84 protein-coding genes, 3 tRNA genes, 1 pseudogene and 1 CRISPR repeat array (1 of these 89 running past the window's edge) are annotated in these 115,343 nt (G+C 62.6%); of the genes and pseudogenes, 81 read left to right on the plus strand and 7 right to left on the minus strand.

Translation table 11 applies throughout. The features are described from left to right. From N3J91_12815 to N3J91_13095, 57 genes are all read left to right on the plus strand, one after another. Positions 1-1,866 (plus strand): DUF5060 domain-containing protein (locus N3J91_12815; protein ID MCX8157305.1); only part of this gene is annotated, 1,866 nt, incomplete at its 5' end. Between the two features lie 337 nt (positions 1,867-2,203). Continuing rightward, a complete protein-coding gene (locus N3J91_12820; GenBank protein MCX8157306.1) occupies positions 2,204-5,704 on the plus strand; it encodes a DUF5060 domain-containing protein in 3,501 nt (1,166 codons plus the stop codon). A 41-nt stretch (positions 5,705-5,745) separates the two neighbouring features. Continuing rightward, positions 5,746-7,155, plus strand: a complete 1,410-nt coding sequence (locus N3J91_12825) for a DUF1593 domain-containing protein (protein MCX8157307.1) — start codon at positions 5,746-5,748, stop codon at positions 7,153-7,155. A 207-nt stretch (positions 7,156-7,362) separates the two neighbouring features. Continuing rightward, complete coding sequence (locus N3J91_12830) at positions 7,363-12,063, plus strand: DEAD/DEAH box helicase (protein ID MCX8157308.1); 4,701 nt, start codon at positions 7,363-7,365, stop codon at positions 12,061-12,063. Positions 12,064-12,647: 584 nt separating this feature from the next. Further along, the gene (locus N3J91_12835) at positions 12,648-13,436 is read left to right on the plus strand and encodes an AraC family transcriptional regulator (protein MCX8157309.1); all 789 of its coding nucleotides are present in this window, start codon (positions 12,648-12,650) and stop codon (positions 13,434-13,436) included. A gap of 157 nt (positions 13,437-13,593) precedes the next feature. Then, a complete protein-coding gene (locus N3J91_12840; protein ID MCX8157310.1) occupies positions 13,594-14,310 on the plus strand; it encodes a DUF1559 domain-containing protein in 717 nt (238 codons plus the stop codon). Between the two features lie 56 nt (positions 14,311-14,366). Then, entirely contained in the window at positions 14,367-15,122 is a 756-nt protein-coding gene (locus N3J91_12845) for a PepSY domain-containing protein (protein ID MCX8157311.1), read from the plus strand. A gap of 290 nt (positions 15,123-15,412) precedes the next feature. After that, complete coding sequence (locus N3J91_12850) at positions 15,413-16,594, plus strand: aminotransferase class I/II-fold pyridoxal phosphate-dependent enzyme (protein ID MCX8157312.1); 1,182 nt, start codon at positions 15,413-15,415, stop codon at positions 16,592-16,594. Between the two features lie 6 nt (positions 16,595-16,600). After that, complete coding sequence (locus N3J91_12855) at positions 16,601-17,587, plus strand: NAD(P)-dependent oxidoreductase (GenBank protein ID MCX8157313.1); 987 nt, start codon at positions 16,601-16,603, stop codon at positions 17,585-17,587. Between the two features lie 8 nt (positions 17,588-17,595). Next, on the plus strand, positions 17,596-18,537 hold the full coding sequence (locus N3J91_12860) for a phosphatase PAP2 family protein (protein MCX8157314.1): 942 nt from the start codon (positions 17,596-17,598) through the stop codon (positions 18,535-18,537). Positions 18,538-18,699: 162 nt separating this feature from the next. Next, positions 18,700-18,775: transfer RNA gene (locus tag N3J91_12865), tRNA-Thr, on the plus strand. A 71-nt stretch (positions 18,776-18,846) separates the two neighbouring features. After that, positions 18,847-20,037 carry an elongation factor Tu gene (tuf, locus tag N3J91_12870; protein ID MCX8157315.1) on the plus strand — a complete coding sequence of 397 codons (1,191 nt, stop codon included), beginning with the start codon at positions 18,847-18,849 and terminating at the stop codon, positions 20,035-20,037. A 103-nt stretch (positions 20,038-20,140) separates the two neighbouring features. Further along, positions 20,141-20,216 (plus strand) — tRNA-Trp (locus N3J91_12875). Positions 20,217-20,227: 11 nt separating this feature from the next. After that, a tRNA-Ser gene (locus tag N3J91_12880) sits at positions 20,228-20,316 on the plus strand. Positions 20,317-20,331: 15 nt separating this feature from the next. Then, on the plus strand, positions 20,332-20,598 hold the full coding sequence (gene secE / locus N3J91_12885) for a preprotein translocase subunit SecE (GenBank protein MCX8157316.1): 267 nt from the start codon (positions 20,332-20,334) through the stop codon (positions 20,596-20,598). 17 nt (positions 20,599-20,615) lie between these two features. After that, positions 20,616-21,173 carry a transcription termination/antitermination protein NusG gene (gene nusG, locus N3J91_12890; protein ID MCX8157317.1) on the plus strand — a complete coding sequence of 186 codons (558 nt, stop codon included), beginning with the start codon at positions 20,616-20,618 and terminating at the stop codon, positions 21,171-21,173. A 35-nt stretch (positions 21,174-21,208) separates the two neighbouring features. Next, positions 21,209-21,634: a 50S ribosomal protein L11 gene (gene rplK / locus N3J91_12895; GenBank protein ID MCX8157318.1), complete on the plus strand. Its 426-nt coding sequence runs from the start codon at positions 21,209-21,211 to the stop codon at positions 21,632-21,634. Positions 21,635-21,691: 57 nt separating this feature from the next. Next, positions 21,692-22,399: a 50S ribosomal protein L1 gene (gene rplA / locus N3J91_12900; GenBank protein ID MCX8157319.1), complete on the plus strand. Its 708-nt coding sequence runs from the start codon at positions 21,692-21,694 to the stop codon at positions 22,397-22,399. A 27-nt stretch (positions 22,400-22,426) separates the two neighbouring features. Then, complete coding sequence (gene rplJ / locus N3J91_12905; GenBank protein ID MCX8157320.1) at positions 22,427-22,954, plus strand: 50S ribosomal protein L10; 528 nt, start codon at positions 22,427-22,429, stop codon at positions 22,952-22,954. Between the two features lie 155 nt (positions 22,955-23,109). Continuing rightward, on the plus strand, positions 23,110-23,508 hold the full coding sequence (rplL, locus tag N3J91_12910) for a 50S ribosomal protein L7/L12 (protein ID MCX8157321.1): 399 nt from the start codon (positions 23,110-23,112) through the stop codon (positions 23,506-23,508). Between the two features lie 223 nt (positions 23,509-23,731). Continuing rightward, positions 23,732-27,625 (plus strand): DNA-directed RNA polymerase subunit beta, encoded by a 3,894-nt coding sequence (gene rpoB / locus N3J91_12915; protein ID MCX8157322.1) that lies wholly within the window; start codon positions 23,732-23,734, stop codon positions 27,623-27,625. Between the two features lie 60 nt (positions 27,626-27,685). Beyond that, positions 27,686-31,858: a DNA-directed RNA polymerase subunit beta' gene (rpoC, locus tag N3J91_12920; protein ID MCX8157323.1), complete on the plus strand. Its 4,173-nt coding sequence runs from the start codon at positions 27,686-27,688 to the stop codon at positions 31,856-31,858. A 123-nt stretch (positions 31,859-31,981) separates the two neighbouring features. Beyond that, positions 31,982-32,371, plus strand: a complete 390-nt coding sequence (gene rpsL, locus N3J91_12925; protein ID MCX8157324.1) for a 30S ribosomal protein S12 — start codon at positions 31,982-31,984, stop codon at positions 32,369-32,371. Between the two features lie 12 nt (positions 32,372-32,383). After that, a complete protein-coding gene (gene rpsG, locus N3J91_12930) occupies positions 32,384-32,857 on the plus strand; it encodes a 30S ribosomal protein S7 (protein MCX8157325.1) in 474 nt (157 codons plus the stop codon). A gap of 74 nt (positions 32,858-32,931) precedes the next feature. Further along, complete coding sequence (fusA, locus tag N3J91_12935; GenBank protein MCX8157326.1) at positions 32,932-35,106, plus strand: elongation factor G; 2,175 nt, start codon at positions 32,932-32,934, stop codon at positions 35,104-35,106. A 25-nt stretch (positions 35,107-35,131) separates the two neighbouring features. Beyond that, positions 35,132-35,440, plus strand: coding sequence for a 30S ribosomal protein S10 (rpsJ, locus tag N3J91_12940; GenBank protein MCX8157327.1), 309 nt, complete (start codon positions 35,132-35,134; stop codon positions 35,438-35,440). A 6-nt stretch (positions 35,441-35,446) separates the two neighbouring features. Continuing rightward, entirely contained in the window at positions 35,447-36,163 is a 717-nt protein-coding gene (gene rplC, locus N3J91_12945; protein ID MCX8157328.1) for a 50S ribosomal protein L3, read from the plus strand. Positions 36,164-36,174: 11 nt separating this feature from the next. Continuing rightward, positions 36,175-36,801: a 50S ribosomal protein L4 gene (gene rplD / locus N3J91_12950; GenBank protein ID MCX8157329.1), complete on the plus strand. Its 627-nt coding sequence runs from the start codon at positions 36,175-36,177 to the stop codon at positions 36,799-36,801. A gap of 4 nt (positions 36,802-36,805) precedes the next feature. Next, a complete protein-coding gene (gene rplW / locus N3J91_12955) occupies positions 36,806-37,087 on the plus strand; it encodes a 50S ribosomal protein L23 (GenBank protein MCX8157330.1) in 282 nt (93 codons plus the stop codon). A 14-nt stretch (positions 37,088-37,101) separates the two neighbouring features. Next, entirely contained in the window at positions 37,102-37,956 is an 855-nt protein-coding gene (gene rplB / locus N3J91_12960) for a 50S ribosomal protein L2 (protein MCX8157331.1), read from the plus strand. Between the two features lie 21 nt (positions 37,957-37,977). Beyond that, a complete protein-coding gene (rpsS, locus tag N3J91_12965; GenBank protein MCX8157332.1) occupies positions 37,978-38,259 on the plus strand; it encodes a 30S ribosomal protein S19 in 282 nt (93 codons plus the stop codon). Between the two features lie 3 nt (positions 38,260-38,262). Further along, the gene (gene rplV, locus N3J91_12970) at positions 38,263-38,601 is read left to right on the plus strand and encodes a 50S ribosomal protein L22 (GenBank protein ID MCX8157333.1); all 339 of its coding nucleotides are present in this window, start codon (positions 38,263-38,265) and stop codon (positions 38,599-38,601) included. A gap of 5 nt (positions 38,602-38,606) precedes the next feature. Continuing rightward, positions 38,607-39,281 (plus strand): 30S ribosomal protein S3, encoded by a 675-nt coding sequence (gene rpsC / locus N3J91_12975; GenBank protein ID MCX8157334.1) that lies wholly within the window; start codon positions 38,607-38,609, stop codon positions 39,279-39,281. Between the two features lie 51 nt (positions 39,282-39,332). Further along, on the plus strand, positions 39,333-39,713 hold the full coding sequence (gene rplP, locus N3J91_12980; GenBank protein MCX8157335.1) for a 50S ribosomal protein L16: 381 nt from the start codon (positions 39,333-39,335) through the stop codon (positions 39,711-39,713). A 4-nt stretch (positions 39,714-39,717) separates the two neighbouring features. Beyond that, positions 39,718-39,915, plus strand: coding sequence for a 50S ribosomal protein L29 (rpmC, locus tag N3J91_12985; GenBank protein MCX8157336.1), 198 nt, complete (start codon positions 39,718-39,720; stop codon positions 39,913-39,915). Positions 39,916-39,926: 11 nt separating this feature from the next. Further along, entirely contained in the window at positions 39,927-40,226 is a 300-nt protein-coding gene (gene rpsQ, locus N3J91_12990) for a 30S ribosomal protein S17 (protein MCX8157337.1), read from the plus strand. A gap of 15 nt (positions 40,227-40,241) precedes the next feature. Continuing rightward, positions 40,242-40,607 carry a 50S ribosomal protein L14 gene (gene rplN / locus N3J91_12995; GenBank protein ID MCX8157338.1) on the plus strand — a complete coding sequence of 122 codons (366 nt, stop codon included), beginning with the start codon at positions 40,242-40,244 and terminating at the stop codon, positions 40,605-40,607. Positions 40,608-40,610: 3 nt separating this feature from the next. Continuing rightward, entirely contained in the window at positions 40,611-40,895 is a 285-nt protein-coding gene (locus tag N3J91_13000; GenBank protein MCX8157339.1) for a 50S ribosomal protein L24, read from the plus strand. Between the two features lie 23 nt (positions 40,896-40,918). Then, positions 40,919-41,464, plus strand: a complete 546-nt coding sequence (rplE, locus tag N3J91_13005) for a 50S ribosomal protein L5 (protein ID MCX8157340.1) — start codon at positions 40,919-40,921, stop codon at positions 41,462-41,464. 20 nt (positions 41,465-41,484) lie between these two features. After that, the gene (rpsN, locus tag N3J91_13010; protein MCX8157341.1) at positions 41,485-41,754 is read left to right on the plus strand and encodes a 30S ribosomal protein S14; all 270 of its coding nucleotides are present in this window, start codon (positions 41,485-41,487) and stop codon (positions 41,752-41,754) included. A gap of 9 nt (positions 41,755-41,763) precedes the next feature. Continuing rightward, entirely contained in the window at positions 41,764-42,150 is a 387-nt protein-coding gene (gene rpsH, locus N3J91_13015) for a 30S ribosomal protein S8 (protein MCX8157342.1), read from the plus strand. A 19-nt stretch (positions 42,151-42,169) separates the two neighbouring features. Next, positions 42,170-42,706: a 50S ribosomal protein L6 gene (gene rplF, locus N3J91_13020; GenBank protein MCX8157343.1), complete on the plus strand. Its 537-nt coding sequence runs from the start codon at positions 42,170-42,172 to the stop codon at positions 42,704-42,706. A 50-nt stretch (positions 42,707-42,756) separates the two neighbouring features. After that, positions 42,757-43,122, plus strand: coding sequence for a 50S ribosomal protein L18 (rplR, locus tag N3J91_13025; GenBank protein MCX8157344.1), 366 nt, complete (start codon positions 42,757-42,759; stop codon positions 43,120-43,122). 117 nt (positions 43,123-43,239) lie between these two features. Then, the gene (rpsE, locus tag N3J91_13030) at positions 43,240-43,848 is read left to right on the plus strand and encodes a 30S ribosomal protein S5 (GenBank protein MCX8157345.1); all 609 of its coding nucleotides are present in this window, start codon (positions 43,240-43,242) and stop codon (positions 43,846-43,848) included. A gap of 31 nt (positions 43,849-43,879) precedes the next feature. Next, positions 43,880-44,341 (plus strand): 50S ribosomal protein L15, encoded by a 462-nt coding sequence (gene rplO / locus N3J91_13035; GenBank protein ID MCX8157346.1) that lies wholly within the window; start codon positions 43,880-43,882, stop codon positions 44,339-44,341. A gap of 23 nt (positions 44,342-44,364) precedes the next feature. Beyond that, positions 44,365-45,762, plus strand: a complete 1,398-nt coding sequence (gene secY, locus N3J91_13040; protein ID MCX8157347.1) for a preprotein translocase subunit SecY — start codon at positions 44,365-44,367, stop codon at positions 45,760-45,762. A 26-nt stretch (positions 45,763-45,788) separates the two neighbouring features. Next, positions 45,789-46,583: a type I methionyl aminopeptidase gene (map, locus tag N3J91_13045; protein MCX8157348.1), complete on the plus strand. Its 795-nt coding sequence runs from the start codon at positions 45,789-45,791 to the stop codon at positions 46,581-46,583. Next, positions 46,544-46,774: a translation initiation factor IF-1 gene (gene infA, locus N3J91_13050; GenBank protein MCX8157349.1), complete on the plus strand. Its 231-nt coding sequence runs from the start codon at positions 46,544-46,546 to the stop codon at positions 46,772-46,774. The genes map and infA overlap by 40 nt, the downstream gene beginning before the upstream one ends. A gap of 15 nt (positions 46,775-46,789) precedes the next feature. Beyond that, entirely contained in the window at positions 46,790-46,903 is a 114-nt protein-coding gene (rpmJ, locus tag N3J91_13055; GenBank protein MCX8157350.1) for a 50S ribosomal protein L36, read from the plus strand. Between the two features lie 20 nt (positions 46,904-46,923). After that, a complete protein-coding gene (rpsM, locus tag N3J91_13060; GenBank protein MCX8157351.1) occupies positions 46,924-47,319 on the plus strand; it encodes a 30S ribosomal protein S13 in 396 nt (131 codons plus the stop codon). A 264-nt stretch (positions 47,320-47,583) separates the two neighbouring features. Beyond that, complete coding sequence (gene rpsK / locus N3J91_13065; GenBank protein MCX8157352.1) at positions 47,584-47,970, plus strand: 30S ribosomal protein S11; 387 nt, start codon at positions 47,584-47,586, stop codon at positions 47,968-47,970. Positions 47,971-47,998: 28 nt separating this feature from the next. Beyond that, positions 47,999-48,607 (plus strand): 30S ribosomal protein S4, encoded by a 609-nt coding sequence (gene rpsD / locus N3J91_13070; GenBank protein MCX8157353.1) that lies wholly within the window; start codon positions 47,999-48,001, stop codon positions 48,605-48,607. Positions 48,608-48,741: 134 nt separating this feature from the next. After that, the gene (locus N3J91_13075) at positions 48,742-49,767 is read left to right on the plus strand and encodes a DNA-directed RNA polymerase subunit alpha (GenBank protein MCX8157354.1); all 1,026 of its coding nucleotides are present in this window, start codon (positions 48,742-48,744) and stop codon (positions 49,765-49,767) included. Between the two features lie 6 nt (positions 49,768-49,773). After that, on the plus strand, positions 49,774-50,214 hold the full coding sequence (gene rplQ / locus N3J91_13080) for a 50S ribosomal protein L17 (protein ID MCX8157355.1): 441 nt from the start codon (positions 49,774-49,776) through the stop codon (positions 50,212-50,214). 126 nt (positions 50,215-50,340) lie between these two features. Beyond that, complete coding sequence (gene asnS, locus N3J91_13085; protein MCX8157356.1) at positions 50,341-51,702, plus strand: asparagine--tRNA ligase; 1,362 nt, start codon at positions 50,341-50,343, stop codon at positions 51,700-51,702. Between the two features lie 270 nt (positions 51,703-51,972). Further along, positions 51,973-53,109, plus strand: coding sequence for a transcription termination factor Rho (gene rho, locus N3J91_13090; protein ID MCX8157357.1), 1,137 nt, complete (start codon positions 51,973-51,975; stop codon positions 53,107-53,109). A gap of 31 nt (positions 53,110-53,140) precedes the next feature. Continuing rightward, positions 53,141-54,172, plus strand: coding sequence for a WYL domain-containing protein (locus N3J91_13095; GenBank protein ID MCX8157358.1), 1,032 nt, complete (start codon positions 53,141-53,143; stop codon positions 54,170-54,172). 92 nt (positions 54,173-54,264) lie between these two features. Here the strand turns inward: N3J91_13095 and N3J91_13100 are convergent, their stop codons facing one another. After that, on the minus strand, positions 54,265-56,292 hold the full coding sequence (locus N3J91_13100) for a PhnD/SsuA/transferrin family substrate-binding protein (protein ID MCX8157359.1): 2,028 nt from the start codon (positions 56,290-56,292) through the stop codon (positions 54,265-54,267). Positions 56,293-56,315: 23 nt separating this feature from the next. Next, entirely contained in the window at positions 56,316-57,434 is a 1,119-nt protein-coding gene (locus tag N3J91_13105) for a hypothetical protein (protein ID MCX8157360.1), read from the minus strand. 349 nt (positions 57,435-57,783) lie between these two features. Between N3J91_13105 and fabG the strand changes: the two genes are divergently transcribed. The 3 genes from fabG (at position 57,784) to fabF (ending at position 60,291) form a co-directional block, all read left to right on the plus strand. Further along, positions 57,784-58,527, plus strand: a complete 744-nt coding sequence (fabG, locus tag N3J91_13110) for a 3-oxoacyl-[acyl-carrier-protein] reductase (protein MCX8157361.1) — start codon at positions 57,784-57,786, stop codon at positions 58,525-58,527. Positions 58,528-58,725: 198 nt separating this feature from the next. Next, entirely contained in the window at positions 58,726-58,968 is a 243-nt protein-coding gene (acpP, locus tag N3J91_13115; protein MCX8157362.1) for an acyl carrier protein, read from the plus strand. A 63-nt stretch (positions 58,969-59,031) separates the two neighbouring features. After that, positions 59,032-60,291: a beta-ketoacyl-ACP synthase II gene (gene fabF / locus N3J91_13120; protein MCX8157363.1), complete on the plus strand. Its 1,260-nt coding sequence runs from the start codon at positions 59,032-59,034 to the stop codon at positions 60,289-60,291. 183 nt (positions 60,292-60,474) lie between these two features. Here fabF and N3J91_13125 read toward each other — a convergent pair whose 3' ends face one another. After that, positions 60,475-61,842, minus strand: coding sequence for an aconitase family protein (locus N3J91_13125; GenBank protein ID MCX8157364.1), 1,368 nt, complete (start codon positions 61,840-61,842; stop codon positions 60,475-60,477). A gap of 108 nt (positions 61,843-61,950) precedes the next feature. On the opposite strand from N3J91_13125, the gene N3J91_13130 reads away from it, so the two are divergent. Beyond that, a complete protein-coding gene (locus tag N3J91_13130; GenBank protein MCX8157365.1) occupies positions 61,951-62,904 on the plus strand; it encodes an SDR family NAD(P)-dependent oxidoreductase in 954 nt (317 codons plus the stop codon). On the opposite strand, the gene N3J91_13135 is transcribed toward N3J91_13130, so the two are convergent. After that, the gene (locus N3J91_13135; protein ID MCX8157366.1) at positions 62,901-63,581 is read right to left on the minus strand and encodes a flavodoxin family protein; all 681 of its coding nucleotides are present in this window, start codon (positions 63,579-63,581) and stop codon (positions 62,901-62,903) included. The two genes, N3J91_13130 and N3J91_13135, sit on opposite strands and share 4 nt — an antisense overlap. A gap of 461 nt (positions 63,582-64,042) precedes the next feature. After that, positions 64,043-65,151: a CRISPR direct-repeat array (repeat unit 37 nt; unit sequence GTCGGGAACGCGGTGAACGCCGAAAGGCAATGGAGAC). 264 nt (positions 65,152-65,415) lie between these two features. Between N3J91_13135 and N3J91_13140 the strand changes: the two genes are divergently transcribed. After that, positions 65,416-66,738: a PQQ-like beta-propeller repeat protein gene (locus N3J91_13140; protein ID MCX8157367.1), complete on the plus strand. Its 1,323-nt coding sequence runs from the start codon at positions 65,416-65,418 to the stop codon at positions 66,736-66,738. 83 nt (positions 66,739-66,821) lie between these two features. Here the strand turns inward: N3J91_13140 and N3J91_13145 are convergent, their stop codons facing one another. Both N3J91_13145 and arsM read right to left on the minus strand, forming a co-directional pair. Continuing rightward, positions 66,822-67,268 carry a CBS domain-containing protein gene (locus N3J91_13145; protein MCX8157368.1) on the minus strand — a complete coding sequence of 149 codons (447 nt, stop codon included), beginning with the start codon at positions 67,266-67,268 and terminating at the stop codon, positions 66,822-66,824. Between the two features lie 139 nt (positions 67,269-67,407). Next, positions 67,408-68,184 (minus strand): arsenite methyltransferase, encoded by a 777-nt coding sequence (arsM, locus tag N3J91_13150; protein ID MCX8157369.1) that lies wholly within the window; start codon positions 68,182-68,184, stop codon positions 67,408-67,410. Positions 68,185-68,374: 190 nt separating this feature from the next. Here arsM and N3J91_13155 point away from each other — a divergent pair, with 190 nt between their 5' ends. From N3J91_13155 to N3J91_13230, 16 genes and pseudogenes are all read left to right on the plus strand, one after another. After that, positions 68,375-70,723, plus strand: a complete 2,349-nt coding sequence (locus tag N3J91_13155) for a glycoside hydrolase N-terminal domain-containing protein (GenBank protein MCX8157370.1) — start codon at positions 68,375-68,377, stop codon at positions 70,721-70,723. A 40-nt stretch (positions 70,724-70,763) separates the two neighbouring features. Then, a complete protein-coding gene (locus N3J91_13160; protein MCX8157371.1) occupies positions 70,764-71,666 on the plus strand; it encodes an alpha/beta hydrolase-fold protein in 903 nt (300 codons plus the stop codon). Between the two features lie 66 nt (positions 71,667-71,732). Continuing rightward, positions 71,733-73,097 carry a glycoside hydrolase family 43 protein gene (locus tag N3J91_13165; protein ID MCX8157372.1) on the plus strand — a complete coding sequence of 455 codons (1,365 nt, stop codon included), beginning with the start codon at positions 71,733-71,735 and terminating at the stop codon, positions 73,095-73,097. Between the two features lie 52 nt (positions 73,098-73,149). Beyond that, positions 73,150-75,528 carry a glycoside hydrolase family 127 protein gene (locus N3J91_13170; GenBank protein MCX8157373.1) on the plus strand — a complete coding sequence of 793 codons (2,379 nt, stop codon included), beginning with the start codon at positions 73,150-73,152 and terminating at the stop codon, positions 75,526-75,528. A gap of 130 nt (positions 75,529-75,658) precedes the next feature. Beyond that, on the plus strand, positions 75,659-77,194 hold the full coding sequence (locus N3J91_13175) for a glycoside hydrolase 43 family protein (protein MCX8157374.1): 1,536 nt from the start codon (positions 75,659-75,661) through the stop codon (positions 77,192-77,194). A gap of 133 nt (positions 77,195-77,327) precedes the next feature. Next, a complete protein-coding gene (locus tag N3J91_13180) occupies positions 77,328-78,167 on the plus strand; it encodes a sialate O-acetylesterase (protein ID MCX8157375.1) in 840 nt (279 codons plus the stop codon). A gap of 155 nt (positions 78,168-78,322) precedes the next feature. Further along, a pseudogene (locus tag N3J91_13185) lies at positions 78,323-79,501 on the plus strand (alpha/beta hydrolase-fold protein). Beyond that, positions 79,481-82,066: a malectin domain-containing carbohydrate-binding protein gene (locus N3J91_13190; protein MCX8157376.1), complete on the plus strand. Its 2,586-nt coding sequence runs from the start codon at positions 79,481-79,483 to the stop codon at positions 82,064-82,066. The pseudogene N3J91_13185 and the gene N3J91_13190 overlap by 21 nt, the downstream one beginning before the upstream one ends. 8 nt (positions 82,067-82,074) lie before the next feature. Continuing rightward, a complete protein-coding gene (locus tag N3J91_13195; GenBank protein MCX8157377.1) occupies positions 82,075-84,075 on the plus strand; it encodes an alpha-N-arabinofuranosidase in 2,001 nt (666 codons plus the stop codon). Between the two features lie 22 nt (positions 84,076-84,097). Next, complete coding sequence (locus tag N3J91_13200; GenBank protein ID MCX8157378.1) at positions 84,098-85,252, plus strand: endo-1,4-beta-xylanase; 1,155 nt, start codon at positions 84,098-84,100, stop codon at positions 85,250-85,252. A 263-nt stretch (positions 85,253-85,515) separates the two neighbouring features. After that, a complete protein-coding gene (locus N3J91_13205; protein MCX8157379.1) occupies positions 85,516-100,830 on the plus strand; it encodes an immunoglobulin domain-containing protein in 15,315 nt (5,104 codons plus the stop codon). 27 nt (positions 100,831-100,857) lie between these two features. Next, positions 100,858-104,340: a TonB-dependent receptor gene (locus N3J91_13210; protein ID MCX8157380.1), complete on the plus strand. Its 3,483-nt coding sequence runs from the start codon at positions 100,858-100,860 to the stop codon at positions 104,338-104,340. Positions 104,341-104,540: 200 nt separating this feature from the next. Continuing rightward, positions 104,541-107,678 (plus strand): PSD1 and planctomycete cytochrome C domain-containing protein, encoded by a 3,138-nt coding sequence (locus N3J91_13215; protein MCX8157381.1) that lies wholly within the window; start codon positions 104,541-104,543, stop codon positions 107,676-107,678. A gap of 27 nt (positions 107,679-107,705) precedes the next feature. After that, on the plus strand, positions 107,706-109,187 hold the full coding sequence (locus tag N3J91_13220) for a DUF1501 domain-containing protein (protein MCX8157382.1): 1,482 nt from the start codon (positions 107,706-107,708) through the stop codon (positions 109,185-109,187). A 140-nt stretch (positions 109,188-109,327) separates the two neighbouring features. Continuing rightward, positions 109,328-110,986 (plus strand): hypothetical protein, encoded by a 1,659-nt coding sequence (locus N3J91_13225; GenBank protein ID MCX8157383.1) that lies wholly within the window; start codon positions 109,328-109,330, stop codon positions 110,984-110,986. Between the two features lie 105 nt (positions 110,987-111,091). Continuing rightward, positions 111,092-111,643, plus strand: a complete 552-nt coding sequence (locus tag N3J91_13230; protein ID MCX8157384.1) for a transcriptional repressor — start codon at positions 111,092-111,094, stop codon at positions 111,641-111,643. On the opposite strand, the gene N3J91_13235 is transcribed toward N3J91_13230, so the two are convergent. Continuing rightward, positions 111,640-112,338, minus strand: coding sequence for a TetR/AcrR family transcriptional regulator (locus N3J91_13235; protein MCX8157385.1), 699 nt, complete (start codon positions 112,336-112,338; stop codon positions 111,640-111,642). The genes N3J91_13230 and N3J91_13235 overlap by 4 nt on opposite strands. Before the next feature lie 89 nt (positions 112,339-112,427). On the opposite strand from N3J91_13235, the gene N3J91_13240 reads away from it, so the two are divergent. The 3 genes from N3J91_13240 to N3J91_13250 form a co-directional block, all read left to right on the plus strand. Continuing rightward, positions 112,428-113,369, plus strand: coding sequence for a PmoA family protein (locus N3J91_13240; protein ID MCX8157386.1), 942 nt, complete (start codon positions 112,428-112,430; stop codon positions 113,367-113,369). 8 nt (positions 113,370-113,377) lie between these two features. After that, a complete protein-coding gene (locus N3J91_13245; GenBank protein ID MCX8157387.1) occupies positions 113,378-114,544 on the plus strand; it encodes an SGNH/GDSL hydrolase family protein in 1,167 nt (388 codons plus the stop codon). Between the two features lie 107 nt (positions 114,545-114,651). Beyond that, positions 114,652-115,343, plus strand: the 5' portion of a protein-coding gene (locus N3J91_13250) for a TlyA family RNA methyltransferase (GenBank protein MCX8157388.1). It continues 106 nt past the right edge of the window; the window shows 692 of its 798 coding nt (coding positions 1-692); the start codon lies at positions 114,652-114,654; its stop codon lies off the right edge, out of view.

A 115,343-nucleotide genomic window follows, 5' to 3' on the forward strand; every position in this document is an offset into this window, starting at 1 on the left:
CACCAACGCGTGGGCATGCCGTCCGAATGGCGCTCCCTGGGCCGCGCCCTCTCTTCCGGCCGCCGCGATCTGCCGGTGTTGGCGGCGGACAAGGCGGGCAACTTGTACGCGGCCAGTTTTGGCGGGCGCTGGAATGCGCGCCTGAATGGCCAGTGGGTTGGCGAGCAACGCCTGCCCGCGCCGCGGGGGCACAAGCTGGGTTTCGTGGCGCTTGCCACCACGCCGGACGGCCAGGTCTGGGCTTGTTGGGAAGAGGGCGACCAGGTGAATAATGACCAACTGGCCGGAACGTCGGGCTTGTGGCTGATGCCACTCATCGCCCAGGCTGTGCGGCCGGCCGCCGAGGCCCCCCGTCCGGCCGCGCAGCCTGTCCGCCCCGCCACAATGGCGGTGCCGCGCCAGATTCCGCCCCGGGTCAAGCAATGGGACCGTCTGGAGGTGGCGGTGGACGCCAACCGCAATTACCCGGACCCGTTTCGTGATGTTTCGCTCGATGCCACTTTTACCCGTCCGGATGGCAGCTCGGTGAAGTTCTGGGGGTTTTACGACGGCGGCCAGACGTGGCGACTTCGCTTCATGCCCGACCGCCCGGGCCGGTGGAAGGTGAGCGCCGCTTTTTCTGATGGCGCGCCGGCTTTGCAGGGAGAGTTCGAGTGTGTGGCATCCGACGGCCCGGGGATGATTACCGTACACCAACCCAACCCCGTCTGGTTTGGTTACCGGGACGGGCCGGCGGTGCTGGTGCGGGGCCTGCATGTGGGCGACCGCTTTTTTGCCCGCAACTTTGCTGATCCACAGCGCGAAGCGTTTCTCGATTGGGTGCAGGCGCATGAATACAACCTGCTTTCAGTGGCCAGTCATTACTTGAATCGCAACGCCCCGGGCCGCGGCCGCGGCTGGCAAACGCCCGCGCTCTGGCCCCTGAATCCGGCCGAGTTTGCCTGGCTGGAAACCCAGCTCGAGGCGCTGGCCCGCCGCCGCATCCTGGTGTATCCCTTCGCCGGTTTTTTTGGTCGGGATGCCAATTTCCCCCGCTCGCCCCAGGACCAGGCGCTGTACGTGCGCTACACCTATGCCCGCCTGGGGGCTTACTGGAACCTGTTGTTGAATGTTGCCGGCCCGGAACCATTGCTGCGCGAGCACCCCTACCTGAGCCGCGAGGAGGTCAATCGTCTGGGCGCGCTCATCCAGCAGCATAACGTGTTTGGCAAACCGCTCTCGGTGCACAACCGCACGGGCGATGATGAATTTCGTAATGAACCGTGGCTGACTTACGGCACGCTGCAGGGACCGAAGACCGTCAACCGCGCTCACCTGGCCCGGGGGTTGCTCGAAAGCCATCACCCGGCCAAACCGTTGCTGGCGCAGGAGACGCTGTGGTCCGGCAACACCTATCACATCCAGGGCATCAAGCGGGATTATTCGGATGACGACCTCCGCAAAAACACCTTTGTCATCCATTTTTGCGCCGCCGCGCTGGTTTTTGCCGATAATTCAGGCGATTCCTCCAGCGGGTTTTCCGGCACGCTTGATTTGGCCGCCTGCAAAACGAACCGCCACGCCGCCGTCAAACGCGCCTGGGACCTTTGCGCCGCGCTGCCCTTTGGCAGCCTGAAGCCGCGCCCGGATTTGGTGAAGGGCGCGCATGCCCATTGTTTGGCCGAGCCGGGGCGCCTGTTCCTGGTGTACTTGGAAACCAGCCAGCCGGTCACTGTGCGGGTGGGCGACGGCGCGTGGCGTGCCACATGGATTGACACCCGCCCGCCATATCCGCGCCGGGATGGCGGTGTGATGCGCGATGACCAGCCGGTAACTCCGCCGCCTGGCGGGGATGATTGGGTGTTGCAATTGGAACCGGCGCCGTAAGGACCGGGATGAACTCCAAGGGCTGGAACCTTCTGGCCGCATATTCCGCACTCAGAAGTGACTCCTGGATGGACTTGGCGCGCCCCGCGTCCGCCCGCGTGGCGACAGCGGCCATGACGGCTTCGAGCGGGCGGCCGCGGCAAGGGAGGCAACCTCAGTGGGGCGGCAAAAAGACTTGCCGTGGGGGGGGGGGAATCGGAGAAGGTTTTCCTCAGTTGTGACACCATGAAAAATCCCGCTGGCCGTGGCACTGAAGGCGCTGCCGGGCAGCGGATGTTCCCATAGGGGCGATTTCTTGTCAGCTCCATGAAGAAATGACCTTTAGCAGCTCACTGCCATGAACTTGATCCCATTTCCCCCTCGTTATTTATGGCCGTTCTTCATGCTTTGGGCTGGTTGCGGCACTCTGGCCGCCGCCGTCACCCCGCCCACCGAGGGCCGCCAGCCCGCCCGCTGGCGGGCGGAAACCACCGACTGGCAGGCGGCCACCAATCTGGTCATCGGCGATTGGGGTTTCAATCGCCCCGGTTACCCGGAGGGACTGTACATTCACGGCATCACCCGGCCCGCTGGCGAGCCTGTCACCAATCCGGTGATCTACGACAACGACGTGTATGACGATGTCTTTGACGACGAGCTGGCGTACGTGATGGCCAGCGAGGGCGAGATGAACCTCGTGGCGCTCATCGTCACGCCGGTGCTGACGGATTTCTGGGGCTTTTCCAAACCGGGCTGGATCCAAACCGCGCATGATTCGCGCCGCAACGCCGAATTAAGCGGCTTGCGAATGGAGCGCATCCCGCCGATCACCGTGGGCACCGAGGCGCCCAACGAAAAGGCGGGTGAAAACAAGGATTCGGCGGGCGCGCGGTTGTACGTGCGGCTCATCAACGAGCACTTTGCGCGTGATCCGCAGCGGCCCGTCATCGTCAACATCGGCGGGCAGGGCGCCACGCTGGCCTCGGCGTACGGGCTGGACCCGTCCATCGCGCACAAGTGCATCGTGTATTACACCGATCTGCGGGTTTATAACGGGCATTACCAGTGGGCCTCCAAACTGATCGCCGCTCACTTCCGCGTGGTGAGCTGGGGCGACGACAACTGGTGGATTACCAAGCCGGCGCAGAACCAGTGGCGTGTGCTGCCGCGCCCGGAGAAGGCCGAGGGCCGGGAAAACGACGCCCGCAGCGGCGAGTGGCGACAACTGACGGAACTGCGCGTGCCGCTGCTGGATCATATCGTCAAACAATTCCAGACCCGCGGCGAATATTGTCAGGGCCCCAAAAAAGCTGATGGTTATCTGGACGGCACCTTTTTGCATGCCTGGCTGCCGGGCATTTTCAGTGGCGCGGCGTTGCGGGAGATTCGCGGGGGGCAGGTGTTGCACGTGACCCGGTTCACCGAGGTGAACGAAGCGCGCGTCAAAGCCTTCGCCAACGCCCGTCTGCTCAACGCTCAGGCCTACCGGCGCGCCGCCGACCCAGGCGGCGTGTCATCCTCGGGGATTTCCCCGTCGCCAGCCCGGCAACTGCGGGCCGCGTTGTCCACCAATACGGTGGAGGTCTATGACTTTGTGGAAATCACGCTGCGGCCGGAGCCACCCATCAGCGGCAACCCATTCACCAATGCAGTCGTGGAAGGAGAGTTCATGCCGGCCAAAGGCGGCGCCGCGGTAAAAGTGGACGGCTTCTGCGACAGCCAGGATGGCAGCGTGTATCGCCTCCGCTTCATGCCGTCCCAACCGGGCGAATATCGCTACAAGGTCACGCTGCGCCACGGAGATCAGACGCTGGCGCACGAGGGGGCGTTCAACGCCCGGCGCGCCAATCGCCGTGGCATCCTGCGCGTGGACCCGAAATATCCGAATCATTTCCTCTGGGAAGGCACCGGCGAGCATTACTTTTGGAACGGCACCACCACCTACTACTTGATGGGTTGGCAGGACGACGCGGTCATCCGCCAGGCCATTGACCGCCTGGCCGCCTGCAAGATTAACCGCCTGCGCGTGCTGGTTTATGGCCGCAATGGCGACCGCCCCTGGAACCAGCCGGTCAGGTCCACCGCCGGCTTCAAGCTGTACTTAAATCCCTGGCTCGCCGCGCGGCCGGACGACGTGCAGAATCCCGGCTTCGACCTTGCCCGCTTCAACGTCGAGTATTGGCAGAAGTTTGAACGCATGCTGCGGTACGCCCGCGAGCGGGATGTCATTATCTCGGTGATATTTTTTATCGGTTATCAGGTCCTGCCCACCCCCTTTGCGGCGTACAGCGAGGACGAACAGCGGTACTACCGTTACGGCGTGGCGCGGCTGGCGGCCTTCAGCAATGTGACGTGGGACCTGGGCAATGAGCACGATGCCCATCGCGAAGTGCCCAAGTGGTGCGACTGGCTGGGGCCGCTGGTCAAACAATGGGACCCCTACGATCATCTGTTGTCCGCGCACAACAAGATTTACCGCACGCCCGGCCAGACCTGGAACGACATGCAACTGATCCAGCGCTGGGATGCCGGTCAGAATGCCTTTCTGCTGGGGGAGCGCGCCAGGCAGGCGGCCACCGGCCGCATCATCCCGCAAATCAATGAGGAATACGGCTATGAAGACTTGTGGGAAAAGCAGCCCGGTGAACGCAACGCCGATTCCCGCCGCCGGTGCGCGTGGGAAATTGCCATGGCGGGGTGTTACCAAACCACCGGTGAGACCGCCAACCGCGGCACCGGTTTTCCCCCGGACACCGGCGGCGGCTGGGTCAACGGGCGCGGCGATGACACCATGACCCTGTTGCGCGGCCACGTGCATCTGGTGGACTTTTTTACCGCCTTCGACTGGTGGCGCGCCGAGCCGCGCAATGATTTGGTCCAGCCCCCGGCCTTGTGCTTGGCGGAGACGGGCGAGGTTTATGCGGTGTATCTGCCACGCTCGGCCCGCGTGAAAATCACCCTCCAAGGCCCCCTGAGTTATCGCGCCCGCTGGTTCAATCCCCGCACCGGCGAGTGGCTGAAACAGCCCGATGCCAGCGGGCCGGTCTGGGAGACCCCGGAACCGCCCGGCGAAGGGGACTGGGCGCTGCTGTTGACGCGGTTTGACTGGACCACGCGCGAGTGGAAAAGCTACCTGAATCACGACGGCCTCCAGTTCAACAACAATCGCTGGGCGGGCGAAAAAGGCTCCCTGCGGGTCCGCTTCGGGCCGCCCACGGCCAGTTGGTGGACCACGCACAATGGCAACCGCTGGGATTTTCCGGTGTCGGCCCCGTGGGTGGGAGTGGGCAGCGACTGGGGCAATATCTCCACCAATTCGCCTTTTCCCATCAGGCTGAGCGAGCTGGAAGTGCTGAAAGCCTCTCTCTCGGCGACTGTGCCGTTGGGCAAGACCAACCAAATGTTCAAAATCTATTGGCAGCTTTATTTCTCCGACCAGCCCCAGGGCAAATTCAACCGGGGCGATTTCGCGCCGACGGTCTATGGCGTCAACATCCCCTCCAACCATTGGGGCACCGTGCGCGGCCGCACGGTGGTGGACGGACGGACCTGGCGCTTTGCCGACCAGGGAACCAGCTCCGGCATGGGGCGCTTCATCATCCCGATGTTGGAACCGCCATTGACGCCCGATGACAATGGGGTGGTGGAAATCCGCAACGTGGACATCAAAGCCCTCATTGACTGGTGCATCGCCCAGGGCTTCTACCGCGCTGAAGATTACTGCCTGGTCATCCTCGCCGGTTGGGAAGTCTGGGTGCAGAACGACATCCTGCGCATGAACGACATGGCCTTCACCATCAAACAAAAGAACAAACCGGCGGTGACTATTCCCGCTTGGACCACCATGATGGACCCATGATCCGGAAATATAACCACACCAGAATTCCACACCTGCTGGCCATGACAAAAGCGTGCAACCCCGGCGCCCTCCTCTCTGTGCTCCTGGCCGCCAGCCTGGCGGCAGCGGAGAAACCGCGTTGCGTGGTGGTCAGCGATATGACTCACGACGACGGCAACTCGCTGATCCGCATGTTGTATTACGCCAACGAGCTGGATCTTGAAGCGATCACCATCGCGCCCCAGGAGCCGGACCACCGGTGGAACTCCGACGCCCCTTGGAAAAAAGTGCAGGCGATTTTAGACGCCTACGCCAAAGTCTATGACCGGCTCAAGGCGCACGACCCGGCCTATCCCACCCCCGAATACTTACGCCGCATCACCAAACGCGGCCACGGCGCCCTGCCAATCATCTGGCTGACCAAGGGCCATAAAGTGGACGACTGGATCGGTGAAGGCCGCACGCCCAACGGCCAGCCCAAGGACTCCGAGGCTTCAGACTTTTTGGTCGAAGTGCTGCTGCGCGACAATCCTCGCCCCTTGTACGTCGGTCTGTGGGGCGCGCCTCTGGTTTTTTCGCAGGCGCTGTACTGCCTGCAAAGCCGGCAGCCGGCGGAGCGGGTGGCGCAAATCATGGCCAAAGTGCATGTCTATTCCATCCACTTGCAGGACATCACCATGGATTACTTCTTTGACCTTCCCCGCTGGCAGGCCACGCCGCCGGGCAAAATCCAGGATTTTGCCTGGACGCCGTGGAGCGGCCCCCGCTTTCTTCACCCGCCGGCGCGGCTGCTGGTGGACATCAATCATTTCTGGTTTTACATTGGCGAGTCCCAGGCCATCACGGCGCAGGTGCCCGAGCATGGCCCGCTGGCCGCGCTCTATGACCGCGGCGGCGAAGGGGACACCCCGGCCTTCCTCTTTTTGCTGAGTGCCAATCTGGGCCTGAACGACCCCTGGGATCCCACCCAAGGTTCGTGGGGCGGCCGTTTCACACCGGGCAAAGGTGACGGCCAGCCGTGGCCCAATGTCTTCTCGACCGCGCGCGTGCGCGACCGCGAGCTGAAACGCTGGGCGCCCGACGTGCGCGCCAGTTTCCTGGCCCGTCTCCAGTACACCATCAAACCGCCCGGCGAGGTCAACCACCCGCCCAGAGTGGTGTTGAATGGGGACCGCTCGGCCAAGGTTTTACGGCTGGCGGCCAGGCCCGGGCAAACCTTGACGCTGGATGCCGCCGGCACCGCCGACCCTGACGGCAACGAACTGACCTATAAATGGTGGCACTATCAGGAGACGGGCACCTACTCCAAACCGCTCAAGCTCCCGGAGGCGCATCAGCCGGTGTTGCGCTGGACGGCGCCCGATGACTTGGGCGACCAAACGGTGCATCTCGTGCTCGAGGTGCGCGATAACGGCAGCCCGTCCCTGGTGGCATATCGCCGGGTTATCCTGACCGGCACGCCCGCCCCGTAAGGCGCGCACCCCGCCAGTGCCCGCCCCGCACCCCCGGCCCCCCGCCAATGCGCAACGCCCAGCTCCCCGGCCAGTGCCCCCCAAACCTCACCGGCAGGCGTTTGGTTTCGATGGGCTTGATGACGCCATGTTCACTGGGCTGCGTCGTGGCGGAAAAGTTTTGGGTGAAGAAGCGTGCGGGATTCGCTATACTTCGCGCGTGAATCCATGGAACTAACTGTCAACCGACTACGGGAGAGCACCCTTAAAGCTTACGAGGCGCGTCCGGCACTCCTGCGTGAACATTATGGAATCGAACAGGTGGTACTGGCCGGTGGCTATGGATATCGGCAGGTGATGGAGCTTGTCCAGAATGGAGCTGACGCTGTTTTAGAGGCTTGCGAGCAGGGAAATTCCTTGTCCTCCGGCAATATTGTACAGGTGATCCTTCGCGGCTCACGACTTTACGTTGCCAACACAGGCGCCCCTCTTAGTGAGGAAGGCATCGATGCTCTGATGAGTTCCCATTCTTCCCCCAAGCGTGGCAATCAGATTGGCCGGTTTGGACTCGGCTTCAAGTCATTGCTCCGGCTGGGTGGATGCATAGATTTATTCACCCGTTCCTGTGGGGCTGTGCGATTCGATCCAGAGCGGTGTCGGCGTGAGTTGCGGGAAAGGTTTGGTGTGACCGAAGTCCCGGGGTTGCGGCTGGCATGGTCGCTCGATGAATCAGAGCGGGCTGCTGACCCATTGCTGGCAGACTTGGCCTGGGCCGAAACCATCGTGCGTGCCGAGATCAAGACGGCCGACATGGAGGCCCACTTACGGCAGGAGATCAGTGCCTTCCCGGCGGAGTTTCTGCTCTTTCTGCCCGTCTCCCTGGTTTTAGAGTTGGATGACGGAGAAAAGCCGCCTCGAACAATTTGTGCTAAGCCTAATGGCGTTCGCCGTATTCTTCGCATCGGGGCGGAAGAGTCGCTTTGGCAGGTCGTTTGCCGCGAAGTGGCCATTACCGACGTGCGCGCCCGTGCCGACGCAACCCACATTCACGCCCGCGAGAAAGTTCCGGTGGCTTGGGCTGTGCCGCTGGATGCGAAGCGGGAGGAAGCCGGACGTTTCTGGGCGTTCTTCCCGACGCACACCCCAACTTACTTGCCGGGCATTGTTAATGCGCCGTGGAAGCTGAACAGTGATCGGAATGCGATTATTGGCGGGGAGTGGAACTCGGCGCTAATGTATGAAGCGGCCCGGCTTATTGTGGAGACGTTACCCACACTTTCCACGCCTGAAGATCCGGGGCGGCCTCTGGATGCTTTCCCACGTCAGCTGGCGCGTACGGATGAGGATGCAGCTCCACTGGTCGAGGCAGTCTGGAAGGCATTGGAAAGCGCCGCCGCCGTGCCCAATGCGGCTGGGAAGCTAAGGCCAGCGCTCAAGTTGTGGCGCCATCCACTGGACGATGCCGACATTGCCAACCAGTGGCAGAGGCTCGCCAAGAATGAGCAAAAGACCGAACTGGTTCATCCTTCCTGTTATGAGCGCCAGCGGGGCAGTCGGCTAAATGCCTTGGCGGAGCGGCTGGCCGCGCGCGGAACTCAAACCCCGCACGAACCAGTTCTGCGTAAACAGGCGCCTTCTGCGTGGTTTGCAGCGGTGGCTTCTACTGAGCTGGCCCGGGCAGTCGAGGTTTTAAAGCTCGCCGCAGCCTATGCAGATCACTGCTTGCCCTGGGAATGGAGTTCTCAGGTTCGGCCTACACTAGCAATCATCTTGACGGACCGGGGGAAGCTGGTGACGGCCAACCAGGCGGTGTTCGCCCCGGAAGGCACGCGTGTGCCGGATGGCCGACATCCCGTTGCCCGCGTGTTATGTGAACAGGCCGAGGCGAGGCGGATTATAACCGAGGTGATGAAAGTCAAACCGCTGGACGAAAGCGTGTGGCTTGACGTCCTTCGGGAGGCGTTACGCGGAATCCCCGATTCCCCTGCCGACAGCCAGGACAAAGGATGGTTGGCATTCTGGAACCTACTCAGAAAAGCTCCCCCGGGGGTAGCTCAAGAATTCATCACTGAGAATGGCAGCCAAGTCCAGGTCAGGCGAAACGACGGCCAATGGGTTCCGCAAGATGAAGTGCTGCTTCCAGGGGAACTGGTCAGCGCGGAGGAGAGCTCATCAAATAAGAATGTCCTTGTTGATCCGGCTGTGCACGCTACTGATATCGAGTTGTTGAAACGCTTAGGGGTATCGGACTTTCCAAAGGGGAAGGTTACTGTTCGAGACTGCTTGGCCTTAGACAATTGGCTCCGGCATTGGCGCGCTTACTACCGCCGCCATGTGGATGGACGGGCACGCTGGGATTACCTAAAGCCGTCAAGGTTTGAGTTTCCAAAAGGCTGGCTTTTCCTTCCGAAATTGATCGGCCCAGCTCGAGCAAAGCTGACCGCATACTTTATTGATCAGCTTGGCGGGGGCGAGTTCCCGGAGAGCGTACAATTCGGGCACTCCAGTGTACGAAGCTACCCTGAGATTCACGTTCCGCATCCTTTGCCTTGGTTTTTGCTGCAACACGGGGTAGTGCAAGTGGGCGACTACATAGTATGTCTTGCGGCGATCCTCGCGCGGCGGCATGAGCCTGCACTGGCCAAACTGCCCGTCTGGACGCAACTAAAGCTAGCGCTCGAAAAACACGACGGTGTTGAGCCGCAGGTGCGGGCAACTGAGAAGGAAATTCAGGCGCTGTGGCACGCGTTGATAAAGCTGCTGGCCACGGACGGGGCAGTTGCGGACGACTCGCTGCAAGCTCTTTGGAGCGGTGCGGCAAAGGATGGCATAGTTCCCGAAACGCTCCCTAGTGCGACAGGCGCAATTCCCTTGTCCCAAGTTTTTGTAAGCGGGTCGCCTGACCTTGCTCGTCGCGCTCGCACGAACGGTCGCATCGTGGTCACGCTGGATAATGAAACGCTGCAGCTCTGGTTAAACAAAGGAGCGCAGAACCTGGAAAGCTTAATGTTCCCTGAGTGGACGCAGCAGATCGGCCCGGCAGCGCTGCTTGTTTTCACCGTGCCTGAGCTTGCCGAAGTCATGCAGTCTGAGGTGAAGGATACCGCCCGCTGCCAGCCAGTAGCAGGGCTGAAGCTGAACATCGCTGGCCAGGCCGAGCCTGTGCCATGCCTTATGTGGCAAAATTGCTTGTTCCTCGATTTGGCTGAGCTGTCCAAGTGGTCAAGGGCCGAACGGCTTAGGCACCTGTTAGCCGAGGTTGCACCTGCTGGCTGGTTGATGTACACCCCGGAAGAAGCGTTGCGAATTTTAGGGGATGCACAGGTTGACGCGCTGCGCGCAAGGGTGGCTGGAGGCAACACGCTCGCCGAGCGATTGCTGTTGGCCGTTGGAAACCGGCGCGAACCGCTAGAAAAAGCTCTTGGTGGTTTGGCCGGAATGGAATTCATCCGGCAGTGCCAGCCGCTGCAACTTGCCGAATTGATCCTTGCACAACTCGGTCCGGCCACGCTTGTCACTCTGAAAGACGCATTGAAGGACGAAGGATTGAAACCCCCATCACGGTGGAACTCAGCCGAAGCCCGTGCCTTCGTTGCCAGCATCGGTTTTCCAGAGGAATTCGCCGCTTCAGCTGAAGGGCGACGCGAGCCGGAGGAGATAATCAGTGGACCGATTGATTTGCCGCCTCTCCACGATTTTCAGGAAGAAATCCTGGCTGGCATCAAGACCTTGCTCAAGTCCAATCAAGGTCGTCGCCGCGCCGTGATCAGCCTGCCAACAGGCGGCGGCAAAACACGGGTAACAGTCGAGGCCGCAGTGTTGCTGGTGCTCAAACCCGAAGGGGAACAACGCAGTGTGCTGTGGGTCGCGCAGACAGATGAACTCTGCGAGCAGGCGGTGCAGGCATTTCGACAAGTCTGGATCAATCTCGGAGCGCAGCGGACTAACTTGCGGATCATCCGTTTTTGGGGCGGACACCCAGACCCCGCGGCTTACGAGCCGGGCAAACCAGTCGTCGTAATTGCCTCCATTCAAACCCTGCAAAACCGAATGGGGGGGACCAATTTAGAGTGGCTGCAAAAGCCCGGCCTCGTCGTGGTGGACGAGTGCCACCATGCCATCACACCCAGTTATACAAACCTGCTTCGATGGCTGGATGCAGAAGCTCCACGTTTCGGACAGCCGCCAAAAGAAGAGCCGCCGATTCTGGGCTTGAGCGCGACACCATTTCGAACGGACGATGAGGAAAGCCGGCGCCTCGCCCGCCGTTTCGACCAGCGCTGGCTTCCGCCAGACCAGCAAAACCTGCACCGGAAATTGCTTGTCCAAGGTGTTCTGGCCAAGGTCATAGCAGAACCGCTCGACTCGGGCGTCGCCGTGTCTGAAGACCTTCTCGACGAGTTGATGTCACTGCTTGACAGTGGCGGGGGCCCTGATTTCGAAAGGCAGCTGGAAAATATAAACCAATCCCTCGCCCGAAACGAGCAGCGCAACGAACGCCTTGTCGCACGGATCAAGAGCGCCGAAGAAAAGTCCATCCTTTTCTTCGCCAATTCAGTGCTTCACGCAGAAGAGATGTCCGCCCGCCTGAATCTGGAGCGTATTCCAGCAGCGGCGGTGAGTGGTAAAACAGCGCCCGCGGCCCGGCGTTACTTCCTTGAACGTTACCAACGCGGCGAAATCCGCGTGCTCTGCAATCACACGGTTCTCAGCACCGGCTTTGATGCACCGAAGACCGACATGATCCTTATTGCCCGGCAGGTCTTCAGCCCTGTTCGCTACATGCAGATGGTGGGGCGTGGGCTGCGTGGCCCGAAAAACGGTGGCACGGAAACTTGCCGGATCGTGACCGTCTTGGACAACTTGGGCCGATTCCAAGACCGCCATCCCTACCACTACTGCCAGCGATATTTTTCGACTAATATGTAGTCTCTGTCTCCTGATGCACACCCTGGTGAAATACGCAGAGGAATCTCCCAGGCGTTTATCTGGCGGCTGGCACAAGATGGCCGTTGCATTTGCTCAGTGAGACTGTGCCGGACGTTGGGCTGGCGTTGGCGTCGCTCATTGGCGATCAGTCCTTTACAATGGCCTCAAAGCTAATGATTGCGTGTTGCGCCTGATGCGCTCGGAGGCCGTGCCAGCCGGATTCATCAGCATTGTCTTGGGCCAGTTGCAAGCGGCAGGAGGGAGGGTGTTCAGGCGGGCGGCGGGAGGGGAAGGTGGGGGGTGTGGACCTCGTATGGGGTGATTTTGCACTTGAGACTCAGTCTCATTTGTCTTAGGTTGTCGCGGCTATGGGCGAGCGCCCGTGTTCATCCGCCGCGTCGTGTCCGGTCGAGCAACCGGATGGTCCCGCCATTTGCCCCCTGGCGGGGGCGGCAGATTCGGCATGCCCCCCGGGCGGCGCCGCGCGGCCGGACAGCAGCGGAGGCCGGGATTTCCGGGTGCAGTGGCATGAGGTCTGTCCGCCGCGTTCCTTGGCGTATCAGCCGGCGGTTTTTCCGGAAAGTGTGGCCATCTGTCTGAATTTGGCGGGCCACGGCAAAATCTGCGCCGCGGACGGCGAGGCGGTGCAACTGGAGCCGGGCACGGCGGCTTTTTACGGGCGGCGCCGTGGTGAGCTGCACGCGGAGCGGGCCGGCGCCCAGCGGCATCAGTTCATCACCCTGGAGCTTTCCCTGGCGTTTTTGAGGCGACAAAAAAAGGACAACCCTCCCTGGCATTCGGCGGTGCAGCGGCTGCTGGCGGGGCGGACCCGCCTGACCCTGTCCGACCCTGTGGCCTTCACGCCGGCGCATCGTTTGTTGATTGGCACTTTGCGGCATCCGCCTCCGGTGGCCCAGGTGTGCCGGCTCTGGTACCAGGCCAAGGCGCTGGAGGCGGCGAGCCTTTTTTTGGTGGCGCCCGGCCCCGCAGAACCCTGCCCGGATGAGCAGGCGGCATCCCGCCTGCAACGCCTCAATCAGGAGCGCGCGCTGGCCGTGGCGGCCTACTTGCGCGAGCATCTGGCGGAGCCGCTGACCCTGGAGCAAATTGGCCGGGCGGTGGGGGTCAGCCCCTGCTATTTGAGCCGCATTTTTGCGCAGGCCATGGGGTGCGGCATTTTTCAATACCTGCGCGATTTGCGCCTGGATCGCGCCGCCGAATTGCTGCGGCAGGGCCGGGGCAATGTCACCGAGGCCGCCTTCTCGGTGGGGTACTCCAGCTTGAGCCATTTCAGCCAGGCATTTCGCGAGCGGTTTGGTTGCTGCCCGGGGTTGTATCCGCTCCAGACGCCCGCCCAGAAACCCCGGTCCTGAGCCGGTTGATTTTAGCCGTTTAAGTTGAGGAGGATCTTTTCGTCTCGTCTCATCCCGCCCGGCGCTTGTCGCGAGCGGCGCAAGAACGCAAGGGGCCGACAAAGAAACGCAAGCGGCCGTTAGCGCGCGGGCGGGGGCATGGCGTATCAAGGAGGGCATGAGGAACAACCTGAAAACCTCGGTCGGCCGCCCCGCCGGATGGTGGAAGGCGGGATTCACCTTGATTGAGTTGCTGGTGGTGATGGCGATCATCGCCCTGCTGGCCAGCCTGCTTTTGCCGGCGTTGAGCAGCGCCCGCGAACGGGCGCGGCGTACCAACTGCGTTTCCAACCTGCGGCAGGTCTATCTGGCCATGGCCATGTACGCCCAGGATAACGAAGATTCCATGCCGGTAAAATATGAGGTCAAAAAGACTTCCCTCAAGGCGGAGGACGTGGCCAAGGGCAAGGAACTGCAGACGCTGGAAAATGGCATTCACCTCCTGCTGGCGCCGTATCTGGGCAGCAACGGCCGGCCGCCTTCGCGGGTGTTTCGGTGCCCGTCGGATCACGGCGACGCCACCGATGCCACGCCGGTTTTTGAGCGGCGCGGCACCAGCTACCAGGTGGAGGGGGTGGACACCGGCCGGAAACCGCAGGACCTCTATAAAAACCGTTTCTCCGCCCGCGGCACCATGGATATGGCCTTTGATTTGTTCAAACCGTGGGACTCGGACGATCCCCGGAAGGTGCAGGAGAAAATTAGCAAAGGCGAACTGGGGCCGGTCAAATGGCATGCCAAAGTTTTCAACAAGGTCATGGGCGACGGCCGCGTGATTACCATCGCCTCGAAGGAGCAGGACAAAGAGTCCAAGGGCGAAACCAAGGACGACTGATACGTTGGATGGTGGAGAATCAAGCGCCTCAATTATTAACTCGATTTCCTAAACGTATGAATCCTTCCCCTACTCCCACGGTAAAGCCCAAAAACTGGCTCTTGCTTCAATCGCGCGTCTGGCACCGCTGGGCGGGTGTCATTGCGGCCTTGTTTCTGGTGGTGGTCAGCCTTACCGGCATAGTGCTGAATTACAAAAAGCCCATTTTTCAGACCCTGGGTTTGGAACCAGCGCCCCTCGCCGGGGACAAGGAGAAAACGTCCTCCTCCGCCAAATCTGCAGGCGAACCGCGCCAGGCGAGCCATTTGCAGACGTTGCCAGTCTCGATGGCCCAGGCGTTGGCCGTGGCGCGGGAGCAGTGGGGCGACGCCCCCCTGGAGCGCGTGGAGCTGAAGCTGGAGCAGGGCGAGTGGCTTTATAAAATCAAGCGCCAGGGCGGGGCGGAAATCTGGATCTCTGCCGCCACAGGCGCGCACTTCAGCAAAGGCGCGTATGAAAAAGCGCGCCGTGCGCCCGATGGCACAGCCATCAAGAGCTTCGACTGGGGCAAGTTCGTGCTGGATTTGCACACCGGCAAAATCGGCGGGCCGGTGGGGGTGGCCGTGATGACCGGTGTGGCCGGGGTGCTGTTTTTTCTGACGCTTTCCGGGCTTTACCTGTGGCTGAAGCCCCTCCTGTTGCGGCGGGCCAATGCCGCCGCGCGCCCAAGCCCCGCCGTGGCGGAGGGCCAAGCCAGAGGCGCTCTCCAAACCGGTGTGGCGCGCGCCCCAACGCCCGCCACGGCCGCACGCCATGGGGCCGGGACATCGTAACCATCTTTACATAGCCATTTGGGCAGTTAAACGTTTGTTCAGGCACTTGCGCTTGTCTTATTCCCGGCGGCGCAGGCGCGGAAAGGAGGTGAACCAGGAGGCTCAGGCTCCTATCTGCGCCCCCTGAGGGGGGGCGGGGAGGGGGTACAGCCAATAATTTTGATTGAATAAATAACCTTAACTTGCGACACAAAAGGCCGGCTAATATGAGTCGGGACACTTATTCGCCCATAATTGAGCAGGGCTTGGGAGCCAGTTCGCCGTCCGGCGGCACGGGGGGCACGGCGGATTTGCCGCTGTTTGACAAGGTGCGCGCGTTCAAAAGCGCGGAGCAGGTGCGCGCGGCAGGGCTGTACCCCTATTTCCGGATGATTTCCTCGGCGCAGGACACTGAGGTGATCATGAACGGCCGGAAGGTGTTGATGCTGGGTTCCAACAGCTACCTGGGGCTGACCAATCATCCCAAGATCAAGGAGGCCGCCATGGCGGCCGTGGCCAAGTACGGCAGCGGCTGCGCCGGCTCGCGCTTTCTGAATGGCACCCTGGATTTGCACCTCGAGTTGGAGGAAGCCTTGGCCAAGCTGGTGAACAAGCCGGCCGTCCTCCTCTACAGCACCGGCTTTCAAGTCAATTTGGGCGTAATCAGCGTCATGGCCGGCAAGGATGAGTACATCCTGGCCGACAAAAGCAATCATGCCAGCCTGGTGGAAGGCTGCCGCCTGGCCCTCGGCGATTATTCACGCTTTGCGCACAATGACATGGAGGCTTTGGAGGCGCGCCTGCAAAAGCTACCCTTGGAGGCCGGCAAGCTGATTGTGGTGGATGGCGTTTTCAGCATGGAGGGGGACATCATCAACCTGCCCGAGGTCTGCCGGCTGGCCCGGGAATATCGGGCGGCGGTGATGGTGGACGATGCGCACGGCATCGGGGTGCTGGGCCCCGGCGGGGCGGGGACGGTGGCGCATTTCGGTTTGACGGACCAGGTGCAATTTATCATGGGCACGTTCAGCAAGTCCCTGGCCAGCCTGGGAGGGTTCATCGCATCGGATGCGGCGACCATTGATTATCTGAAACACCACTCCAAGACGGTCATTTTCAGCGCCAGCATGAGTCCGGCCAATGCGGCGGCGGTGCTGGCAGCGGTCAAGATTATGCAGAGCGAGCCGGAGCGCATGGCCCGGTTGTGGCACAACACCGAGCGCATGAAGCAAGGGCTCCTGTCGCTGGGCTTTGACTTGGGCGGCTCCCAAACCCCCATCCTGCCGGTGTATGTGCGGGATTTGCTCAAGACCTTCCAATTTTGCAAGCGGCTGGAGCAGGAGGGGGTGTTTGTGAATCCCGTGGTGTCGCCGGGCATCCCGCCGGGCATGGAGTTGTTGCGGGTGAGCCTGATGGCCACGCATACGGATGCCCAAATTGACTTCGCGCTGGACAAATTCGCCAAGGTGGGGCGTGAGCTGGGCATCATTTAGCGGGCCATGAAAGTGCTGTTGACCGGCGCCAGCGGGCTGGTGGGCAGCCACGTGCTGGACCACCTTGTCCAGGCGGGCGTCCCGGTGCGGCTGCTGCTGCGGGCCACGAGTCCCCGTCAGTGGATTGCCCCGCATGGGGACAAGGTTGAAGTGCAGGAGGGGGCGCTGGATGCGCTGGAGGCGTTGGGGCCGGCCCTGGAGGGGGTCACACACGTCATTCATTGCGCCGGAGCCACCAAGGCCTTGGATCGGGAGGGGTATTTTCGCGTCAATCACGCCGGGACTTTGAACCTGGTGGCGGCCATCAACCGCCACGCCAGCCACATCGAGCGGCTGGTGCATGTTTCCAGCCTGGCCGTCACCGGGCCGGCCACCGCGGCCCGGCCCGCGCGCGAAACCGATCCACCGCGTCCCCTGACGGATTACGGCCAGAGCAAACTGGCTGCGGAACAGGTGGTGCGGGAACAATGCCGGGTGCCGGCGGTGATCCTGCGGCCGCCGGGGGTGTATGGGCCGCGCGACAGCGAATTCTTCAAGCTGTTCAAGGCGGTGCGGCGGGGGCTGCTGCCGTGTTTTGGCGGAGGGCGGCAGCAGTTGAGCCTGGTGTACGCGCCGGATTTGGCGGCGGCCATCGTGCATTGCCTGACTCACCCGGGGGCGGTGGGCAAGGTGTTTCACGTGGCCCATGCCGAAGTAATCCACGTGCGGCAGGTGGGGGAGGTGGCGGCGCGCTACTGGGGCCTCAAACCGGTGCCCCTGGTGCTGCCTGTGGCGGCCTTGTGGCCGGTGTGTGCGGCGCAGGAAATCATCAATCAAGTCACCCGCCGGCCGCAGGTGGTCAATTTGCAAAAATACCGTGAGCTGGCGGCACCGGGCTGGGTGTGCGATGTAAGCCGGCTGAAGGAATGCACGGGCTTCAGCGCGCCCACGCCGGTGGAGCAGGGCGTGCCCGCCACCCTGGACTGGTACCGGCAGGCGGGCTGGCTGCAATAAGGGGGCCCATGCGGCATTATCGTTTCATTGATTACGCGACCCAGGGCTACGTGGCCCTGGTAGGGTTGCTGGTGTTGTTGTTTCACAATGAAACTGTGCCCCAGTGGCGCTGGCTGGTGCTCGGCCATTTTGGGCTGGTGGCAATGATCCATGGCATGATCGTGCAGGAGGCCACCGGCCGGCATGGCGCTTTGCTGCGGTTTGTCCGCCATTTTTACCCCATCCTCCTGTACGTGCCAATTTACAATGAAACCGGCCATCTAAATCAGATGTTTGCCCGGGGCATGCTGGACCCGTGGTTTATCCGGTTGGAGGAGCAAATTTTCGGGGGGCAGCCCAGTTTGTTGTTCATGGACCGGTTGCCGTATCTGTGGGTAAGCGAGGTGTTTTACGTAGCCTACTTTTCCTACTACCTCATGATTACCGGCTGCGGGCTGGCGTTGTACCGGCAGGACCGGCGGCAGTTCTTCCACTACATTTCGCTGGTCTCGGTGGTGTTTTATGCCTGTTTTCTGGTGTACATCTTCCTGCCCGTCGTTGGCCCGCGCATTTTTTACCGGGATTTTGGCAATTTTGACCTGCCGGCCGCAGTGATGCCGGCGCAGGTGCCGGAGTTTCCCGCGGCGGTGCAAAAGGGGCTTTTTTACCAGATCATGGCCATTATCTACCATCATTTTGAGACCCCCGGGGCCGCCTTTCCCAGCAGTCATGTGGCGGTGGCGGTGACCACGTTGTATTTTTCCTTCCGGTATTTGCGGGCCATCCGGTGGGTGCATGCGGTGGTGGTATTTTTATTGTGTTTGAGCACGGTTTATTGCCGGTATCATTATGCAGTGGATGTGCCGGCGGGGCTGGTGATGGCGGCGCTCATGATTTGGGCGGGCAACCGTCTGATCCGGCGGCTGGAAGGGCCTGCGGCGTTGCCGGGCGGCGGCGCAGAAAAATCTTGAAAAAAAACCTTTGACAAGCTCCCGGTGCAGGCGTAGATTCGCCCCCGTCATTGGGCCTTGAAACAGGACGACTACGTTAGTCCCTGTGCGATTTTCGGGAAGGAACACAGGGTCTAATGGTAGTTTTGTCTTTTACAATGACAGGAAAGTGACGCATGGAACGCCCATGTAGCTCAGTTGGCAGAGCGCGTCCTTGGTAAGGACGAGGTCATCAGTTCAATCCTGATCATGGGCTCCATGTCAAAATCTGCGCCGGCGTGAGGCGCCGGCATGAGTGGAAAAACGTAAACATCAACCGTAGGAACTGCGATGGCAAAAGAGCAATTTCAACGTACGAAACCACACGTCAACGTGGGGACGATTGGGCACATTGACCATGGGAAGTCCACGCTGACCGCTGCAATCGTGCATGTGCAGTCCCAGAAGGGCCTGGCCAAGCCGATCAGCTATGCCGACATCACCAAGGGCGGCACAGTGCGTGACGAAACCAAGACCGTGACCATCGCGGTGTCCCACGTCGAATACGAAAGCAACACCCGGCATTACGCCCACATTGACTGCCCGGGGCATGCCGACTTCATTAAAAACATGATCACCGGCGCGGCCCAAATGGACGGCGCCATCCTGGTGGTGGACGCCGCCGAAGGCCCGATGCCCCAGACCCGCGAGCACATTCTGCTCGCCCGGCAGGTGGGCGTGCCGGCCATTGTGGTCTTCCTGAACAAGATTGACCTGGTGGACGACAAGGATTTGCTGGACCTGGTGGAGATGGAGGTGCGCGACCTGCTGACCAAATACGGTTTTGACGGCGCCAACGCCCCCGTCATCCGCGGCAGCTCCCGCGCGGCGATGGACTTGAAGCCCGAGGGCATCAAGGCGGTGGAAGACCTGCTGGAGGCCATTGACAAGTACATCCCGCTGCCCACCCGCGAGGTGGACAAGCCGTTCTTGATGTGCATTGAGGACGTGTTCAACATTGAAGGCCGTGGCACGGTGGTAACCGGCCGTGTCGAGCGCGGCGTGCTCAAGCGCATGGAGGAAGTGGAAATCGTCGGTCTGCGGGAGACCCGCAAGACGGTGGCCACAGACATTGAAATGTTCCGCAAGCTGCTGGACAGCGCCCAGGCGGGCGACAACGTGGGCGTGCTGTTGCGCGGCATCAAGAAGGACGAAGTGGAGCGCGGCATGGTGCTGGCCAAGCCCGGCTCGATCACGCCGCACACCCACTTCAAGGCCGAGGTGTACGTGCTGTCCAAGGAAGAGGGTGGCCGGCACACGCCGTTCTTCACCAATTACCGTCCGCAGTTCTATTTCCGCACCACGGACGTGACCGGCACGGTCACGCTGCCGCAGGGCGTGGAAATGGTGATGCCGGGCGACAACGTCTCCATGGAGATCAAGGTGATTGCGCCGGTGGCCATGGAGAAGCTGCAACGTTTTGCCATCCGCGAAGGCGGCCGCACCATCGGGGCCGGCCGTATCACGGAGATCTTGGACTAACCTGAGGTTTTGGCGGCGGAGGCGCCCCGCCGCAGCGGGGCGCCCCGGCGCGAACCACCGGCAAGCGACCGGAGAGACAGTGAGCAACAATCTCTGCGGCAACAGGGCGTTAGCTCAATTGGTAGAGTAGCGGTCTCCAAAACCGCCTGTTGGGGGTTCGAGTCCCTCACGCCCTGCCAGTTTTTTTGCCGGAGAGGTGGCAGAGTGGTCTAATGCGGCGGTCTTGAAAACCGCTTCCCGCGTCGCGGGACGGGGGTTCGAATCCCTCCCTCTCCGCCAAGTCAGAGCACAATTATGGATACGGGTGAAATTTTGAAGATTCTGGGGCTGGCAGTGCTGGCCGCCGTGGTGTTTTACCTCTGGCGGAAGGGGCATTTCCTGCGCCTGAATCGGTATATCCAGGAGACCCGGGAAGAGCTGCGCAAGTGCACCTGGCCCGGGCGGGAGGAATTGAAGGGCAGCACGGTGGTGGTGATCGTCTCGGTGGCCTTGTTGAGCGTGTTTACCATTGCCGTGGACCTGGTGTTAACCCTGATCATCAACGTGGTGACCTCCGTCTAGCCTCCGCCTTTGAGTCTATGCCGCAACCCAAAAGCCAGTGGTTTGTTGTCCACACCCTTGCCGGCCAGGAACTCAAGGTCAAGGACAGCCTGGAAAAACGCATCAAGGCCGAGGAGATGCAGGATTATATCGAGGAGGTCCTGGTGCCGATGGAGAAGATTGTGGACGTGCGCGGCGGCAAAAAAACCGTCAGCACCCGCAAGCTCTATCCCGGCTATGTCTTTCTGCGCATGAAATTGCTGGATGAAAACAACCGGCTGATTGACCGGCCCTGGTATTTTGTGCGCGAAACGCAGGGGATCATTGGCTTTGTGGGCGGGGACCGGCCGGCCCCCACGCCGGACGAGGAAATTGAGAGCATCAAGGCGCAGATTAGCGAGTCGGAAGACGTCGAGAAACCCAAGGTCAACTTTGAGGTGGGCGAGACGGTCAAGATCAATGATGGGCCGTTCCTGAATTTCAGCGGGGTGATTGAGGAAATCGAACCCGAGCGCGGCAAGCTCAAGGTGACGGTGAACATTTTCGGGCGCAACACGCCGGTGGAACTTGAATACTGGCAGGTCGAGAAAACCTGAACGCGTGGCCGCCTGGTCAAGCACAAGCACGTTTTATGGCAAAGAAAGTTGTCGGTCAGATCAAATTGCAAATCACCGCCGGCCAGGCCAATCCGGCGCCGCCGGTGGGGCCTGCCCTCGGTCAGCATGGCGTGAACATCATGGCCTTTTGCAAGGAGTTCAACGCCAAGACCCAGAGCCAGGCCGGCATGACCATCCCGGTGGTCATCACGGTGTACCAGGACAAGTCGTTCACTTTCATCACCAAATCGCCGCCGGCCTCGGTGTTGCTCAAGAAGGCGGCCGGCATCGCCAGCGGCTCCAAGGTGCCCAACAAGGAAAAGGTGGGCAAGGTCACGCGCAAGCAGGTGATGGAAATTGTGAAGCTCAAGCAGAAGGATTTGAACGCCAACTCGGAGGAGGCGGCGTTCCGCATGATTGCGGGAACGGCCCGCAACATGGGCATTGAAATCGTGGACTAACACCTCCCAACCAACGCGGGAGAGGGTCACCCCCTCGCTGGCACCGCACCCTGAACCATGGCAGTCAAACGCAGCAAACGATACAAAAAGGCGGTCAGCCTGCTGGGCGACCGCAAGCCGCAGCCCCTGAAGGCGGCGGTGGCCCTGCTGGCCAAGATGCCCCGGGCCAAGTTCACTGAAACGGTGGACCTGGCGTTTCACCTCGGCGTGGATCCCAAACAGAGCGATCAGATGATTCGCGGCACCGTGCCGCTGCCCCACGGCACCGGCAAGGTGGTGCGCGTGCTCGTCTTTGCCAAGCCGGGCGCGGCCGCCGAGGCCGCCAAGGCCGCCGGGGCGGAATACGTGGGCTTCGACGACATGATTAAGAAGTGCCAGGAAGGCTGGGCCGAGTTTGATGTGGCCATCGCCACGCCCGAGGCCATGACCGAGGTCCGCAAGCTGGGCAAAATCCTCGGTCCCCGGGGGTTGATGCCCAACCCGAAAACCGGCACGGTGACCGATGACACCGCCAAGGCGGTCAAGGAGTTCAAGGCGGGCCGGGTGGAATACAAGGTGGACAAGGGCGGCAACGTGCATGTGCCGGTGGGCAAAATCAACTTCCCCCCGGAACAGATCGAGGAAAACGCCCGGACGGTGATCGAAGCCATTTTCAAGGCGCGGCCGGCCAGCGTCAAAGGGCGTTATGTTTTGAGCTGCACCCTCTCCACCACCATGAGTCCGCCGGTGCCGGTGGACCTGAAGGAGTTTGCCACAACCGCCTAACAGCAGCCTGCTGCGGAGGAAATCAACATGCGCGCGGAAAAACAATTTTTGACTCAGGAATATCTGGCCCGGTTGAACGCTTCGCCGTTCTTCCTGGCCGTGGACTACACGGGCCTCAAAGTGGCCCAGCTCACCGCCCTGCGCCGCCAACTGGCCGAGGCCGGAGCCGAGCTGCACGTGGTGAAAAACACCATCTTTCGCCATGCCGCCCGGCAGGCCGGCGTGGAGCTGACCGGACCGCTGGAGGGGCCGGTGGCGGTGGTGACAGGCCGGAAAGACGTGACCTTGGCTGCCAAGGCGTTGAAGGCCTTTGCCGCGGCCGAGCAGGACAAGCCCAAAATCCGGTTTGGATATTTGAACAATCAGCGGCTGGATGCGTCCATGGTATTGGCGCTGGCGGACCTGCCGTCGCGGGAAGTGTTGCAGGCCAAACTGCTGGGGTTGCTGCAGACGCCGGCCAGCCGGCTGGTGGCGCTGCTCAACACGCCGGCCTCGCAACTGGCCCGCGTGTTGCAGGCCAAAGCCGAAAAAGGCGCCGCCCCGGCCGCGGCCTGACCATGCAAGTCCTGAGCGGACTTCATCACCCTTTCCGCCCTGCGCGGCCAACGGAGGGCGGAAACAGACAAAAACTTAACATGTAACTCGCCGGCCCGCGGGCAGCGGGCTGAATTCCGGCGCGGCCGCGCCGGGCGGCGAAACAGAAAGGACCTATGGCACTGGACAAAGCAAAAATCGTGGAAGAACTGAGCAACGCGACGGTTTTGGAAATCGCGGAGCTGGTCAAAGAACTGGAAGCCAAGTGGGGCGTTACGGCAGCCGCGCCGGTGGCGGTGGCGGCGGCCGGTGGCGCGCCGGCGGGAGGCGGGGCGGCAGCCGCGCCTGCCGAGGTCAAGGACACCTTTGACGTGATCCTGGCCAAGGTGCCGGCGGACAAGAAGATCCCCGTCATCAAGGCGGTGCGGGAAATCAAGGCCGGTCTGGGTCTGGCGGAAGCCAAGGCGCTGGTGGAAGGCGCGCCCAAGCCGGTGCTCGAAGGCGCCAACAAGGCGGATGCCGAAGCGGCCAAGAAGAAGCTCGAAGAGGCCGGCGCATCCGTGGAACTCAAGTAATCATCGGCCGAAGGGGTGGCGCCGGGTGGCGCCGCCCCTTTGGCGGTCCGGCCAGGTAACAGCCGGCAGACGGACTGGCCAAGCAAGAAAGCAGAGTATCGGTCGGATTTATCCATGTTGCGGCGAGCACCCCCGGCAGCGGGGGGACTCGCCTTGTGCTGTCTAAGCCCGAAACTGGCCGGGTGGCTGGCCCCCAGCCCCCCGGCGCAACCTAGCAAGACTCATGTCAACGCGAGCCATCGAACGGAAAAACTTCGGCAAGATCAAGGAAGTGATCGCCCCGCCGAACCTGATTGAACTGCAGACCACCTCCTACAAGGAATTCCTGCAGGCCGATGTGCCGCCCAACCGGCGCAAAGATGTGGGTTTGCAAGCGGTCTTTCGCGAGGTCTTTCCGGTGGAGAGCTACGATGGCAAATTCAAGCTGGACTTTGCCTCCTACAAGATTGGCGAGCCGAAAATGACCTGGCTGGAGTGCCTGCGCGAAGGCCAGACCTACGGCGCCCCGCTGCATGTCACCTTCCGCCTCGAAGAAAACGGCAAGGTGGCCCGCGAAGAGGAGGTTTTCATGGGCGAGCTGCCTCTCATGACCCCCCAGGGCAGCTTCGTCATCAACGGCGCCGAGCGCGTGATCGTCAGCCAGTTGCACCGCTCCCCCGGCATCGCCTTCGAGGCCACCCAGCATCCCAACGGCAAAACCCTCCATTCCTTCCGCATCATCCCGGATCGGGGCTCCTGGTACGAGGCCCAGTTTGACACCAGCGATTTGCTTTACGTGTACTTGGATCGCAAGAAACGGCGCCGCAAATTCCTGACCACCACCTTCTTCCGGGCGCTGGCGTTCCTGGATGAAAGCGAAAAAGGCAAAAATGAAGCCACCCGTGGCAGCGACGCGGAGCTGCTGAAACTTTTTTACACCATTGAAGAACTGCCGATCAAAGAGGCCGAAAAGCGGGATGACCTCCCCAACAAGGTGCTCATTGAGGACGTGGTGGATGAAGACAAGGGCCTGGTGGTCGCCCGCGCCTTCGAGCCGCTCTCCCGCGCCGTGGTCAAGCAGATCGCCGAGCTGGGCCTCAAAACCCTGCGCGTGGTGGACACCTCGGTGGACGACGGCATCATCATCAAGTGCATCAAGAAAGACCCCACCAAGAATGAGGACGAAGCCCTGAAGGATATTTACCGGCGGCTGCGGCCGGGCGATCCGCCCACCGCCGCCAATGCCCGCGCCCTCATCAAGCGGCTGTTCTTTGATCCCAAGCGGTATGACCTGGGCCGGGTGGGCCGTTACAAGATCAATCAGAAGCTCAATCTGCCCAAGAACGACACCCGCATCCTCAGCAAAACAGACCTGGTGGAGGCCACCAAGTACCTCCTCCGCCTGAAGAAGGGCGAGGGCACGCTGGACGATATTGACCACCTGGGCAGCCGGCGCGTGCGCACAGTGGGTGAGCTGCTGGCCAATCAATGCCGCGTGGGTCTGGCCCGCACCGAGCGCCTGGTCAAAGAACGCATGACCCTCTTCGACCAGTCACTGGAGGCCATGACGCCGCAGAAGCTCATCAATCCCAAGGCGCTTTCGGCGGTGATCCGGGATTTCTTCGGCCGCAGCCAGCTCAGCCAGTTCATGGATCAAATCAATCCGCTGGCGGAATTGACCCACAAACGCCGCCTCTCGGCCCTGGGGCCGGGCGGTTTGTCCCGGGACCGCGCGGGCTTCGAGGTGCGCGACGTGCACCCCAGCCATTACGGGCGCATCTGCCCGGTGGAAACGCCGGAAGGCCCCAACATCGGCTTGATCGCCTCGCTGGCCACCTTTGCGCGCGTCAACGAATTTGGTTTCCTGGAGACCCCGTACCGCAAGGTGGAAAAGGGTCGCGTCACCGATGAGATTGAATATCTCACCGCCGATCGCGAGGAAAACTACATCGTGGCCCAGGCCAACGCGCCGATTGACGACAAAGGCCACTTCACCACGCCGACGGTGACCTGCCGGCGCAAGGGGGATTTCGTGGACGTGGAGCCGGCGAAGGTCAACTACATGGACGTGTCGCCCAAGCAGCTCGTGTCTGTGGCGGCCAGTTTGATTCCGTTCCTCGAGCACGACGACGCCAACCGCGCGCTGATGGGCTCCAACATGCAACGGCAGGCGGTGCCGCTGCTGGTGACCGAGCCGCCGCTGGTGGCCACCGGCTTGGAGGAGCGCGTGGCGCGGGATTCCTGCGCAGTGATGGTGGCCGACGAAAACGGCAAGGTGGCCAGCGTGACGGGCAACCAGATCATCATCACCCGCGATGGCAAGCTGCCCGAAGGCAAGCGCAAGATTAAGCACGATCCCGAAAATGGCATTTACGTGTACAACTTGCGCAAATTCATGCGTTCCAACGCTGCCACCTGCATTAATCAAAAGGCCCTGGTCAGCAAGGGCGACACCGTGAAGAAGGGCCAGGTCATCGCCGACGGCCCCTGCACCGCCCAGGGCGAGCTGGCCCTGGGGCGCAATGTGCTCGTGGCCTTCATGCCGTGGAACGGCTACAACTTCGAGGACGCCATCCTCATCAGCGAGCGCATCGTCAAGGAGGACATCTTCACCTCCATCCACATTGACGAGTTCGAGGTCAGCGCCCGCGACACCAAGCTGGGGCCGGAGGAAATCACCCGCGACATCCCCAACCTGGGCGAAGAGGCCCTCAAGAATCTGGGGCCGGATGGCGTGATCCGCGTGGGGGCGGAAGTCAAGCCGGGCGACATCCTGGTGGGCAAGATCACGCCCAAGAGCGAGACGGAGCTGGCGCCGGAAGAGCGCCTGCTGCGGGCGATTTTCGGCGAGAAAGCCGCCGACGTGAAGGACACCTCCCTCAAGGTCCCTTCCGGCACCTATGGCATCGTCATGGATGTCAAGGTCTCCGCCAAGAAGGAGAAGGAGGGCGAAAAGGAGCCGCGCAGCGAGGCCGGCGAGAGCCGCCGCGCGGCCAAACAGGTGCAGGAGGAGTACCGCACCAAGACGGAGGAGCTGCGCGACCAGCTCACCGAAGCCCTGAGCAACATCCTGCTGGGCGAAAAAATCCCGCTGGACGTGGTCAACAGCGAGACCGGGGAGATCATCATCCCGGCCAATCGCAAGATCACCAAGACGCTGCTGCGCAAGCTGGCGCAGGTGTATGACCGGATCGAGATTGATCCGTCGCCAATCCGCAACAAGATCAACGAGATCATCGGCAGCTTCAAAAAGAAGTTCGACGACCTCCAGGCGCAGTACGACCAGGAAATGGAGCGCGTGGAGGCGGGCGATGAAATTGACGCCGGCATCATCAAGATGGTCAAGGTGTACATCGCCTCCAAGCGGAAACTGTCCGTGGGCGACAAGATGGCCGGCCGCCACGGCAACAAGGGTGTGGTGGCCAAAATCGTGCCGGAGGAGGACATGCCCTTCCTGGCCGACGGGACGCCGGTGGACATCGTGCTCAACCCGCTGGGCGTGCCCTCGCGCATGAACGTGGGCCAGGTGCTCGAAACCCACCTTGGCTACGCCGCCCGGTTGCTGGGCCTGAAGTTTGCCACCCCTGTGTTTGACGGCATCAAGGAAAAGGACATCTGGGAGTTCATCAAGCAGGCCTCCCAGACGCCCGTGGGCCGGGAGCAGGGGCTGTTGCCCAACGGCAAGGCCCGGGTGTTTGACGGCCGCACCGGCGAGCCCTTTGATCAGGAGGTGGTGGTGGGCTACATCTACATGATGAAGCTGGGCCACCTGGTGGCCGACAAGATTCACGCCCGCGCCGTGGGGCCCTATTCGCTGGTCACCCAGCAGCCCCTGGGCGGCAAGGCGCAATATGGCGGCCAGCGCTTCGGCGAAATGGAAGTCTGGGCCATGGAGGCCTATGGCGCCGCCTACACGCTGCAGGAGCTGCTCACCGTCAAGTCCGACGATGTGCAGGGCCGCACGCGCATCTACGAGAGCATTGTCAAGGGGGACAACTGTCTGGAGGCCGGCATCCCCGAATCGTTCAACGTGCTGGTCAAGGAAATGCAGTCGCTGGGATTGGATGTGAAGGTGGGCTACACCAACCCCATTGAACATCAACCGGCCACCCCGGCCAGCGCCCTGGCCAACTTATAAACCTTTAAGCGCAGACCCTGCGGGCGGGGGCCACCCCGCCCGCCCTTTGCCACAGCCACTATGAATACGAAAGAAACCGCACGCGAGCTGCTCGGACTGGACAAGGTCAATCAGGTGGATTACGTCGCCATCTCGATTGCCTCGCCCGAGGCCATCCGTTCCTGGTCCAAAGGGGAGGTCAAGAACCCGGAAACCATCAATTACCGCACCTTCAAGCCGGAGCGCGGCGGCCTGTTTTGCGAGCGCATTTTCGGCCCCGTCAAGGACTGGGAATGCTCCTGCGGCAAGTACAAACGCATCAAACACCGCGGCGTGGTGTGCGACCGCTGCGGCGTGGAGGTCACGCTGGCCCGGGTCCGCCGCGAGCGCATGGGGCACATCGAGCTGGCGGTGCCGGTGTCGCACATCTGGTTTTTCAAGTGCATGCCCTCCCGCATCGGCCTGGTGCTGGACATGACCGCCCGCGACCTCGAGCGCGTGATTTATTACGAGGATTACATGGTCATTGACCCGGGCCAGACCCCGCTGCAACTGCACCAGTTGCTCAGCGAGCATGAGTACCGTGAAGCCCGCGAAACCTACGGGCCGGATGCCTTTGTGGCCAAGATGGGCGCCGAGGCCGTGCGCGAGGCCCTGGCCAACGTCAACCTGCCGCGCCAGATTGAAAAGCTGCAGCAGCAGATGCAGGAGACCAAGAGCAAGCAAATCCGCAAAAAACTGGCCAAGCGCATCCGTCTGCTGGGCGCGTTTGTGGAAAACCGCGTCAAACCGGAATGGATGATCCTCACGGTGCTGCCGGTCATCCCGCCGGACCTGCGCCCGCTGGTGCCGCTCGAAGGCGGCCGGTTTGCCACTTCCGATCTGAATGATTTGTACCGGCGCGTCATCAACCGCAACAACCGCCTCAAAAACCTGCTCCAGCTCAAGACCCCTGAGGTCATTATCCGCAACGAAAAACGCATGTTGCAGGAGGCGGTGGATGCGTTGTTTGACAACGGCCGCCACGGCCGCGCCGTCACCGGCGCCGGCAACCGCCCGCTCAAGTCGCTCAGCGACATGCTCAAGGGCAAGAGCGGGCGCTTCCGCCAGAACCTGCTGGGCAAGCGCGTGGACTACAGCGGACGCTCGGTCATCGTCATCGGCCCCGAACTCAAACTGCACCAGTGCGGCCTGCCCAAGAAGATGGCGCTGGTTCTGTTCGAGCCGTTCATCATCCGCCGGCTCAAGGAACTGGGCCATGTGCACACGGTGCGCTCGGCCAAGAAAATGATCGAGCGCCAGGCCACCGAGGTGTGGGACATTCTCGAGGAAGTCACCAAGGGGCATCCCGTGCTCCTCAACCGCGCCCCCACGCTGCACCGCCTCTCCATTCAGGCCTTCGAGCCCATGCTCATCGAGGGCGAGGCCATCCGCATTCATCCGCTGGTCTGCACCGCCTACAACGCGGACTTCGACGGCGACCAGATGGCCGTGCACGTGCCGCTCTCCATTGAGGCGCAAATGGAGGCGCGCCTGCTGATGATGGCCCCCAACAACATCTTCAGCCCCTCCAGCGGCCGGCCCATCATGACGCCCACGCAGGACATCACGCTGGGCTGCTTCTATCTCACCGCCGAGCCGCGGCAACCCAAGGACCCCAACAAGCGGCTGATGCTGTTTGGCTCCAAGGAGGAAGTCATCTTTGCTTATCGCGAAGGCGAGCTCAAGACCCACAGCCGCGTGCGCCTGGCCAACCCCGACTACGGCCGCCAGACCGTGTACGGGGATCCGAAGAGCCGCATCATTGAAACCACCGTGGGCCGCGTCATCTTCAGCGAGGTCTGGCCGGACAAACTCGGCTTCTTCAACAAGGTGGCTGGCAAGAACGAGCTGGGGGACCTGATCTGGAACTGCTACAAGCACTGCGGCCACGAGGAGACCATCGCCACGCTCGACCGGCTGAAGGAGCTGGGCTTCCGCGAGGCCACCCGCGCCGGCGTGTCCATCGGCATCGAGGACATGATCATCCCCGAGGAGAAGGAGAAGCAGATTCGCGAGGCGCAGAAGCAGATTGCCGAGGTGGAAAAGCAGTACCGCAAGGGCGTCATCACCGACGGCGAGCGCTACAACAAGATCGTAGACATCTGGACGCATTGCACCGACCAGATCTCCACCGTCATGCTCCAGACCCTGGAGCGCAACCGGAACAAGAACGAGTACAACCCCATCTTCCTCATGGTCAACTCCGGCGCCCGCGGCAACAAGCAGCAGGTGCGCCAGTTGGCGGGCCTGCGCGGCCTCATGGCCAAGCCCAGCGGCGACATCATTGAGAAGCCGATTCTCTCCAACTTCCGCGAGGGGCTGACCGTGCTGGAGTACTTCATCTCCACCCACGGCGCCCGCAAGGGGCTGGCCGACACGGCGCTCAAGACCGCCGACTCCGGCTACATGACGCGCAAGCTGGTGGACGTGGCGCAGGACGTCATCGTGCGCGAGGAGGACTGCGGCACGGTCAACGGCATCTGGGTGCAGGCCATCCTTGAGGGCGAGGATGAAATCGTCAAGCTGCGCGACCGCCTGGTGGGCCGCTGCGCCTGCGACGACATCTACGATCCGCTGGATCCCAAGCGCGTCATCGTCCATGCCAACGAGGAAATTGACGAGGAAAAGGCGCGCGCCATCGAGAACGCCAACATCGAGCGGGTGAAGATTCGCTCGGTGCTCACCTGCGAAAGCAAGCACGGCGTGTGCATCCGTTGCTACGGGCGCAACCTGGCCACCGGTCAGATGGTCAAGCTGGGCGAGGCGGTGGGCATCATTGCCGCCCAGTCCATCGGCGAGCCGGGCACGCAGTTGACCATGCGCACCTTCCACATCGGCGGCACCGCCTCGCAGGTCTTCAAACAGCCGCAGATCAAGGCCAAGCACGACGGCGTCATCAAGTACCAGGACCTCCGCTGCGTGCCGCTCCAGGACGGCAACCACATCGTCCTCAACAAAAACGGCAGCATCCTGGTGGTGGACGAAACCGGGCGCGAGCTGGAAAGCCACACGCTCGTCATCGGCTCGGTCATCTCCATCCCGGACGGCGGCCGCGTCAAGAAGGGCGAGGCCTTCGTGCAATGGGACCCGTACAACGTGCCCATCATCTCGGAAAAGAGCGGCCGCATCCGCTTCCACGACATCATCGAAGGCGTGACGATGAAGCAGGAGGAGGACGAAGCCACCGGCCAGCAGGCCAAGGTGGTCATTGACCACAAGGAGGACCTCCATCCGCAGGTCATCATCCTCGATGAGGAAACCAACGAGATGATCGCCAGCTACCCGATCCCCTCCGGCGCCCACATCGTGGTGGACGAGGACGATGTCATCGAGGCGGGCGCGCTGCTGGCCAAGACCCCGCGCAAGGTCAGCAAGACCAAGGACATCACCGGCGGTCTGCCGCGCGTGGCCGAGCTGTTTGAGGCGCGCCGGCCGAAGGATGCCGCGGAGATCTCCAAGATTGACGGCGTGGTGGACTTTGGCCCCACGGTGCGCGGCAAGCGCTGCATCATCATCAAGGATCCGCAAACCGGCCAGGAGGAGGAGCACCTGATTCCCATTGGCAAGCACGTCATCGTCTTCAAGGGCGACGTGGTCAAGCGCGGCCAGCAGTTGACCGAGGGCCCGATTGATCCGCACGAAATTCTGGAAATCTGCGGCTCGCAGCAGTTGCAGGAGCACCTGGTCAACGAGGTGCAGGAGGTGTACCGCCTGCAGGGCGTCACCATCAACGACAAGCACATCGAAATCATCGTGCGCCAGATGCTCCGCAAGGTGCGCATCACCGAGCCGGGCGACACCCGTTTCCTGTGGGGCGAGCAGGTGGACAAGCTCGAGTTCGAGGAGGAAAACCAGCGCGTGGAAAAACTCGGCGGCAAACCTGCCGAGTGCCAGCCCGTGCTGCTGGGCATCACCAAGGCCTCGCTCGAAACGGAGAGCTTCCTCAGCGCGGCCTCCTTCCAGGACACCACGCGCGTGCTCACCGAGGCCGCCACCACCTCGCGGGTTGACTACCTGCGCGGCTTCAAGGAAAACGTGATCATGGGGCATATCATCCCCGCGGGCACGGGCTACCCGGCGCACCGCAACGTGCAGCTCAAGCCGCTGGTCGAACCGGAGGAGCCCGCGCCGGAAACCGTCCCGGCCGGCACCGCCGCCGAGCCGCCGCCGGCGGAGGAGGGCGCCGCCGAGGCGGCGGAAGAAAACGCCTGAGCTGTCAAGAGAAAAATTTTTTTCAAATACTTGTTGCAACCTGAAAACTCTTTGCTAATATCCGCGCTCCTTTCCTCTCCCGGGGAAAGGCGCTGAAAGAAGCACAACACGGAACTTACAATAATGCCGACGATAAATCAGCTCGTCCGTTTTGGGCGCCGCAAGGTCGCCACCAAGTCGAAGGCGCCGGCCCTCGAAGGGTCGCCCTTCCGGCGCGGCGTCTGCATTCAGGTCATGACGCGCACGCCGAAGAAGCCGAACTCGGCCATGCGCAAGGTGGCCAAGGTGCGCCTCACCAACGGGTATGAGGTCATTGCCTACATTCCCGACGAAGGGCACAACCTGCAGGAACACTCCATCGTGCTGGTGCGCGGGGGGCGTGTAAAGGACCTGCCCGGCGTGCGCTACCACATCGTCCGCGGCACCCTGGACGCCGCGGGGGTGGAAAAGCGCCGCGTCAGCCGCTCCAAATACGGGGTCAAACGGCCCAAGGCCGCCCCGGCGAAATCGTAACGCTTTGGTATTATGTCTCGACGTCGTCAAGCTGTCCGCCGGCCCATGGCCGAAGACCCGAAGTATCACAGCGTGCTGGTCACCCGCCTGATCAACACGGTGATGAAGTGGGGCAAGAAAAGCACGGCCCAGCGGATCGTCTATGGGGCCTTTGACCAGATCGTGGCCAAAAACCCCCAGGCCAACCCGCTGGAAGTCCTCCAGCGCGCGGTGGACAATGCCAAGCCGCGCATTGAAACCAAGGCCCGCCGCGTGGGCGGCGCCACCTACCAGGTCCCCCTGGAAGTGCCGCCTGACCGCCAGATCTCCCTGGCCATGCGCTGGATGGTGGATTTTGCCGACGCCCGCAAGGGCATCGCCATGCGCGAAGCCCTGGCGGCCGAAATCATGGACGCCTACCAGGGGCAGGGCAACGCCATACGCAAACGCGACGAAGTCCATCGGATGGCCCAGGCCAACAAGGCCTTTGCCCACTTCCGCTGGTAGTGGTGGTCTTGGGACGCCCCGTCGGCTGCGCTGCAAACCGGGGCGTTTTTATTGTCTGACACGGAAAAATTTGCATGGAAACTGCGACGGAAAAGAAAGTGCTCGATGCGCCGAACCGGCCCTATCCGCTGGCCCGGACGCGCAACATTGGTATTGCCGCGCACATTGACGCCGGCAAGACCACCACCACCGAGCGCATTCTTTATTACACGGGCCTCATCCACCGCATGGGCGATGTGGACGATGGCAACACGGTGACCGACTGGATGGAGCAGGAGCGCGAGCGCGGCATCACCATCACCTCCGCCGCCACCACCTGTTATTGGAAACCCAAGGACGACGGCTGCGCCAAGCTCTTCACCAACGAGAATTTCCGCATCAACATCATTGACACCCCCGGCCACGTGGACTTCACCGCCGAGGTGGAGCGCTCCATGCGGGTGCTCGACGGCGCGGTGGCCGTGTTCTGTGGCGTGGCCGGCGTGCAGCCCCAGTCCGAGACCGTCTGGCGCCAGGCCAGCAAATACCGCGTGCCCCGGATCGCGTTCATCAACAAAATGGACCGCACCGGCGCCAATTTCGAGAACGCCCTCAATGACCTCCGCCGCAAGCTGGGCGCCTATGCCTATCCGGTGATGCTGCCCATCGGCAAAGAGGACCACTTCCAGGGGGTGATTGATGTCATCAATCAAAAGGCCATCATCTACGATCCCGAGGATGAACTGGGCGTCAAGTTTTCCGTCACCGACATCCCGGCCGACCTCCGGGAGCGCGCCGCCGCCGCCCTGGCCGAGCTGGTGGACGCCGTCTCCAACAAGGACGATGCCATCGCCGAGCTGGTCATTGAGGAAAAACCCGTGGACCCCCTGACCCTCAAGGCTGCCATCCGTCGCCTCACCTGCAATCTGGAACTGGTGCCGGTGCTCTGCGGCAGCGCCTTCCGCAAGCGGGGCGTGCAGCCTTTGATTGACGCCATCGTGGACTATCTGCCCAGTCCGCTGGATGTCCCGCCCGCCCAGGGCGAAGACCCCGATGACCACAGCCCCGTCCTCGTGCCGGCCGATGACAATGCCAAGTTCTGCGCCCTGGCGTTCAAGCTCTGGACCGATGCCTACGCCGGCAAGCTGGTCTTCTTCCGCGTCTATAGCGGCACCCTCAAGAAGGGCGACATCATTTACAATCCCCGCACCCGCAAGCGCGAGCGCGTCAACCGCCTCATGATGATCCAGGCCGACAAACGCCTGGATGTGGACCAGGTCTTTTCGGGCGACATCGCCGCCCTGGTGGGCCTGCGCAATATCACCACCGGCGACACTCTCTGCGACGAGGATTTCAGCGTGCTGCTGGAGCCGCCCACCTTCCCCGAGCCGGTCATCAGCATGGCCATTGAGCCGAAGACCAAGGGCGACCGTGACAAGCTCACCGAGGGCCTGCAGCGGCTGGCCGAGGAAGATCCCACTTTCCGCGTCTTTACCAACCAGGAAACCGGCCAGCTCATCATCGCCGGCATGGGCGAGCTGCACCTGGAAATCATCCGTGACCGGCTGTATCGCGAGTTCAACGTGCAGGCCAACGCCGGCGCCCCGCAGATCGCCTCCCGCGAGACCATCACCGCCAAGGCCGAGGGCGAGGGCAAATTCATCCGCCAGTCCGGCGGCCGCGGCCAATACGGCCACGCCATCATCCACATCGAGCCGAATGAGCGCGGCAAGGGTGTGCAGATCGAGAGCAAGATCGTGGGCGGGGCCATCCCGAAGGAATACATCCCCGCGGTCATCAGCGGCATCGAGGAGGCCGTCCGCACCGGTGTGTATGCCGGTTATCAAATCATTGACATCAAGGTGGACATTGTGGACGGCACCTTCCACGAAGTGGACTCCAGCGAGCTGGCCTTCAAGATGGCCGGCATTTTCGCCCTCAAGGAGGCCTTCCGCAAGGCCAACCCCATCCTCCTGGAGCCGGTCATGAAGGTGGAGGTCACCACGCCGGACGAATATCAGGGCGACATTTTGGGCGACATCAACCGCCGCCGCGGCCACGTGGAGCACATCGAAGTGCGCAACGGCGCCACCGTGCTCACCGCGCGCGTGCCGCTGGCGGAAATGTTCGGCTACGCCACCGCCGTGCGCTCCCTCTCCAAGGGGCGCGCCTCCTACTCCATGGAGCCGCTCACTTTCGAGCCGGTGCCGGCGGGCATCGCCGCCCAGCTTTTGGATCAGGCCAAAAACCGGCCTGCCGCGCGAACTTAACCCCAACCCTTAACTTGTTCTTTATATGCCTGGACAACGCATACGGATTCGCCTCAAGGGCTACGATTACCGGATCGTGGACTCCTCGGCGCACGAAATTGTCGAGACCGTCAAGCGGACGGGCGCCCGCGTGGCGGGCCCGGTGCCCCTGCCCACCCGCATCGAGCGCTTCACCGTCCTGCGCTCGCCGCACGCCGACAAAAAATCCCAGGAAACCTTCGAACAGCGCACCCACAAGCGGCTGATTGACATCATCGAGCCGACCGCCAAAACCGTGGACGAGCTCAAAAAGCTCACTCTGCCGGCGGGGGTTGACATCACCATTAAAATCTAAGTCTCTATGATTGGTTTACTTGGCAGAAAGCTGGGACACGCCCGCGTCTATGACGCCAACGGCGTCATCGTACCGGTGACCATTGTCCAGGCCGGGCCCAACCGCGTGTTGCAGTGCAAAACGCCCGAGCGCGACGGCTACAAGGCCGTGCAACTGGGTTTTGGCGAGCAGAAGGAAACCCGCCTCACCAAGCCGTTGCTGGGCCACGTCAAAAAGCACAACGGCGCTCCCGTCCGCATCATCCGCGAATTTCGCGACTTCGCGCTGGACGTCAAACCGGGCGACACGGTGGGCGTGAACATCTTCCGCGCCGGTGATTACGTGGACGCTGTAGGCATCACCAAGGGCCGCGGCTTCGAGGGCGTGGTCAAGCGCCATCACTTCCGCGGCGGCGACATGAGCCACGGCGCCAAGGGCTGGCACCGCCGCAGCGGCGCCATCGGCTGCCGTCTGTTCCCCGGCACCGTCAACCGCGGCATGCGCATGCCCGGCCACATGGGGCAGGTGCGCCGCACGGTGCAAAACCTCCAGATCATCCAGGTCCGCGAGGCGGAAAACCTCCTCCTCATCAAAGGTTCCATGCCGGGCGCCGAGGGGGACTACGTCATCATCCGCGAATCCAAGAAACGCTCGCGCGTGCTCGAAAAAGCCCGCCAGGAGCGCATCGAGAAACACAAGGCCATGGCCAAGGGCGGTAAAACCAAGGCCGTGGCCAAGAAGTGAGGACTGCTGACATGAAACTCACCGTTCAAGATTTGCAGGGCACGCCCCAGGGCGAAGTCGAAGTGCCGTTTCCGGTGATCGAAAACGGCAAGGGCACCCAGGCCGTGCATGACGTGGTGGTGGCCTACCTCGCCGCCCAGCGCTCCGGCACCGCCTGCACCAAAACCATGGGCGAAGTGGCCGGTACGGGCAAAAAACCTTGGCGCCAGAAAGGCACCGGCCGCGCCCGCGCCGGCTCCTTCCAATCGCCCCTCTGGCGTGGCGGTGGCATCGTATTCGGCCCCAAGCCGCGCGATTTTCATAAGAAAGTCAACGAGACCACCCGCCGTCTGGCCCTGCGCAAGGCCTTGAGCGAGCGCATCAAGGCCAGCGAGGTCATCGTGGTGGACGAGTTGAAGCTGGCCCAGCCCAAGACCCGTGAGCTGGTGCGCCTGCTGGACACCCTGGCCCCCGGCGTGACCGTGTTGCTGGTGACCGACAGCATTGATCAAAACCTGCGCCTGGCCGCCCGCAACCTGCCCCACGTGGAGCTGGTCACCGGGACCGAGCTTAACTGCTACCAGGCGCTGAAACCGGCCAAAATCGTGTTCACCCGCGCCGCGCTGGCACAGGTGGGCCAGCGGCTCAGCCAATCCTGATCCTATGAACGCTTTTGAAATCATCAAAACCGTCCGCGTGACCGAAAAGGGCACCCTCCAGGCCGAGAAGCTCAACCAGTACACCGTGGTGGCGGACCCCCGGGCCAACAAGGCCCAGATTCGCAAGGCGGTCGAGGAGCTGTTCAAGGTCAAGGTCATCGCCGTCAACACCCTCAACATGCCCGGCAAGGCGCGCCGCCAGCGCACCCCCCAGGCCGGCATGACCAGCGAGTGGAAAAAGGCCATTGTCACCCTCAAAGAAGGGGATCGCATCAACCTCACCTAACCTTTTGTTGATTTATGCCTGTTAAAACCTTTCGTCCCCTGACGCCGTCGCGCCGTTACATCACGGTGGCCGACTTCAGCGAGATTACCAAGACCGAGCCGGAAAAGAGCCTGGTGGTGACCCGCAAGAAGACCGGCGGCCGCAACTGCTACGGCCGCGTCACCGCCCGGGGCATCGGTGGCGGCCACAAGCAGAAAATCCGGCTGGTGGACTTCAAACGTCGCCGCCACGGCCAGGTGGCCACGGTGGAGGCGATTGAGTACGATCCCTGCCGCTCCGCCCGGCTGGCCCTGGTGAAATATCCCGATGGCGAGAAGGCCTACATCCTCTGCCCCAAAGACCTCAAGGTCGGCGCCAAGGTCTCCAGCGGCCCGGACGCGCCGGTTGAGGTGGGCAATCATCTGCCGCTGAAAAACATCCCCATCGGCATGGCCATTCACAACATCGAAATGGTGCCGGGCCGCGGCGCGCAGATGGTGCGCTCGGCGGGCAGCTCGGCCACGCTGATGTCGCGCGATCAGGGGTATGCCACCCTCCGCCTGCCCTCGGGCGAAATCCGGCGGGTCCACGAAAACTGCTACGCCACCATCGGCGAGGTGGGCAACGCGGACCATGAAAACATCGTCTGGGGCAAGGCCGGGCGCACGCGGCACTTCGGCCATCGCCCCATCACCCGCGGCGTGGCCCGCAACCCGGTGGACCATCCCAACGGCGGCGGCGCCGGCAAGAGCAAGGGCGGTGGCGGCTGGCAACAGTTGACCTCCCCGTGGGGCTTGCTGGCCAAAGGCTACCGCACCCGCAACAAACACAAACCCTCCAACCGCTTTATCGTGGTGCGGCGTGACGGCCGGCCCATGAAACGCAAGTAACCTGCTTTGACCTGAGAGCCTATGGGACGTTCAATCAAAAAAGGTCCGTTTGTGGACCCCTCGTTGATGAAGAAAATCCAGGCCGCCAAGGAGTCCAAGTCCAAGGCGCCCATCAAAACCTGGTCCCGCCGTTCCATGATCACGCCCGACTTTGTGGGCTTGACCTTCAACGTGCACAACGGCAAGGTGTTCCACCCGGTTTTTGTGACCGAAAACATGGTGGGCCACCGGCTGGGAGAGTTTTCTCCCACCCGCATCTTTAAGAAACACGGCGCTCACACCGCCAAAGCCGAGGCCAAGTAACCTATGCAAGTACAGGCGATCACTCGCAATGTCCGGATGTCCCCGCAGAAAGTGCGGGAAGTCACCCGTCAAATCCAGGGTCTGCCCGCCCTGGAGGCCCGCGCGGTGCTGGCGGTGGTGCCGCGCAAATCCGCCCGGCTGGTGGCCAAAACCCTCGATTCGGCCATCGCCAACGCGGAGAACAACCATCAATTGCAGGCCGCCCGCCTGGTGGTGGCCCAGGCCGTCGCCCTGACCGCCAGCCGCCTCAAACGCTACACCCCCAAGGCGCGCGGCATGGCCGGCCCCATCATCAAACGCAACAGCCACATCAAAATCGTTCTTTCGGACGGAGCCAAATAATTACTATGGGTCAAAAAACCAATCCCATCGGTCTGCGCGTCGCCGTCAACCGTGACTGGCGCTCCAAGTGGTACGCCGAGAAAAAAGACTTCGGCAAGCTGCTCGTGGAGGACTTTGAACTGCGCCGCTATTTGAAGGAGAAACTCAAGGACGCGGCGGTGCCCAAAATCCAGATCGAGCGCGCCGGCAACCGCTGCCGCATCACCATCTTTACCGCCCGCCCGGGCGTGGTCATCGGCCGCAAGGGCACCGAAATTGACAAGCTCAAGGAGGATTTGAGCAAAAAAACCGGCAAGGAAATTTACGTCGAAATTCAGGAAGTCAAAAATCCTGACCTCGACGCCCAACTGGTGGCCGAGGGCGTGGCGGTGCAACTGGAGCGCCGCGTCTCCTTCCGCCGGGCCATGAAGCGGGCGGTGCAAACCGCCATGGAGCAGGGCGCCGAAGGCATTCGCATCCGCTGCTCGGGCCGCCTCGGGGGCGCCGAACTGGCCCGGGTGGAGCAATATCTCGAAGGCCGCGTGCCCCTGCACACCCTCCGCGCCAACATTGATTATGGCTTTGCCGAAGCCCACACCCTTTACGGTAAACTGGGCATCAAATGCTGGATCTGCCGGGGCGAAAACAAACCCGAAGCCACTAAGAACCAACGGGCCGCCGCCCCCGCGGCCGGCCGTTAATTCTGAGACTGTTTTATGCCTTTACAACCTGCACGCGTTAAATACCGGAAAATGCACCGCGGCAGCCGCGCCGGTCTGGCCACCCGCGGCAACACGGTCGCCTTTGGCGAGTTTGGCCTGCAGGCCCTGGAGCGCTGCTGGCTGGACACCAAGCAACTGGAGGCCGCCCGCGTGGCCATCAGCCGCTTCATGAAGCGCCGGGGCAAGCTCTGGATTCGCATTTTCCCGGACAAATCCTACACCAAAAAGCCGTTGGAAACCCGCATGGGCAAGGGCAAGGGACCCCTGGAATCCTGGGTGGCCGTCATCAAGCCCGCCCGCGTGCTCTTTGAAGTGGACGGCGTGCCCGAGGTCGTGGCGCGCGAGGCCTTCCGCCTGGCCGCGGCCAAACTGCCCATCCACACCAAATTCATCTCCCGGCACCAGCACTGACGCCATGAAAATGAGTGAATTGAAAGACTTGACCCTGGTGGAGCTGCAGGCCAAAAGCCGCGACCTCCGCCAGGAACTTTTCAACCTGCGCCTCCAGAAGGCGGGCAGCCGCCTGGAGAACCCCGTCCGGCTGCGTCTCCTCCGGCGTGACATCGCCCGGGTGGAGACCGCCATCACCGCCCGCAAGAAAACCCAGGCTTGAACCTTTTGACTATGGCTGACACCTCCTCCCAACCCACCGCCGCCGCCCCCGCCCGCCGTCGCAAAGAGCGCACCGGCGAGGTGGTCTCCAACAAGATGGCCAAGACCATTGTGGTCCGCGTCGAGCGCCGCTTTCCCCATCCCCGCTTCAAGAAAATTGTGCGGAGCTACAAAAAATATTACGCGCACGACGAGAAAGGCGAGGCCAAGCCCGGCGACCTTGTGCGCATCGAAGAAACCCGCCCGCTCAGCCGCCTCAAACGCTGGCGGCTGGTGGAAATCCTTGAGCGCGCCGCCACCGCGGCCGCCTGAAACCTGTCCTGACCTATGCTGCAAGTCCGTTCCATCCTCGACGTGGCCGACAACACCGGCGCCAAACGCGCGGCCGCCATTGGTGTGCTCGGCCGGAACCAGATGTATGCCCGCGTGGGCGACGTCATCAAGGTCCACATCAAAGAGGCCGCGCCGGACGGCACCATCAAGAAAGGCCAGGTGGCCGATGCCGTCGTCGTCCGCACCCGCCGGCCCATCCGCCGCAGCGACGGCTCCTATGTCCGCTTTGACAGCAACGCCGTCGTCATCATCAACAAGGAACGCGAGCCCATTGGCACCCGCATCTTCGGCCCGGTGGCCCGCGAGCTGCGCGACCTCAAGTTCACCAAAATCATCAGCCTGGCTCCGGAGGTAGTCTGATCTATGCCCAAACTGCACGTCAAAAAAGGCGACGAAGTGGTGGTCATCAGCGGCGCCCACAAGGGCCGCCGCGGCCGCGTCATTGAAGTCCAGCCCGCCAAGCAGCGCGTGCTGGTGGAGGGGGTCCGCATGCTCAAGAAGACCATCAAGAAAGGCCGCAGCCAGCTCCATCCCCAGGGCGCCATCATCGAGCGCGAAGGCCCCATCCACATCAGCAACGTGATGCGGGCCGATCGCTACGACGCCCGGCGGGCCGGCAAGACCCCCGCCGCCGCCGCTGAATCTTGAGCCTTGCCTCTTTGCACCCAGCCATGAAACCGAGATTGCAGGAAAAATACGAAAACGAAGTGGTGCCCGCCCTCATCGCCAAGCGCCAGTACAAAAACCGGCATGAGGTGCCCCGCCTCGAAAAGATCGTCATCAACATGGGCGTCAGCTCCCAACTGGAGAAAAGCGCCGTGGAGGATGCCGCCAAGGACCTGGCCCTGATCACCGGCCGCAAACCCGTCATCAGCAAGTCCCGCAAGAGCATCGCCAACTTCAAACTTCGCGCCGGCCATCCAGTCGGCTGCTATGTGACGCTCCGCCGGGAGGTCATGTACGAGTTCTTTGACCGCCTGGTGGCCGCCGCCCTGCCGCGCATCCGCGACTTCCGCGGCCTGTCCCCGCGCTCCTTCGACGGCCGGGGCAACTACTCGCTGGGCATTGCCGAGCAGACCATTTTCCCGGAGGTGGACCTGGACAAGATTAAACGCACCCAGGGCATGGACATCACCATCGTCACCACCGCCCGCACCAACGAGGAAGCCTACGACCTCCTCAAACTCCTGGGCTTCCCCTTTGCCGAAAACCGTTAACCTTTTTTGCTGGAATTGATATGGCGAAAAAATCCTGGTCCGAACGCAACAAGAAACGCATGGCGCTGGTCAAGAAGTATGCCGCCAAGCGCGCCGAGCTGAAGGCCAAGCACGATTACGCGGCCCTGGCCAAGCTGCCGCGCAACTCCAGTCCCGTGCGCGTGGTCAACCGCTGCCCCATCAGCGGCCGCCGCCACGGCTATTTCCGCAAATTCAACTGCTCCCGTCTGACCTTCCGGGAACTCGCCCTCCAGGGCCTCATCCCCGGCGTCACCAAAGCTAGCTGGTAACCCTGTCCTATGAGCGACCCCATTGCCGACATGTTGACGCGCCTCCGCAACGCCGCCCACGCGGGCCAGCCCGCCGTGGAGGTGCCGCATTCCCGTTTGAAGGAAAGCCTCGCCGCCATTCTCAAGCGCGAAGGCTACATCGCCGAATTCACCGTCGCCGGCCAGGCGGTCAAAACCCTCAAACTGCACCTCAAATACGAAGGCCGCCGGCCGGTCATCGAAGGCTTGCAGCGGGTCAGCAAACCCGGCCGCCGCATCTACACCGCCGCCACCTCGGCCCCGCGCGTGCGGGGCGGACTGGGCATTGCCGTCCTCTCCACCTCCCGCGGTCTCATGACCGATGCCGAGGCGCGCAAAAACCATCTGGGCGGCGAGGTGCTCTGTTACGTCTGGTAATCCTTAACGCTTGCTGCTTATGTCGCGTATTGGCAAACAACCGATTGTGATCCCGCCCAAGGTCAAGGTGGACATCAAGGGCCACACCGTCCTGGTGGAAGGTCCCAAGGGCAAGCTCAAGTATGACTTGCCCCAGCGCACCACTGCCGCCGTCGAAAGCGGCAAACTGGTGGTCCACCGCGAGGGCGACGACGCCCAGGCCAAGGCCCTCCATGGCCTGAGCCGCGCCATCCTCAACAACATGGTGCGGGGCGTCACCGAGGGCTTTGTTAAAAAGCTCGAAATCCACGGCGTGGGCTTCAAGGCCTCCGTGGCGGGCAAGACCGTCACCCTCAACCTGGGCTATTCCCATCCCATCAACTATGACCTGCCCGACCAGGTGAAGGTCACCGTGGAGGAAAACACCCGCATCACCGTGGAAGGCCCCGACCGCCAGCAGGTGGGGCAGGTGGCTGCCGATTTGCGCGCCTTCTACCCGCCCGAGCCCTACAAAGGCAAAGGCATCCGCTATGTGGGTGAGCGCATCATCCGCAAGGAAGGCAAGACCGTCCAATAACCGTGCTTTAAGTGATGGGGCTACGGCCCAATCCGTGGCCCGTGAACACCATGAGAACCGAAGTTAAACATCGTCTGGCCACCCTCCGCCACTGGCGGGTGCGCAAGAAAATCACCGGCACCGCCCAGCGGCCCCGCATGAGCGTCTGCTTCACCGGCAAACATATTTACGTCCAGTTTGTGGACGATGTCCGCGGCGTGACCCTGGCCTCGGCCTCCACCCGGGTCAAGCCCCTGCCCGACGTGGGCAAGCTCAAAGCCAACGTCCAGTCGGCCGCCATCATTGGCCGCCGGGCCGCCGAGGCGGCCCTGGCCAAAGGCATCACGGCGGTGGTGTTCGATCGCGGCAGCAACCGTTATCATGGCAAGGTCAAGGCGCTGGCGGATGCCGCGCGCGAAGCGGGCTTGAAGTTTTAACCTCATTGAACAGGAGCTGTCACCGTGGCTGAAAATCCCAAAAACGAAAACCTGGACCCTGCCCTCGAGCAGGAGCAGGAACAGCATGCCCCCCCCGCTGATGTCCGTGGCGGAGAAGTGGGCGAATCACGCGGCGGTGGCCGTGGCCGCCGGGGCCGGGGCCGTCAATCCGCCGAATCGGCCGAGGCCCAGGATGGCCAGGCCGGCGAAGAGTTGATGGAGAAAGTGGTCTTCATCAACCGCTCCGCCAAGGTGGTCAAGGGCGGGCGCCGCTTCAGTTTCTCCGCCCTCGTGGTGGTGGGCGACCGCAAGGGCATGGTGGGCGTGGGCCTGGGCAAGGCCGGCGAAGTGGCCGACGCCATCCGCAAGGGCGGCGAAGTGGCCCGCCGCAACATGGTCAAGGTCTGGCTCAAGGACGCCACCATCCCGCACGAAGTTTTCTCCGAATACGACGGGGCCCGCGTTTTGCTGCGCCCCGCCTCGCCCGGTACCGGCATCATTGCGGGCAAGACCGTCCGCGCCGTGCTCGAATCGGCGGGCGTGCGCGATGTGTTGACCAAGTCCCTGGGCAGCAAAAACGCCGCCAACGTGGTCAAGGCCACCTTGAATGCGTTGTTGCGCCTGCGCCTGCGCGAGCAGATTTACTACAGCCGCGGCCTGCCGTTGCGCGCTCCCACAGCGGAGGCCGCGCCGGCCGCCGCCCCGGAAGCTCCGGCCGCCGTGTAACCTTTTTTGAACGCCAACTGACATTTAGCCTATGCGTTTACATGATTTGAACCCCCGGCCGGGCGCCAAGCACCGCCGCAAACGGCTCGGCGCCGGCGAATCCAGCGGTCACGGCAAAACCAGCGGCCGTGGCGGCAAGGGTCAGACCGCCCGCTCGGGCAGCTCCATCCGGCCCACTTTCGAGGGCGGCCAGATGCCGCTCATCCGCCGCCTGCCCAAGCGCGGCTTCAACAATGCCCGCTTTGCCGTCCGTTACCTGCCGGTCAATCTCGAGGCGTTGAACCGTTTCGACGACGGCGCCCGCGTGGACGAGGCCCTGCTGCGCCAAACCGGTCTCGCCAACGGGCGGGCCGACGGCATCAAGATTCTGGGCAAGGGTGAATTGAAGAAAAAACTGACCGTGGTGGCCCATGCGTTCAGCGCTTCGGCCCGCGCCAAAATTGAAGCGCTGGGCGGGGTGTGTGAAACGGCCGCCGCGGCGGCCAAGGCTTGATTCTCAGGGGATATTCAGGGGTTATGCTCGCCAAAATCGCCAACACCTTCACCAATGCCTTCAGGATTCCGGAGCTGAAGTCCCGCATCCTGTTCACCTTGTTTATCCTGGCTGTGTGCCGGTTGGTGGCGGTCATCCCCATCCCCGGAATTGACGGCTCGGTGCTGTTTGAGCACTTCCGTGAGCTGGAGCGACAGCAGGGGCAGGGCGGTGGCCTCATGGGCATGTACAGCCTCTTCACCGGCGGCGCCCTGGAACGGTGCGCCATCGGCTCGCTGGGCATCATGCCCTACATCAGCGCCACCATCATCATCCAGTTGCTGACCGCCGTCATCCCCCGCCTCAGCAAACTGGCCCGCGAGGAGGGCGGCCGCCCCAAAATCATCCAGTACGGCCGCTATCTCACCGTGCTGCTCTGCCTGGGCTGGGGCATGATCATGGCCCACGTCTGGGAAAACCCCCGGGAAATGTTCCAGGGCCTGGATCAGGACCTGGTACGCAACCCCGGCTGGTTCTACCGCATCCAAACCACCGTCATCCTCACCACCGGCACCCTGTTGCTGATGTGGCTGGGCGAGCAGATCAGCGAGCGCGGCATCGGCAACGGCGTCTCCCTCATCATCACCATCGGCATCCTGGCCCGGGTGCCCCAGGCCGCCCATGCGCTGCTGGACATGTTCTCCTCCGGGGGCGCCATTGCCGAGAAGTTCACCATCTTCCACGCGGTCTTCCTGGTGATCATGCTCGCGGCGGTGGTGGCGGGCACCATAGCCATCACCCAGGCCCAGCGCAAGGTGGCCGTCCAGTACGCCCAGCGCGCGGTGGGCCGCAAGGTCTATCAGGGCGGCACCTCGTTCATGCCGCTGCGCGTCAATTATGCGGGCGTCATGCCGATCATCTTCGCCCAGGCCATCCTCATGTTTCCCCAGAAAATCATGGAAAGCCTGGGCAACCTGCCCGGCGTGGGCGCCGGCCTCAAGGGCATCTTCCGCGCCATTGGCGCCTCCCTCAATCACGGGGAACCGGCCTACTTCCTGATTTACGGCCTGATGATCATGTTCTTCTCCTACTTCTGGGTCGCCACCCAGTTCAATGAAATCCAGATCGCCGATGACCTGAAGAAATACGGCGGTTACATCCCGGGGGTGCGCCCCGGCCAGGCCACCAGCGATTTTCTGCACCATGCCATGAGCCGCATCACCCTGGCGGGCGCGGTCTTCCTCACTGTCATTGCGGTGATACCGGACCTGCTGTATAAGGTGATGAATGTGCCCTATCAGGTGGGCCAGTTCTTTGGCGGCACCAGCCTGCTCATCACCGTGGGCGTGATGCTGGACACCATGCGCCAGATGGAAACCCACCTCCTGATGCGCCACTACGACGGCTTCTTGAAGAAAGGCCGCCTGCGCGGGCGCATCTAACCGGCCGAACCCGAGGGATCACGAGCATGATCGTCATCAAAACCGGACGCGACCTTGAAGCCATGCGGGCAGCCTGCCGCGTGGCCCGCGCGGTTTTGGATGAAGTCGCCGCCGCGGTGGCCCCGGGGGTGACCACCCGGGAGCTGGACGACTACGCCGCCGAGCGCATCAAACATTACAACGCCCGCAGCGCCTTTTTGGGGTATCGGGTGGGCAGCCTCAAGTACCCGTGCCACACCTGCATCTCCATCAACGAGCAGGTGGTGCATGGGCTGGCCGGCCCGCGCCGCATTGCCTTTGGCGACCTTGTCAGTATTGACGTGGGCGTGTATTATGAAGGTTTTGTGGGCGACAACGCCCGCACCGTGGCGGCCGGCGGCTGCACGGACCCCGTGGCCCTGCGCCTGTTGGAAACCACGGAAACCGCGTTGCAGCGCGGCATCGCCGCGGCCGTCGCCGGCAACCGCGTGCGCGACATCTCGCGGGCCGTGCAGGAGCATGTGGAGAGCCAGGGCTTCAGCGTGGTGCGTGAATTCGTGGGCCACGGCGTGGGCCGCCACATGCACGAAGAGCCGCAGGTGCCCAATTTTGTCGAGCCGGGCCGCGTTTCGCCGTTGCTTCGGCCGGGGATGACCCTGGCCATCGAGCCGATGGTCAATGCCGGCCGGCCCGGCGTGAAACGTTTGAAAGATGGCTGGACAGTGGTGACCGAGGATGGTTCACTGTCCGCCCATTTTGAGCACACCGTCCTGGTGACGGAGGGCGCGCCGGAAATCCTGACGTGCACGAGTCAAACACCATTCGCGCTGAGGGCGTCGTGATCGCCGTGCTCCAGGAGCGGTTGTACCGGGTGCAGTTGGCCAACGGCCATCAATTCCTGGCCTTTGTCACGGCCCGGCGCGCGGCGGCGGGCGACCGCTACGCCCTCGGCCAGCGCGTGGTGGCGGAACTTTCGCCTCTGGACCTGAGCAAGGGGCGGCTGGTGGGGCGCGTGGACGCCCCCCAAGGTTGAATTTGGAGTGAAGTTATGAAAATACGGGCATCGGTGAAAAAACTGTGCGAGAATTGCAAGATTATTAAGCGCAAAGGCGTCATCCGCGTCATTTGCACCAATCCGCGCCACAAGCAGCGGCAAGGTTGAGCTTTTAACTGAAGAACACTATGGCACGCATCATCGGCGTTGAAATCCCGGGCGACAAACGCATCGAAATCGCCCTCCGCTACATCTACGGCATCGGGCCCACCACGGCGCTGGAAATCTGCCGCCGCGCCAACATCCCCCTGGGCACGCGCGCCAAGGATTTGACCGAGCAGCAGCTTTCCCAAATCGTGCACGCCATCCAGGAAGGCAAGTACGTGATCGAGGGTGATTTGCGCCGCGAAATCGGTCTGAACCTTAAGCGCCTCCAGGCCATCAAATGCTATCGCGGCATCCGCCACCTGCGCGGCCTGCCCGTCCGCGGCCAGCGCACCCAGACCAACGCCCGCACGCGCAAAGGCCCGCGCAAGACCGTCGGCGTGGTCCGCAATCCCAACGCCAAGGCTGGCATCCACTAATACCCTGTTTAACCTGCTATGTCTGACGAGACCAAAAAACCCGCTCCTGCTCCCAAGGAATCCAAACCGGAAACCGGCGCTCCGGCCGCGGAAAAGCCGGCCAAGGCTGGCAAGAAAGCCGCTCCCGCTGAGGGCAAGGCGGCGGACGCCAAGGCGTCCGATGCCAAACCCGGGGCGGAGGCCAAGCCTGCTGCTGACGCCGCCGCCGGTGCTCCGCCTGCGGCAGCCTCGGCGCCCACGGCGGCCGAGCTGCTGGGCGATGATCTGGCCGCTAAAAAAATCGTCAAGGCCAAGGGTGCCAAAAACATTGTCAGCGGCATTGCCCACATTCTGGCCACCTTCAACAACACCCAGGTCAGCATCACGGACATGCACGGCAACGTGATCGGCTGGGCCACGGCCGGCCGCGTGGGCTTCAAAGGCTCCCGCAAAAGCACCGCCTTCGCCGCCCAGCAGGTGGCCCAGGAGGCCGCCCGCCAGGCCATGTCCCACGGCATGAAGGAAGTCGAGGTCCACGTCAAAGGCCCCGGCTCCGGCCGGGAGGCCGCCATCCGGGCGTTGCAGGCCATCGGCCTGGAAATCACCATCATCAAGGACGTCACCCCCGTGCCGCACAACGGGTGCCGTCCGCGCAAGAAACGCCGTGTCTAACCATAACCCTTTATAATTTCCGAAGCTCATGGCACACTACACCGGTCCACGCGTTCGCATCAGCCGTCGGTTCAAGACCCCCATCTTTGGCCCCTCCAAATATTTGGAGCGCCGCCAATATGGGCCGGGCGTGCACGGTCCCAAGGCGCGCCGCAAGGTCACCGATTACGCTCTGGGTCTGATTGAAAAGCAGAAGCTCCGCTACTATTACGGCCTGCAGGAGCGCCAGTTCCGCGGCGTCTACGAAAAGGCCCTGCGCCGCCGCGGCGTCACCGGCGAGCAGATGTTGCAACTGCTCGAGTGCCGGCTGGACAATGTGGTTTATCACCTGGGCTTTGCCCCCACCCGCCCGGCCGCGCGCCAGATGGTCACCCATGGCCACATCCGCGTCAACGGCCGCAAGGTGAACATCCCGTCCTACACCCTGAAGGTCAACGACGAGATTGAAGTGCGCAACCACAACGTCAGCCGCCAGATGGCCACGCGCAACCTGGAAAGCTCCACCAGCCGCGCCGTGCCCGACTGGTTGCTGCTCGACAAGGACAATTTCAAAGGGCGGGTCGTGCGCATTCCGTCGCGTGACGAAATCCAGCCCATCGCCAATGAACAGGCCGTCGTCGAATTTTATTCCCGCTAAACCATAACTCGCCCCGCGTAGGGCAGGGCAAATATACGGGCGCTTCCGGGTGGCGGGAATAAATCCCCGGAGGCCGCCAGGTTAAATTTGCCGGAAAGGAAAAAACTATGCCAGTTCGTCTAGGCCGTTTCGAGATGCCCAAGCGGTTGGTCAAGGAAGAAACCACCGCCACCGAAACCTACGCCAAGTTCATCGCCGAGCCGTTTGAAACCGGCTACGGCCACACCATCGGCAACTCGCTGCGCCGGGTGCTGCTCTCCTCCCTCGAGGGGGCGGCCATCACCAGTGTGCGCATCGAGGGCGCCATGCATGAATTTGCCACCGTGGACGGGGTCGTCGAAGACGTCACCGACATCGTGCTGAACCTCAAGAAAATCCGCTTCAAGGCGCACACCCGCGAGGAACAGGTGCTGTACCTGTCGGTCAACAAGGAAGGCGACGTGCTGGCGGAGGACATTCAGCTCAACCAAAACCTCGAGCTGGTCAACCCCAAGCAGAAAATCTGCACCCTTGACAAAAAGCGCAAGCTGGAGATGGAACTCACCGTCAAGGTGGGCCGCGGTTTCTGCCCGGGCGACGAGAACAAAAAACCTGACCAGGCCATCGGCGTCATCCCCATTGACTCCATCTTCTCGCCGGTGACCCGGGTGAAATACTCCGTGGAAGCCGCTCGCGTGGGGCAGCGCACGGACTATGACCGCCTGATCCTTGAAATCTGGACCGACGGCCGCCTTTCTCCCGATGATGCCCTCACCCAGGCCTCGGCCATCCTGCAGAAGCATCTGGATGTCTTTGTCGGCTACGACAAGAACGCGGTCGAATTTGAAGAGCAGGTGGACCGCCAGGACGACGAGCGCGCCAAGCTCAAGAAACTGCTCAACATGAGCGTCAACGAAATCGAGCTGAGCGTCCGCGCCGCCAACTGCCTTAACAACGCCAACATCACCACCGTGGGCCAGTTGGCCATGAAGACCGAGTCCGAAATGCTCAAATACCGCAACTTCGGCAAGAAATCGCTCAACGAAATCAAAGAAAAACTCGCCGCGCTGGGCCTCACCCTGGGCATGCACTTTGACCCGGACCTCATTGAGGCGGCGCCCGCCCCGGCAGGCTCCTCCTCGGCCCGCGACGACATCAAGAACCTCCTTGCCAACGATTGATGCTTTATGCGCCATTTGAAACGTACCGCCAAGCTTGGCCGCCAGTTCCAGCATCGCAATGCCATGCTGGCCAACCTGGTCTGCAGCCTGATTAAACACAAACGCGTGACCACCACCCTCGCCAAGGCCCGCGCCGCGCGCAGCCTGGCCGAGAAAATGGTCACCCTCGGCAAACGGGGCACCTTGCATGCTCGCCGCCTCGCCGCCGCCCGGTTGCATCAGGAGGATGCCGTCAAGATTCTCTTCAACCAGATCGCGCCGGCCCAGAAAAACCGTCCCGGCGGTTATACCCGCATCGTCAAGCTCGGCCAGCGCCGCGGCGACGCCGCCCAGCAGGCCATCCTGGAATGGGTTGAACTGCCGGTGACCGAAACCGAGGCGCCCAAGACGACGGAGGAAAAAGCCGCCGCCCCGGCTCCGGCCGCCACGGCGGGCGCGTCCAAGTAATCTGACCGCCTGATTGAATGGCACAACAACCCGCGTCCCCGTGACGCGGGTTTTTTGTTGGCCCGCGTTGGCTTGTCCCTGCACTTTTCTTTTGTCCCTGCGCGCTCCGGCGATTATCCTCCCGCCATGCATCAACTGATCAAACACTTGTTGCACGCACAGGCGCCCCGGGAGGAGGTCATTGTCAAGGGCTGGGTGCGCACCCGCCGCGATGCCAAGGGCTTTTCCTTTTTTGAAATCAATGACGGCTCCTGCCTCGCCAACCTCCAGGTGGTGGTGAATGATGGCACGCCAACCAATGCCGAAATCACCCACATCCTCACCGGCGCCTCGGTGATCATTCAGGGCGCGCTGGTGCCCTCGCCCGCCGCCGGCCAGAAGTGGGAGGTCCATGCCCGCCGCGTCGAGCTGGTGGGGCCGGCCGATGCCACCTATCCCCTCCAGAAAAAAGGGCACTCGCTGGAGTTTCTGCGCACCATTGCGCACCTCCGCCCGCGCTCCAATCTCTTCGGTGCCGTCTTTCGCACCCGCAGCCGGCTGGCCCACGCCGTACACCAGTTCTTTCAGGAGCGCGACTTCGTCTATGTCCATACCCCCATCATCACCACCAGCGACTGCGAAGGGGCCGGCGAGATGTTTCGGGTGACCACCCTCAAGGGCGAGCCGGGCGAAAAACCGGAGGACGATTTCTTCGGCAGGCCGGCCTACCTCACCGTGAGCGGCCAGCTCGAAGGGGAGGCCCTGGCCTGCGCGCTCTCGCGCATTTACACCTTTGGCCCCACCTTCCGCGCCGAAAACTCGAACACCGCACGCCACGCGGCGGAGTTTTGGATGATCGAGCCGGAAATGGCATTTTGCGACCTGGCGGCGGACATGGACCTGGCCGAGGAGTTCATCAAGGCCATGGCCGCCCACATGCTGGATCATTGCGCCGAGGACCTCGCCTTCTTCAACAAGTTCGTGGACAAGGAAGTCACCACCCGCCTCAAGTTTGTGGTGGAGCGCCCCTTCCAGCGCCTTCCCTACACTGACGCCATTGAGATCCTGCAGGCCTCGGGCAGGGCCTTTGAGTTTCCCGTGCGCTACGGCGTCAACCTGCAATCCGAGCATGAGCGCTACCTCACGGAGGAGCATTTCAAATGCCCGGTCACCGTCTTTAATTACCCGCGCGAAATTAAACCCTTCTACATGCGCGTCAATGACGATGGCCGGACCGTCACGGCCATGGACGTCCTGGTGCCCGGCATCGGGGAGGTCATCGGCGGCGCCCAGCGCGAAGAGCGTCCCGACCGCCTCCAGGAGCAGATGGCCTTTCACCGGCTCAACCCGGCCGACTACTGGTGGTATGCCGACCTGCGCAAATTCGGCACCGTGCCCCACGCCGGTTTTGGCCTGGGTTTTGAGCGGCTCATCATGTTCCTGACCGGAGTGGGCAACATCCGCGACGTCATCCCCTTCGCCCGCACGCCCAAAAACGCCGATTTTTAGAACCGCTCCGGCCCTGGCGTAGCGCGGGGAATGCCCGCGGCGGGTCACCTGGGGCGGTGCGCGAAAAAATAATTGTTGCATCCGGGGGAAAATGGGTTAGTTTTAGGTTGTCACAGGCGCGGCCGCGTCAGCACAGCATTAACTGGTAGTGTTCATGGGAGTGCAGCGGCTTTCCCGAAAGTTCAACGTTCAAAACGTTTCGGGGTTGGTTTCAGGATGTTCCATGGCCTGGTGACACAACACAATACTGGATAGCTAGGTAGATACCTTATGGGTTCACATTCCAATTCGGCCCATTATCCCGACTACGGTTCGGGGTATTTGGAAATCTCGGAAAAGGGCTTCGGCTTTTTGCGGTCTCCTGACAACTTCTTTGCGCCCAAGCCCACCGACATCTTCGTGACGCCCGACACCATCAAGCGCAGTTTCCTGCGGGAAGGGGCGCTGGTGGAGGGCACGCTACAGCCCCCGCACCGGGGCACCAGCCCGCAGTTGCGCACGGTGGAAAAGGTCAACGGCATGCCCTTCCAGGAGTACGTCAAGACCTTGCGCTTTGAGAACCTGACCACCATTGACCCGGTGGAAAAGTTCAAACTCGAAACCACCCCCGACCTCATCGAAACGCGCATCATTGACCTGGTGACCCCCATTGGCAAGGGCACCCGCGGCCTGATCGTGGCTCCGCCGCGCACCGGCAAGACCACCATCCTCAAGCAAATTGCCAACGCCATTACCGCCAATCACCCGGAAGTCCATGTCCTGGTCCTGCTCATTGACGAGCGGCCGGAGGAGGTGACCGACTTCCAGCGCTCGGTGAAGGCCGAGGTCGTGGCTTCCTCCAATGACCAGGACCTGGAGACCCATGTGCGCCTCTCGCGCTTCATGATCGAGCGCTGCCGCCGCATGGTCGAGGCCAAGAAAGACGTCTTCGTCCTGCTGGACTCCATCACCCGCGTGGCCCGCGCCTACAACAGCGTCCATGGCGGCTCCGGCCGCACCATGACCGGCGGGGTGGACGCCCGGGCGTTGGAAATCCCCCGCAAAATGTTTGCCGCCGCCCGCAAAATCGAGGAAGGCGGCTCCCTCACCATCATCGCCACCGCGCTGGTGGAAACGGGCAGCCGCATGGACGAGCTGATCTTTCAGGAGTTCAAGGGCACCGGCAACATGGAGCTGGTGCTGGATCGCAAGCTCAGCGACCGCCGCCTCTTCCCGGCGATTGACATCCCCCGCAGCGGCACCCGCAAGGAGGAAAAACTCTTCCCCAAGCATCAAATTGAGTCCGTGCGCAAATTGCGGCGCATGATGGTGGACCTCAACCCGGTGGAGGCCATGGAAACCCTCATTGCCGCCTGCAAGAAGCACAAGACCAATGACGAGCTGCTGGCCAAGCTCGATCGTGGCTGAGGGCTGAATGCCCCGCGGCTGTGCCGGGCTCATGGGCAAGCGCGCCACCAGAAAAGCGCCCGATCGGACGGCCCAGTTCACCCGTCCGCCGCTGGACCGGGTGCGGCGCATCCATCACGAGATCGCCAACGGCAAATACCCCAACGCGCGGCAGTTGGCGCAGGAGCTGGAGGTCAATCCCAAAACGATTTACCGCGACCTCGAATTCATGCGCGACCGCCTGGAGCTGCCGCTGGCTTTTGACCCGCGGCGCAACGGTTACTATTACACCGCGCCGGTGACGGATTTGCCGGCGGTCAGCATCAGCGAAGGCGAATTGTTTGCCCTCGTCCTCGCCGAAAAAGCCCTGGGACAATATCGCGGCACGCCCTTTGAAAAACCGCTCCTGGCGGCCATTGAAAAAATCGCTGCCGGCCTGCCTGAGACCATTAGTGTGGCGCTGCAAGACCTCCAGCAAAGCATCTCCTTCCGCACCCGCGTCGAGCCATTGCTGGATTTGGAGGTGTTTCGCACGCTCGCCGATGCGGTGAGCCACCGCCGCCAGTTGCGCCTGCGCTACCGCAAGCCCGGCGGCGGGCCGGTGGAGGAGCGCCTCGTGGATCCCTTTCACCTGGCCAACATCAACGGAGAATGGTACCTCTTCGCCTACGACCATCTGCGCCAGGCCCCCCGCACGTTTGTGCCCATGCGCATTCAGTCCGCCACGCCCACGGGCAAAACCTTCCAGCGCCCCAAAAAATTCTCCCTGGAGAACTGGCTGCGTGGCAGTTTCGGGGTGATGCAGGGCAGGGGGGATTACCGCGTGATCCTGCGCTTCACGCCCGAGGCCGCCGATTATCTGCGCGAAAAAAAATGGCACGAAACTCAGGAGCTGCGCGATCTGCCCGAGGGCGGCGTGGAGGTGACCTTCCGCCTCTCCGGCCTGTCCGAAGTGCAGCGGTGGGTTTTGAGCTGGGGCGGCCATTGCCGGGTGATCGAGCCGCCTGAACTCGCCGCCGCCGTGCGCCAGGCGGCGGAGCGGATTCTGGAGCAACCGCCGGCAGCTCCCTCCCGCAAGGCCTGAGCGCGGCGCGCAAGCGGGGCCTGCGTGTCAGCCACGTTTCGCCGGCGGGTCCTCCCGCGCATGACCTCCCCGCCGGTATGGCACGCCGCTCATTATTTCCCCAAACCCAGGCACCGCAAAACCTTGGGGCCGCGGACGTAGAGCCTGCCCCGGGCCACGGCAGGAAAGGCGTACAACTCCGCGTCCTCCTCAAACAGGCGCTGCTGGGAGAGGGGCCGGAAATCCGGTGCCGTGGCATCCAGCAGGAGCAGGTCCCCGTGGTAACCCAGGCACAGCACTCTTTCACCATCGGTGATGAAAGAGACATGCTCGCCCCACGCCTCCTCCTCCTTTTTCCAAAGGGTCACCCACTGCTTCAAATCTGTGCGCCACTCCAGGCCAAGCAGGCCGTCACTGTTGCCCACCAGGCGCTGCCCTGCCACCACGGGCGTGGCAGTCACCGGCCGCAGGTTTTGCGCCACCCCGATAGGCTGCGGATTCAACCGGCCCCGCCGATCAAAGCGATGCCAGCGGCAGCCATTATTTTCTGTGGCCAACACCAGCCCATCGCCCAGCGGCACCGGCGTGGGCACGTTGAAGTCCCCTTCTTCTGGAGGCGTCAGTTTCCACAAGCGCCGCCCGCTTTGCGTCTCCCAGCCGCCCAAACTTTTTTCCTCGTAAGCCACCACCTGGCTCTGGCCATGCCACTCCCCGGCCACCAGCGCCGCATAACCCGGCTGGCCGCTGCCGGCACCTGAACACAGCAGTTTGCCGCTGGCTGGATCCAGTCCCACCAGAAAATTCTTGGTGCCCCCTGGCAGCACCCACAGCCGGTTTTCAAACAGAAGCGGCGAATTGGCATAACCCCAATGGGGCATGCGGCCTTGGAAATCCTTGACCAGATGCCGTTTCCACAAAATCTTGCCACTCGCCAGCTCCACCGCCAGCAAATCCCCATACGCCCCCAACAGATAGGCCCGGCCCCGGGCCAGCAGGGGCGTGGCGCGCGGGGAGTTGCCATAATCCAGTCGCGGCCCGCGGGTGCGCTGCGCCAGCGTCCAAACCACTTCGCCCGTCTCCGCGCGGAAACACCGCCACAAGTCCGCCTCGTCCAGGGGATCGCGGTCGCTCACCACCACGTACCCCTCGGCGGCGGCCACACCCCCCAGGCCGGCGTGATTCAACTTGCGCTCCCAAAGCACGGGCAGGGGCTGGGGCAGAGCGGCGGGCAACCGGGCCGTCAATCCCCGCCGCAGTGCGCCTCCCCAGCCGGGCCATTCCTGCAGGGCTTGGCTCACGTCCTCGTAGGGGACAAACCCATCACGTGATTCCAGCCGCTGACAGAGCTTGCGGTCTCCGGCCACGGCCTCCAATGCCTTGCCCAGTGCCTCGGTCAGGGACGGCTCCAGCTCTCGATGGATGAACACCGTAATGAACGGCACAGGCGCGGTGCGCCCCACCACCCGCAGAGAACGGGGCGGGATATTGCCGCACCCCTCCAACAACGGCAGCGCATAGCTGGATAGTACCCCCACCGCTGCCGGCTGCCCGGCGTGGTCCAGCAGCTCTTGGGCGGTGGTGGTGCAACTGGGCAAAATCCTGGCAACCTTCCCCGGCTTGATTCCCGCCCCCCTCAGGGCGTCCAGCGCGGCGGCGTGCCTCTCCGTTTCCTCCTCCGGCCCCAACCACACCTCCCGGTTTTCCAAATCAGCCAGGTCCTGGGCGGTATCGGCCGTCGGCACAACAAACAAGCCGCTCAAGGTGGTCCTGCCCTGCCAATCGGTCAACTGGGCCAGGGGCTGCAAGGGCCAGCCCCGGGACTTCACCGCATGCGCGATCATGGATTCCTTGCCGATCACCACCTCGGGGCCCCGGGGGAGCGTGGCCGAGTGCACGGCCTCCTCGCTGGCGGCAAACGCCACCTTGACCGCCCGTTTCAGGCTTTTGGATAAATAGCGCCCCAAGGCCTCATAGTCGCGCTGCCCGGTGCCCGCCACGCAGGCGCAACACAGCTCTTTCGCCAGGGGGTCCATCACCCAAACCGTCAGGGGCACGGCCTGGGAGGCCGGCGCGGCGGCCCGGAGCAGACCGGCAATCAAACATCCTGCGGCCGTGGCCAGCCTCAACCAACGGGAAGTCATAACGGCGGCAGCTCGTGCCTCGGTTAGCGGGTGAAAACGTGAATGGTATTGTCCCCCGTGTTAAGCAGGAAAAGCTTTTTCTCGTCGGCACTCATCGCCACCGACACCCGCACACACCCGTTCTTGTAGGTCGGGTGGGCCAGCACGCCCAGAAACTTCCCGTCCGGTGTGAAGCGTTTTACTACCACCGGCGGGCCGGATTCGGCCGCCAGAATGTCGCCGTTGGGGGCGAAGGTGAGATTCTTCGGTTCACAGCACCCGCCAAAACCATCGGCCGCTGCGCGGTCAAATTTGCCAAACTGGGTGACCAGCCGGCCCTGGGCATCATAACATTCCACCTTGTGTTTGCCGTTGTGCGCCAGCCACAGTTGGCTGCCACGCCCCTGAATGTCCATCTGCCCGCAACACCCCGAAAGACGGCCCACAAAGCGCGCCGGGTTGGATAGTTTGGCGTCCAGACGCCAGACCATGAAACCAAACTCCGCCGGGGAGGGGGCCGAAACAAAAACTTCCTCGCCAATAACCGCAATGCCGGCGGCATGGCCGCGGCGGGTCGCCAGCGTCTTGCTCAGGTTTTCCATCAACCGATCCAGTTCCGCCTCCTTCATGCCCGAATTCATTTCCTTGTATTCCTTGCGCACGCGCACCATCTCCTCCTTGATTTGCTCCTTCCATTTTTCCTGCTCCGCGGCGGGCACCTGCAAGGCCGGGGCGGGCATTTCCAGCAGGATTTTCCCTTGCGGGTTGAGCTTGCACACCTTGCCGATGCCCGCCACGTAGAGGCAGCCTTGGGCATCGGTGCAGATCGCTTGCGGGATGAATTTAAGGGGAATTTTCTCCAGCACCTTGCCCGCGGGGGAAATGACCTGCAGCTCGGTGGGCCCTTGGTTTGCTTCCGGTCCCACGCAAACTACCAGGTTCCCTTGCTGGTTGAGGCAGAAGTTATTGATGGTGCCGCCTTTCGTCGGCACCTTGATCACGTTTGCCTGCTTGTATTTAGGTTTCCATGCCGGATTAGCGGCGCGCGCCTTTTCCAGCTTGCGATTGGATTGCTCCGTGCCCTCCTCCTGGGCGAGCACAGGCAGGAGCATCGCACTCAGCACGAGCAGCAGGGTTGCGCTGAAGGTTGCTTTGCATCCCACGCTCCTTGGGCGTGGCCGGATGACGAATGGATTTGGGCGCATGAAAAGGACGGACTGACGATATGTTGGTAGTCGCCATGGTAACGCTCCACCCCCCGGGGGAGCCCGGGCTGACCGTTCACTAGTTTCGACCTTAGATTGACCCAAACGTTCAAAAAAGGAAAGCCTCAAGCGCAAATATTGCCCTTCGGCAAACCGTGCCGGGCAGGGCAGGGCGGGAGGCTGCCTGCCGGACTGCAGCCCCTCTTCGGTCCGACACCGGGCGCGCCCAGGAGGCATTATCCCTGCGGCGCGCCCGCCCATTTTCCACTTGTGCCGCGCCGCGGCTTGGGGCTTTATCAGGGGCGTTATGCAACTCTTGGCAAACCAAGTGGCGGTGGTGACCGGCGCCGGGCGCGGCATCGGGCAGGCCATTGCCTTGAAACTGGCGGGCGCCGGGGCCGATGTGGCCGTGGTGGACGTAAAACTGGAATTCACCCAGGAAACGGTGGACAAAGTCAAAGCCCTGGGCCGGCGCGCCTGGGGGTACGCGGCCAACGTGGCCTCGGCCGCCGAGGTCAAGGCCGCCGCCGACCAGATCCTCGCCGATGCCGGCAAGGTGGACATCCTTGTCAATAACGCCGGCATCACGCGCGACACCCTGCTCATGCGCATGAGCGAGGAAGACTGGGACGCCGTGCTCGACATCAACCTCAAGGGCACCTTCTTGTTCACCCAGGCCTTCTGCCGCAGCTTCCTCAAACAGCGCTCCGGCCGCATCATCAACATTGCCTCGGTCATCGGGCTCATGGGCAATGCCGGCCAGTGCAATTACGGCGCCAGCAAGGCGGGGGTCATCGGCTTCACCAAATCCGCCGCGCGGGAATTTGCCAGCCGGGGCATCACCGTCAACGCCCTGGCCCCCGGCTTCATTCAGACCGCCATGACTGACAAACTGACCGCCGAACAAAAAGAGGCCATCCTCAAAAATGTGCCCCTCGGCACCCTGGGCCAGCCGGACGACGTGGCGGAGGCCGTCCTCTTCTTTGCCAGCCCCGGCGCCCGCTATATTACGGGCCAGGTGCTGGCGGTGGACGGGGGATTGGCGATGTAAATTTTTCACAAAATACCGCTGGACAGAACCGCCGCCCCCCATTAGACAAGTCGCCGGCAATGCGTTGATCGCGCCATGCGGCAACACCGCCGCGCAGCGGGAAAACCGCGCCGGAAAAAAGCGCAAAATGCAGGCTTGACGGTTGGGGCGCGGCTGGCATAGAGACAACAGACATTTAACAACGAACGGAGAATACCGATGGCTGATAAACCAGTTGAAACGCGGGTCAAGGAAATCATCGTCGAGCAATTAGGCGTGAATCCTGACGAAGTGACAAGCGACGCCAAGATCGTGGACGATTTGGGCGCCGATTCCCTCGACATTGTCGAGCTGGTCATGGCGCTGGAGGAGGAATTCGGCAGCGAAATCCCCGATGAGGAGGCCGAAAAGCTCCAAACCGTCGGGGATGTCATCAAGTACATCGAAGACATTAAGAAGTAACCGGCCGGGAGAAACCATCGGGGCAGCTCTGGCTGGGAAAAGCCCTGGCTGCCCTTTTTGTTTATGGCAAGCAGTTGGTCCGAGCGCCGGGTTGTCATCACCGGCATGGGTGTCGTCACCCCCTTGGGGCACGACCCGCAAACGCTGTGGCAAAATGTCGTCTCCGGCCAGTGCGGCATTGACCGCATTACGGCCTTTGATCCCTCGGAGTTTGACTGCCAGATTGCCGCCGAGGTCAAAAACTTCGACCCCTCCCCGGCCTTCCCCTCGCCCAAGGAAGCCAAGCGCTCGGACCGCTTCGCCCAGTTTGGCGTCTATGCCGCCTGGCAGGCGCTCCAGGATTCAGGCCTGGACCTCGAGCGCGTCAACCGCGATGAAATCGGCGTGTTCATCGGCTCGGGCATCGGCGGCCTTCACACCACGGCCGAGCAGCACAAGGTGCTCCTCTCCCGCGGACCGGGCCGCGTCTCGCCCTTCATGATCCCCATGCTCATCCTGAACATGGCCTCCGGCATGTTCTCGATGTACTACAAACTGCGCGGCCCCAACGTGGCCACCTGCTCCGCCTGCGCCACCTCCACCCATGCCGTTGGCGAGGCCTGGCGCACCCTCAAAATGGGCGACGCCAAGGCCATCTTTGCCGGCGGCAGTGAAGCCACCATCGTCCCCTTGGGCATCAGCGGCTTCTGCGCCATGCGCGCCATGAGCACCCGCAACCATGAACCCAAAAAGGCCTCCCGGCCGTTTGACGCCGAGCGCGATGGCTTCGTCATGGGCGAAGGCGCCGCCGTGGTGCTGATGGAAGAATTGGAGCATGCCCGGGCGCGTGGCGCCAAAATCTATGCCGAGGTGGTCGGGTACGGCAACACGGCCGACGCCTACCATCTCAGCGCCCCCTCCCCCGGTGGCGAAGGCGCCGCCCGCTGCATGGCCATGGCCCTCCGTTGCGCGGGCCTGCGGCCGGAGGACATTGACTACATCAACGCCCACGGCACGGCCACCCCCAGCGGCGACGTGGCCGAAACCCAGGCCATCAAAACCGTCTTTGGCGACCACGCCCGCAAACTCGTCGTCAACTCCACCAAAGGCGCCACCGGCCACATGCTCGGCGCCGCCGGCGCCACCGAGCTGGTCATCAGCATCCTGGCCATGCAAAACCAGGTTTCCCCGCCCACCATCAACCTGGAAAAGCCGGATCCCGAGTGCGACCTGGATTACGTGCCCAACACCGCCCGCGAAATGCGGATCCGCGCGCTCCTGAACAACTCCTTCGGCTTCGGCGGTCACAACGCCACCGTCGCCTTGCGCCAGTTCAACGGCTAGGCGCGGACCTCCTTCCACAAGCGAATCACTGCCCAGGGGAGGCCGAAACCGGCCTTCACAACCTGCCGCTGCCATTCAGGGACTCTGGCTTAAAACCTTGAAGCAAAGCGTACCTGAAAGACCCGCCTCCGCGTGCCATTGAACAAGCGTTGAGCAGCCCCTTGCCCAGGGGGGCTGGGTTTATCACAAATACTCCCGCGGATCCGTGATCCGGCCGGTCAGGGCGCTGGCGGCCACCGTGGCCGGGCTGGCCAGGAACACCTGGCTTTCCTTGTGGCCCATGCGGCCCGGGAAATTGCGGTTGGTGGCGCTGATGCACTTCATCGGCTTGTTGATGCGTCCGAACGTGTCCACCGGCCCGCCCAGGCAGGCGGCGCACCCGGCGTTCTCGGTCATCAACACCCCGGCATCCACCAGGATCTGCCAGATGCTCTTGTCCCCCCACCGGGTGGTCTGCAAATCCCGCACAATCTCCGGCGTGGCCGGCACGCCAAAGGTGTCAATGACCACCTTGCGGCCTCGGATGATCCGCGCAAACTCCACAAAATCACTCGTCTTCCCGCCCGTGCAGGACCCGATGTAGGCGCGATCCAGCTTGATGTGCTCCAGTTCCTTGGCGAGCTTGCGCTGGCCGGGGTCCGGATGGCAGGCCACCGTCGGCTCCAGTTTGCTCAAATCCACCACCAGCTCGTAAATGAACTTCTGATCCTTGTCCGGCTCCACCGGTTCATAAGTGGTTTTTGTGCCGTTGAGGCGGGTCCGGTTGTCCACGTATTCCGCCGTCCGGGCGTCAAACTCGAAGATGCCGTTTTTGCCGCCGGCCTCGATGGCCATGTTGGCGATCGTCATGCGGTCATCCATCGAAAGGCCGGCCACGCCCGGGCCGTCGAACTGCATGGCCCGGTAGGTGGCGCCGTCGAAGCCAATTTCGCCGATGATGTGCAATATGATGTCCTTGGCCATCACCCCCGGCTGGAGCTTGCCCTCGAAGCGGAAATGCATCGTCTCCGGCACCTTGAGCAGCAGTTTGCCGGTGCCCATCACAAAGCCGGCGTCGGTGTTGCCGATGCCCGTCGCAAACTCGTTGAACGCCCCTGCCGTGCAGGTGTGGCTGTCGGTGCCAAACAACACCTCCCCGGGGCGGGTATGGCCCTTTTGCGGCAGCGCGCTGTGGCACACGCCGGCGTACTGCGAGCCGTACTGGCGCACAAAATGCCCCTTGGCCGGATCAAACTGCCAGGTCCCGTTGGGATCATCAATCACGTCATAGAAATAAATCAGCCCCTGCTCCTTCACAAACTGCCGCAGCAGGTTCACGTTGCGGTTGGAGTTCGAGTCGGCGGTGAAGATGTAATGATCCGGAATGATCACCACCTTCGTGCGATCCCACACCTTGGCGTCCGGTCCAAATTCCCGCTTGAACACCCCTATGGTCCCCGGCCCGCACACGTCGTGCGTCATCAGCACGTCGGCGTTCACCCACACATTCTCCCCCGCCTGCACCCGGGCCTTGCCGGCGGCGCGGGCCAACACTTTTTCCGTCAACGTCATAGCGCGGTAAATCTAACGTTGCCGGCGGCCCCGCGCAACAGCAATGACGCCCGCCCCCGCCCCCGCTGCCCCTCGACAGCCCGCCCGCCCGCAGGCTATCATGCCCCCATGAACTTTCTGGTTACCGGTGGCGCGGGTTTCATTGGCTCCCATGTCTGCGAGGCCCTCCTGCAGCGCGGACATGCCGTGTGGGTGGTGGACGACTTGAACGACTTCTACGCCCCCGCGCTCAAACAGGCCAACCTCCGCGCCCTCCAGGCCCTCGGCCGGGACTTCGAGTTTGTCCAGGGCGACATCACCGACCCGGAGACCCTCGAAGAGGTGTTCAGCTTCGCCCGCTTTGACCAGGTCATCCATCTGGCGGCGCGGGCCGGCGTGCGGCCCAGCCTGCTGCAGCCCGCCCTTTACCTGCGCGTCAATGTGGAGGGCACGGCCCTGTTGCTCGAAGCCGCCCGGCGGCACCGCGTCCGCAAGCTCATCATCGCCTCCTCCTCCTCCGTGTACGGCGTGAATGCCAAAGTCCCCTTCAGCGAAAACGACCCCATCTTCACCCCCATCAGCCCCTACGCCGCCAGCAAGCTGGCCTGCGAAGCCCTCGGCCATGTCTATCATCATGTCCACGGCCTGGACGTGGTCATGCTCCGCTTCTTCACCGTATATGGCCCGCGCCAGCGCCCCGATTTGGCCATCCACAAATTCGCCCGCCTCATCCTGGCCGGCCAGCCCATCCCCGTCTTCGGCGACGGCTCCACCGCCCGGGACTACACCTACATCACCGACACCGTGGCCGGCGTGCTGGCCTGCACCGACCGGGAGTTTGGATTTGAAATCATCAATCTGGGCGAGTCCCAGACGGTGACGCTCAACCGGTTGATTGAGGTCCTGGAACAGGAACTGGGCCTGAAAGCCCTAATTGACCGGCAGCCGCCCCAACCCGGCGATGTGCCCCTCACCTACGCCAACATCGAAAAGGCGCAACGCCTCCTGGGTTACGCCCCCCAGGTCAAAATCGAGGAGGGCATCCGCCGTTTTGTGGCGTGGCTCAAGGCCAACCCCTCCTAGGCCGCCGCCAGCCCGGCCAGCCGCAGCACCACCTGCGCCACATGGGCGCCGGTCTTGCGCGCCGAATCCAGCCCCACCTCGTCCCCGCTGATCTCGTCTTTGGCCGCCATCAACGTGCCCCCCAGATAGGCCGGAGAATTGCCCCCCACCACCAGCATGTTGAAGCTCAGCATGGCCCCGTGGATTTGCTGGATGATCAGCTCCTGGCCGCCATTCCGATTCCCGGCCACCGCCACCACCCCCACCGGCTTGTTGGCAAACACGTTTTTCGGGTCCCGCAGCGCATAACAGCGCTCGATGAACGCCTTGCACAACGCGCTCATGCTGCGGAAATACGAAGGCGACCCGATAATGAGCCCCCCAAAGGCCGGATCCTGAAACTTGGGCAGCAAAGGCGTAAGATCATCTTTGCGCGGACTGGGCGAATGGCCGTTGACCTGCAGCCCGCCCAAATCCACCAGCTCCGTTTGAATCCGCGCATCCACCGCCCGCGCCCCCTCCAGAGCTGCCTGCACGGCTTTGGCGGTCGTCATGCCACGGCGCGGGCTGCAGGCCACGCCAATGATTTTAAGCGGGGCCGCGCCCGCCTCCGCGGCGCCAACCCCAGGCAGGGCGGCCGCCGCCGCCGTGACACTGGCGGCCGCAATAAACTTCCGGCGATCAAAGGTTTTTTTCATGGGTTTTGTAAGACAACAGCTTGGCGTTTTGCCGACCATTGAACAACCAGAAAATGTTGCTCCCTGTTCCCTTGGCAAACCCGCCGCCCCGGCGTATATTGACTGCAAATGGGCCGGCCCCCTGCCACGCAAACCATGCGCTGTGGACGGCGTGATGCTCCCCGCCGCCGCAACAACCGCCCCCATTTCCCGGGCCTGCACGCCGGCTCGTGCCCCCTTGTTGGCCACCCCTTGAACTTTGCCGGGCCAGTCGGGCAAAAAAATTTTTCCAGGTCAGGAGCTCAAAACCCCAAAAAATGGGGGGCTCCTGACCTAAGTCACAAATCACTAATGCCAAACAAGATACGCATATTTGAGAAAATCTTTATTGATAAAGAAGCAAACAGCATGCCAACTCAAAAATGGCCTCCTGACCTGGAAAACACTTGCGCAGTTGCACCACAATGGGTTACAAAGATGGCGTCGGGAACGCGGTGAACGCCGAAAGGCAATGGAGACCGGATTTCCGACAACCGCTTGCTGATGTCAACGCTTTTCGTGTCGGGAACGCGGTGAACGCCGAAAGGCAATGGAGACCTGCAATAGAGAGGGGCAAGGTTTCCCTCTCTTTTGGTGTGTCGGGAACGCGGTGAACGCCGAAAGGCAATGGAGACGGAAGGCCTTAGCTCTTTCGCCCTAAGAAACTGTTGAGTCGGGAACGCGGTGAACGCCGAAAGGCAATGGAGACGCTCTGCCGGGTTAATAGGGTATTTACGGGGCCTTCCGCGTGTCGGGAACGCGGTGAACGCCGAAAGGCAATGGAGACTCTGTTTTTGTCTCTTCCTTCCCCATAGCCAGCTCCTCGTCGGGAACGCGGTGAACGCCGAAAGGCAATGGAGACGGTCCATAGCTTGCCTTTCTTTTATTTTCCTGAAGCCCGGGTCGGGAACGCGGTGAACGCCGAAAGGCAATGGAGACCCAAACGTCCAACGCAAAAAGTGTGTGCTGTCTCACTTCTGTCGGGAACGCGGTGAACGCCGAAAGGCAATGGAGACGCCACGCGGACAATTTCACGGTTCAACGCCTCCCGCAAGTCGGGAACGCGGTGAACGCCGAAAGGCAATGGAGACGACGCAACAGAAAGAAAGTCTCTGCTGCCGAAAGGAAAAAGGTCGGGAACGCGGTGAACGCCGAAAGGCAATGGAGACCGGGATTGCCCCGCAAACCTCCTTACTAATGGGGAATTATGTGTCGGGAACGCGGTGAACGCCGAAAGGCAATGGAGACAGGTCTCCCCGTTCTCGGGGACGAACCGATATGTGGGAAGTCGGGAACGCGGTGAACGCCGAAAGGCAATGGAGACAATCAGCAGAAACAGAACCTATTTATGAAGTGGTAGGTCAGTCGGGAACGCGGTGAACGCCGAAAGGCAATGGAGACCTTGGCTTTCTCTGGCCAGTTTTCCAGCGTCACCCTGACGTCGGGAACGCGGTGAACGCCGAAAGGCAATGGAGACCTCCAGAAATGTCGCTTAAGTAACGGATTGCTTTAACTGTCGGGAACGCGGTGAACGCCGAAAGGCAATGATCAGCGGTCCCCGGGCCACCTGGCCGGGGGGCCGCTGTCTGTCTTTTTGCCAGATCTTCGTCGTGCCCGCCCCATCGGGCGGCGCGGCACGGACGGGCAGGAGACACACAGTTTGAAGCAGGGGCAGTCCTGCTCAGGGGGGGCCGTGCCTTGGGGGCGCAAGTTGGGTGTAACTTCGGCCCGGCTTCTGGCGTCTAGTGAATGAACCCTTGTTACAACGTTACAACGACGCCCAGAACATCGTAACCATTGACGCAATCTCAAGGCTATGAAACCCACATCCTCGCGCTGGTTGTTACTGGCAGGCTGCGGCGGGCTGTGCCTTGCCGCGCATTTACAAGCTCAAGACTGGCCCCAGTGGCGGGGGCCAAATCGGGATGCCCGCGCGGCCAGTTTTGCCGCTCCGGCCGCCTGGCCCAAGGAATTAAAGGCGGCCTGGAAAGTGACCGTAGGCGAAGGCGTGGCCAACCCTTCGCTGGTGGGGGATCGGCTCTATGTCATCGCCCGCCAGGAAGGCAAAGAGATCATGCGCTGCCTGGAGGCTGCCACGGGCAAGGAATTGTGGCAGGATGCTTATGAAGCCCAGGGGGCCACCGGGCCGGCCGCCAGTTTCAGCGGGCCGCGCGCCACGCCGGCGGTGGCCGGCGGCAAGGTGGTGGCCCTGGGCGTGCGCGGGGTGTTGTCCTGCTGGGACGCCAACACGGGCAAGTTGTTGTGGCGCAAGGAGGAATTCACCGGCTCGCTGCCGCGCTTTTTCACCTCGGCTTCGCCCTTGCTGGTGGACGGCCTGTGCATTGTGCAACTGGGCGGCGGCAACCAGGGCGGGGTGCTGGCCTATGATTTGAACACCGGCCAGGAGAAATGGCGCTGGACGGGGGATGGCGCGGCCTATGCCTCCCCGGTGCTGGCCACGGTGGATGGAGTCAAACTGGTGATTGCCCAGACGGATACCAAGATGGTGGCGGTGACGCTGGCGGAGGGGAAACTGGTCTGGGAGGCCCCCTTTGCGGTGCAGGGCCGCGGCTACAACGCCGTGACCCCGCTCGTGGACGGCGCCACCATCTTTTATGGCGGCTCGGGCCGCGGCATGACGGCGGTGAAACTGGCCCGCGAGGGCGACAAGTTCACGGCCACCGAATTGTGGAAGAGCAGTGACATCAATTTGCAGTTCAACACCCCGGTGTTGAAGGATGGCTGGTTGTATGGCATCTCGGCCCGCAATGAGATTTTCTGCGCCAGCGCCAAGGATGGCAAACTGGCCTGGAGCGTGCCGTTCACCGGCGCGGCTGCGGCCGAGGCGGCCCCGCAACCGCCCGCTCCCGGCGGCGGCGGGCCCGGGGGGGGCCGGGGCGGCCGCGGCGGAGGCGGCATGGGCGGCGCCGGGTATGGCTCGGTGGTGGACGCCGGCCAGGTGTTGTTGGCGCTCACGCCGGCGGCGGAGCTGGTGGTGTTCGAGCCGAACAGCCAGGCCATGAAGGAAGTGGCCCGGATTAAATTGGACGCGGCGCAAACCTATGCCTATCCCGTGGCCTCGGGCGCGCGGATGTTCATCAAGGATCGTGACTCCATGGCGCTGGTGAGCCTGAAATGAGCCTTCGCCGATGGGGCAGGGTTGCTGCCCGGGCGGGCGGAGCCTTGGCCCGCCTCCGGGGAACGGGCGGCCCTCCCTGTGGCTCAATAGCTACCGGAGATGTAATGCGTGAGCTGCTCGATCACCTGGCTCTGCGTGGTGATGATCCAGTTGACCAGGTCACCGATGGAGAGCACCCCCACCAGTTGATCCTTTTCCAGCACCGGCAGATGGCGGATGCGATGCTGCGTCATGAGCCGCAGACATTCCTCGACGGTGGTGGTGGGGGTGACGGTGATGACGGGGAAGGTGAGGATTTCCCGGACCCTGGTCTCCTTGGAGCTTTTCCCCTGCAGGGCCACCTTGCGGGTGTAGTCGCGCTCGGAGATCATGCCCATGAGGCGCCCGTTTTCCACCACCACCAGCGCGCCGACGTTGTACTCGGCCATTTTGCCGATGGCCTCAAAGACGGTCTGGTCGGGGCCGACGGAATAAACGGCCGAATGTTTTTTCTGCTGCAAGACGGCGCTGACAGTTCCTGTGAATGCCATAGCTCAACCTGGTTCCATGTTTAACCCGCCAGGGGCTGGTTTCCGCAACCAGCCCTCCCGTGCCCCCGGCCAGACGGAGACACCACCTCCGCGGGCGCGAGGGCATGGCTGACGGGACAACTATAACGTGCGCGCGACATTACGCAACCGGCTTTCGTGCCGTAATGCTGGCGGAGGCCGCCACCTCGCCCGCCCCCGGCATCCAATGATTTAGCAGCTCGCGGCTGTTGGGCTTCAGCTCAATCTGGATCTCCACGAAACCGGCGCGTTGAAGCAGGGTTGTCCACTCGGCCACGGTGGCCGCCCCGGCCACGCAGCCGGTGAGGGCGGCCCAATCGGTTTTCAGCTTCTCCGGCATCGGTTGCACGGCCACGATGTCCGTGATCGCAAGCCCTCCGCCGGGGCGCAACACCCGGAAGGCCTCGGCGAGCACCTGCGCTTTGTTGGGGGAGAGGTTGATGACGCAGTTGGAGATGATCCAGTCCACCGAGGCATCGGCCACGGGCAGATGTTCAATTTCGCCCAGGCGAAATTCGACATTCCCGGCCCCGGCCTGGGCGGCATTCGCACGCGCCCTCGCAATCATCTCAGGGGTCATGTCCACGCCAATGACCCGTCCCGTAGGGCCGGTTTTGCGGGCAATCACAAAACAGTCAAAGCCGCCCCCGCAGCCCAGATCGAGCACGGTTTGCCCCGGCTGCACCGCGGCCAGGGCCGTGGGGTTGCCGCAGCCCAGACCCATCTCCGCCCCGGGCGGGGCCACGGCGAGATCCTCGGGACGGTAGCCCAAGACCTGCGGAGGGATGGCGCAACCGCAACCGCAGCCACAGCCAGATTCGGCCTGCAGCGCGATGGCGCCGTAACGGGCCCGCACCTGTTGGCGGACCTGATCGGCGGGCAGGAGTGGTTCTTTCATCTTCGTGCTCAGATTGGGCAACGTCCGCCGCAAAGCGCCGGCGGGGGGCGGACACACCGTTTGCCCCGCCCGGGTGTCATCCAAAAATGTGACACCGGCCCGGCCATTCCGGGCGTGCCAAGTCTGCTGCCAACCCTTAATATCTCTGCTAGCAATAATATACCAGCAGTTTTACTTTCTTAACAATCTTATGATATATCCCTCGAGGCTGATGATGATGTTGGCGCTGGCGCTGCCGCTGGCGCGCGTGGACTTGAACGCCGCCAACCCCGGCGGCCCGTTGCAGCTCTGGTATGACAAACCGGCGGCGCGCTGGGTCGAGGCCCTGGCCATTGGCAACGGCAAAATCAGCGCCATGGTTTTTGGCGGGGTGGGCCAGGAGCGGCTGCAACTCAATGAAGGCACGCTCTGGGCCGGCGGGCCGTATGATCCGGTCAACCCCGAGGCCCGGGAGGCCCTGCCCGAGGTGCGACAACTCATCAACGAAGGCAAATATCGCGAGGCCGCCAAGCTCATTGGCGCCAAGGTCATGGCCAAACCGTTGCGGCAGATGCCCTACCAGACGGTGGGCGATCTGCGCCTTGCCTTTGCGGGCAGCACCAATGCCGAGAATTACCGGCGCACCTTGGATTTGGATACGGCCATCACCACGGTGAGCTACACCGCCGGCGGCGTGCGTTATCAGCGCGAAGCCTTTGCCAGCGCCCCCGATAACGTGATCGTATTGCGCCTGACGGCCGAGCCGCCCGCCCGGCTCGCCTTCACCGCCAGCATGCGGACTCCCATGGCCGCCACGGTGACCACCGAGGGCAACGACACCCTCGTCATGCAGGGCATGGGCGGCACGGCCCAGGGCATCAAGGGCCAGATCCGTTATCAGGCCCTGGTCAAACTTCTGCCCGAAGGCGGCCAAATGACGGCCGAGGGCGGCACAGTCACGGTGACCAATGCCCGCGCGGTCACCCTGCTCATCGCCGCGGCCACGAGTTACAAGCGCTTTGACGACGTCAGCGGCGATCCGGAAGCGGCGGCCCGGGCCGCCATCGCCGCCGCCGGCAAGAAAACCTGGGCCCAATTGCGCGCCGCCCACCTGGCGGATTATCAGCCGCGCTTCCGGCGGGTGACGCTGGACTTGGGGCAGACGGAGGCCATGCAACTGCCCACCGACGAGCGCATCCGGCGTTTTGGGCAGGGGAATGATCCCCAACTGGCCGCCCTTTATTACCAGTTTGGGCGCTACCTGCTGCTCAGTTGTTCCCGGCCCGGCGGCCAGCCCGCCACGCTGCAGGGGTTGTGGAATGAAAGCATGAGTCCGCCGTGGGACAGCAAATACACCATCAACATCAACACGGAGATGAACTACTGGCCGGCGGAGTCCGGCAACCTGGCCGAATGTGTGGAGCCGCTCATCGCCATGGTGGAGGAACTGACAATCACCGGGGCGCGGACGGCGCAGAAAATGTATGGCGCGCGCGGCTGGGTGGTGCATCACAACACGGATTTGTGGCGGGCCTCGGCGCCGATTGACGGCCCGCAATGGGGCATGTGGCCCTGCGGCGGCGCGTGGCTCTGCCTGCACCTGTGGGATCGCTACGAGTACAGCGGCGATCCGGCCGTGCTCCGGCGGATTTACCCCGTCCTCAAAGGGGCGGCGGAATTTTTCGTGGATACCCTGCAGGAAACCCCGGACAAAAAATGGCTGGTCACCAATCCCTCGCTTTCGCCGGAAAACGCGCATCCCTTCGGCACCTCGATCTGCGCCGGCCCCACGATGGACATGCAGATTTTGCGCGATCTCTTTGCCTGCACCATCAAGGCGGCCACGCTGCTGGGGGTGGACAAGGATTTTTGCCGCCAGCTTGCCGCCACGCGCGCCCGGCTGGCCCCCAACCAGATCGGCAGCGCGGGGCAGTTGCAGGAATGGCTGGAGGACTGGGACTTGAAGGCGCCGGAGCGACGCCATCGGCATGTCTCCCACTTGTATGGCTTGTATCCCGGGCGGGACATCCACCGGCGCGACACGCCCGCCCTGGCGGAGGCGGTGAAGAAATCGCTGGAGCTGCGCGGGGACAAGGCCACCGGCTGGGCCACGGCCTGGCGCATCTGCCTCTGGACCCACCTGGGCGACGGCGACCACGCCTACCAGATTTTGCAGCATCTCCTCAGCCCGGAGCTGACCTATCCCAACATGTTTGACGCGCATCCGCCCTTCCAGATTGACGGCAATTTCGGCGGCGCGGCCGGCATTGCGGAAATGTTGCTGCAAAGCCGCGTGGGCACCGTAACCGAGCCGTTGCAAACCGCCGCCCGCCCGGAGATCGAGCTCCTGCCTGCCCTGCCCAAAGCCTGGCCCAATGGCCGCGTTACCGGCCTGCGGGCGCGCGGCGGGTTCGAGGTGGACATCACCTGGCGCGAGGGCCGGCTGGTGGAGGCGGTGGTGCGTGCGCCGCAGGGGGGCGCCGCCCAACTGCGGTATGGGACGGCAACGCGGGACATCAAGCTGGCACGCGGCGGGTCCTACAAGTGGAATGGCCGCTGAGCGATAAATCAAACCTGTAACTACCATGCAAAACTTGATTATGAAAACCTGTCATCTCTGGATCCTGTGCGGTCTGTGGGGGCTGTGGGCGGTTTCGTCCACCGCGGCGGAAAACACCAATCCTCCGCCGCGGGGCGGCGGCTTCGGCGGCGGCATCACCTTGACTGCCGATGACAAACCGGCCTTTCCCGAGCCGCCGCCGGGCATTGACAAACGCCGGGAGGGCGTGCCCCAGGGCCGGCTGGAGATGATCCAGTACGAGTCCAAATCCGTGGGCGCCACCCGCAAAATGCAGGTGTACACGCCGCCCGGTTACACCCCCGACAAAAAATATCCGGTCCTCTATCTGCTCCATGGCATCGGCGGGGATGAAACCGAATGGCAGCGGTTTGCGCATCCGGACATCCTGCTGGAAAATCTGCTGGCCGAGGGCAAGGCCGTGCCGATGATCATTGTGATGCCCAACGGCCGGGCGCAAAAGAATGACCGCGCCGAGGGCAATGTGTTTGCCTCCGCGCCCGCCTTTGCGGCGTTTGAAAAGGACTTGTTTCAGGATGTCATCCCCACCATCGAAGCGCGCTACTCCGTGCTGACCAATCGTGAACACCGGGCGCTGGCGGGCCTGAGCATGGGGGGCGGGCAGACGTTTAATTTTGGCCTGCCCAACCTGGACAAGTTTGCGTGGATTGGCGCGTTTTCCGCCGCGCCCAACACCAAACGGCCGGCGGAGCTGGTGCCCGACCCGGCGGCGGCCCGGGCGCAGATCAAATTGCTGTTCATCTCGTGCGGCAATAAAGACGGCCTGATCCGCATCAGCCAGGGCATGCATCAGTACCTCAAGGAAAAAGAGGTGCCGCACATCTGGCACGTGGACAACAACGGCCATGATGCCACGCACTGGCGCAACAGCCTGTGGCATTTCCTGCAACGGATTTTCAAGTGACCGATGGGTTGAACCCAGCCGTCGAAATAAAACATCCGACATCTGATGTCTTAAATGCTCCCATCCATGAAACTCGCGCGACGCCTCCTCCTCGGCCTCGCCTTCGTGGGGCTGGCCATGCCGCCGGCGGGCCGGTTGCTGGCCGATTACCCGATCGTGTCGCATCGCTACCTGGCCGATCCCAGCTCGCTCGTGACCAAAGACCGGGTGTACATCTATTGCTCGAATGACGATGAAAGCCCGGTCCAGGGCAGTTACAACATCCCCAACGTCATTTGCGTGTCCAGCAGCGACATGAAGAACTGGACCGATCACGGCTCGGTGTTCCGCGCCAGCGACAGCACCACGTGGGCCAAACGCACCTGGGCTCCGGCGGCGATCGAGCGCGACGGCAAGTTCTTCCTCTACTTCGGCAATGGCGGGGCGAACATCGGCGTGGCGGTGGGGGAGACCCCGATCGGCCCCTTCAAGGATCCGCTGGGCAAACCGCTGATCACTCACAACACCCCCGGCGTGCAGCCGGCCCGCAACATGTGGCTGTTTGATCCGGGCGCGTTCATTGACGACGACGGCCAGGCGTATTTGTACTTTGGCGGCAACGGCGACGACAACGTCCGCGTGGCCAAACTCAAGCCGGACATGATCACCCTGGACGGCGAGGTCATCAAAATGAACGCCACCAACTTTTTTGAGGCCGCCTGGGTGTTCAAACGCAACGGGGTCTATTACTTCACCTATTCCACCACGCCCCGCGCGCAGATGCGGATTGATTACATGACCAGCAATCATCCCATCAACGGCTACACCTACCGCGGCGTGGTGGCCGACCAGCCGCCCATCAACAACAACAACAATCACGCCGCCCAATTCGAGTTCAAGGGCCGCTGGTATCATGTCTATCACAATCGCATCGTTGCCCGCCAGGCGGGCATCCCCACCGGTTTCCGCCGCAACCTGGCCATTGAGGAGTTTGGCTTCAATGACGATGGCAGCATCAAAAAGGTGGTCTATACCACCAACGGCGTGCAGCAAATCGGGCGCGTGAATCCTTACGCCCGCGTGGAGGGCGAAACCTTCCATGCGCAGCACGGCGTGGAAACCGAGCCGGCCGGCGAGGGCGGCATGTGCCTGACCGACCTGCAGCACGGCGACTGGGTGCGCGTGGTGGGGGTGGACTTTGGCGCGCGCGGGGCGAAACAGTTCACTGCCCGCGTGGCCAGTGGCGAAGCGGGCGGGGCCATTGAACTGCGCCTCGGCGGCCCCGAAGGACAGCTTGTCGGAACCTGCAAGGTTGAAAACACCGGCGGCTGGCAGTCTTGGAAAACGGTGACGTGCGAGGTCAAAGGCGCCACCGGCGTGCATGATTTGTGCCTCAAATTCACCGGGGGCGACAAGGCGCTGCTGAATCTGGATTATTGGCAATTTGAGTAGGGGATTGGCCACGAGCCATCCCGCATGTCTTGAGACACTGATGACACGAGGAATGCGCATGTTGTGGCTTGCGGTGCTGAGCACCGGCAGCCTGGTGCTGGAGGCTGCGGTGCCGCCGGCCACTCCTGCCACGCTGCCGCCGTTATCGGCCGTGCGCCTGCTGGACGGCCCGCTGGCCGGCGCCGTGCAGGTCAACCGGGCTTATCTGCTGGCGTTGGAGCCGGATCGTTTGCTGGCCCCGATGCTGCGCGAGGCGGGCCTGCCGCCCCGCGCGCGCCCCTACGGCAACTGGGAAAGCGGCGGCCTGGACGGCCACACGGCGGGCCATTACCTCTCTGCGCTGGCCACCATGATCGCCGCCGGCGCCGACACCCCGGAAGGGGAGCTAAGTCGCCGCCTCGGATACATGGTGGCGGAGATGGCCCGCTGCCAAGCGGCCGCAGGCAACGGATACGTGGGCGGCGTGCCGGGCAGCCGCGAGCTGTGGCAGGCCATTGGCGAGGGGCGGGTGGAGGTCATTCATAAGAAATGGGTGCCGTGGTACAACCTGCATAAAACCTACGCCGGCCTGCGCGATGCCTGGCTGCTGACGGGCAACGAGCAGGCCCGGGCCGTGCTCATCCGCCTGGGCGATTGGTGCGTGGAGTTGATCGGCAAACTCAGCGATGAGCAGATGCAACGCATGCTGGCCCAGGAACACGGCGGCATGAACGAGGTGCTGGCTGACCTGTATGTCATCACCGGGCAGGAGAAATACCTGCAGGCCGCGCAGCGTTTCTGTCATCGGGCGGTGCTCGAGCCGCTGAAACGGCAGGAAGACCGCCTGACCGGCCTGCATGCCAACACCCAGATTCCCAAGGTCATCGGCCTGGCCCGGCTGGCCATGATCACCGGGGATTCCTCGGCCGCCGCCGGCGCGCAGTTTTTCTTCGAGAACGTCACCCGCCGGCGCACGGTGGCTTTCGGCGGCAACAGCGTGTCCGAGCATTTCAATGACCCCCGCAACTTCAGCGGCATGCTTGAACACCGCGAAGGCCCGGAAACCTGCAACACCTACAACATGCTCCGGCTGGCGGAGCATTTGTTTGTCCTGCGCCCGGACGCGGCGCTCGCCGACTACTACGAGCGCGCGCTTTACAATCACCTCCTCGCCTCCATTCATCCCACCCAACCGGGCTATGTGTATTTCACCCCCATCCGCCCGCAACATTACCGGGTCTATTCGCAGCCGCATCAGTGCTTCTGGTGCTGTGTGGGCACGGGCATGGAAAACCCCGGCCGCTACGGCACGTTTATCTACGCGCAATCCACCAACGGCCTCTATGTCAATCTCTTCATCGCCTCCGAAGTGAGCGTGACCAACCTGGGTCTCACCCTCCGCCAGGGAACGGCTTTCCCTGACGAGCCGCGCACGCGGCTGCTGCTCAAGCTCAAGCAGCCGGCGGAATTCACCCTGTATCTGCGGCATCCCGCCTGGGTGGCGGACGGAGCGCTGGCGGTGCGGGTGAACGGCCAGCCGGTGAGCGTTGCCTCCCGGCCCTCGTCCTATGCCGCCCTGCGCCGCCAGTGGCGGGATGGGGATCGGGTGGAGGTGGAGCTGCCGATGCGCACCACCGTGGAGCGGCTGCCGGATGGCTCGGATTGGGTGGCGTTGTTGCACGGCCCCATTGTCCTGGCCGCGCCTGCCGGCACCAACGATCTACGCGGTCTTTACGCCAATGACAGCCGCATGGGCCACGTCGCCGGCGGGCCGCTCGTACCGCTGGACCGGGTGCCTGTCTTGCTCACCACGGCGGAGGAGCTGCCGCGGTTTGTGGCGCCTGACCCCGCCGCCGGCCCGCTGCGCTTCCGCCTGACCGGCGTGGTCGAGCCGCCCCAGCCCGAGGGCGTGCCCCTGCTGCCGTTTTTCCGGCTTCATGATCAGCGTTATCAAATGTATTGGCAACTGACCACCCGGGAAGCCCTCGCCGCCCGGTGGGAGAAACTTGCCGCCGAAGAACGCGCCAAAGCCCGCCGCGAGGCCAACACACTGGACTTTGTTGCCGTCGGTGAACAGCAATCCGAGGTGGAGCACGACTTCGCCGGGGAGCGCGTCGCCACCGGCCTGCATAACAATCGGCGGTGGCGGCACGGCGAATGGTTTCAATACTCGCTGGCCACCCGGGGCGAGAAGGCCGCGGAGCTGGCCGTCACCTATTGGGGCGGTGACCAGGGGCGCACTTTTGAGATTTTTGCCAACGGCGAGCGGCTGGCCACCGAGACTTTGAACAATTCCCGTCCGGGAGAATTTTTTGAAAAGCGCTACCCGATTCCGCCGGCGGTGCTTGCCAGATCCGCCAATGGGCGGGTGCTCATCCGCTTTGCCGCCAAGCCCGGCGCGCTGGCGGGCGGGGTTTTTGATGTGCGCTTGATGAAACCTGAAAAACCGTAAAACTAGAACCGTGGCGCAAGAGAACCGCTAAGACCCGTTTTGCCAGCCAACAATACTAAATAAACACCAGAAAATAAACCCGATGAAACCCCCCCTGTATCTCGTGGCCCTGGCTGCCTGCTCCGCCCTCATGACCAGCCCGGCGGCGGAGTCACCCACGCAGGCGATGAATCCCATCATCCATGCGGATGTGCCGGATATGTGCATGGTCCGGGTGGGCGACACTTATTACATGGCCAGCACCACCATGCACCTCAGTCCCGGCCTGCCCATTATGAAATCCAGGGATTTGGTGAACTGGGAAATGGCCAGTTACGCCTACGAGACCCTGGCGGACAATGACGCGCTCAACCTGCAAAACGGGCGCAACGCCTATGGCGCCGGCTCGTGGGCGCCGAGTATTCGCCATCACAAGGGCCGGTTCTATGCCTCCACTTTTTCCAACACCTCCGGTCGCACCCATATTTACCACACCCTGGACCCGGATAAGGGGCCGTGGGAGGAGATTTCGTTTCGTCCCTCGTTGCATGATCACACGCTGTTTTTCGATGACGATGGGCGTACCTACATGATTTACGGCGTGGGCAATCTGCGCCTGGTGGAACTGAAAGAGGACCTCACCGGCATCAAACCGGACGGCATCAACCAGGTCATCATCACCAATGCCATTGCGGTGGCGGGCGCCACCGCCGGCCTGGCCGGAGAAGGCTCGCAGCTCTGGAAAATCAACGGTAAATATTACCTGTTTAACATCATCTGGCCGCGCGGAGGGATGCGCTCGGTCATCATCCATCGCGCCGATAAAATCACCGGCCCTTGGGAGGGGCGCCTTGCCTTGCAGGACAAGGGCGTGGCCCAAGGCGGCCTGATTGATACGCCCAAAGGTGAGTGGTACGCCTACCTCTTCCGCGATTACGGCGCGGTGGGGCGCATCCCGTATCTCGTGCCCGTTAAATGGGTGGACGGCTGGCCGGTGTTGGGCGTGGATGGCAAAGTGCCGGATACCCTGCCCCTGCCGTCCAGCCGCGGCCTCATCCCGGGCATCGTGGCCTCCGACGAGTTTGACCGCAAGCCGGGGGATCGCCCGCTTCCCCTGGTCTGGCAGTGGAATCACAATCCCGACAACCGCTTCTGGTCCGTTACGGCGCGCCCGGGCTTTTTGCGGCTCACCACCGGGCGGGTGGACCAGGACTTTCTCCAGGCCCGCAACAGTTTAACGCAACGCACCATCGGCCCGGAGTGCTCCGGGAGCGTGGCGGTGGACGTCTCCGGCATGAAGGACGGCGACTGTGCGGGGCTGGCGTTGTTGCAACGGAATTATGGTTTGGTGGCGGTGAAACAAGAGGGGGGCGCGCGCTCGATCGTGATGGTGAGTGTGCAGAATGGCCCGCCCACCGAGCAGGCGCGCGTGCCGTTGACGCAAGACACAGTGCATTTCAAGGCCGAGTGCGATTTTCGCAACATGCGGGACCGGGCCTGGTTTTATTATAGTCTGGACGGCAAATCCTGGACGCGCATTGGCAGCGAGCTGCGGATGACCTATACCTTGCCGCATTTCATGGGGTATCGCTTTGCCTTGTTCAATTACGCCACCAAGGAAACCGGTGGGCATGCCGATTTTGATTACTTCCGCATCCGCGATCGGATGACGGAACCGCGCCAGTAACCACCCATGACCCGTGCATGAATCGGAATTCCGCATACGTAATCCGCACCATGCCTTCGTGCATTTATTCCCGTGGCGTATGTGGCGTGTGAATGACAGCCCTGGGCGGCGTGCGCTTCTTGCGTGCGTCGTTGTGACTCTGTGCCTGGGCCTCCTGGAAGCCCGGGCGCAGTCCACCAACTTCTACGTCTTCCTCTGCTTCGGCCAATCCAACATGGAAGGCTTTCCCGGCCTTGAGGCGCAGGACAAAGGGCCGGTGGACGAGCGTTTTCAAGTCCTGGCCGCGGTGGATTTTCCCGCGCTGGGGCGGACGCAAGGCCAATGGTATCCCGCCATTCCGCCACTCTGCCGTCCCAACGCCGGGCTGTCCCCGGCGGATTATTTTGGGCGGACTCTGGTTTCCAATCTGCCGCCCCATCTCAAGGTGGGGGTGGTCAACGTCTCGGTGGCCGGCTGCAAGATCGAACTTTTTGATCCGGACAACTTCCAGTCTTACGCGGCGACCGCCCCGCCTTGGATGCAAAACATCATCAAAGGCTACAGTGGCAACCCTTACGCCCACCTCGTGGCCATGGCCAAACGGGCGCAGCAGGACGGCGTGATCAAAGGCATCCTGCTTCACCAGGGGGAATCCAATGCCAACGACCAGGAATGGCCGCGCAAGGTCAACGCCATTTACCAGCGTTTGCTCCGGGATTTGCAACTGCGGGCCGAGGATGTGCCCCTGCTGGCGGGCGAGCTGGTGCCCGCCGATCAAAAAGGCGCGTGCGCGAGCATGAACAAAATCATCCAGACGCTCCCGCAAACCATTCCCACCGCGCATGTCATTTCCGCGCAAGGCTGCGCCGGACGCGCGGACCGGCTGCATTTTGCCCCGGAAGGTTACCGGGAGCTGGGCCGGCGTTACGCGGAAAAAATGCTTGCCCTTCTGGGATATGAGGCCGGCCGTGTCCGGCAAAAAAATCCCCCCTGATCACCATGCGCTCCGCCCTGCTCAAGGCGTTTCCGGATCGTGTCTTCGCTGCCTGTGCGCGGCCAGCCGTTGCCCGCGGCATCATCGCCGGCACGCGCGCCGCTGAGACTTCTGACGGATCGTTGCATGCCAAATCGCCCTAAAAACCCAAAACCATGAAAACCCAACTCTCAACTCTGTTGTTGTCGGCTTTGCTCCTGGGCCAGTTTGGTCAGGCGCAAACCAATGCACCGGCGGACGATTGGAAACCCTCCGTGTTGAATCAACCGGGCAAACAATACCCGCAGGTTAATTCCGAGCGGCGCGTGCGGGTGCGGATCGTGGCCCCGCAGGCCCAAAACGTGGTCCTCGACTTTCTGGGCGGGACCAAATACCCGCTCACCAAGGGCGAGGACGGCGCCTGGACGGGCATGTCCAACCCCATGGACGAAGGCTTCCACTATTACCAACTGGTGATTGATGGGGCAGGGGTGCCTGATCCCGGCACGCTCTATTTCTACGGCGGCAGCCGGTGGGGCAGCGCCGTGGAGGTGCCGGCCCAGGACCAGGATTTTTACGCCCTGAAAAACGTCCCGCACGGCCAGCTTCGGCAGGTGTGGTTTTTCTCCAAAAATGCCAACGCCACCCTCCGTTGTTTCGTTTATACGCCGCCGGATTACGATCAGAACCCCACCAAACGCTATCCGGTGCTCTACTTGCAACATGGCGGGGGCGAGGATGAAACCGGCTGGGGCAGCCAGGGATTTACCGGCCGCATCATGGACAACCTGATTGCGGCAGGCAAGGCCCGGCCCTTCATCATCGTCATGGCCAACAGCTATGTGCCGGGCGCCTTTGGGCCGGGCCGCGGCCCCGCGCCAGGCGGCGCGCCACCGCCGGCGGGCGGCGGTGGTGTGCCGGGACCGGGTGGGCGAATGTTCAATTTCGGCCCCTTTGAACGGGTGTTGGTGGACGATTTAATCCCCTTTATTGACGCGCAATTTCGCACGCTTTCGGATCAACCCCACCGGGCCATGGCCGGCCTCTCGATGGGCGGCATGCAGACACGGGCCATCACGCTGGCGCACTTGGACAAGTTTTCTCACATTGGCGTGTTTAGCGGCGGCAGCATTTCCTTGAGCAACATCACCGATCTGGCGGCCTTCAAGCAAAAGGTCAAGCTGGTGTTCATCAGTTATGGCAGCCGCGAAAACGGCGCCGCCACGGCCAAAGCCAACGTCGCAGCCCTGAAACAGGCCGGCATCAACAGCGTTTATTATGAGTCGCCCAACACCGGCCACGAATGGCAGTCCTGGCGGCGCAGCCTCTACCAAATGGCGCCCCTGTTGTTTGAGGATTTACCCCTGCCTCCGGCCATCCCCATCCCCGCCGCCGCACCCGCAACCTCCGCGGCGCCAGCCCCGGCCGACGGCGCGAAAATCATCCGCATCAAGGCCGGCCAGGACACGCCGTTCAAGGACTCCGCCGGCAATGTGTGGGAGGCCGAGCGCGGCTTTGAGGGGGGCGCCACCGTGGGCCGCGATCCGGCCACCGCCATCGCCAACACCAAAGACCCGGGTCTCTACTTAACCGAGCATTATTCGATGGAGGCGTTTTCCATTCCCCTTCCCAACGGCCGGTACGTGTTGAAACTGCACTTTGCCGAAACTTTTGAAGGCATCACGGGGCCGGGTCAGCGCGTCTTTTCCTACAACGTGCATGGCCGCGAATTCAAGGACTTCGATATCTGGGTGAAAGCCGGGGGTCCCAACCGTGCTTATGTGGAAACGGTGCCGGTGGAAATCACCAACGGAACATTGCGGATCACTTTCACGCCCAAGGTGGAAAATCCCGAAATCAACGCGATTGAAATCATTCCCGAGGCGTTGGCGGGGGACAATCCTGCTGCGCCTGCAGCGGCGCCCGTGCCCGCTCCCGCCCCCGCACCAGCGCCCGCACCGGCGCCCGTCCCGCCGGCCGGCGCGGTTGCACCCCCAGGGCCGATGCCCGTGCTCCAGATTGATGCCGGCAAGGTGGTCGGCCGCGTCAGCCCGTTGCTATATGGTTTGATGACCGAGGAAATCAATTTTTCCTACGAAGGGGGGCTTTACGCCGAGCTGATCCGCAATCGTTCTTTCAAGGCGCACCCCAAAGATCCGGTTTACTGGGAAGCCGTGGGCGAGGCCACCTTGGCCCTGGATCCCACGCAGCCGCTCAATGAGGCCTTGAATCTGAGCCTGAAGGTGGACGCTGCCCGGGCCTCGGCCGCCGCGCCGGCAGGCATTGCCAATGGCGGATATTGGGGCATCCCCGTGCGTCCCAATACCACTTACCGGGCCACCTTTTATGCGCGGGCTGAATCAGCCGCCGGGCCGCTGACGCTTGCCCTGGAGAGCCGGGATGGCCAGCAGGTGTTTGCCTCCGCTGTGGTGCCCCGAATTACTGGTCAGTGGCAGAAGTACCAGGTCCTGCTGAAAACGAAAAAAGTGCCGGTGTCCAAGGACAACCGTTTTGTGATCAAGACCACCCAGCCCGGCCTGATCTGGTTTCAACATGTGTCGTTGTTTCCCCCCACCTACAACAACCGGCCCAATGGCACGCGACCGGACCTGATGCAGTTGCTGGCCGACTTGAAGCCCAAAACGCTGCGTTTTCCGGGCGGCAATTACCTCGAGGGCAGCAATCTGGCCGAGCGGTTTGACTGGAAAAAAACCATCGGCCCGGTGGAGCAGCGCCCGGGCCATCGCAGCCCGTGGGGCTATTGGTCCACCGACGGTTTCGGGCTGCTGGAGTTTTTGGAGTGGTGCGAGGATTTGAACATGGAGCCCATCATGGGTTTGTTCGCGGGTTACACTTTGGATCGCAAATATATCGAGCCCGGCCCGGCCCTGGAGCCTTATGTGCAGGAGGCGCTGGAACAAATCGAATACGTCATTGGCGACACCACCACTCGCTGGGGCGCGCAACGGGCCCGCGACGGGCATCCCAAGCCCTTCAAGTTGAACTTTGTGGAGATCGGCAACGAGGACTGGTTTGACCGGAGCGGCAGCTATGACGGCCGTTTTGCGCAGTTCTACGATGCCATCAAGGCGAAGTATCCCCACCTCAAAGTCATCTCCTCCATCGGTTACGAGCATCCCACCCAAATTGTCCGCAGCCGCGTGCCGGACCTGGTGGATGAACACTATTACCGCTCACTGGAGGAGATGATGGCGCATGCCCTCGATTACGACCGCTATTCCCGCACGAATCCCACCAAAATCTATTGCGGGGAGTGGGCCACGCGGGTGGGCTCCCCCACCCCCAACATGGCGGGCGCCCTGGGGGATGCCGCCTGGATGACCGGCATGGAGCGCAACTCCGACATTGTCCTGATGCACTGCTATGCGCCGCTGTTCGTGAACGTCAGCCAGCTCACCGGCCCGGGCCGCTCCATGCAGTGGAGCTCGGATTTGATCGGTTATGACGCGCTGACCAGTTATGGTTCTCCCTCCTATTACGCGCAAAAAATGTTCAGCACCTTGCATGGGGATGAAATCCTGGCCACGGATTCCCAGCACATCCCCACCCGCACCTGGCAACCGCGGCCTCCTCGCGGGGGGGCGCCCCCGCCGGCCCAGGAGATACGTGAGGTGTTTTTCAATGCCACCCGCAACCGCGCCACGGGCGAAATCTTTTTGAAGGTGGTCAATGTCGCCGGCCGGCCGCAGCCCATCCAAATCCAGATCAGTGGTGCACCGCGCATCCGGTCTGAAGGCGAGGCGACGGAACTGGCGGCCCAAGCCCTGACGGACACCAATTCCATCGAGCAGCCGCGCAAGATTGTGCCGCGCACCCAGAAGGTCCGGGGCTTAAGCGCCCAATTTGTGCGTGAGTTTCCGCCGTTTTCGATTACAGTGTTGAAATTGCGCAGCCGTTGAAAATGCCCATGCGTTTCAAAGTCACCTTCTCCTGGATGGCCGGCCTGGCCGGGTTGTGCATCCTGGCCGGCCTCTTGCAGGCCCAGCCGGTGGCCTTGTCCATCAAGGCGGGCGAGGCCGGCAAGCCCATCAGCCCGGATCTTATTGGCGTCTTCTTTGAGGACTTGAATTACGCCGCCGATGGGGGCTTGTACGCCGAGCTGATCCAGAATCGCTCCTTTGAATATAGCCCCACCGAGCAGCCGGACTGGCATCCGTTGAAGTTCTGGGAGGTGATCAAACGCGGGGGCGGGGATGGGTCGGTGACCGTGGCGGAAATGCGGCCCATTCATGAGAACAACCCTCACTATGCCCTCCTCACCGTGCGGCGGCCGGGCGAGGGGGTGGGGCTGGCCAATGACGGTTTCGACGGCATCCCTGTGCAGGCGGGCGAAGGGTACGAAGCCTCGTTCTGGACCTATCAGGCCTTCATGGGGGAAATGTGGGGACGGGGGGACAACAACCGCCCCATGCCGGTGACGTTGCGGTTGGAGACCCGGCAGGGCGAGCTGCTGGCCGAGGCGAGTTTCCAGGTCAAAGGCCGGGAATGGCGGCGGTTGAATGCGTTGCTTAAACCCGCCCGCACGGTTCAGGATGCCCGCCTGGTCCTGCTGGCGCATGAGGCCGGGGGCATTGCCCTGGACATGATCTCGTTGTTTCCTCAGAAAACTTTCCGCAACCGCCCCAATGGCCTGCGCGCGGATTTGGCGCAGGCGGTGGCGGATTTGCAGCCCAAGTTCATGCGTTTCCCGGGAGGGTGCCTCGTTCATGGCGGCGGCGTGCATCGGTATTATAACTGGAAAGAAACCATCGGCCCCGTCGAGCAGCGCCGCGCCCGCCGCAATTTGTGGGGATACCATCAAACCATGGGCCTGGGCTATTTTGAGTACTTCCAATTTTGTGAGGACATTGGCGCCAAACCCCTGCCGGTGGTCAGCGCCGGGGTGTGCTGTCAACATGCCGGCAGCTCGCCCAATCGCGGCCAGGAAGGCCTCCCGCTGGAGGAAATGCCGGCGTACATCCAGGATGTGCTGGACCTGATTGAATGGGCCAACGGCCCCGCCACCTCGAAATGGGGGGCCAAACGGGCGGCTGCCGGTCATCCCGAGCCGTTTGGTTTGAAATACCTGGGCGTGGGTAATGAAGATGCCATCACCCCCATTTTCAAGGAGCGGTTCAAAATGATTTATGAGGCGGTAAAATCCAAATATCCCGAGATGGTGGTGATTGGCACTTCCGGGCCGTTTGCGGCAGGCCGTGATTTTGACGAGGGATGGGCCTTTGCCCGGGAGTTGAAACTGCCGATGGTGGACGAGCATTATTACGTGCCGCCCCAATGGTTCTGGGACAACCTGGCCCGTTACGACCGCTATGATCGCAACGGCCCGAAGGTGTATGTGGGGGAATATGCCGCCCACGACCGCGATCGCCGCCGCAATTCTCTGCGCTCAGCGCTGGCCGAGGCCGCCGGAATGACCGGCTTCGAGCGCAACGGGGACGTGGTGCAGTTTGCCTCCTACGCCCCCTTGTTTGCGCGCCGCGGGCATACGCAGTGGCATCCCGACATGATTTACTTCAACGGCACCCAGGTTTTTCTGACGCCCAATTATTACGTCCAGCAACTTTTCAGCCGCAACAACGGCGACCGGGCGCTCGACTTCGCTTTTCAGGGCGCGCGGCCGGCCATGATGGCAGTCTCCGCCGTCCGCGACAGCCGGACAGGCCACCTTGTGTTGAAGCTTGTCAATGGCGGGGAGTCGGCGGTGACCTTGAACATTGATTTCAACGGCCTGCCCGAGCGGGACATGGCGGCCCCCCGCTGGCTGCTCACCGGCCCCGGCCCCGATGCGTTTAATGCGGATGACCAGCCGCCGGTGCTCAAGCCGGTCTCGCAGGAAATTACGGTACGGCCGCGCTGGGAGTATCAGGCGCCGCCTTATTCTTTGACGGTGATCAGAATTCGTCCATAATCAGCCGATACATCCTTTGCTTATGAAAAAAACAATTCCGTGGGCCGTCCTCGCCTGGGCGGTGAGCGCGAGTGTGGTTTTGGCGCAGAATCGTCCCGAACCGGCCGCTCCGGCAGCCGCGCCGCCGACGGCAGCCGCGCCCACCAAGGGGCTTAAAGACGCCTTTGCCGGCAAATTTCTTATCGGGGCCGCGAATGATCTGCGCATGATTTCCGAGGCCGAGCAGGCGCACATCAAGCTTCATTACAACGTGCTCACCCCGGAGAACTGCATGAAGCCGCAGCCCCTGCAACCCTCCGAAAACAATTTCAACTGGGCCACGGCGGATGCGCTGGTGAAATGGTGTGTGGAGAATCAGATCAAAGTCTGGGGCCATACCTTGGTATGGCATGCGCAGACCGGCCGCTGGTTTTTCGAGCCGGGCGCGGACGGCCAGCCGGTGACGCGCGAGCTGGCCATGGAGCGCCTCAAAAAGCACATCCAAACCGTGGTGGGACGATACAAGGGGCGCATCATTGGTTGGGACGTGGTGAACGAAGCCATTAGCGATCGGGGCGATGGCGCCACCGAAAACCTGCGCTCCTCTCAATGGCTGCAAATCATTGGCCCTGATTTTCTGACCCTGGCCTTCAAGTGGGCGCACGAGGCAGACCCCAAGGCGGAGCTGTATTATAATGATTACAACATCGAACAGGGCGCTTTGCGGGGCCGTGGCAAACATGCCAGCTCCCTGCTGCTGCTCAAACGGCTCAAGGCCGAAGGCGCGCCCATCCACGGCGTCGGCATTCAAGGGCATTGGAGTTTGACCACCAACGTCGAGGAAGTGGAAAAGGCCATTCAAAATTACGCCGCTTTGGGGTTGAAAATCAGCATCAGCGAGCTGGATATCACCGCCACCGGGGACAACACCGGGGCCTTCCCCGTGCGCGGGCGCAACGAGCCAATTTCCGAGGAGGCTCTGAAGAAGCAGGCGGAAGTGTATGGGCGGTTGTTCGAGGTTTTCCTGCGCCATCAGAAGAACATCTCCCGGGTGACCTTTTGGGGGCTTAGCGATCGTCGCTCCTGGCGGAGCTGGCAACGGCCGCTTTTGTTTGACGCCCAGCTTCAACCCAAACCGGCTTTCCATGCCGTGATGGCAGTGGCGGAGGGCAAGAAAATCAATCTGAGCCAACCCTAGTACTTCGTGGTTTCTAAGTCATTGCTTAAGAATAACCATAAACTTTATCGTTAACCTGCAAAAATATACCAACTCCAATAAACTGCGCCGTTGGGCGCAGTTTTTGCTTTATTAAAGACGGGATTTAGGTTAAGATACATAATACCCAGACCGCTTTGTAGCTCATATCATTAGTTTGACTTAATCATGTAATTATGAAAGCCCGAACTTTTCTTATGCCCCAGGTGTTGGCAACCCCTGTGGCATGGTGCCTGTTTTGGCTTTTGCCTCAGGCGACCCCGTTGCAGGGCGCCTCGTACACGTGGTTTGGTGGCAATGGCAACTGGAATGTGGCCACAAACTGGATTCCGCAAGGAGTCCCAGGGCCGGGGGATTCTGTCACCATATTGTCAGGAAATGTCGCTCTGCCGGGGGGCGGCACGGAATTGCAAATTGCCAATCTCTATCACCGCGGCGGCAGGATTTTTGGGTCAAACACGCTGGTGATTGCGTATAATTTTGACTGGACGGCGGGAGTGCTCGGCGGAGGCGGTGGCCGATTGGTGGCCATGGGGGGCATGAACCTCGAGAACACCAATACGATCGAACTGGCAGGATGGACATTGGAAAACCGGGCCTATGGCCGTTGGCGCGGCATGGGGCCGTTGTTCATGCACTCCGGCGCAGTGCTGACCAACGGCGGTTTTTTTACGTTGGAGAGCGCCCAGCCAATCCTCAGCAGCAACCTCAATGTGCGCATCGTCAACGCGGGGTACTTTTCGTTGGATACCACCAATGGGGTGGTGGTGATGAATCCAACGCCCTTGGGCACGCCCTTGATGCAGTTTGAAAACTTGGGTTCTTTACAGATAAGCGCCGGCGGGCTGCGTCTCGAACGGGCCACGATGACGATGGCGAATGACGCGCAACTGCTTTTCCTGGTTAACGGCACCAACGAGATCACCGATTATGGCGTCATTGAATGCGCGCAGATGGTGACTCTGAATGGCAACCTCGGGGTCCAGTTGGATCCGACTTACCTCTGGCCACAGAATCATGAGGTGACCTTGTTGCGCGGCGCCCTTCAGGGGGAATTTCTTACTAGCACTTTTGAGCCTTCGGACCGCCAATATTATCTCTCTTACGATGGCTGGCCCTGGGTGCAGGTGAAATTGCTGGTGCAGGGACTGCCGCCGCACATCGTTCAGAATGCCGAGTCCTGGGAGGGGCCGCCGGGCAAGGAGTGCATGATTGTCTGCTTTGCTGATGGCACGCATCCGATGCAGTTCCAATGGTACAAAGAGGGGGTTCCGCTGCCCGCGGCCAACATGGATTATCTTTTGTTTGCGCAGGCAAACAATAGCCACCGGGGGAACTACTATTGCGTGGTCTCCAACCTCTACGGGGCGGTCACCAGCCAGGTGGCCACCGTTTCGGTGGTGGCCCCTCCGCGGTTGTTGTCCTTCTACCTCGCGGGTAATACCATGTATGTGACGGCCGAGAATTCTGCAGACGGCGGTCAATTGCATTTGGAAAAAAGCACCAATCCCGATATCGGTTATTTTTCCATGACCAATCAATTTGGCTGGCCGGCGCAGGTTTTGACCCTGTCAGATTTCGTTGTCAGCCCGGAGATGGGGCATTTTTATCGGATAGCGACGCGCGGCCCGCTGGGGACACCCATTTATGCCACCAATATCTTTGGTTATTGGGCCTATGATTTGCGGCCAGGCTACAATCTGATCGCGCAACCGTTTATTACCTCGGACAACTCGTTGAACAGCGCCTTTGTGAGCGTGCCGAATGGTTCGCAAGTCGTTTTGATCAACAGCAACCGCCTGGAAACTTTCTCCTACGATCCCCTTTATGGGTGGTTGGATGAATCCTACATCCCTACCGGCCGCAAATTAAAACCTTGGGAGGGGTTTTATTTTTGCAATCCCTCCACTGCGACGGTCACAGTACAAATGGTGGGCGAACTGCCGGTGGGCAATTTGACCAACGCCGTGCCGGAAGGCAAATGTGTGCTTGCACCGCTGTTTCCGCGGCGTGAGTTTCTGGGGTTTCCAGCCGTGGAGGGGGATCGGGTGTGGACGTTTGATGAAGCAACCCAGGCGTTTCTGCTTCACACTTTCACCAACAACACCTGGCTGCCGGAATATCCGTTGCTCTTTCAGCACAAGGCCTTCTGGTATGAGCCGGCCTTTCCTTCCTCCCCAAGTGGAGAAGGCTCGCCCCCTCCCCGGTTGTGGCGGGATTGGCTGATCAATTCTGGTTATCCGGAGGATTATGGCTATTATTCCACGCCCACGGTGTACACCGGCCCGCCGCATCCCCTGGTGCCCCAATGGCAGTTGGGGGAGGGACCGGTGATCACCCAGCAGCCCGCCTCCCAAACGGTGCAGGAAGGCCAGCCGGTTCAATTGGTGGTCGTGGCCACGGGCACTGGGCCCCTGTATTTTAATTGGTATTTCCAGGGCGCGATGATCATGAGCGGCACCAATTCGGTGCTGAACATTCCATCGGCCAATCCCGCCATTGCTGGGTCTTATTTTGTGGTGGTCAGCAATGCCTACGGGGTGGTCACCAGCCAGGTGGCGATGGTGCAGATAGGCCCGCCCTCGTCCGTAATTTCCCAAGTGATCGTCTGGGGTAATAGCCACTATGGTCCAACCAATCTGCCACCGGGATTCACGAACCTTGTGGCCGTAGCAGCCGGTGAGGAGCACTGCCTCGGCCTGCGAGCGGATGGCACCGTCGTGGCTTGGGGGGGCAATACCTCGGGACAAACTAATGTTCCGCCGGGATTGTCGAATGTAGTGGAAATCGCGGCTGGGGGGTTTCACAGCTTGGCGCTGCGTCAAGATGGTACAGTGGTGGCGTGGGGGGAGTATAATGACGGGCAAACGGCCGTGCCACCGAGCCTAAGCAATGTCGTGGCCATTAGTGCAGGGCAGTTGCACAGCCTGGCGTTAACAGCGGATGGCCGGGTGGTGGCATGGGGGGACAACTTTGAAGGTCAGGGCAATGTGCCTGCGGGTTTGTATGACATTATCGCCATCTCAGCGGGGTGGTATTACAACATGGTTTTGCGTGCCGATGGCACCGTGGCGGTCTGGGGAAATAACTGCTGTGGGCAGACCCAGGTGCCACCCGGCTTGAGCAACGTGGTGGCCATTTCGGCGGGCGAAGCCCATTGTTTGGCGCTGCGGGCGGATGGCACGGTTGTCGCCTGGGGAGATAATGAGAATGGCGCCACCAACGTGCCGGCCGGCTTGAGCAACGTGGTGGCCATTTCGGCGGGATCGACTCATAGCCTGGCCTTGCAGGCTGACGGTACCGTGGTGGGTTGGGGTAAATACCGATTTAGTGAGAGTGCCACGAATATACCTCCGGGGCTAACCAATGTGGTCTCCATCGGGGCGGGCTTTTATTACAGCCTGGCCTTGGTGGGCAACTGCCCGCCACGGCTGGCCCCGCCAGTCCTTACGCATCGAGTGGTGGAAGGAAGCCCGGCGGTGTTTAATGCCGGGGCGACGGGCTGGCGGCCCTTAAGTTACCAATGGCGATTTAATGGTTCGCCCATCGCTGGGGCAAATCAGCCGTGGCTCACCCGCCATCCTGTGACACCACTTGTGACCGGGGATTATGACGTGGTGGTGACTAATCCCTATGGGGTTGCCACCAGCCGGGTGTCCCACTTGCAAATGGTCCCGCCGCCCCTGCCGCCGCAAGTGGTGGTTTGGGGCAACGAGCCAAGAGGATTATTCTGGGTGCCCCCGGGATTGCGTGACGTCATCGCAGTGGTGGCAGGGGAAAACTATAACCTGGCTTTGCGCCGGGACGGCACGGTGGTGGCCTGGGGGGATCGCTGGGAATCCAGCCTTCCTAATTATGTTCCCATGCTTATGCCGCCTGGTGTAACCAACGTGACAGCCATCGCCGCAGGCAACCACCATGCCCTGGCCCTGCGGGCGGACGGAAGCGTTATGGTGTGGGGATGGCAGGCCGGCTCCTATGCTCCAGTGGCCCAATCGCTGAGCAATGTAGTCTCCCTGGCCGCAGGATTTTACCACAATTTAGCCCTGACGACGGATGGCACGGTCCTAGCCTGGGGGGCCAATGCTTATAGCCTGACAAACATTCCCCCGGGGTTGAGCAATTTGTTGATGATTGCGGCCGGAGCGTACCACAATCTGGTCTTAAAATCCGACGGCACCGTGACAGCATGGGGACTAAACGATTATGGTCAGACTAATGTTCCCGTCTGGCTTAGCAACGTGGTGGCCATCGCAGCGGGAAGGGCTCACAACCTGGCGCTCCGTGCGGACGGCACAGTAGTGGGTTGGGGGAACAATGGTTATGGCCAAACGAATGTACCCGCCGGTTTGAGCAACGTCCTGGCCATCGCTTGTGGTTTTGATCATAGCCTGGCGCTGAAAGCGGATGGAACCGTGGTGGCGTGGGGTAGAAATAGTGTGGGGCAAACCAACGTCCCCTCGGCTTTGGGCGGCATAACAGCAGTGGCGGGAGGTGGCTACCACAGCGTCTCAATGATCGGCGAAGGACCGCCGCATTTCGCGCCGGTGATACCGCTCCGCCGTGCGCAGGTCGGCGGGCGGGTGGTGCTCCAGGTTTCCGTTAGCGGGCAATGGCCGATGACTTATCAGTGGCTGTTTAATGGCCTGCCCATACCAGGCGCCAACCGCCCGTGGCTGGTCTTGAACAACGTGCGCCCGGAAGACGCAGGGGTCTATCAGGTGATGGTGCAAAACACCTTAGGCATGGCGACCAGTCCTGCGTTGGTGCTGCAGTTGGACACGCCGCCCCCGCCGCCGCCTCCGCAGGTAGTGGCTTGGGGGGGCAACGATTATCGGCAGCTCAACGTCCCGGGGGGATTGAGCAATGTGGTGGGCATCGCTTGCGGGGAGCACCACAGCCTGGCGTTGCGCAGGGATGGCACGGTGGTCGCCTGGGGGGACAACAGCTATTTCCAGGCGACGGTTCCCATCTGGCTGACTAATGTCATTCAAGTCGCGGCGGGCTATGCGCACAACCTGGCTTTGCTTTGTGACGGGACGGTATTCGCCTGGGGCGATAATTCCATGGCCCAGCTTCAGGTGCCGCCGGACTTGATGAATGTCGTGGCCATCGCGGCCAGTTCCGCGCACAGCCTGGCCTTGTTGGAAGATGGGTCAGTGCTAGCATGGGGGGCAAATGATTCGGGGCAATGTAACGTCCCCTTCACTGCTACCAATGTGGTGGCCATTTCCGCCGGGGAAGACTTCAGTTTGGCCCTGCGTGCGGATGGTACCGTGGTAGGTTGGGGGGATAATACCTATGGGCAGGCGGCGCCTCCCACCGGCTTGAGCCGCGTGGTGGCAGTGGCCGCGGGGGGGAATCATAGTTTGGCCTTGCAGGCGGACGGCAGGGTCGTCGGGTGGGGTGCCAATGACGCCGGCCAGCTCGACATTCCTCCAGGTTTGACGAATGTGGTGGCCATCGCGGCAGGGGGGGAACACAGCGTGGCCTTGCGGGCGGATGGCACAGTGATGGCATGGGGTCAAGGTGCCCACGGTGAACTGCTGGTGCCGCCGGGCTTGACCAATGCAGTGGCGGTCGCCGCGGGTTACACACATACCTTAGCACTGAAGGGGACTGGTGCGCCCTTCCTGTTGCCGCAGGTATTGGTGCGCAGCGGAAGGGTGGGGGGCAGGGCGGTTTTCAAGGCGCAGGCAACGGGGCAGTGGCCTTTGAATTATTGTTGGTATCAATGGTTTGGATTCCTCGTGCCAATCCCCTTTACCAATGCCTGGTTGGAGTTGGAAGATTTGCAGCCGCTGCACTCTGGCTATTATGTCGTTGAGGTCGGTAACGCCCAGGGTTCTGTTTCGTCCGAGCTCTTGTATTTGTCTGTTCAGGCAAACCAAAATGCGGCCCCGGTCATTCTGCAACATCCGGCCGACCGGGTGGTGCGGGCGGGTTCCACGGTGACGCTGAGCGTGCAGGCTGAAGCGTCACCACCGCCGGTTTATCAGTGGTTCTTCGAGTCCACGCTGATCCCCAATGCCACCAATGCCACCCTGTTGCTGGCCGATGTGCGGCCGGCCCAGGAAGGTTACTATTTTGTGCGCGTCAGCAATTCGCAGGGGAGCCAGGACAGTTTTTCCGCGTATCTAACCGTCATAGAGCAGGACCCGCAAATTGAGGTAAATGGGGTGTATAAACCCTCCGGGCGCCACGTTTTGCCGGACAATTCGCCGGTGATGATCTCGCTGATTACAGCCTATGCCAACGGCAGCATTTATTATTCCACCAATAACCTGCATCCGGATGACGGGCGTTTGTACACCGGACCATTCGAGGTGCGGCCGCCGCTCACGCTCAAGGCGATTGCCTACAACAGCAACCGCACGGAATGGACGGCGGTGGTGACGAATCGGTTGGAGATTGGCTGGGAGTTTCCGTTGATCTTGAGCACGCCGGGCGGCGGCTCGGTGACTGCCAGTCCGGGGCCCGGGCCTTATCCTTCCAACACGGTGGTGACCCTGACCGCCTCGCCGGCGCCGGGGTGGACTTTCCTGCGCTGGGAGGGCGATGCCACCGGCACCAATCCGGTGACGCAGGTGGTGATGAATCGGCCCCGGCAGGCGCAGGCGATTTTTGGGACCACCATACCCCTGACCCTTCAGGGCAGCGGGGCGGTGCAGTTCGAGCCGGCGGCCCGGATTTTTCCTTTTGGCAGCCGGGTGCGCCTGTCGGCCCTGCCCAACGCAGGGAATTATTTCCAACAGTGGATCGTGGCCGGCCATGCGATGCCCGTCAGCCCGTTGGATTTGGTGCTGACCAATCCGGGGCCTCCGGTGGTGGCTGTGTTTGCGGCGCTGCCCTTCAACAGCTTCGCCCTGAACACCATGATTGTGGGCGGGGGCAGGGTGACGCGCAGTCCCAACCAGAACTATTACCCCAACGGCACGTCAGTTTTATTAACCGCCGTGCCAGACCCCGGCTTTATCTTTGCCGGCTGGAGCGGGGATTTGTTGGGCACCAATGCCGTGGCGGGCCTGGTGATGAATGCCAACCGTACGATCACGGCGCATTTCATCGAGGCCAACCGGCTGGCGATTATTGCCCAGCCCCGCAGCCAGGTGGTGCAGGTGGGTGAACCGGTGACGTTGTCGGTCAGGGCCGTGGGTTCCAACTTGTTCTATCAATGGTTTTTTAATCGCCAGCCCTTGGAATCGGGGCAGAGTGATTACACCTTCGTGGCCTCAGAAGAGCGCGCCGGGGCCTATTACGTCATGGTGGGCAACGACCAGGGCGACTGGCTGGAAAGCGAGGTGGCCTGGGTGACGGTCAACCGCGAGCTGAATCCTCAGCCGCTGGCCACATTGTTTGTGGGCACGGCGGCCGATGAGGCCGCCATGGCGGTGGCGGTGCAATCCAACGTCGTTTATCTTGGCGGCGTGGTCAGCTCGGGGGCGGGCGAGGCCTTTGGCGCCAGGGTGCCGGCTAATTTTACCACCAATACCTCGCCGTTGTGGCAGACGATCTGGCCGGGGCGTCCGGGAGCGGATGGCTTCATGGGGATCCTGCTGGCGCGCGAGGGGCCGGTCTTTGCGGGTTACAGCGAGCCGTTGTTGTCCGTGGCGCGGGCGGCCAAGGGGGCGCTGGTGCAATTAAATGCCACCAATGGACAGGTGCTCTTCTCGCGCCGCACCCCGGCGAGCGGAGCCTTTGACTTTGACGGCGCAGAGTCCCTGCTGGCCATCGCGCGCAGTCAGGAGCCAGGGGGTGAGTTTTGGTATGTCACGGGTCAGTCGCAGAGCGGCGCGGAGAGTTACGGACAGATGTTCGTGGCCAAGGTAACCCCCGGCGGGAGCCAGCTTTGGGTGAGCAGTGAGCTGCGCAGCAACACGGCCACGGAGACCCTGGCCGCGTCCACCCTGCCGGGCTTTGCCCTGGAATTGCCAGCAGAATACAGCGTGGGGCGGGCGGTGGTGGTCATGGGCGGTGCCGTGTATGTGGTGGGACGCTGCGACATCGAGGGCATGTCTTATGCCGCTTTGTGGAAATTCACCCTGGACGGCCGGCTGTTGTGGCGGCGGCTGGGGACGCCGGGCGAGTATTATGGGCTGGCGTCCATGAATGGCTATTTGTTTGCGGTGGGTGCCGCCAACAATTTCTGGAGCGGCCAGGATTTTCTGGTGGACAAATGGGAGCCGGAAGGGTGGCTGGCTTTTTCGTCCGTTTTTGACCGGGCGGAGCAGGATGATGTGCTGACGGCGGTGGTGGCGGGCAGCGGGCGTCTATACGCCTGCGGTTACACGTATGGCGGCACAGCGGGCGGGGCGGATGCCGTGGTGCTCCGCATAGACCCTGCCGAAGGGGCCTTGCTGTCCACGTTATTGCAAGGGTACTACCAGGATGACTTTGCCCACGCGATCGCGATGGAGGGGCGATATTTGTACGTGGCCGGGGAGACCAGCAGCGGCGGAGCAGGGGGTACGGATGCTGTGCTGGTGCGTTTATTCGTGCCTGATTTGGTGCCCAATGCAGAGCCGGTGGTGGCCTTCACCAGTCCGGCCGATGGCACGGAATTCGTGGCGCCGGCCACCGTGAGCCTGGAGGTCAGCGCCACGGATGCCGACGATGGAATTGAGCGCGTGGAGCTTTATCAGGATGGCATGGAGTTGGCCACCTTCTCTGCGCCGCCCTACCGGCTGGTGGTGAGCAATTTGTGGGCGGGCGAGTATGTCTTCAGCGCCGTGGCTTATGACACCCGGGGGGCGAGGGTGTATGCGGCGCCGGTGCGCATTGCAGTCAACAATTATGCCGCATCCTACAAGCTGGATTTTGAGGGGGTCTCCTTGACTCCGGGCGGCGTGAGTTTGCCCTTCACCTTGAGCAACTATCTGGCCGGGTTTGGCGCGCGGGTCATCAATCTCACGCCGGGCAGCACCGTGCAAGTGGTGCGGGCCACGCAGGTGTATCCGGGGCTAATCAGGGCCTCCAGCGGTTCCAACCTTCTGGAGCACGTTTCCACCGCTCGCGGGGCGGTGACCAACCGCTTTGAGTTCAACCAGGTGCTGGACAGTGTGCGGTTCACGCGGGTGGCGGTGTTGGCCGGCGCTGCGGGGGCCGTGCATCCGCAATGGCGGGCGCGGGCGTTCAACCGCTATGGCATGGAGCTCAGCGCGGTGGGGGAGAACGCCCTGTTCTCGCCCCAGGACATCCCGGCGCGGACGTTCACGCTGACAGGGCCGGACATCTCGATGGTGGTGTTTGAATCGGTTTCGCAGGGGCTGGGCCGGTTTAACTCGCTGCTGCTGGATGATCTGGTGTTGAATGTGGCGTTGTCGTCCAACAGCGCGCCGCTGGTGGTGATCACCCAGCCGGCGCAGAAGGCCCAATTTGACGGGCCGGCCAATGTGACCGTCCGGGTGCTGGCAGAAGATTACGATGGGCAGGTCAGCCTGGTGGGGTTGATGGTCAATGAAAGTTCGGCGCTTTGGACCAACAACCTTCAGGCCGGCCGATTTGAGCCGTCCTTTGTGCTGTCCAACTTGGTGGTGGGCACCTATCGCCTGGTGGCGGTGGCCTACGACAACGAAGGCGCGGCGCGTGAGTCGGCTCCAGTGAGTTTCTCGGTGGTGGCACCGGCGCCCCCCAACGATCACTTCGCCCAGCGCCTTGTTTTGACCGGCCTCACGGCCACCAATGCCGGTAATAGTGCCGGGGCCACGTTTGAACCGGCCGAGCCTTATCATGCAGGCGTGCCGGGCGGGCGCTCAGTGTGGTTTGCGTGGACGGCCCCGCAGGACGGCCTGGCGACGGTGACAACGGCGGGCAGCACCTTCGACACGGTGGTGGCGGTGTACACCGGGACGAGGTTGATGGAGTTGGAGGAGGTGGCTTCCAATGACGATGATCCTTCTCAGACGAATGCCCTGACCAGCCGCGTCTGGTTCCAGGCCCGGCGGGGGCAGACCTATCAGATCGCCGTGGACGGCTACAACGGCGCGGGCGGTTATTACACCTTGCTGGTCAGCATGAACATGCCGCCCACCGTCACCTGGGTGGCGCCGGAGGCCGGGGCGGTGGTGGCGGCGCCGGGACCGCTGGTGTTGCGGGCACAGGCGCAGGACAGCGACGGGGTGGCGCGCATCGAGTTCTATCGGGGAAATACACTGGTAGGCACGGCCACCAATCAACCGCCGGCTACCTCCTTCACGGCTCAGGTGACGCTGACCAATGTCATGCCAGGCGATTATTTCTTCCGCGCGCGGGCGGTGGACACCGCCGGCGTGGCGGCAGAAACGCAGCCTGTGCGGGTGACTGTGCGCCCGCCGGCGGCCAGCAACGATATGTTTGCCAGCGCGCGAGTGTTGAGCGGGCCGGCGGTCTCGGTGACCGATGACAACCGCAGCGCCACGCTGGAGCCGGGCGAGCCTGATCCTTGGGGCGGGCTGGCGGGCAATTCGCTGTGGTATCGGTGGACGGCCCCTGCCAGCGGGACGGTCTTGATCAACACCTTGGGCAGCAGTTTCGATACCCTGCTCGAGGTGTACACGGGCAGCACGTTGCAAAACTTGCAACTGGTGGCGCTGGATGATGATGGGGGCGCCGAAGTCATGGCGGTGGTGGCCGGAGCGGGGGGCGGCGCCAGCCTCCTCAACGTGGAGGCAACGGCGGGCACCACCTATTACATTGCGGTCAAAGGCTTTCTGGGCGCGGGTGGCGATGTGCGGTTGACCCTGGTGTTCAATGCGCCGCCGGTGGTGCAACTGGGCATTAACACCAATTTGGCGCGGTTCACAGCGCCCGGCATCATTCCCTTGGTGGCGGCCGTGTCGGATGACGGCGTGGTGAAGCAGGTGGACTTTTTCCTGAACGAAGAGCTGATCGGGTCCAGTGTCAATCCGGCGTCCACCAACCGCTTCACCGCCACGTTGACTCTGACCAATGTGCCGGCCGGCGATCAATATGTGTTTGCCGTCCGGGCAGTGGATGATCTGGGGGCGGTGACATGGACGACGCCACTGACCGTGCCCATCTTGGGTTTCGCGGAAGGGCCGCAGATTCTGGCCACGCTGCCCACCCTCGAGGTGGTGCGCGGGGAGAAAATTGAGTTGAGCGTCAGCGCACGCGGCACGCCGCCCCTGCAATATCAGTGGTTCTTCAATGGTTTCCCGCTCTGGGGCGCCAACAGCGCCACGCTCGTCATTCCCAACGCCTCGCCGGCCAACAGCGGTTTGTATTTCGCGCGGGTGAGCAACGCCCAGGGCGCCCAGGACAGCGGGCAGACGGTGGTGCGGGTGTTTGTGCCGCCGGTGATTACCATGCCGCCAGCCTCCGTGGTGCTGCCGCCGGGCACTTCCGCGGTATTTACCGTAACGGCGGTGGGCACGCCGCCGCTAAGTTTCCAATGGTATCGCTACGAGACGCCGCTGCCGGGTGCCACCGGCCCAACCCTGGTGATTACCAACGTCTCCCCTTGGGAAATGGGGGTGTACAACGTGGTGGTGACCAACCGCGCCGGGCGCGCACAGGCCTCAGCTTCATTAACCGTGTCAGCCGTGTTGGCCCCGCCATCCAGTGTGCCGCGGGATGATTTCTGGGTGCCGGATGGCCCGGTGCACGCCCTGGCTGAGAGCAGCGGCACCTTATTCCTGGGCGGCAACTTCCGCATGGTGGGGCCCAACACCGGCCTCGGCGTGGCCTTGGATGCGGCGTCTGCGGCGCCCGACACCGTGCTGCCACGGGTGGAGGGGACAGCCATTTACGCGGTGGTGCCCGATGGCCGGGGTGGATGGTACATCGGAGGTGATTTTGTGCGGGTGGGTGGTCAGCCCCGCACCAATCTGGCCCATATCCTGGCCGATAGAACGGTGAACCCCGCCTGGATTGTGGCGGCCAACGGCCCGGTGCGCGCCTTGTTGTTGGACGACCAAATTCTTTATGTGGGCGGCGAGTTCAGCCAGGTGGGCGGGTTGGCGCGGAGTAATCTGGCCGCCATTCGAACCCAGGACGGCGCATTGCGGCCTTTTGCGCCCAATCCAGACGGCCCGGTGCGCGCGCTGGCCAAGGTGGAGAGCAAGTTGTATGTGGGCGGCGATTATTTGAACATCGGCGGCCTCCCGCGGGCGCGGCTGGCCAAGGTGGATCCGAGCGATGGCCAGGTGCGCACGGACCTGGTCATCGGTGTGGACCGTGCCATTCATGCGTTGTTGGTGGATGGTCAGCGGCTGTTTGTGGCGGGAGAATTTGACACGCTGACGAATAACAACGTGAGCTTCAGCCGCGCCAAGGTGGCGTTGATAGACACCGAAGCGCGGGAGGTGCTGGGCTGGCAGGCGCCGCTGCCGGCCGGCCCCAATGTGCGGGTGTACGCCCTGGCCCAGGTGGGCGACACGCTCTATGCGGGCGGTGATTTTGTGTTCACCAGCGGCGGGGTGACCTACCGGCATCTGGCGGCCTTCAACCGCCTGGATGGAGCGGTCCGGGCGTGGAACCCCGGCGCGGGCGGTGTGGTGCGCTCGCTGGCGGCCGGGCCGGACGCCATTTACGCGGGGGGATTGTTCCTGACGATGGGCGGCCAGTCCCGCCTGCGACTGGCAGCGGTGCATCCCGCCACCGGCGCACTGTTGAACTGGCAGGCTCCCGCCAACGGGGCGGTGCGAGCCCTGGCCTTGCAGGAAAACACCCTCTTTGCGGGCGGGCAGTTCACCCTCGCGGGCGGGGTGTTGCGCAGCAATGTGGCCGCCTTGCGCCTGGCCACGGGTCAAACCACCGGTTGGAATCCCGGCGCCAATGGCCCGGTGCGGGCGCTCTGGGTGAGCGGGACCAATGTCTTTTTGGGCGGTGAGTTCACCGAGGCCGGCGGACAGGCGCGCAGCCGGATCGCCGCCATTTCGGCGCTCAGCGGCACGGCCACCGCGTGGAATCCGGGTGCCAGTGGCACGGTGCGCGCCTTGGCCATGGCGGGCAAACGGCTGTATGTGGGCGGCGACTTCGCCACCCTGGCCGGAGGGGCGCGCACGTATGCCGGCGCCGTGGATGCCGATACGGGCGGGTTGCTGGATTGGAATCCGGCCCCGGATGGGCCTGTGCATGCCCTGCGGGTGACGGCCAACGGCGCTCAGGTGTATTTGGGCGGGGAGTTTAATTCCCTTAATGGTACGGTTAGGCCCTTCCTGGCACGCGTGGACGCCAGCGGTGCCCTGGAGGGGTGGGCTCCCGCGCCCAATGCGCCGGTGTTGGCCCTGGCCTTGCGTGAGAACCCGCTGCCGGTGGTCTATGTGGGGGGTGCCTTCTCGCAAATGGGCGGCGTGGCCCGCCAGCGGCTGGCGGCGGTGGATGCTGGCGGGGTGGTGTTGCCGGAGTTTAACGTGCCGGTACAAAGCCTCACCGGCGATGTGGCGGTGGTGCGCGCGCTGGGCTTGCGGCAGAACACCTTGGATGTGGGCGGTTGGTTCCAGCGCCTGTCAGCCACGAATCGGGGCCATCTGGGCAGTGTGGATGCCGTCACCGGCGTGGTGGCCGAATGGCATCCAGATTTGACCGTGCCGCCGCAGGCGCTGGGGGTGCAGGCGCTGGCCGCAGCAACCAACGTGGTGATTGCGGGCGGTGATTTCACACGGGTGGGCGGCGATTGGCGGCCTTATCTGGCGGTCTTTGCGCCGCGGGGCGCCCCCATCATTGTGGGCCAGCCGCAGGGCCGGGTGGTGGCCGCGGGCGGTTCGCATACGCTGGCGGTGACCGCCCGGGGCGCATGGCCGCTTTATTTCCAGTGGCGTTTGAACGGCGTCAATCTCCCGGGCGCCACCAACGCCACGCTGACGCTCACCAACATCCAACTGGCCCAATGCGGCGCTTACAGCGTGGTGGCCAGCACGCCTTACGGCGTGGCCGAGAGCCAGCCGGCCAACGTGCTCCTGGCCGCCCCGCAGGTGGCGATGGGGGATCGTTTCACCAACTCCTTCAATCTGCCGGCCGTGGCCACGGGCGTGATGATGAGCAAGAATACCGAGGCCACCGGCTTGCAGGATGATCAGTTGCCCGGCGGCTTCAAGCGCGGCGGGCGTTCAGTGTGGGCCACGTGGGTGGCGCCCACCAATGGCGTGGTGACGTTCAGCACGCTGGGCAGCACCTTTGACTCCCTCTTGACAGTGCTGCAGGGGGACACGCTCAGCACGTTGGTGGTGGTGGAGCGTGACGAAGATTCGGCCGGCAACCTGAATGAACGAGTAACCTTCCCCGTCACCCAGGGCAATGCGTATCACCTGCTGGTGGACGGGGTCGAGGGGGCCAGTGGCATCATCCTGTTGAGCTGGAATCTGCTCGTGGGGGTGACGGACTATCCCATCATCACCGATCAGCCGCGCTCGCGCACCGTGCCGGAAAACTCCCCCGTCAATCTGCAGGTTACCGCCCAGAACGCGGTGAGTTATCAGTGGTTCTTCCGGGGTCAGGCCATCGCGGGGGCCACGGCGGCCACCTACACAATTCCGTCCATGATGCGCGCCCTGGCCGGGCCATACCAGGTGATTGCCTATGGCGCCAGTCCCGACCGCCGGGCGCAGTCCCGGGTGTTTGTGCTGGAGGTGGGGCAGTTGGTGCAGAGCAATCAAACCGTCGTGCTGGAAGATGTGCGGACGCACGACAAGTTTGACGACATGCTGCGCGGCACGGGGCCTGGCGGGCAGACCTTGGGCGGTCCCCAGCGGCAGTTCTTTGCCTCGGTTTCCGCGGGCAGCTCGGGCACGCAGGTGCTGGACAACTACGGCGCCACCACCGAGCCGAATGAGCCCCAACACGGCGGCGTGCAGGGCGGCGCGTCGCGGTGGTTCCGCATTGACACCCTGACTAATGGGGTGCTGGTGCTGGACACCATCGGAAGCGAGATTGACACCGTGCTGGCAGTCTATCAGGGCCAATCCTTGCTGACCCTGCAACTGGTGGGCAGCGATGACAACGGCGCGCCGGACGGCGTGCGCAGCCTGCTGCGCCTCAGCGTGCAGGCCAATCAGTCCTACCTCGTGGCGGTGGATGGCGTGAATGGGGCCGAAGGTCACATCGTGTTGAATTATCTTCTGGCCACTCCGCCGGCGGTGGTGACGCCGCCGGTGAACCAGAGCGTGGCCAGTGGCGGCAGCGCCAGCTTCAGTGTCACGGCCTCCGGCACGGCGCCGCTGCGCTATCAGTGGTATCATCTGCGGACTTCGCAGACGAATTGGCTGCCGGTCACCGGTGGCACCAATGCCACCTTGTCGCTGACCAACGTGCAGGCCGGCGATGCAGGCTCGTTGCGGGTGGTGGTGGCCAACCCCGCCGCCAGCGTGACCAGCGCGGTGGCCACGTTGACGGTGGAGGCGCCGCTGCGCTTCGCCACCGGGGGTGCGAGCAGCTATTCCAACGGGGTGTTTCGGTTGAACATCAGCGGCAAGGCCGGCCAGATGTTCATCATTCAGGCTTCAACGAATCTGAGCACCTGGATCCCCATCAGCACCAACCTGGCCACCGGCGGCCAGGTGCAGTTTGCCGATCCCGGCGCCGCGCTGGGCCGGCGGTTTTATCGGGCGGTAGGGCTTGAATAAACCGGAAATCTTTCAGCCATTGTGATTATGCGCATTCTGTCATTGTGGTGGAGAAATCTCGGTTGGGCGGCCGTGGTGGGGCTGGCCGCCGGTGTGTGCGCCCAGGAGGCCACCAACACCTCCGTCATCCTCACCATCGAGGGCCGCGTGGAAGTGGCCCGCGCCGGCCAGGACGTGTGGACACCCGCCCAGCCCAATCAGGTGTTGAATCCGGGCGATCGGGTGCGGACGGGCCGCGACAGCCGGGCCAGTCTGCGCTTGTACAACCAGAGCGTGCTGCGGTTGAGCGAGGTCACCACCATGGTCATTCAGGCCCCGCCCAACAAGAAAAGCCCGCTGCTCGATTTGAAAAACGGGTCTGTCTTCATGTTTGATCGCGGCAAGCCGTCGGATCTGGAATTTCGCGCCAAAAAAGCCTCGGGCGCGGTGCGCGGCACCGAGTTTTTCCTGTCCACCGCCGAGGAGGGCGAAACCGTGCTGGTGGCGGTGTTTGATGGAGCGGTGCAGGTGAGCAATGAAGTGGGCCAGGTGGCGCTGAATTCAGGCGAGCAAACGCTGATCGAAGAGGGCAAACGGCCGGAAAAGACCGCGGTGATCAACGCGATCAATCTCATTCAATGGGGCCTGTATTATCCCGGCGTTTTGGATCCGCGTGAGCTGCAACTCGATCAGGTGCCGGAGCTGGCTCCTTCCCTGGCCGATTATCGGGCGGGGGATTTGTTGGGCGCCCTGGCCAAGTACCCGGCGAACCGTGAGCCGGCCAGCGATGCCGAGCGAGTCTATCGGGCGGGGCTGGCCCTGGCGGTGGGGCGGGTGGAGGCGGCGGAGGCCCTGCTGCAGCAGGTGCCGGCGGGCAGCGCCGCAGCGGCAGGAGCGGGGGCGCTGCGCACGGTGATTCAGGCGGTCAAATTCGAGCAGCGGACTGCTCCGCCGCCGGCTCCGGCCACGGCTTCGGAATGGATGGCGGAGTCGTATTATTACCAATCGCGCTCGCAACTGCCCTCGGCGATGAATGCCGCCCGCCAGGCGGCGCGGCTGTCCCCGGACTTCGGTTTTGCGCTGGCCCGGATGGCGGAGCTGGAGTTCAGTTTTGGGCGAATTGGCGCCATGGAAGCGCAACTGGACCGGGCCTTGACTCTGTCACCGCGCCACGCCCAGGCTCATGTGCTGCGCGGGTTTGCGCATGCGGCCCGGGGGCGCATCACCGAAGCCCTCAGTTGCTTCGAGCAGGCCATTGCGCTGGACGGCGCCCTGGGCAATGCCTGGCTGGGCCGCGGCCTCTGCCGCATCCGGCAGGGGCAGGCGCAGGCGGGGCTGGAGGACTTGCAAACCGCCGCGGCACTGGAGCCGCAGCGCTCGCTGCTGCGCAGTTATCTGGGCAAGGCCTACAGCCACGGACGCGATGCACGGCAGGCGGCGCATGAGCTGTCCCTGGCCCGCAAACTGGATGCGGGGGATCCCACGCCCGTCTTTTATCGCGCCCTCCTTCATCGGCAGGAGAATCGGCTCAATGCGGCGGTGCGTGATTTGGAGGAATCCATCCGGCTGAATGACAATCGCAGCGTGTATCGCTCGCGGTTGTTGCTGGATCAGGATCGCGCCGTGCGCAGCGCCAATCTGGCGGGCATCTATCAGGACGCCGGCCTGACCGAGGTGGCGGTGCGTGAGGCCTTCAAGGCGGTGTACAGCGATTACGGCAATTATTCAGCGCACTTGTTTTTGGCCAACAGTTACGATGCCCTGCGCGATCTGCGCGGCACGGTGTTGCGCTACGAGACACCGTGGCTCAGCGAGTATCTGCTGGCCAATCTCCTCGCGCCGGCCAATGCGGGCGTGCTCTCGCCACAGATCAGTCAGAACGAATATTCACGGCTGTTTGACCGTGACCGGGTGGGCCTGGTCAGCCTGACAGAATACGCCAGCAACGGCGACTGGCTCCAGAAAGTGGCCCAGTATGGTGTGCTGGGCGGCACGGCATGGTGCCTGGAAACTTTGTATCTAGCGGAGAACGGCTACGGCGCGCCCAACCGGCAGATGGAGCATCTGACGGTCTCGCTCAAAGTCAAGCAACAGGTGACGCAACAGGATGGCCTGTATTTTCAGGCGGTGTACTTTGACGGGGCCATGGGGGATGTCTCGCAGCGTTATGATCCACTGACCACGGTGCGGACCTTCCGGCTGAAGGACAATCAGGAGCCGTTGTTGATGGCGGGTTATCACCGGGAATGGAGTCCGGGCCATCACACGCTGTTGTTGGTGACACGGCTGCATAATCATCTGCGCGTGAGCAACCCGGCGCAACGAACCATGATTCTCGACTATTCGTTTGCGCCGCTGGCGGGGGTCATTCGGGTGGGGTTGGTGCAGGAACTGGATGAGCGCTCGGAAATCTACACGGCCGAGCTGCAACAAATCATTCAGCGTGAGCGCCACAACACAGTCCTCGGCGGCCGCCTCCAGGCGGGGGAATACGATGTGACCAGCCGCCAGCGGAATCCCACAGTGTTTCCCGCCTTCTTCTCGCCGGGGTTTGCGGCCAATCAATCGGTCTCGGTGGAACTGAGCCGCTTCGGGGCGTATGCTTATCATTCGTGGGAGATTGCGCGGCCGCTGACCCTGATGGCGGGCGTGGCGTATGATCATTTTCAATATCCGGTGAATCTGCGGCTTTCGCCGGTCTCCGCCCGGACCGAGTCGGTGGACCGGATCTCCCCCAAGGCGGGCTTTATCCTGACACCTTATCAAGGGGCCACGGTGCGCGGCGGTTATGCGCGTTACCTGGGCGAGGTGGGCTTTGAGCAGAGTTTTGTGCTTGAGCCCACCCAGGTGGCCGGCTTCAACCAGGCGCTGCGCAATCTGGTGCCGGATGCCCTGTTTGGCCCCACGCCGGCCTCCCGCGGCGAAATCTTCGGCCTGGCTTTCGAACAAAAACTGCCCACACAAACTTATTTGGGCGCGAGCGGAGAGCTTCTGTTTTCGGATGTCAATCGGGAGCTGGGGGTGTTTGCTTTACGGGAATTGCCGCCCTTCCGGCCGGAGACGACCCGCGAGCAGTACGACTTTCGGGAGCGCACTTTGCGCTTGTATGTCAATCAACTGCTGGGTGAGGAGTGGAGTCTGGGGGCCAATTACCGCCTGAGCCACGCCCAGGTGCAGCAGCGCATCCCGGTGATTCCGGAGACGCTGAGTCCGCTGGCGGCGGCGCAGACGCGGGGCCTGCTGCATCAACTCCACCTGTACGTGGCCTTCAATCATCGCTGCGGCTTCTTCAGCCGGCTGGAGGGCATCTGGTCCCAGCAGCACAATCAGGGCTTCAACCCGGACCGCCCCGGGGATGACTTCTGGCATTTCAACGCCTTTGCCGGTTACCGCTTCAAACGCGGCCGGGCGGAGATCAAACTGGGTGTGCTGAATCTGGCGGATCAGGATTACCGCCTCAATCCGGTGAACACTTTCCTCGAATTGCCGCGCGAGCGCACGTTCTTTGCCTCGCTGTTCTGGCGGTTCTAACTGGCGGCCTGGGCGGCCACACCGTTGCCGAATGGGCTCATGAGGAGCCGGACGGATTCGCCTTCCTGCTCTGCCGGTGTGGGGCTTTGCGGGATGGGGCTGGGGGGCAAATAACCAGCAGAGGGAAAATGCCGGAGAATAGTTGCGCTTGCGGTGAATACGGTTAACTTATTTTTCGTATAAGCAAATACCTGGCAGCCATGCAGCGGGCGTCCATCATGCTTTTGGGGGGCGCGGCGGTGGTGTGTTGGCTGGTGCCGGCCCTCGGGGCCGCGCCGGCGCCGCGCACCACGCCGGTCACCATTCATTACAACCGCGATGTGCGGCCGATTTTGTCCGACAACTGTTTTCACTGTCACGGGCCGGATGAAAAGGATCGGAAGGCCGATTTGCGGCTCGATACCCGGGCCGGGGCAACCGATCCGCGGGATGGTATGCCGGCCATCGTGCCGGGGCATCCCGAGAAAAGCCTCTTGTGGAAACGCATCACGACAACGGACCCCGATGATCTGATGCCGCCGCCCGCCTCGCACAAAAAATTGACCCCGGAGCAAAAGGAAATCCTGCGGGCATGGATTGGCGCGGGAGCGCCCTATCAGCCGCACTGGGCTTTTGTGCCGCCACAGCGCCCCCCCATGCCGCCGGTCAAACAGTCATCCTGGGTGAGGACGCCGGTGGATCGTTTTATTTTGGCGGAGTTGGAGGCGCGGAAACTCAAACCGTCCCCGGAGGCCCCGCGGGAAACGCTGGTGCGGCGGGTCAAACTGGATTTGACCGGTCTGCCCCCCTCTCCGGAGGAGGTGGAGGCCTTTGTGAAAGACCGGCGGCCGGATGCCTACGAGCGCATGATTGAACGATTCATGGCCCTGCCGGCGTATGGCGAGCACCAGGCGCGATACTGGCTGGACGCGGTGCGCTACGGGGATACCCACGGCCTGCATCTGGATAACGAGCGCGGCCATTGGCCGTATCGCGACTGGGTGGTGAAGGCGTTCAATGACAACAAGCCGTTTGATCAATTCACGATCGAGCAAATTGCCGGCGATCTGCTGCCCAACGCCACGCGGGAGCAACTGGTGGCCTCGGGGTACAACCGCTGCAATGTCACCACCAGCGAGGGCGGGGCGATTGACGAGGAGTTTTATGTGCGTTATGCGGTGGACCGCACCGAGACCACGGCCACCGTCTGGATGGGATTGACCTTGGGATGCGCCGTCTGCCATGACCACAAATACGATCCCATCTCACAAAAGGAGTTCTACCGGCTGTACGCCTTTTTCAACAACGCCGCAGATGCGGCGATGGACGGCAACGCGCTCCTGCCCCCGCCTTCGCTCAAGCTGCCCACCCCCGAGCAGGAAAAACAGTTGGCGGACTATGAGGGGCGGATTGCAGCCCTGGAGCAGCGCATCCGGCAAACCGCCGCCGGCTTGAATTATACCGATCCAGCCACCCTGACCAACGCGCCCAAGGCCCAGCCGGTGGAGGTGGTTTGGGTGGACGATGACTTTCCGGCGGGCGCCAAACCCCAGTACAACGGCGGCACGCCCGCCACGCAATGGATTGACAGCAGGCAGGGGCCGGTGCACAGCGGCCAGCGCGCACTCAAACGCACCGCCAGCGGGCTGGCGCAGGACTTTTTTAACACCACCAATGCCCTGACGCTGGGGCCGGCCGCCCGTCTCTTTGCTCATGTTTATTTGGATCCGGCGAATCCTCCCAAGGCCATCATGTTGCAATTTCATTCCAACGGTTGGGAGCATCGGGCCAACTGGGGGGATGCCCAGGCGATTTCCTACGGCGCAGGCAACGCGCGGGTGCGGACGGAAATGGGCCCGCTGCCCCCCGCCGGCCAGTGGGTGCGGCTGGAGGTGGAGGCGGAAAAGGTGGGTTTGCGGGCGGGAGACAAACTCACCGGCTTTGCGTTCACTCAATTTGACGGGACGGTTTTTTGGGACCGGGCCGGGGTGCAGAGCACGCCCGACCCCGCCAGTGACCCGGCCCATTCGTTGCTGGCGTGGCTCAAACAGATGCGCGCGCTGGGGGATAATGCCAGGCTGCCCGCCCCGCTGGCGGAGTGGGTGAAACAACCGCCCGAGAAGCTCAAGCCGGAGCAGCAACAAAAGTTGCGCGAGCATTATTTGTCCCAGGTTCATCAGCCGTCGCGCCCGGTGTTTGAGCCGCTGTTCAAAGAGTTGCATCCGCTCAAAGAGGCCCGGCAAAAACTGGATGAATCCATCCCTTCCACCTTGATCATGCGTGAGCGCGAAGGCGCGCAGCGGCGCAAGGCCCATGTGCTCAAGCGCGGCCAGTACGATCAACCGGGCGAAGAGGTGACGCCAGGGGTGCCGGCCTTCCTGCCGCCCTTGCCGCCCTCGGCCACCACCAACCGGCTGGATTTGGCCCGCTGGCTGGTGTCGCCGCAGCATCCCTTGACGGCGCGGGTCATCGTGAATCGTTTGTGGCAGCAGTTCTTCGGGGTGGGCATCGTGAAGACAGCCAATGATTTTGGCATGCAAAGCGACTGGCCCTCGCATCCCGAATTGCTCGACTGGCTGGCCACGGAATTTATTGCCATGGGCTGGGACGTGAAACAGTTTCAAAAAATGCTGCTGCGGTCGGCGGCCTACCGGCAGGATTCCAAAGTCACGCCCAAGTTGTTGGAGGTGGATCCGGAAAACCGGTTGCTGGCGCGCGGGCCGCGTTTTCGTCTGGATGGCGAGGTGATTCGCGACAGCGCCCTGTTTGTGAGCGGCCTGTTGAATCCCAGGATGGGCGGGCGCGGGGTGCGCCCCTATCAGCCGCCGGGCATCTGGGAGGCGGTGGGCTACACCACCAGCAACACGGCCAAATACACTCAGGACCACGGCGAGGCCCTGTACCGCCGGAGTTTGTATGTGTTCTGGAAGCGCACGGCGCCGCCGCCGATTTTCACCACCTTCGATGCGCCTTCGCGGGAGTCCTCCTGCACGCGCCGGGAGCGCTCCAACACGCCCCTGCAGGCGTTGCTGCTCATGAATGATATTCCTTACGTGGAATGTGCGCGGCAGCTTGCCACCCGCATGCTGAAGGAGGGGGGGAGTTTGCCGCCCCAGCGTTTAACCTATGGGTTTCGCCTGGTCACCGGCCGCGCGCCGTCCGCGTCCGAGATGAACATCTTGCGGCAGTCGCTGGAATCGCACCTGGCCCGCTACCGCGCCAACACGGAGGCGGCGCGCCAACTGGTGCGGGTGGGTGAATGGCCCGTGGACGAATCCCTGGACACGGCCGAGCTGGCGGCCTACACGCTGGTGGCCAATTTGTTGTTAAACCTGGATGAAGTGGTGACCAAGAATTAGGGCGCATCACATCCTGAAGCAAAACGCATGCATCCGCTGGACGAATTCATCACGCTGCAAAATCGCCGGCACTTTTTCAAAAATGCCGGCCTGGCGGTGGGCCGCATTGCGCTGGCCGGGCTGCTGTTTCCCGAGGTGCTGAAAGCTGCCGTGAGCAGCGGCCCCCGGCCGGCCGGACATCCGCATCCGGCCCTGCCGGGCCTGCCGCATTTTGCGCCCAAGGCCAAACGCATCATTTACTTGTTCATGAATGGGGCGCCGTCGCAGATTGATCTGCTGGATTACAAACCCAAGCTGGCGGAGCTGTTTGACAAGGACATCCCCCCCTCGGTGCGCGGCAATCAGCGGCTGACGACCATGACCTCCGGCCAGACGCGATTTCCCATCGCCCCATCCATTTACAAGTTCAAGCAGTATGGCCGGAGCGGCGCATGGTTCAGCGAGCTGTTGCAGCACACGGCGACCGTGGCCGACGAGCTGGCCATCATCAAAACGGTGCACACCGAGGCCATCAACCATGATCCGGCGGTGACCTATATCCAGACCGGCAGCCAGATTCCCGGGCGTCCCAGTCTGGGTTCATGGCTGGCCTATGGCCTGGGGAGCGAATGCGACAATCTCCCGGCGTTTGTAGTCATGACCCCGCGATGGTCCGCCAAACGCGATGCGCAGGCCCTTTACCAGCGATTGTGGGGCAGCGGCTTTCTGCCCTCCAAATACCAGGGAGTGGCGTTGCGGGCCAAGGGCGATCCGGTGCTCTTTCTAAAAAATCCGCCGGGGGTGGACGCGGAGGCGCGGCGGGACATGCTGCAGGCCTTGAATCGCATGAACGAGCAGCAGTTCTTGCGTTATGGGGATCCGGAAATCCAAACCCGCATTGCCCAATACGAAATGGCTTTTCGCATGCAGGCTTCGGTGCCGGAATTGACGGACATTTCCAAGGAGCCGCCGGAAGTGCTCAAACTGTACGGGCCGGAGGTGACGGAACCCGGCACTTTTGCCCACAGCGCCCTGCTGGCGCGCCGGCTGGCCGAGCGCGGGGTGCGGGTGATTCAGATTTTTCACCGGGAATGGGATCATCATGGCGATTTGCCGCGCGATCTGCCCCTGCAATGCCGGGATGTGGATCACGCCTGCGCGGGATTGATCAAGGATTTGAAGCAGCGCGGCATGCTCGAGGATACCTTGGTGGTGTGGGGGGGCGAGTTTGGCCGCACGGTCTATTGCCAGGGCCCGCTTTCCCGCGACAACTACGGCCGGGATCATCATCCGCGCAATTTCTGCGTCTGGCTGGCGGGCGGGGGCGTCAAACCGGGCATCACGTACGGCGAGACGGATGATTTCAGCTACAACATCGTGGATAAACCGGTGCACATCCGCGACTTGAACGCCACCATCCTCCACTGCATGGGCATTGATCACGAGCGGTTGACGTATCGGTTTCAGGGGCTGGATCAGCGGTTGACGGGCGTGGAACCATCGAAGGTGATCAAGGATATTTTGATTTAACTAATCCGGCCATCGCGCCGGTGTCGCTGGTGCCCCAGCTTGGGCACGGCGTCCCTGGCTGGCGGACAGGACCAGGGCGTGCCTGCCGGCCGGTTCATTTGGGCCTGACAAACCTTGCGCCGGGCCTTAGGATGCCTCCCATGCAGCCACGCTTGCTTGCAGTGTCATTTTTTCTTGGGACTCTTCTGGCCGCGCAAAGCGCCACGTATTCGGACCGCTTCGTCTGGGTGTTTGGCTGGGGGCTGGGCCGGGATGCCGACGTGGAGGAGATCAACCGGGTATTGGAGTCGGCGGGACGCAGCGGCTTCAACGGCGCCATGTTTTCCTTCGGCCTGGATACCTTGTGCAAACGCAACGCCGACTACTTCCGGCGCCTGGAGGCCGTGAAGGCCGCCTGCGCCTCCAACCAACTGGAGTTTATTCCTGCCCTCTTTTCGGTGGGTTACGGGGGCGGCATTTTAGGGCATGACCGGAATCTGGCCGAAGGGCTGTGGGTGGAGAACGCGGTGTTTGAGGTGAAAGGAACTGAGGCCCGGCATGTGCCCTCGCCGGTGACGTTAAACAATGCGGGCTTTGAAGAATACAATGGCCAGCGGTTTCGCGGCTTCAATTTCCATGATCAGCCGGGCGAGGTGAGTTTTGTGGACACCGCCGTCAAGCACGGCGGCCAGGCCGCGTTGCGGATGGAGAATTTTGCGTCCAATCCCCATGGTCATGGGCGGGTCATGCAGGAAATCCGCGTGGAACCCCGGCGCTGCTACCGGGTGAGCGTCTGGGTGAAGACCGAGAATTTGCAGCCGGCGGGCGCCCTGCGGGTGCAGGTGCTGGCGGGCAACCGCAGTCTGGCCCCGCGCGAATTCAATCTGCCCGCCACCAGCGATTGGCGGCGGCTTTCCCTGGTGTTCAACAGCCTGACCAACACCCTGGTGCGCCTTTATGTGGGGGTGTGGGGCGGCCGGGCGGGGCGATTCTGGACGGATGACTGGTCCCTGGAGGAAGTGGGCCCGCTCAATGTGTTGCTGCGTCCGGGCACGCCGGTGACGGTGCGCAGCGAAGATTTGCAGATCACGTACTCGGAGGGGCGGGATTATGCGCCGCTCACGGATCCGCAGTTTAATTTCTACCAGATTGAGCGGCCCTCGCCCGCCTTGAAACTGCTGCCCGGCTCGCGCCTGAAGGACGGCCAGCGGGTGCGCGTGAGCTGGTATCATCCCATGGTCATCCATGAATCCCAGGTCACGGTCTGCATGGCCGAGCCGGCGTTGTATGAAATCTTTGACCATGAGGCGCGCCTGCTGGCGGAAAAGGTGCGTCCGCGTAAAATCATGTTGAACATGGACGAAGTGCGCATGGGGGGCACCTGCATGGCCTGCCGCGGGGCGGACATGGCGAAGCTGCTGGGGCAATGCGTGACGCGGCAGGCCGGGGCGCTGCGCCAGCATAACCCCGGCGCGCAGATTTATGTGTGGTCGGACATGTTGGATCCGAATCACAATGCACACGGCGATTATTATTTGGTGGAAGGCGATTTTACCGGCTCATGGAATCATGTGCCCAAAGATCTGGTGATCGCCGTCTGGGGCGGTGATCCGCGCCCCAAAAGCCTGGAGTTCTTCGCCCGGCAGGGATTCTCCACTTTGGTGGCCTGCTATTATGATGCGGATGATCTGCAATCCACCCGGGGATGGCTGGCGGCGGCCAAAAACCTCCCCCGCGTGCGCGGATTCATGTACACCCCCTGGACGAGGAAATATGGGTTGTTGAAAGAGTTTGGCGCTTTGTTGCAAGGGCCTCCATGAGCACGGCCGCATTCGCCGGCACGACCGGGCTGCCGGGCCTCCGGCAGCGTTGAGGGCCATGCTTCAGGGTTGAAGAATGGGCGGTTTGGTTTAGAGTGTGAAGGTATGTTGAGCGCCCGGCGGCAAGCGGCCAAAGAACGCTTCCTTGAATTTCTCGCGCGCCAGAAATTGCGGCTGACTGGCCCGCGCCGCGCCATCATTGATTGCGTTTTCAGCACCAGCGAGCACTTTACCGCCGAGCAATTGCTGGGCTGGGCGCGGGCGGTGGATCCCACAGTCTCACGTGCCACCGTGTACCGGACGCTGCCCTTGTTGACGGCCAGCGGGCTGGTGCGCGAGATGGATTTCGGGCGGGGGCAGAAGTATTACGATCCCAATTACGCGGAGCACCCGGAGCACAACCACATCATTTGTGTGGACTGCAACAAGATTTTTGAATTTGAGGACGAGCTGCTGCTGAAGCGGGAGGACGAGATCAGTTTCAAAATGGGCTTCAAACCCCAGGCCCGGCGCCTGCAGCTCACCGCCTCCTGCGAGGAATTGCGCCGGCGCGGCATCTGCAAAAACAAGGACGAGGAGGAGCATGCGCACGAGCATCCCGCTCCGCCGGGCGCCGGCAGGGGCGGCAGGCGGCGCCGGCCCGGACGCTCCGCCTAGCGGCCAGGGGCGGACCGGCGGAAGGCCGGCGGGGACTTCCTGTGAATCGCCCGCCTTCGGGGGGGAGGCGCAGGAGTTGATTTTTGCCGTGAGGCCGCCTGTGCTCCGTGCAGTCCTTGCAAGAAGACGCGGGTGATAAATTGGGCCCGTGTCTGATTGAGGCCATGATCCGGATTGGCCAGGTGCGCCAGCACATGAAAGGCCATCATGCCATAGATGGCCAGGGTGGCTTCCGTGGCATCCAGGGCCGGATCAATTTCCCGCCGCTGTTGGGCTTCGCGCACCAGTTGGACGACAAAGTTGAAATTGCGCTGGGCGCGGGCCAGGCAATAGGCGGGGTTGGGCACCTCGCGGGGGGCGGCAAACATGGTGGCAAAGCCGATGCGCATCAGCTCCCGATTGCGGCGCGCAAATTCAAATTGGGCCTGGATGAGCGAGATGAGTTGGGCCTCAAGCGAGGGGCCGGCCTGGATCACAGACTCCTGCAACAGCCGCAGCCGCTCATCGTAAGCCAGGTCAATCAGGGCGTGGTAAAGGCCCGCCTTGTTGCCAAAATAGTAGTACAGGGTGGGTTTGGTGACCTTGGCATCATCCACAATATCCTGGACGGACGCGCCGGCATACCCGCGCTCGGCAAAATGCTTGAGTGCCGCGCGCAGCAAACGCTCCCGGGCTGAGGCATCCTGGGCCTTCATGTGCGCCCGCAGCTTAGGCGGGTGAAGGGCAACTGTCAAACCCGCCGGACGTCATTGCATCGGAGGGGCCGGAGGGTTAGCATACCTTTATGCGTGCACCATGGATTTTGGGGATTGCCATGTGTCTGGTGGGCGCCGCCGCCAGCGCAAGGGCCGCTCATGCCTGGAAACAGGCGCCGGGGGAAGTGGCATTGACGCAGGACGGCCAGGTGCTGTGGCAATTTCGTTTTGGCGAGCAGGAAACGAAGCCGTGTTTTCATCCAGTGGCCCTGCCCGGCGGGCCGGCGCTGACCTGGCATCGGCCCGCCGACCATCGCTGGCATTGCGCGTTATGGTTTTCGTGGAAATACCTGAACCAGGTGAATTATTGGGAGGAGGATGCCCGAACGGGGCTGCCCGCCGGGCGGACGGAATGGACGGCTCCCCAGGTGGAAACACGGCCCGATTCTTCCGCGCGCCTGCAGATGGAGCTGACCTATCGGCCGGCCCAGGGGAGCGCCGTGATGCGGGAGCAACGCATCCTTGAAATTGCGCCGCCCGGGGCCGATGGCACCCAACAACAGGATTGGGTGTGCGTGTTCACCGCGCTGGCGCCCCAGGTGATTCTGGATCGCACCCCGCCGCCTCCCGGCCCGGATGGCCGGGGGCCGGGGGGATACGCCGGTTTGTCGGTGCGGCTGGTGCGCGAGTTTGAGGACGTTCAAGTCTGCACGCCCACGGGCGCAGTTTCGCTGGCCACCGGCCGTTACCGCGGCAAGGCGGCGGCGGTGGATTATTCCGGCCGGGTGGGGGACAAGGAATGTGGCATCGCTTTTTTGGATCATCCGCAAAATCTTAATGCGCCTTCGCCGTGGTATGTCATCAATGACGGGCCCATGCGCTTTGTGAATGCGGCCGTGGTGTGTTTTGGGCCGCACACCTTGAAGCAGGGCGAGACTTTGACGTTGCGGTATCGGGTGATGATTCATCCGGGGCGGTGGACCCCGGAGCGACTGCAGCGGGAGGTGGAGCGGTATCAGCGCCAGCAGTAAGGGCGGGCATGAGTGTGCCAAATCAGGCCACGGCTGCAGCAGCCGGCCGGCGGGCGCGCCGCCGCTGGCTGGCATTGGGGATGTTTGGGCCGCTGGCACTTTTGCTGGCGCTGGCCTTGTTGGAGGGGGTGGCGCGGCTTTTGGGGCATCGCCCCTTTGCTCCGGCAACGGTGAACCTGAAAGTTGAGCCCGGGGGGCGGCTGTTCCAGGCGCACCCGAAATTAGGTTACACCCATGTGCCGGGCCAGTTCACCGTGACGCTGGCCGACGGTTACACTTTCAAGATGACCCACGATACCAACACGCTGCGCCTCACCCATTCGCCGGGACAGAAGAAACCCGCCCGGCCCGGGTTGTGGGTGATGGGATGCTCGTTTGTGCACGGATGGTCATTGAACGATGAAGAGACCATGCCGTGGCAGTTGCAGCAACTGCTGCCGGAATACGAAGTCTTCAACTTTGGCGTGAACGGCTATGGCACGCTGCATGCCTGGTTGCAGTACCAGGAGTTTTCCACGCGCCTGCCCAGGCCCCGGGTGGTGGTGGTGGATTACGCCTATTTCCACGATGAACGCAATGTGCTCACCCGCGCCCGCCGCAAAGCCGTGGCGCCGTACAACCGGCTGGGGCCGATTCATCAACCGTGGGCGCGGCTGGACCGCCACGGCTGCCTCATCGTGGAACACACCCCCATGGATTACGTCCCCTGGCCGGGGCAGCAGACTTGGGCGCTGGTGAACTGGTTGGAGCAGGGATACTGCGCACTCGAAAGCCGCTGGGCGCGCGGCCAGGCGGTGAGCCTGGCGGTGTTGCGCCAGTTTGCCCGGCAGTGCAGCGAGGAAGGCGTTTATTTGGTGGTGGCGGGCATTACCCGTGGCAAGGACACCGCGCGCGTGTTGCAGGCCTGCGCCGAGCTGGGCATTCCCACCGTGGACATCTCGGTGAGTTTGTCCGAGCCGGGCAGCCGCAACCTCCCCCACGATGATCATCCCAGCGCCCGCTCCCAGGCCGAGTACGCCCGCAAATTGGCCGATTTTCTGCGGCAACGGGCGCCTTTGTCAGGGCCAGGCAATGAAATCAAGGCGTCCTGGCTCCCCAACTCCATCGCCTTGGATAACGCGGAGGCTGTTGCAGCCGGAGATTCGGACAGCGCTTTGAAAAGAGCGCCTGACTAAGTCAACAAGCAATCGCCCTTGGAAGAAAGATCCCGCGGGTGGAGTGGCCGGTGTTATTGGGATTGGAAAGGAGCTCAGCCCGGGTTAGTTTCCGGCGGTCTTGGCACATGGCAACACGAGGATCCATCCGGTTGGATGTGGCTTTGGTGGCCCGCGGGCTGGCGCCCAGCCGCGAGAAAGCCCAGCGGCTGATTCTGGCGGGACAGGTGCGGGTGGGGGGGCACAAGGCCGCCAAACCAAGCCAGCCGGTCAGGGAAAACGACGTGGTGGAGGTGGTCGAACGGGAGAAATATGTCAGCCGTGGCGGCCTTAAATTAGAACATGCCCTCCATTATTTTGGCGTGGAGGTGGCGGGCAGGGTGGCGGTGGATTTGGGGGCAAGCACGGGCGGCTTCACTGATTGCCTGTTGCAACACGGCGCGGCGCGGGTGTACGCGGTGGACGTGGGGACGGGTCAGTTGGCCTGGAAGCTGCGGCAGGATGCGCGGGTGGTGGTGCGGGAAGGCACCAATGCGCGTTATTTGCAGCCCGCAGATTTGGGGCCTGAGTTTGCGGGGGCGGACCTGGTGGTTATTGATTGCTCGTTCATCTCCCTGCGCAAGATCCTGCCTGCCGCCGTGCGCGTGGCGCGGGCCGGGGCCGGCATTCTGGCCCTGGTCAAACCGCAGTTTGAGGCGGGCAAGGCCGAGGCCGATCGCGGCGCCGGCGTCATCCGTGATCCCGCCATTCACGAGCGCGTGTTGCGGGAGCTGGCGGATTTCGTGGCAGGCCAGGGTAATTTGCGCTGGCGGGGGCTTAC

The sequence above is a fragment of the Verrucomicrobiia bacterium genome, from assembly GCA_026414565.1.
GTDB lineage: Bacteria > Verrucomicrobiota > Verrucomicrobiia > Limisphaerales > Fontisphaeraceae > Fontisphaera.

Coding starts and splice junctions, on each gene's coding strand:
- N3J91_12820 (MCX8157306.1), top strand. CDS start 2,204: ATGAACTTGATCCCATTTCCCCCTCGTTATTTATGGCCGTTCTTCATG.
- N3J91_12825 (MCX8157307.1), top strand. CDS start 5,746: ATGACAAAAGCGTGCAACCCCGGCGCCCTCCTCTCTGTGCTCCTGGCC.
- N3J91_12830 (MCX8157308.1), top strand. CDS start 7,363: ATGGAACTAACTGTCAACCGACTACGGGAGAGCACCCTTAAAGCTTAC.
- N3J91_12840 (MCX8157310.1), top strand. CDS start 13,594: ATGAGGAACAACCTGAAAACCTCGGTCGGCCGCCCCGCCGGATGGTGG.
- N3J91_12845 (MCX8157311.1), top strand. CDS start 14,367: ATGAATCCTTCCCCTACTCCCACGGTAAAGCCCAAAAACTGGCTCTTG.
- N3J91_12855 (MCX8157313.1), top strand. CDS start 16,601: ATGAAAGTGCTGTTGACCGGCGCCAGCGGGCTGGTGGGCAGCCACGTG.
- N3J91_12860 (MCX8157314.1), top strand. CDS start 17,596: ATGCGGCATTATCGTTTCATTGATTACGCGACCCAGGGCTACGTGGCC.
- tuf (MCX8157315.1), top strand. CDS start 18,847: ATGGCAAAAGAGCAATTTCAACGTACGAAACCACACGTCAACGTGGGG.
- secE (MCX8157316.1), top strand. CDS start 20,332: ATGGATACGGGTGAAATTTTGAAGATTCTGGGGCTGGCAGTGCTGGCC.
- nusG (MCX8157317.1), top strand. CDS start 20,616: ATGCCGCAACCCAAAAGCCAGTGGTTTGTTGTCCACACCCTTGCCGGC.
- rplK (MCX8157318.1), top strand. CDS start 21,209: ATGGCAAAGAAAGTTGTCGGTCAGATCAAATTGCAAATCACCGCCGGC.
- rplA (MCX8157319.1), top strand. CDS start 21,692: ATGGCAGTCAAACGCAGCAAACGATACAAAAAGGCGGTCAGCCTGCTG.
- rplJ (MCX8157320.1), top strand. CDS start 22,427: ATGCGCGCGGAAAAACAATTTTTGACTCAGGAATATCTGGCCCGGTTG.
- rplL (MCX8157321.1), top strand. CDS start 23,110: ATGGCACTGGACAAAGCAAAAATCGTGGAAGAACTGAGCAACGCGACG.
- rpoB (MCX8157322.1), top strand. CDS start 23,732: ATGTCAACGCGAGCCATCGAACGGAAAAACTTCGGCAAGATCAAGGAA.
- rpoC (MCX8157323.1), top strand. CDS start 27,686: ATGAATACGAAAGAAACCGCACGCGAGCTGCTCGGACTGGACAAGGTC.
- rpsL (MCX8157324.1), top strand. CDS start 31,982: ATGCCGACGATAAATCAGCTCGTCCGTTTTGGGCGCCGCAAGGTCGCC.
- rpsG (MCX8157325.1), top strand. CDS start 32,384: ATGTCTCGACGTCGTCAAGCTGTCCGCCGGCCCATGGCCGAAGACCCG.
- fusA (MCX8157326.1), top strand. CDS start 32,932: ATGGAAACTGCGACGGAAAAGAAAGTGCTCGATGCGCCGAACCGGCCC.
- rpsJ (MCX8157327.1), top strand. CDS start 35,132: ATGCCTGGACAACGCATACGGATTCGCCTCAAGGGCTACGATTACCGG.
- rplC (MCX8157328.1), top strand. CDS start 35,447: ATGATTGGTTTACTTGGCAGAAAGCTGGGACACGCCCGCGTCTATGAC.
- rplD (MCX8157329.1), top strand. CDS start 36,175: ATGAAACTCACCGTTCAAGATTTGCAGGGCACGCCCCAGGGCGAAGTC.
- rplW (MCX8157330.1), top strand. CDS start 36,806: ATGAACGCTTTTGAAATCATCAAAACCGTCCGCGTGACCGAAAAGGGC.
- rplB (MCX8157331.1), top strand. CDS start 37,102: ATGCCTGTTAAAACCTTTCGTCCCCTGACGCCGTCGCGCCGTTACATC.
- rpsS (MCX8157332.1), top strand. CDS start 37,978: ATGGGACGTTCAATCAAAAAAGGTCCGTTTGTGGACCCCTCGTTGATG.
- rplV (MCX8157333.1), top strand. CDS start 38,263: ATGCAAGTACAGGCGATCACTCGCAATGTCCGGATGTCCCCGCAGAAA.
- rpsC (MCX8157334.1), top strand. CDS start 38,607: ATGGGTCAAAAAACCAATCCCATCGGTCTGCGCGTCGCCGTCAACCGT.
- rplP (MCX8157335.1), top strand. CDS start 39,333: ATGCACCGCGGCAGCCGCGCCGGTCTGGCCACCCGCGGCAACACGGTC.
- rpmC (MCX8157336.1), top strand. CDS start 39,718: ATGAAAATGAGTGAATTGAAAGACTTGACCCTGGTGGAGCTGCAGGCC.
- rpsQ (MCX8157337.1), top strand. CDS start 39,927: ATGGCTGACACCTCCTCCCAACCCACCGCCGCCGCCCCCGCCCGCCGT.
- rplN (MCX8157338.1), top strand. CDS start 40,242: ATGCTGCAAGTCCGTTCCATCCTCGACGTGGCCGACAACACCGGCGCC.
- N3J91_13000 (MCX8157339.1), top strand. CDS start 40,611: ATGCCCAAACTGCACGTCAAAAAAGGCGACGAAGTGGTGGTCATCAGC.
- rplE (MCX8157340.1), top strand. CDS start 40,919: ATGAAACCGAGATTGCAGGAAAAATACGAAAACGAAGTGGTGCCCGCC.
- rpsN (MCX8157341.1), top strand. CDS start 41,485: ATGGCGAAAAAATCCTGGTCCGAACGCAACAAGAAACGCATGGCGCTG.
- rpsH (MCX8157342.1), top strand. CDS start 41,764: ATGAGCGACCCCATTGCCGACATGTTGACGCGCCTCCGCAACGCCGCC.
- rplF (MCX8157343.1), top strand. CDS start 42,170: ATGTCGCGTATTGGCAAACAACCGATTGTGATCCCGCCCAAGGTCAAG.
- rplR (MCX8157344.1), top strand. CDS start 42,757: ATGAGAACCGAAGTTAAACATCGTCTGGCCACCCTCCGCCACTGGCGG.
- rplO (MCX8157346.1), top strand. CDS start 43,880: ATGCGTTTACATGATTTGAACCCCCGGCCGGGCGCCAAGCACCGCCGC.
- secY (MCX8157347.1), top strand. CDS start 44,365: ATGCTCGCCAAAATCGCCAACACCTTCACCAATGCCTTCAGGATTCCG.
- map (MCX8157348.1), top strand. CDS start 45,789: ATGATCGTCATCAAAACCGGACGCGACCTTGAAGCCATGCGGGCAGCC.
- rpmJ (MCX8157350.1), top strand. CDS start 46,790: ATGAAAATACGGGCATCGGTGAAAAAACTGTGCGAGAATTGCAAGATT.
- rpsM (MCX8157351.1), top strand. CDS start 46,924: ATGGCACGCATCATCGGCGTTGAAATCCCGGGCGACAAACGCATCGAA.
- rpsD (MCX8157353.1), top strand. CDS start 47,999: ATGGCACACTACACCGGTCCACGCGTTCGCATCAGCCGTCGGTTCAAG.
- N3J91_13075 (MCX8157354.1), top strand. CDS start 48,742: ATGCCCAAGCGGTTGGTCAAGGAAGAAACCACCGCCACCGAAACCTAC.
- rplQ (MCX8157355.1), top strand. CDS start 49,774: ATGCGCCATTTGAAACGTACCGCCAAGCTTGGCCGCCAGTTCCAGCAT.
- asnS (MCX8157356.1), top strand. CDS start 50,341: ATGCATCAACTGATCAAACACTTGTTGCACGCACAGGCGCCCCGGGAG.
- rho (MCX8157357.1), top strand. CDS start 51,973: ATGGGTTCACATTCCAATTCGGCCCATTATCCCGACTACGGTTCGGGG.
- N3J91_13095 (MCX8157358.1), top strand. CDS start 53,141: ATGGGCAAGCGCGCCACCAGAAAAGCGCCCGATCGGACGGCCCAGTTC.
- N3J91_13100 (MCX8157359.1), bottom strand. CDS start 56,292: ATGACTTCCCGTTGGTTGAGGCTGGCCACGGCCGCAGGATGTTTGATT.
- fabG (MCX8157361.1), top strand. CDS start 57,784: ATGCAACTCTTGGCAAACCAAGTGGCGGTGGTGACCGGCGCCGGGCGC.
- acpP (MCX8157362.1), top strand. CDS start 58,726: ATGGCTGATAAACCAGTTGAAACGCGGGTCAAGGAAATCATCGTCGAG.
- fabF (MCX8157363.1), top strand. CDS start 59,032: ATGGCAAGCAGTTGGTCCGAGCGCCGGGTTGTCATCACCGGCATGGGT.
- N3J91_13125 (MCX8157364.1), bottom strand. CDS start 61,842: ATGACGTTGACGGAAAAAGTGTTGGCCCGCGCCGCCGGCAAGGCCCGG.
- N3J91_13130 (MCX8157365.1), top strand. CDS start 61,951: ATGAACTTTCTGGTTACCGGTGGCGCGGGTTTCATTGGCTCCCATGTC.
- N3J91_13135 (MCX8157366.1), bottom strand. CDS start 63,581: ATGAAAAAAACCTTTGATCGCCGGAAGTTTATTGCGGCCGCCAGTGTC.
- N3J91_13140 (MCX8157367.1), top strand. CDS start 65,416: ATGAAACCCACATCCTCGCGCTGGTTGTTACTGGCAGGCTGCGGCGGG.
- N3J91_13145 (MCX8157368.1), bottom strand. CDS start 67,268: ATGGCATTCACAGGAACTGTCAGCGCCGTCTTGCAGCAGAAAAAACAT.
- arsM (MCX8157369.1), bottom strand. CDS start 68,184: ATGAAAGAACCACTCCTGCCCGCCGATCAGGTCCGCCAACAGGTGCGG.
- N3J91_13155 (MCX8157370.1), top strand. CDS start 68,375: ATGATATATCCCTCGAGGCTGATGATGATGTTGGCGCTGGCGCTGCCG.
- N3J91_13160 (MCX8157371.1), top strand. CDS start 70,764: ATGAAAACCTGTCATCTCTGGATCCTGTGCGGTCTGTGGGGGCTGTGG.
- N3J91_13165 (MCX8157372.1), top strand. CDS start 71,733: ATGAAACTCGCGCGACGCCTCCTCCTCGGCCTCGCCTTCGTGGGGCTG.
- N3J91_13170 (MCX8157373.1), top strand. CDS start 73,150: ATGCGCATGTTGTGGCTTGCGGTGCTGAGCACCGGCAGCCTGGTGCTG.
- N3J91_13175 (MCX8157374.1), top strand. CDS start 75,659: ATGACCAGCCCGGCGGCGGAGTCACCCACGCAGGCGATGAATCCCATC.
- N3J91_13190 (MCX8157376.1), top strand. CDS start 79,481: ATGGCGCCCCTGTTGTTTGAGGATTTACCCCTGCCTCCGGCCATCCCC.
- N3J91_13195 (MCX8157377.1), top strand. CDS start 82,075: ATGCGTTTCAAAGTCACCTTCTCCTGGATGGCCGGCCTGGCCGGGTTG.
- N3J91_13200 (MCX8157378.1), top strand. CDS start 84,098: ATGAAAAAAACAATTCCGTGGGCCGTCCTCGCCTGGGCGGTGAGCGCG.
- N3J91_13210 (MCX8157380.1), top strand. CDS start 100,858: ATGCGCATTCTGTCATTGTGGTGGAGAAATCTCGGTTGGGCGGCCGTG.
- N3J91_13215 (MCX8157381.1), top strand. CDS start 104,541: ATGCAGCGGGCGTCCATCATGCTTTTGGGGGGCGCGGCGGTGGTGTGT.
- N3J91_13220 (MCX8157382.1), top strand. CDS start 107,706: ATGCATCCGCTGGACGAATTCATCACGCTGCAAAATCGCCGGCACTTT.
- N3J91_13225 (MCX8157383.1), top strand. CDS start 109,328: ATGCAGCCACGCTTGCTTGCAGTGTCATTTTTTCTTGGGACTCTTCTG.
- N3J91_13230 (MCX8157384.1), top strand. CDS start 111,092: ATGTTGAGCGCCCGGCGGCAAGCGGCCAAAGAACGCTTCCTTGAATTT.
- N3J91_13235 (MCX8157385.1), bottom strand. CDS start 112,338: ATGAAGGCCCAGGATGCCTCAGCCCGGGAGCGTTTGCTGCGCGCGGCA.
- N3J91_13240 (MCX8157386.1), top strand. CDS start 112,428: ATGCGTGCACCATGGATTTTGGGGATTGCCATGTGTCTGGTGGGCGCC.
- N3J91_13245 (MCX8157387.1), top strand. CDS start 113,378: ATGAGTGTGCCAAATCAGGCCACGGCTGCAGCAGCCGGCCGGCGGGCG.